Raw genomic sequence first — 115,343 nt, forward strand, 5'->3', positions numbered from 1 at the left:
TCCTATTTTCTAACTTTAAAACTTATTTAAATAGTTGTGATTCCCCAAACACCATAACAAACTATTTTTCCAGCTCAAAATAATATTTAATCAGACTACCCTTTGGTCATTTTCTTGTTCATACCCAATGAAAATCAGGTATTCAAATTTGTTATGTACACCTCAATTCAGCAATAAAGACAACTCTAAACTGGATGAAGATTTCCGCTTGCCCCCCTCTTAGGCATGCAAAAGGACCGTAAATAATGATTTATAAACTCTTAATTTTAATCTGGTAATTTTTTTCCACAATGGGGACAGTAAGCATATTGCTCGCGTTCTTGCTTCAATGCTTCTTCCCGCTGTTCACGCAGCAACTGGAAAATAATATTGCGCGTTTGCTCCGAAGTGAGTCCCACCTCTTTACGCATACTTTCTATTTTTTCCTGATCATTGAATAGATCAATTTCAGAACTTTGCAATAACTCTCTAAATTTTAATTCCAGATTCTGCTTACGCTGTTCCAGTTCATAGGTCAGGCCGGTTGCCAAGATACCTGCCGGTAAAGCGGCCAGTCCCACGCCTAAAATGGTAATAATTGCGCCCAAAAAACGCCCCAAAGGAGTAATCGGTGTCACATCTCCATAACCCACAGTGGTCAGGGTCACTACCGCCCACCACATCGATGCCGGAATTGAAGTAAACACCTCAGGTTGAGCTTTACTTTCGACCACGTAAATACAGGCGGCAGCCATCACAATCATGATGCTTAAAATAAAGAGAACCGCCTGAAAAGACCCTTTTTCACGTTCAATCACGCGCAATAGAATTTGTAGGGAGACAAAATAGCGTGTCAACTTTAACAATCGCATGAGCCGTAAAATTCTCAGGAAGCGTAAATCAATCGGCACCCAGAAATTAATATAAGCTGGCAAGATGGCAAATAAATCGATGATTGCTGCACCACTTTTGACCCAGTTCAGGCGATTCTTCCAGGCACTGTAAAATGGATTTTCTTCGGCAACTGACCAAAAACGGAGTAAATATTCAAGCGAAAAAATAAAGATAGAAAAGTATTCGAAAAAATCGAAAAATGCCGCATAGGATTGATACACATCATTTACCGACTCCAATAATATGGCTGCCGCATTGCCCAGGATCAGTAAAATTAAAAAATAGTTAATCGTCCGACTAAACCTGGTTTCGTAGTCTTCATTATGTAAATTGTTATAAACGAATCTTCTTAGTGTATACCACGTGCTAAATGCCATAGCCGTACATATTGTAATTTAAAGGCTGTAGTTTAACCCAAGTTGGAAAAGATGTAATGCATGACAAGCCAAGAAGCCCTCATCACGCATTCATTTTACTTTACTTCAATTTATTCAACAAAAAGCAAAGCTAAACGTACTTGGTCATAGCCCATACGTGGACTGGTCGCTTCTACAATCGGACGCAGCTTAATTGCACCATCCTCACTAAAGTTTTCAGGACTTTGACGTTTCATCAAGCGTTTATAAATTTTACGTACCTGCTCCACCACTTCATCCCCCGGATGAGCTACGGAAATGTCCAAGCCCTGCTCTTTATGTAATTTCGCCAAATGATTGATAATGGTCGCAGGAGTCAAGCCACGCTCAACGGCAATATCCTGAATTTCATAACCATCTTCAAACAATTCACGAGTTTCATCCAATGTGGCTGTCGCATAATTGGTTTTGCCGCCACTTTTGGCAATTTTCTTCTCGTTACGCTGAATTTCTGCTTCATTCAAGGTACCGCCACAATGACGGATAAAAGCTTTGTGCTGCGGTGTTAAATCAATCGATTCGAAATGATTTTCCGCTTCTTCCGACAATTCCTGAAAACGGCGATCGGCCTTAATAGCCAAACTGTCCAGTTCCAAAGCCTGTTCATTAATGCCCAGCAATTTTAAACCGCTTAATGCTTTTAAACGCGACAGTGCTACATAGCCCTGACCTTTCTCAAAGGTATGCGCCAGATTAATTTCAGCCGCTTCCAGCGTCATGCCTTGTGATTTATGAATGGTAATGGCCCAAGCCAGACGTAGCGGAATTTGCTGAAAACTGGCAATCGTTTTACCTGCATCGTTATCGACCGACCAGGTTTCAGGCTCTACCACCAGTACCGTACCGTCGGTCAATTTTACTTTTGGCAAAATGCCATATTCATCATCTTCTTCAAAGCCAATCACCTCACCCAGACTGCCGTTGATATAACCCACATCAAAGTTGTTTTTGACAAACATCACCTTGGCATTTTTCTTTAAGGTCAGGTTTTCAGGTGCACGAACGGATGATTTTAAAGTCTCGATCAGCTTATCATTACCGTCACAAATGGCGTCAAACTGCTTGCTTTCCGCATCAATAGCATTCAGATGCTTAAAGTTGATGCTATCCACATCCATATTGTGGGTATATAAACGGGTAAAGGTTTCGCCTACATCTTGCTGGCGGGTTTGTTCCAAAGCCCGAAGATGTTCAGACGTAATGCTCTGACTGCGGATGGCATTTAAAATGTCGTTTAAATAGTCATTGCCCTGACGGTGCTGTTCGGTCAGATAACAAACCCGGAATTTTGCTTCCACCCAAGCATCGGACATAAAGCAGAATTTATCCCGATTGCGTTCGTCATTTTTACCCACGGGTGGTAACTGAAAAAAGTCACCTGCGACAATGACCTGAATCCCGCCAAAAGCTTCATCACTTTCCTTGAAATATTTTAAAACCTGATTGACCAGATTAAGCTGCTTGGCATGCAGCATGGAAATTTCATCAATAATCAGTACCTGGGCATTTTCCAAATGCTCTTTGAGGTACTTGCGTTCTTTCATGTTTTTCAGGTCAGCATCAGCCAGAAAATCCTTAATGCCAATGCCTGCCCAGGTATGAATGGTCATGCCATTCATATGTGTTGCCGCAATCCCTGTAGATGCGGTGATGGCCACAGGCACCTTACGGGCTTTTAAATAATTGATGTACTGATTGAGTGTATAGGTTTTCCCTGCACCAGCCGAACCTGTTAAAAAGACATTTTCGCCCGCTTTCAAAAGCTTGAGTGCAGTTTCTTGTTTCATAAGACCTATAACCGTAAATTAACGGCTATAGCCTACCGATTTTTTCCCTAAAAGTTAAGCCCAGAAAAAAGTTTAGCGACAGCCACTGTCACTTAAACGGCGCAAACTGCTGGTTTAACCAGGAGATAAATTGCAACGCGATATTCACAAAAAGATATTCGGTTTTTCTATTATGCGGATATTCAAGCTGGTCATAGATCAGCTGACCTTCTCGCAGGTAGCAGCCTAAGGTCATATGCAGCTTGCCGGTTTGCGAAACCATATGAAAAGCCACATACTCTCTTTCCATAATCCGCTGTGCATAGCTTGCCGCCAGACAATTCTGACATCTCTGCGACTCTTCAATAAGACGGTCCAGATCTGTCAATTCTTCAAAGCTCCAGCTGGAAAAGTGCATGAATTTTTCCGGCATCACAGCTTGCCAGACCGACACCGCATAATTTTTCCTGAGCTGGCTGATAATTTCCCGCTTCTGGATGTGATTATGCCAATCCGTGGCCTGATGATAAAACCCGATCCAGCTGGTATTTTTCGCTACAGGCTTATTATCCTTAAAAAATTCAACCAGATAATCTCGCACATAGGAGTCGAACACCGACACCCGGATATTTCGGCCACGCAGATAAAAAATTTGCCGGAACTCATCCTGCCGCATTTTGTAGTGCTGCAATACGCTATAAAATTCGCGATTCTGATGGGTTTCCGGTCGGATATAAGCCATTAAATCATTGCCGAAACCCCGGGTTATTTTGTGCAGGTATAACATATAAGCCTGCATCACCCGACTTAAACGCAAATAGATTTTCTTTATTATTTGCTCATTGCCTTGTGTGACATTGCGCATTAAGTCCATCCATTCATCCAGATACAAAATGGAAGGACTGATGGCAATGCGATGGTCTTCCAGAGACTGGCTCTGCCCTTTAAGCATCATACCCTGATTACATTCATGCTCAAACCAGGCTTCCTGCATGGCAAAATAATGACAGCTATGAATAAACATGCGTGCTGAACAATGCTGAAAGTACTGTAAAGTTGCCAGAATAACCTGAGGGTGAGCCTGACTGCTATCGATAAAACTGAATGCCGTGACTGCTACCCGGACACTGCTGTGCTGAATATTACGGCTCAGCCAGTCCAAAACCTCGGCAGACTGTTTAAACAGCCAGTTTACCGCTCGCGGATAATCAAATAACGGTAATTTTGCAACTTTCTTTTGCCAGACCACAGTCGAGCAATGCAGAAAATTATGTTTTGAGAGTAAATTATCACGCTGCCAGAGTTCACGCCGCATTAAACGCACAAAGCCAAGCAAGGCAGGTTGTTCCTGGGCATGCCGATAGAGCAAATGGATATCATCCTGATGTTCCATTAACTCATGCAAGTTAAAACGCTCTTCAAATGAAAGTGCCATAATGCGGTACATGGCCACAGGTAAAAACTGCGCAGCGCTAAAACAAAACTCATCCAGCGCTTCCATTAAAGGTTGCAAGGGTAAAAATTCATTTCCGTACACCTTTTGAATAGAACACATCTCTTGTAAAAACTGGATGAGCGTTTCAGGCAATGCGGTCCTATTCATGACATAATCTGTTAAAACAGCAAAAGAATAAATGTTTGCCTTCATCATCAGCTGATCAATAATTTCAGCTTCAAACAATGAAAGATTTTTCAGATAGGCTCGCACCCGTTCCGCACCATGCACCCACAGATACACCTGATCAAGCAGTATCTGCCGCAGCTGTTGGGCTTTTTGACGCAGGTACAAAGAATGTTGCGGCTTTAAGTCATTGGTGAGAAAGTACAGATCATGAAGGATAAACTCTTCCAGCAGTTCAGCTTTTTGTCCAAGATAAGTAAAATCACCATGCAAAATGCTTTTCTGCGCAGAGTCAGGGGCATAAAATTGTAACTGAAACAGACCATTGGCCACTTGTACCGTATGCCATTCCTGATCAATACGAAACATATTTTGTGTATTCAGCCCACCGACAATCTTGAGCTGATCTTGAAGAATGTCATTTAGACTTTTAGAAATTCTGAGTAACTGTTTCGCAATCCCTTGATATTGCGGTACTAAACGATCCTGTTCCATACTCGCCTCAAATTGAATAATCATCCTAAGATGAATTTAATCATTTTAATCATATAGTAATCTAGTAAAGATACTGTATGCTGAGTTCAAAATTTAAGCAAATTTGCCTGATCAATTGCTAAAACTCAATCACTGCTTCATCCATTTATACTCGTGGAAATGAAACACAGACCAAACCTAGTCAAGCTTTTCTGTAGTCACGTTGTCGTTTTAAATATTCTAAACCCGTATAAATTTGCTGCTGAATCTGATCACGAAAATCTTTTAATTGTTCCGTATTTTTGATATTCATCAAACTTTGTCGCGGCATAAATTGAAAATAAAAACGCAGACGCTTCGGAATGATACTTTTAGGCAAGGATGGAATGACATCACCATGACGCAACAATTTATCCAGTTGCGGCAACTTTAACAATTTTTGAAACCACGCGCTTTCAATAATCCGATTAGCATCGAATCCCAGCTCAAAAACTTCATCGCCTCCTAAAGCCGCAAAAGGCACAATATCATAGTTAAATTCTTGCGCGAGTTTTAGAAAACCATAACGCTGTTTCCAGATCAGCTGATAAGCTTCGCCCTTTCTTTTTAAAACTTCCCGCCCGCCTCCGGGAAAGACCAGAATCGAATAACCTTGCTGCATCGCTGCACGAATATAGGCTTTTTCACCATCGACAGCACCGAATTTCTTAAATAGGGTACGCCAAACCGGCAAATAAAAATGGCCATGATCAGCAACACTGACCACAGCCACTTTATGATGATTATATAAATAATCAATCAGAATCGGGGAATCAAATATCCCATATAGGGTGTGATTCCCGACATACATTGCAGGTTTGGTAGCATCAATCTGTTCAGCCCCTAAAAAGGTTGGGGTGAAATACAGTTTGGACAATGCACTGAGGCATTTAATCCATCTGGCATCATGCTCAACCTGCAATAAATGATTCCTTATGCTACAACGTGTTTTTGCACCAGAACCGAGCCAACAGAATAACCCGCACCGAATGAACAAAGCAGACCATATTCACCATCATTCACTTCATGTGCAGTACGGTGTAATGCAATGATCACACCTGCAGAAGATGTATTGGCAAATTCATCGAGAATAATCGGCACAAGCGCACGATCAGCATCTTTACCGACTACATATTTCAAGATCAGGTCATTCATGCTGGCATTGGCTTGGTGTAACCAGAAACGTTTCACATTGCTTGGTGCAATGTTGTTTTTCTCCAGCTGTTTGGTAATGATTTTTGCAACCAGCGGGCACACTTCTTTAAACACTTTACGACCGTCCTGACGGAACAGTTTGTCATCTACAACTGCATCTTCACTACGATTTAAATAACCGAAGTTGTTACGGATATTGTTAGAAAATTGCGTAAACAAATGCGTATCTAAAATGTCAAAACCAGTCTTCGTGGTCGTATCTTCAATAATCGATGCTGTCGCCACATCACCAAAAATAAAGTGGCAGTCACGTGAACGGAAATCGGTATGACCAGAGGTAATTTCTACATTGACCAATAAGACACGACGTGCACCGCTTCTGATTGCATCCGCAGCCTGTTTTAAACCAAAGGTTGCAGCCGAACATGCTACATTCATGTCATAGGCATAGCCTTGAATGCCCAAAGCGGTTTGGATCTCAATTGAAACAGCGGGATAAGCACGCTGGATGTTTGAACACGAAAGAATCACAACGTCGATATCTTCAGCTGTAACCCCTGCATTTTCCATCGCCTGTTTAGCAGCAATCACACCCCATTCAGCTTGAATGGAAAGTTCATCATTGCTACGTTCACGTAAACGCGGATATAGACGCTTCGGATCAAGGATACCTGACTTTTCAGCAACATAGCGACTTTTAACACCGGATGCTTTTTCAATAAATTCTGCATCTGAACCGCGACGCGCTTCAATCTCACCCGCTGCAATTTTGTCCGCGTTGTCGTGGTTAAACTGTTCCACATAAGCATTTAAACTTGCAACCAATTCATCATTGCTAATGGATTCTTCTGGATGATAAAGACCGGTACCGGTAATACGAATGCCCATGTAAAACTCCCATTAATTTTGCGCTCTGTTAATTAATGCCCAATTGATTCCATACTTTTTGCAGGCGGGTTGGAGAAACCGGCATTTTTGTTTTCATTGGTTGTGAAAACAGGGAAATACGAAATTCTTCGACCATAAAGTACAAATCTTTCAGGCGAGCGTCATTTTTAAACTTAAACAATTTTTCCATCCATGGGTCAACTTGCTCAATGGCAGAATTATCCCTTTGCAGGTTATTTGGCAAGCGTTCTAAACGCAAGACCAAAGCCTTTAAATAGCGTGGAAACTCCTGCCATATATCAAAAGATTTGACATACACACAGTTGGAAAGACTCATTAAATCAAGCTGATCTTCAAGATCATCAATATTTTTTCCAAAGATAGAATCGTCTAAAACCAACAATTTTCGACGAATATCCTGCCATTGAATATAAATATCGCTCAGTATAGATAATGCCACTTGACCATGCGTTAGGAAAGATTTTTTTACATTTAAAAGCAAGTTTTGAAACTCTTCAGTATTGACAGGAAGCTCATTTATTGTCATCTGAAGGGTGGCATAAACTAACATCTGCTCCAGTTGGGCCTTATCGCCCAGAGGCGAATAAGCCAAAGCCAGCGGTTTGGAAATCTGTTTTTTCAGCTGGCGTACCAGATCGCCGAGCTGCATATAGACCAGACGAATGACCCCTTCCCGGTGCTGTTTAATCGCTTCAGCCTGATCATTAAAGGTCTGAATCACCACACCAGATTCATCTTTTGCATCTAGTTCTGCAAATGCTTTAGTCGGTACCAGAGCCTGATATTGCTTTACCACAACACCAGTCACTTTTTGTGAAGCTTCAAAAGTAAAATTCTCAGGGAAAACTTTAAATTCGCCTTTGAGCTGCTTGACCGGACTATGTGTTTCGGTACGGCAACGTGCTTTCAGTTCGGGCAGATCACGACCTTTTTCAATCACCCGACCTTTTTCATCAATCACTTTAATCAACGGCAGCAAATACTGCTCGATCCGTTCAAAGGAAAAGTCTTTTTCGCTAATTTGTTCGCCACGCAACTGGAAAGCCAAAAACTTGAAGATATGCTCACGTAAATGAACTGCATCAATGATTTTCATCAGTTTGCGTGCAGTATCCGGAATCGGCACCAGATTGCGGCGCTTGTCTTTAGGCAAGGATTTCAATAAGGCTTCAATCAAGTCCTCACGCCAGCCGGGTATGCCCCATGACCAGATACCTTCATCGACCTGTGGCAAGGCCTGTAGCGGGATTTTGACCGTCGCTCCATCTTCATCATGGCTTGGATCAAAACGGTAGCTCGTTGCCAGACGCAAAGCGCCATTATGCAAATAATCCGGAAATTGCTGGGTGGTCGGACGATCATTCATCCACAGCGCATCATCTTCGACAAATAAATAGCGCGGATTTTGCGGCTCAACCGTCGCACGCCAGTCTTCAAAACTTCGACGGCTCGCCACTTCTGGCGGTACTTTCTCGGCATAAAACTGATAGATGGTTTCTTCATCCACCACCAGATCACGACGACGCAGCTTATCTTCTACCCGTTCCACTTCTTCCAGCTTGAGCAGATTATGCTTCAAAAATGGCGGCATAATGCCGAGATTACCTGTGGTTAAGGCATCACGTAGGAAGATTTCATGCGCTGCCGGCTGATCGACTTTTTCATAGTTCATCAAACGCTTCGGTTCAATAATCAGGCCAAACAGGGAAATCTGGTCATAAGCATTGACGATACCGGCTTTTTTCGACCAGTGCGGCTCAAAATAATGATGTTTCAGTAAGTCACGCGCAGCCAGCAGAATCCATTCCGGTTCGATCTTCGCCAAGGTACGCAAATATACCTGAGAGGTTTCCACCATCTCAAAGGCCATTACCCACGGCGTATTGGTTTTATGCAAAGTCGATGCCGGGAAAATACGGGCTTTTTGCTGACGAACGGCCATAAACACATTGCGTTCATCGGTCTTATTGGCAATAAACGAAAGCAAACCGGTCAATAAAGCACGGTGCAAGTTTTCATAACTGGCTTTTTTATCATTAAAGGAAAGCTTTAAGCCTTGCGCCAATTCCGTCAACTGTTCATGGGTTTTCTTCCATTCGCGTAAACGTAACCAGCTTAAAAAATGCTGCCGTGCAAAATTACGACGCTTGTTCTCATTCATCGAGGCACGGTTAGCTTGCAAGGTTTCCCATAACTTGATGTAGAACAAAAAGTCAGAGTCACCTTCTTTAAACAAGGCATGCTTCTGGTCAGCTTGCATCTGTTTATCGGCAGGACGCTCTCGTGGGTCCTGTACAGCCAAAGCTGCGACAATAATCAGCACTTCATTGAGCACACCAAAATGCGCGCCGCCTAAAATCATTCGCGCTAAACGCGGGTCGATTGGCATTTTTGCCATCTGCTGACCGATTTTGGTTAATCCCCCTTGTGTTCCCCCTTTTCCAAAGGGGGAAGAAGTTACAGATTGCTTTTCATCTGTAACTTTAGGGGAATTTTTCTCAGAAAGTGCCCCAAGCTCAATCAACAACTTACGGCCATCATTAACCAAGCGATGATCTGGTGGCTCAATAAAGTCAAAACTTTCCAGATCACCCAGATTTAAACTCTGCATCTGTAAAATAACCGATGCCAGGTTGGTACGTTTAATCTCTGGTTCGGTAAATTCAGGACGGCTTTGGAAATCTTCCTCACTATACAGCCGGATACAAACACCAGGCGCAATACGGCCACAGCGGCCTTTACGCTGGTTGGCAGCCGCCTGTGATACTGCCTCAATCGGTAAACGCTGCACCCGTGAACGGTAGCTATAGCGTGAAATACGGGCAAAACCGCTGTCGATTACATAACGGATGTTGGGTACGGTTAAAGCTGTTTCAGCCACGTTGGTGGCAATAATAATGCGTCGTCCACCACCGCCAGGATTGAAAATCTTTTGCTGTTCAGCTATGGCTAAACGCGCATATAAAGGCAAAATTTCAGTATGCCGTGGACCATGCTTTTGCAAGGTTTCCTGCAATTCACGAATTTCCTGTTCGGTACTGGCAAAAATCAGAATATCGGCATGTTCAGGATGGCCTTTTTGCTGTGCATCGGCAAAACATTCTTCTACCGCTTGTACCACTGCACGCGGCAAGTTTTCTTCAAAGTCATCAAACTCGTCATCATCACTACCGCCAATACTCATTTCTGAAATTGGACGATAACGCACTTCTACCGGATAACTGCGCCCTTCCACTTCAAAAACAGGTGCACCGTTAAAGTAGTTACTAAAACGGTTTACATCTAAAGTTGCGGAAGTAATGATGACTTTTAAATCTTTGCGGCGTGGTAGAAGCTGTTTTAAATAGCCCATGATGAAGTCGATGTTCAATGAACGTTCATGCGCTTCATCAATAATAATGGTGTCGTATTTGGTCAAATAACGGTCATTGACCAGTTCAGCCAGTAAAATACCGTCCGTCATCAAACGAACTATCGAGTCTTGCGACCCCTGTTCGTTAAAACGAATTTTAAAACCAATGGATTCACCCAGCTTCTCCCCCACTTCTTCGGCAATACGCTGCGATACGCTACGCGCAGCCAGTCGACGCGGTTGGGTATGACCAATCATTCCGGTCAACCCACGACCGGCCAGCATGGCAATTTGTGGTAATTGCGTGGTTTTACCTGAACCGGTTTCCCCTGCCACAATAATCACCTGGTGTTGTTGAATCGCTTCAATCAACTTGTCTTTATATTGGGTAACAGGCAGGTCTTGATTGAGTTTGATGTTCGGAACACGAGACAGGCGCTCACGCACTTTATGATTCGATTTTTCTAATAATTCTTGATAGTGTTTTTCGTTGGCATCTTTACCTTTGCGTAGTCGATTTAAACGATGACGGTCACGTGCCATGACCCATTGATCTACATTTAAATGACTTAACACAGATAATTTATCCCAAAACAAAAAATTGAACTGAATATTTTACGCTGTAACGCCGCAGAGAGAAAGACAGGCAAATATTTATTCATGGCGTTTGAGGTAAAGAATATTCAAAAGTATGGGAAATAGATCATCAACCACGCTAAAATCCGCCACGTATAACAAGAGTTACACTATTCACCATCTTTAATGATGTTCACACACATCTTCTGATCACCATTACTCAGCCTAAAAATGATTCGAGCGTCAAAAATAAATTTAATTTAAAAAAATTTACCCTTGAATTTTAAGTCTCAAGCCTTCATGTTCTTAGACAAGCTGAAAAACTGCATATTTGTCATTTAATAATCATCTTTAAATGATTAAATAGATAAAGAATCAGATTTGGTGGAATTGTAGACTTTATATTAGTTAATTCGGTTTTTCCGATTTCAATAATGTAAAAATACTGTTTCAGCAATAAGAAAAAATTCGCTATCCTTTTGGAAATCAAATACAAACCTCAATCATGGAGACAATGATGAGCTTAATTAATACTGAAGTTAAACCATTTAAAGCAACTGCATTCCAAAACGGTCAATTTATTGAAGTGACTGAAGCTGATCTTAAAGGCAAATGGTCTGTTGTATTCTTCTACCCAGCTGACTTTACTTTCGTTTGCCCAACTGAATTAGGTGACCTTGCTGATAACTACGCTGAATTCAAAAAATTAGGCGTTGAAATCTATTCAGTTTCTACTGACACTCACTTCACGCACAAAGCTTGGCATGATTCTTCAGAAGAAATCAAAAAAATTGAATATGTAATGGTTGGCGATCCAACTTGGACTCTAGCTAAAAACTTTGACGTATTAATCGAAGCTGCTGGTCTTGCTGACCGTGGTACTTTCGTTATCGATCCTGAAGGCAAAATCCAAATCGTTGAAATCAACGCTGGTGGTGTTGGCCGTGATGCTCAAGAACTTCTTCGTAAAGTTAAAGCAGCTCAATACGTTCATGCTCACCCAGGTGAAGTTTGCCCAGCTAAATGGAAAGAAGGCGACGCTACTCTAGCTCCTTCAATCGACCTAGTAGGTAAAATCTAATCTCTATTTAGATTGAACTGATGTAAAAAACCACGCTCTTTTGCGTGGTTTTATACATTTTGAATAAAACACTGTTTTCAAATATCTTTAGTATTTCCTATAATTGTCAACATAACAGAATTTATATTTTTTACTTCAACAATAAAAAGCTGAATAGCGTACAGCCCTATTCTTCAATACAAAATATATCTATCTATAATTCATCAATTTAATATATTTATTTCTATTATATTTTGTCACTTTTTATTGTAATGTAAGTCTTATACAGGTTTGTGACGAATGTTTTACAAGGCTGCTCTACAGCGCATAACCTCTATAGCTTCACGTCAAATGACAGACAAAATCTGTGAAACATAATATAAAAAAGGAGTGCTTATGGGATCAATACTTACTGTAACTTCCTATACTTACAGTTCTTCATCACGTTATCTTAAAATTTTTTATAACAATGGTTCAGCAGAACTGTACCATCCAGTTCCGGAATTTATTTATAACAACATGCTCCGATGTCATGACAAGGCTGCTTTTGTACATAAATATTTAGAATATGACTTACATTTTACTCGCATTTCCATGGCTTGAATGATCAGGGCTCTGCCCTGATTCACAGATATTTTTATTCATACAAATTTATTTATAGCAAAGCATCAACAGACCTGAGCCAATCGATAAAGTCATACTCATAAAACGTTCATCACTTTTCACCAGTGCAATAAATTGCTGAACTTCTGCTGCATGTGATATGACATTGTCGACAAATATGACGCCATTTTTAGGATGCAGCATATGCGGCAAATACTGCCAGTAATCCATATAGGCATCCCGTTCAGCATCTAACAAAATAAAGTCATATTGCTGTTCGGCCTTTTCAAGAAAACTTTGTGCATCCCCTACCCAAAAATCAATCACTTCACTCAATTGTAGTTCATTGGCATATTGCTGAGCTTGCTGGGTACGTGCCGGATCAATTTCCAAAGTAGTGACATGACCTTGTGAAGTCTGTGCTGCATTCGCCAGCCATAAAGTCGAATAACCTGTTGAAGTGCCAATCTCCAAAATATTTTTAGATTGTTGGATGCGCACTTGCATGGCTAAAAATAATGCAGAATCCGGTTCTATATTTCGATAACGTTGAATACGGTCTTTTTGTAAGGCATCAAATTTAATAAAACTTTGATGCAACTCCTGCATTCGCTTCTGGAATATTTCACTCATGCTCATCACAGCTATTCCTGTCTTGTTATTCTGTTGAGTCTAGCGTTTATTGATGTCGTTAATCTAGTTCATGAAGTTGCTTGAATTAATTTAAATCGTGGAACAACTGTACCATTATCGAGTGTGACCATTTCCTGAAACATTTCCAGGGGACGTACCCACATTGAATAATCGCCATACAAACATTGATATACCACCAGTTTCTCAGCTGTTTCACTATGCGTAGCAACATGAAAGACCTGATATAACTTGCCTTTATAGTGTTGATAAATCCCGACTTTGAATTGCATTTTTATAACCTTGTTAAAACATAGGGTCATCATAATCAAAATTACCCAGAAATATGCAGCAATTTATTAAAAATGCTCTAATTTCAACTTAATACTTGAATATTCACACTAAATCAGCATTTACTTAAGACAGTATTTTTGTAAAAAACCCATCAATCTATTAAACCAATTGTTTTTATAAAAATGAAATGTTTTACCTATTTAAATATTTAGCCTACTATAGCTTTATTAAATCAGCATTTACTCCCTTGGAGACGTTAGCCATGTTAGACCAAAATACTTCAGCACAACTTAAAACACTCTTGGAACGTCTGGAAAGCCCGATTGAACTGGTCGCAACTCTAGATGGTTCAGATAAATCTGACAAGATTAAAGAACTGGTGACTGAAGTTGCAGCCTTATCTGATTTAGTCACTGCACGCTTCGACGGTACAAATAAACGTGCCCCAAGCTTTGGGGTGGCAAAACAAGGTGAAGAACCGCGTGTCTTCTTTGCCGGCTTGCCGATGGGACATGAATTTACTTCCCTGATTCTGGCCTTGTTACAAGTGTCAGGTTATGCCCCAAAAGTGTCAGATGAAGTGCTTGCAAGCATTAAAGGTCTTGACCTTAAAGCGGACTTCGATGTCTTTGTATCGTTAAGCTGCCATAATTGTCCTGATGTGGTTCAAGCCCTAAACTTAATTGCGATCTATAACCCGGGCACCACGGCCACCATGATTGACGGTGCTTTCTTCCAGGATGAAGTGGAACAGCGCAAGATCATGGCGGTACCAATGGTGTTCCAGGACAACGCCCACATCGGTCAGGGCCGTATGACCCTGGAAGAGATCATTGCCAAACTGGACAGCAATTCTGCAGCCAAAGACGCCGCCAAGTTAAATGCCAAAGACGCGTTTGATGTACTGGTGATTGGTGGCGGCCCTGCCGGCAACACCGCAGCGATTTATGCGGCGCGTAAAGGCATTAAAACCGGAATCGTGGCGGAGCGCATGGGCGGTCAGGTCATGGATACCATGGACATTGAAAACTTCACTTCCGTACAGAAAACCCAGGGTCCGAAATTTGCCGCCGAAATGGAAGCGCATGTACGTGAGTATGGTGTGGACATCATGAACCTGCAACGTGTTGCTAACATTAAAGGTGCAGATGAAACGGCGAATGGCCTAGTTGAAGTCACTTTGGAAAATGGCGCGAAGTTAGAATCGAAAACCATCATTCTATCGACTGGTGCACGCTGGAGAGAGATGAACGTTCCGGGTGAGCAGGAATACAAAACCCGTGGTGTAGCATACTGTCCGCACTGTGATGGTCCACTGTTCAAGGGCAAACGCGTTGCGGTGATTGGTGGAGGTAACTCGGGTGTGGAAGCGGCGATTGACCTAGCCGGGATTGTCGAGCATGTAACTTTGGTGGAATTTGACACCAAACTGCGTGCCGATCAGGTCTTACAAGACAAGCTCAACAGCTTGCCAAATACCACCGTGATCAAGAATGCGCTGTCGACTGAAGTAGTCGGTGACGGTTCACAGGTCACTGCACTGAAATACAAGGACCGTGCAACGGATGAGGAACATACGATTGAACTGGCGGGAATTTTTGTACAGATCGGTTTGTTGCCAAACACCGATTTCCTGAAAGAAACCGCTGTTGAACTGACCAATCGTGGCGAGATCGTGATTAACGAGCGCAACGAAACCAACGTGAAGGGTGTGTTTGCTGCCGGTGACTGTACTACCGTACCGTACAAGCAAATCATCATTGCTACAGGTGAAGGTGCCAAGGCATCGCTATCTGCCTTTGATTACATTATCCGTTCGGGACAGTAATCTATATTCAGCATAAATAGTTTGATCTGGCTTATATCACAATGTGGTATAAGCCTTTTTTTTCCCTCATTTTTTCATAAAAAATAATTACATTTAATTAACAATTTTAGCTCATAATTTGTGCATTTTTTTAGCTATATTCAAAATACCCCTATTTAGGTGGGTGCCACAATTAAAAGGAAATGAAAATGAATAAATTGCTTATTGCTTTAGGTCTTGCTGCTAGCGTTGCCCTGGTGGGTTGTAATAAACAAGAAGCACCAGAAACAGGTGCAACTACTGGCGAACATCTTGAAAATGCAGCCAATCAAGCAGGTCATGATATTTCTGATGCCACAAAGGAAGCTGAAGCGAAAACTCAAGCTGCTGCTAATGAAGCTACCTCTAAAATTGAGGCAGCAGGTGATGAAGCTGCTGCTAAAACTGAAGCCGCAGCAAAAGATATTAAAAATGCAGCGAAAGAAGCTACTGCAAAAACTGCCGGTGCTGTGGAAGAAGGTGCTTCAAATGTTCGAGAAAAAGCTCAACAATAATGTGAATGGTTGAAATAAAAAAGCTCCTTTAAAAAGGAGCTTTTTTATTGAAAAATCTGACTTTTTTATGCACATTACTTCGATGATAGTTGCAAGAAATAATGATTCAAAGCATGTTCACATACCATATTCATATCTTCATGAAAAATATTATGTTCAAAGAACAGGTAGATTATTACGTACTGTAGTATTAGGAGCAAATGACGGAATTATTTCCGTGACCAGCTTAATTATGGGTATGGCTATCAGTAGTGTATATCTACATACTTTATTGCTGCGCTAGTTGGAGAATTACTGCTCGGATACGGTGTTCGTCTCACATATGACTGTATATCTGGTGCTTACTTCAGCAGGATTGCTTCAAGGAGTTTGCATGGCTGGTTATGGTTGATCTTTGCCTTACTGGGTAACAGTATTGGCATCAAACTTCGTCCAGTTTTCTTCCCGGACAAACGACCACAACCTGGAAAATTAACTGGTTGTTAAATCCGAATTTCAGCCTATAAAAAGCCCATCACTGAATGGGCTTTTTTGTTTATCCTATTTTTAATTAATGCAGCGCCGCTTTTAAATTACAGCCAAAACCCATAATCTCTTGAGCCTGACGGTATGAGGTATAATGGTTTAAAATAAAATCATAAAACTGGTCTGCATCCGCAAATTTTTTGCTTAAGTTTTCACCCTGCGCATGGGGGAATTTCACCTGTCCAATGATATTCAGATTTTGATGACCCAACTGATACATTTCGGCAAAATAGCCATTCATCATTTGACAATATGCCTGTTTGACCGGTTTTAAGGAAGTGCTGCTCACGGCATGCAGATTTAAAGTCTGTAATTGATTCACATCAAGTAGCGACTGGTCTGAAAAGGCAATATTGTTGCTTTTTTTAAAAGCCTGATAATCTTTAGATAATTGTTGATTTAAGCTTTCAAAGCGCTGCTGCAATCTGGCTGCATCCTGCACCTTATATTTTTGAGGATCAATCTGGATTTTTTGCTGTTCGGAAGATGAACATGCTGAAAGTACTACGCTTAAAATTAAAGTCGCCAAAACGAACGGCTTCATTATAAATTGTCCTCATCACTAAATCTTGCAATAGTATGCCTGAAATATGCAGCTATATTGATTTTTCATTCATATAACGCCAGTAACGCTTCGGCACATACTGAATATGCAGTTTCATATTTTGCCGAACCTGAATATTGACACTGCGGAAATAATCTTTCCACAGCTGGTCATACAGTAATTCCTGTTCATCCAGTTCTACAGTAAACGCCTGACTATAACCACTCGCGAATGTGGCATCGACCTGATGAGCATCCATTTCAATTTGATGCAGCTGTTGCAAATCATAATAAATGCCATATTTACGCTTTTCGTCATAAATCAGCCAGCGTTGATCTTGATAACGTGCCCTAAAATGCCGTTCAATCAGCGGCAATACATTAAAATCAGGCCGAACCAGACTTAAAAACAGACCGTCCTGACATTTCTTGAAGCGTACAAAGGCTTCCATACGATGCTTTTCACGACCAACCTGCTTTGCCCATTGCGATAAAGCCAGCACATCAGCATGCCCATAGTTTTCATCGACCTTGTAGCGAGTTTGAAAAACATAGAGGCAATAGTTAAACAGATGTTGATAAGCAGTTTGATTTTCAGATAGAAAAGTATAGTAAAAATTACGCTGACTCTGGCCCGATGTTTTTTTCTTCAATCCCCGCCAGACCCGCTGTGCATGCTCTTCATTCGATGCGACCTGTATAAAATCATCAAACAAACCCTTTTGCGCATGTGGATTGCTCGTCACCTGCACCCGAAACTCTTTAAATTGAAAGGCACGAAACACGCAGCTCAACAGACCAGTCATGCTGCTATCAAAACAGTAAGTTGCCATTAAAAACCAAAACCCAATTGTGGCGATAACTGCTGCACATATTTGGACTGTCCCGACTGAAAAATCTGACTTCGAATCTGGCCTGGCAACTGCTCCTTAATAAATTTTGGCGTATCGGCACAGCGGATAAAATGCTGCGCACGGTTATATGCAACGCCCATACGCTTCAGTTGATCGATATAAATTTTGCCAAAGCAACGCGCCTGGACAATTTTTTTCGCTGAGCGCACACCAATACCCGGAACACGTAAAATCATGCGGTAATCCGCCCGGTTCAGATCCACTGGAAATTGTTCAGGATGCCTTAATGCCCATCCCAGCTTGGGATCAACATCCAGCTCCAAATTCGGGTGTTTTTCATCGACCAGTTCTGTCGCCTCAAAACCATAAAAACGCATCAACCAGTCACTTTGATAAAGCCTATTTTCTCTTAATAAGGGGGGTGCTGAACCAATCGCAGGCAAGGCTTTTTCCTGTTCATTAATTGGAATATAACCCGAGTAATACACCCGTTTCAGTTTAAACTCTTTGTAATGCCGGTCTGCCATCAAAATAATATCCTGATCACTTTCGCTATATGCTCCCACCACCATTTGCGTGGTTTGCCCTGCCGGAACAAATTTAGGAACTGAGCGAATCAGCTTACGTTCATCTTTAACCTGGATTAAACGGTCACGCACAATACCCAAGTCTTTTTGAACTTCGGCATGGGTTTTCTCGGGGGCGAATTTCTGCAAGCCTGCCTCAGTCGGCATTTCTAAATTAATACTCATCCGGTCAACATACAGCCCCGCTTCAGTAATGATTTCCTGCGATGCTCCAGGAATGGTTTTTAAATGAATATAACCGTTAAAATTTTCTTCCAGACGTAATTTTTTCACCACTTGCAGCATCCGCTCCATGGTGTAATCTGCCGATTTAAAAATCCCTAAACTTAAAAACAAACCTTCAATATAATTCCGGCGATAGAAGTTCATGGTTAAATCTACTACTTCCTGAACGGTAAAAGCTGCCCGTTTTACATCATTGGAGCGACGTGACACGCAGTAAGCACAATCATAAATACACACATTGGAAAACAGAATTTTAAGCAAAGATACACAGCGACCATCTTCGGTATAGCTATGACAAATACCGGAGCCGGTATTCCCTAGCCCTTTGTCTTTGTTTTTTCGGTTACTGCCACTTGAGGAACAGGAGACATCATATTTGGCAGCATCGGCTAAAATTTGCAGTTTTTCACGGATACGATCAGACATGGATAAACAGCGCTAAAAAGATAAATCTGTATTATAAAATTTTCAACTCAAACTACATGGGCAGCGGTCTTTTATGCGACATGGTTTGACGCTTTATTTATCACTGCATTTTCATTTATTTTTAGGTGTAAAAAACTTTTTATTTCATAAAAAAATAACGAATATTATTTGCTTAATTTATAGGGCTTGGGCAAAGTGATGAGATGCATAGGAGCCAAATATGACTTTATTAGAACAACTTGAAATTAAACATCCTATTTTCCTTGCACCGATGGCAGGTGTTTCTACTCCCCAACTGGCAGCTGAGGTTTCCAATCAAGGCGGTTTGGGTTCATTGGGTTTGGGTGCCAGTACAGTTGCGGCAGCACGTCAACAAATTTTAGAAACGCAAGCACTTACGCATAAACCATTTCAGGTCAATTTCTTCTGTCATCAAAGCGCCTCGCTCGACAAAAATATAGCAGATCAGTGGATTAAATATTTATCCCCTCAATTTCAGAAGTATCATGCAACTCCGCCGACAGAATTAAAATGTATCTATCCCAGCTTTCTCGATAACGATGACTATTTAAATCTGGTTTTAGAAACTCGACCTCAGGCAGTAAGTTTTCACTTCGGCATTCCGCATCCTCATCAAATTCAGGCCTTAAAACAGGCCGGTATCCTGACGATGGTTTCAGCGACTAATCTGGCTGAAGCACTGCAGATTGAAGCGGCTGGGATTGATATCATTATTGCGCAAGGCATTGAAGCCGGTGGGCACCGTGGCATTTTTAATGAAACATTTGACAGCTCAGTCAAAACTTCTGATCTGGTACAATTGTTAAAACAGTACTGTAGCAAGCCTGTTGTAGCTGCGGGCGGAATCATGAATGGCACCCAGGCTCAGCTCCTAATCCAGTTAGGTGCCGAAGCTGTTCAATTGGGCACCGCTTTCGTACAGTGCAAAAGTTCCAATGTCAACACGGCCTATCGACAAGCCCTGTTTAGCAAACCGATTACCCAAATGACTGCAAGCATTTCGGGACGACCTGCTCGCGGTCTAATTAACCACTGGCATACCCAAATCGATCGACCTGAACGTCCTCCAGTTGCCACTTACCCCTATTGCTATGACTTGGGTAAACAACTGCATGCCGCAGCCGCTGCACAAGGTGACCATGGTTTTGGAGCATTTTGGGCGGGAACCAATGTCACCCAAATTCGGGAGATGGAAGCTGCGGATTTAATTAATCAGCTGGTTCTGGAAATTAGTCAAGCCTAATTTACTGGCGTATATATTCGATAAAAAACCTCTCAGTTGAGAGGTTTTTTGTTCAACATTCATCTAGCATGGAGCACGAAGCCATGCATCTTTAGCTGCATATTTGGCTTCTTCCCAGCTGAGACGGGACTGATCCTTGGTAGTTTCCCATTTGCTTCTTAAGTCCGGCTCAACATGCTCAAACTCGACATTACTGTAGTATTGAAATCGGCTGCCATATCCGACCTGATAAGCACTCCGGTAATCGCGCTCATAATCTAAGCCCCATAGGTATTCAGGCTTTCATGGAAATAAGGTCTATCACGGTGCTGTTCGAGCCAATAGGCATCTTCCTCTTCCGGGTTCGCTGTTTCTACGATGTCATTACCCTCAATTCCACCAACAATGCCCCCGACAATACCGCCAACTACCGCACCTGCAGGACCAACTGCAGATCCAAGGGCAGCACCAGCTGCTACACCACCCACTGTACCAATACTTGTACCCACAGGGTGATCATTTGCTTCATTCATGTCAGGAACCCGATTACTTCCCTTATCGTTAATAGGATCAGCGTGCACATCTGTTCTTGGTTCTTCTGGACGTTTATTTGGATGAGTAAGATCAGCTTCCGTCATAGGACGATTTATATTGACCATTCGCTTTCTCCTTCTATCCTATCTATATACAAAATGTTTAGACAAGCAGCTTATTTAAGCTGTAGAAAAATTCAGCATAAAGCACTTCTGAATAAGCTATGTCTTATAAGTGTCCTGAATGGGTGATGAGATGTTGTAGAATGTAATTCTTTGAATATTGTTTTATACAAATTACGAAAAAAAGTTTTGATAAAGAAAAAGTTACTACTCTTTTTTTGCTGAAATTCTTTGCAATAAAGAGCAGTAATCTATTTAAAATGGAGCAATAAAAATTATCTGGTTTCGAGCAAATTCACCTGCTCCACCTGTACGTCACTCATAATTTCACCTTGAGCAAGAAGCTGGTTAAAATAATCTTCTACGACATTAAACTGCTCGGCCGTGCTTTCAACCTTATACATATTTTGGCGGAATTCATTGCTTGAACGTAAACCTTTGGTATACCAGGCAATATGTTTACGAGAAATACGGCAACCTGAGTATTCACCATAGAAATCATAAAGTTCAGATAAATGTCCTAACAGCACATCTTTAACTTCTTGAATATTTGGTGCAGCCAAGTGCTTACCTGTTGCCAAATAGTGGGAAATTTCACGAAAAATCCACGGTCTGCCTTGTGCAGCGCGCCCAATCATGACTGCATCAGCACCGGTATAATCGAGCACATATTTAGCCTTTTCAGGACTGTCGATATCCCCATTAGCAATCACGGGAATATTCAGCATTTGTTTGACTTCTTTAATCAAAGAATAACGTGCTGTATTCAAGTACATATCTTCACGGGTACGGCCATGCAGTGCCAATGCAGCAATCCCCGCTTCTTCAGCACGCTTGGCAACGCGCAGAATATTTTCATGGCCATTTAGATATCCTAAACGGGTCTTTAAAGTCACAGGGACATCTACTGCCGCAACCACCGTATCTAAAATTCGTGCCACCAGATCTTCATCTTTTAATAATGCAGAACCTGCTAATTTATTACAGACTTTTTTGGCCGGACAGCCCATATTGATGTCAACAATCTGTGCGCCATTCGCCACCTGATAGCGTGCCGCTTCTGCCAGCTCGCCGGGTTCAGAACCGGCAATCTGCGCGGATATCGGAGCAAGTTCACCATCAAAATTGGCACGGTACAGACTTTTCTTGCTCATGCGTAAAGTCTGGTCTGAAGTCATCATTTCACTGACGGCATGGCCTGCGCCAAAATATTTACACAACGTCCGGAAGGGACGATCCGTAACACCTGCCATGGGAGCAACAATTAAATTATTTGACAGTTGATATGGACCAATATACATATAAATTCATCACTTTTTCGACCGGCATAGTATACTGCATCTGCTGTATGGGCTCATCCTTTTGGAACATGTTTTCATCATTATGAAAAAAACTCTTTTTACTTCATCTCGGTTTAAATCTTTGAGTATTCTGGCTTTGTCTTTGAGCCTGATGGCCTGTGGCGATAACTCATGGTGGTCAAAAAACAATGAACCCACCTTAAAAGAAGATCAAGTCAAGCGTCTTATTCCACCCCGTGTTAATGAACGTAGTTCTTGGGCCAAAGACATTTACGACATTACCGATCAGCTCGGTATTCCTCAAACCAAAGAAAATATTTGCAGTATTGTGGCTGTGGTAGATCAGGAATCCAACTTCGTTGCTGACCCGCAAGTTCCCGGTTTAGGTGAAAAAGCGGTGAAAGAAGTTCAAGATCGGCTGGATGAAAAATTTAAAGATAAATTGGGCGATACTCTGGGCGGAACCATGGCCGGTTATTTTGAGCAGGTTCTGAAAAATCAGCCCACCCCTGAAAATAATTATTTAAGTCAAATGCGTCGCGTGAAAACCGAGCGTGAATTAGATGAACTCTATCGTGAAATTTTTGACTATATGTCAAAACATTATCATGTCAGTGCCTTAACTGGTGCGGCCAAACTGGTCGGTCAAGACATGGGCGAAAAATTAAATCCGATTACCACTTTAGGTTCCATGCAGGTTCATATTGGCTATGCCAAAGAACATAAACGTCAAGGTGGTAACATGGCCGAATTACGTACTGATTTATATAGTCAATATGGTGGCTTGTATTACGGTATCCACCGCTTGATGATGTACCCTGCCGATTATGATAAAGCGATTTATCGTTTTGCAGATTATAACTCTGGCATGTATTCAAGTCGCAACGCAGCTTTTCAAAGCATGCTCAATGACTTGACGGCAACAGAGCTTGACCTGGATGGTGATTTGTTACTTTACACGAAAGATGGCTCAGTCCGTTCAGCAGCCAGTCAGTCCGAACGCGAACTGATCAGTGTATTTGCAGCCAACAATATTCTGGTAACACCACGACAGATTCGTTCTGACCTAAAAAAAGAAAAAGAAAAAAGTTTTGAAGATACAGCAACCTATCGTGCGGTAACCAAGCTCTACCAAGAGAAAACAGGCAAAGAGCCAATTTATGCTATTATGCCTGAAGTGGTCATTTCTGGCCCTAAACTGAGTCGTGATTATAATACCAACTGGTTTGCAACGCGCGTAAATGGAAGATATCAATCATGTATGCAACGGGCAAAAAGAATAAAAATTTAGCGCTCTTTGATTTTGATGGAACCCTGTGTAAAAAGGACAGTTTTACAGGGTTTATCTTTTATGCCTTATCTAAACGTCATATTGTCAAACAAGGCATAAAAATTCTGCCCTGGATTCAAGCGTATTATTTGAATGTCTATTCTGCACCAGCCATGCGTTCCAAATTGTTTCGTGCCATGTTTAGCAATACCAATGCCTTAGAACTACAACAAATGGCACAGGAATATGCAGCAAATTTAATGAATCAATTAAATCGGCCTTTGCTTAACCAGCTTAAGCAGCATCAAGCCTTAGGCGATGATGTTGTATTGGTGTCGGCATCGGTCGATGTCTATCTCAAGCCTGTCTGTGAGTTATTAAATATTGATTTAATTTGCACCCATACTGAACAGGTCAATAATATCTATACAGGACAATACACCACACCCGATTGCAGTTCGGAACAGAAAAGACTACGAATTTTAGAAAGATATCATTTAGCTGATTATGCTGTGATTTATGCCTATGGAAATAGTCATGAGGATAATGAAATGCTTGCGCTTGCTGATCATGGCTACATGGTTGGTGGACCTGATCATTTGCCAAACATTTTAAATCATAAAAAATTGGCTTAGTTTTCAGCAATTTTAATGTCCCAGCTCATATGCAGCTCATGGAATTTACGACATACATGTGTGATAGAAGAAACTTCAATCATCTGATCTGAAGCAGTAGATAAAAACCCAGATTCCATAGATACAGATCATTTATTCAAGCCCTAAATAAGGACAGTATTTAGTTGCTGATTCCACATCTAACAGTCGATTTCGATTAGCTGATGAAATTAGTGCACAAAAATTCAGATACGAGCGACAATATTCCTTTAAGATGGAAACTTACCAAAAGTGCTTTTTCTTACTGGAGTTTTGGGTGAATATGGACGAGAAGAAAATCGCTCTGTGAGCTGCGATGACTTTCTAATGCTGGGGCTATTATAAATCCGCTCTAAATAATCTCCTTAAAAAATCACTGGGCTGGGATGCACCCAGTGAGGTTAGGCTGGTTTTTATGCTGTCATACTTGTTTGTTGAATCCGTTTAAGTCACCCCATAAAGCCTTACATATAACGGAAACTAGATAAAATCATTACTTTTTTACTAGGTGTAACATTCCCACTACTGTTCCCACTATTTAATGTTACGTTAACATTACCATTCGTTGCAGTTATACCCGTTCCCGTAAAGGATAAATTACCCTTTACATTAACCTCCCCTGTACCAGTAAATTTACCAGAAGAAAATCCTGTACCACCCGCTCCACCTGAACCCATAATATTTCCATAAAGGCTCATAGTTTTTTTATTCTTTACTTTAAAATTTATGTCGCTATTACTTAAAAATAAAATATTTGCAATTTTGGCCAGTTCTGTATCCAGTGCCTTAAGCGTACCCGTCGTATCGCAATATTGTGTCGGTATGCCAGTTGAGCTTGAACCACATATTCTGGCTTTTTTTGTATTAAGGTTGGTTTCGGCTTCCAAATTGTAATGGTTGGGCGCATAAGCCTTATTGGTACTACCCCCATTCTCACTAGAAACATTAATAATACCGGTTGCAATGATCGTGTTAACTAAATCACGAGTATCAGTTAATTCAATAGTAACTGTACCCTGGAACCATAGCACTCCTACCGGTAATAATGAATTACCCGCATCAATTGTCCATGCTTTACTACTTCCACTGCCACTGGTCGTAATACCAGGAATACTGTTGCAAGCTACAGATGTTGATCCGATAGTAATAGTCATTGCTGGTGTTGTTTCCGCAGTAATAGTTGCTGCAGTACCTGCAGTATTGACACTATAAAGATTATTTTTAGCGCAAGTGCCATCGGCATAAAAAATATAATTTGCATAAGGACGTACTTCCTCAGCAGTTAAAAAAGTTGTTGGCTGGTAAGCCTGTACTGTAAAACCAGTTTGATCAAAAAAATCCTCTGCTGTATAAGAATTACTACCATTACCTGAAACAATACCGTTACCTTGCCCAGCATTGAGACAGCCGCAGGATATTTTGTACTCCATAAAACAGTGCTGTCATCGGATGCTTTAACGTTAATGACACCTTCTGCACCACTGCTACCATTCGTTACCGTAAGTTTTGCAACCATTGGATTAGTATCTGTTTGCAGCTTGCCATTTGGATTTTTTATTGCCTCTGTGGTGGCTTTGTTATAAGCCTCAACCAGCAATTTTTGGGTTTTCTCAACCTGGGTTTTGGCTACCCATGACGCTCCCAAGGGAATTAATGAAGCTGCTGAAATTCCCAAAATAGCAATCACAATAACCAATTCAATTAGGGTTACCCCTTTGTAAGCCCTTACCATGAGGTTAAACCACCACAGCCCGTCGTACTTGGCATACCTCTTGTATTAGTATTTGTAAGCGTTAAGGTACAGCCGTTACTCTGTGTACCACTTATACCCGTAGCAGTAAGTGTATAAGTAGTGGGTGTTATACTCATTGTGTAATTAAAATTAGCAGCTTCTGCAGGTGTCCAGGTGATACCAGTCTGATTACTGATATAAGTTTTAGTATCAGCAGTCGTAGTCGTAGCAGTAGTCGTTGCTGTAGCAGGATTCATTGGATACTTTAATGCTTTCTGATAAGCATTTTCCATCATCAAGCTTAACGTGACTAAATCAGACCCAGCATTATTAGCTCTTGCTTTTTTGATATAGTTCCCATAAGCCGGTAATGCAATTGCTGCAAGAATCGCAATAATTGCAACAGTGACCATTAATTCGATAAGTGTAAAACCGACCTGCGTAGATTGATGAATATTCTTTCTATTTATATACATTTTATTAATCTCTTACAGTCTGTAACTATCTGTAAAAATACCATAAAGCAATTAAGGTTTAATTTGTAGAAATGCTCATTTTTTATTTTACAAACATTTTTTATTAATAGTAACAATAATGATTATTATTTTAAATGGTATTTAATAGTAAATAATTACTTATATTTAGCTTTTACAAAATATGTTGAATTAATGATTTTACTTTATTTTTCAATAGGATGAAAAAAATGTATAAAAAATATATAAATTCTTTAGCTAAATAGTTTGCAAGTATTTTTATAACAAGATGTGTATAAAAGATTTTTTTTATTAACTTTAATTTTTAAATATTAACAATAGCAAATATGCTCAAAATAATAAATTTCATGTTTTTTTGAAAAAAAATTAAACAAAATTTTACAATAAATTAAAAAAGTATTTTTTGAAACAGTCTACTGTATGAATTAAATGTTTGACCTATTCCTCAAATATAAAAAGTGACTCTTTCAAAGTCACTTTTAGTTAAGAGTTTGGCTAGATGAGAAAATCGCGTCTTATCTCAGTTCAAATCGCTTTCACAACTTAAATAATCTTCCCATCTATTTAAATTTTATTTACTTCTTGAATGGAAACGCATATTTAACGATACGTTTAAGCACACTGCCATACTGTTTAACCAAGCTGGCATTATTGTAATTTAAACCATATTTTTCACAAACTGCCTGAACTTTAGGCGCCATTTTACGATAACGGCGCGCCGGAATATCTGGATATAAGTGATGCTCGATTTGATGACTTAAGTGACCAGTCAAAATATGGAATGCTTCTGAACCTGTCAAGTTTGATGAGCCACGAATCTGGCGCATATACCAATGTCCGCGACTTTCATTTTCTAGTACCGATTTCGGGAACACTTCCACATCTTTAGTAAAATGACCACAGAAAATAATACTGAATGTCCAGATATTACGGATACCATTTGCCACAAGGTTACCTGTAAATACAGGTAAAGCTGCTGGACCGGCAATCAACGGGAAGAATACATAATCTTTAAATAATTGCTTGCCGATTTTTTTCTGCATCGGTTGCCATTCTTTTTTAGCCTGTTCCTTAGATTTACGTCCTTTCCAAACCTTACCAATTTCAAGATTCTGGATGGCTACACCCCACTGGAACAGCAGACAAAATGGAATGCTGTAAATTGGTTGTAAAAGATAGCCAGGTTTCCAGCGCTGCTCAGGAAACAGACGAAGTAAACCATAACCGATATCATCATCCATTCCTTTAATATTGGTATAGGTATGGTGCTTATAATTATGGGTTTGGCGCCAGTTATCTGCTGTCCCGACAATATCCCACTCAAACGTTGGACCATAGAATTTAGGGTCATTCATCCAGTCATATTGACCATGCATGACATTATGACCGAGTTCCATATTTTCCATGATTTTAGCAAAACCCAGTAAACCGGTACCTAATACCCATGCTGGCGGGAACCAACCTGCAAACAAGCAGGCACGTCCAGCAATTGAAGCGTAACGAATGGTTGAATAAACACGGCGGATATATTTCGCATCTTTTTCGCCGATATCATCAAGCACTTCTTGTTTAATCGCATCCAGTTCACGAGCCAAATCATCTAATTGAGATTGTGTGAGCTCACCATTTTTCGGATTTTTAAAATATTCTATTTTAACAGGCATATTCATGATATTTATCTCACTTATAAATCAATGACAAGGTCAGACTGTGCTGAATTGACACAGATTTTTAATAAATTACCAGGTTCGGAATTTTGACTACCATTCACTAGATCTTTCGTTGAACCTTCAACTTTATTACACACACATTTATGACAAATGCCCATGCGACAACCATGAGTAGGTTTAATATTTTGTTGTTCCAGACTGCTCAGAATAGACTGACCTTTAGGGATGACTAGTACTTTATTGGATTTCAATAAGGTTATGTTAACAAAGCCAATATCCGAATTTTCAACCGGGGTCATACTGAAAGCTTCACTTTTGAAACTCTGTGCATTTGCAAACAGCTGTTCAGCCTGTGCAACAAATCCGGATGGACCGCAAGCATACACCAGACTATTTTCAATATTATTTACCAAAGCCAAATGGTCCTGGTTTAAGCGTTTGCCCGCATCTTCTTCCTGAGTATAAAAAACCTGAAAAGAAAAATTCGGATATTGTTCTGCAAGTTGTTCAAAACGTGCTTTAAAAGCAACATCAGCATATTGCTTAACCCAATACAACAGCTGGATCGGTGCTTGAGTCATGCGATCTGTTTTAGAGAGTGCTTTGAGTAAACTTAGCATTGGGGTAATACCACTACCCGCCGCAAGCAATATCATCGGTTGAGCCTGTTCTGGTAACAGCATGTCCCCATAAGGCTGACCAAATTCAAGAATATCGCCAACTTGAGCATGTTCAACCAGCCAGGAACTGACTTTGCCCTGATCAACTTTTTTAACTGTTAATAAGACATGTTGAGTATCAAGCTGCGTCAGACTATAGCTACGTTCATAGCGAACACCGTTGACTTCCACAAAAACCGGATGGTGCTGCCCTGCTTGCCCCATTTTAAAATGACGGTTCACCTGAATGGTTAAACTCATCATATTTTGCGCAGAATTTTCTTTTTGGACAATTTTACCCAAGGCCTGATTGACTGACCAAAGGGGATTGATTTTTTGCAACCAGAAATCAGCTGCGTACTGGTCAATTACACTTTCAGCAAGTGAACTTAGGGGAGATTTTTTCATTTTTTCTACAACATGCATAGTCAGTACCACGCGATCGATTTTTAATTATTATACACATGTATATATACTTGTATATATATTTGTATTGTTTCTATTCATTTCCCAAGTTGCAATGCAACCGTTATAATGTTTTCGTATCTCTAATCCCTTGAAAAATATGAACCCGTCTTCAATCAAAAAAAATATTGATGCTCCTGTTGATAAACAGAATGTTGTTCATGAACCGGTGACCGTCCGTACTGTAGGACGAAAAGCAACCATTACCAAAGAAGAGCTGTTTCAAGCTGCATTGAACTTAATTGGACCGCAAAAAAGCATTTCTTCCTTGAGCCTACGTGAAGTTGCGCGTGAAGCCGGCATTGCGCCCAACAGTTTTTATCGGCATTTCAGAGATATAGATGAACTTGCGATTGAGCTGATTGATCGTGCCGGGATTGTATTGCGTCAAATTTTGCACCAAGCGCGCTTAAAGGCCTCCAAGCAAAACAGCATTATTCGCAGTTCAGTCGAAGTTTTTATTGAACAGTTAGATGCAGATGAAGGCAATTTAAGTTTATTGCTGCGTGAAGCCTATACCGGCTCCGCTTCATATAAATTAGCAGTTGAACGCCAGTTAAATTATTTCCAGCAAGAATTACAGGAAGATCTCATTCGCCTGGAACGCCTCAATAACAACAGGCTTTCTCACCCCGATATCGCCGCAAAAGCCATTACCCAGCTGGTATTTAATATGGGTGCAACAGTGATTGATATTTCTGCTAAGGAACGTAAGGAAATTGCCGAACAAACCATGATCATGATTCGGATGATTCTAGAAGGTGCCCGCCATCTGGATGAAGCGAAAATCCGGTAATTTATAATTTTATTGTTCGTGAAGAATACACATATGGATTCTTCACTATGCATTCAATATTTTGCTGTGCTGAAATAATTTTCTTCACTGATTGGGATATGCTTTCAGGTTGCTCTAAAGGAAACATATGTCCGCCTTCAACCACACTAAACTCAATTCCATAGATTTTTTTCATTCCTTGCGGCAAGCCCTGTTTATAAAAGTGACTCTGTTCTGCCGTAATTAAATGCACAGGCATTTGCGGTGCTTGACGTGGTGTACGCCACCACCAGGCTGGAACGGTTCTGAAAATTTCTGCTTCAATGGCTTTAGGAATAGTTAAGGTCACGCCTCCTCTGCTTTGATCTTCTGTAATAGCATGAGCAAAATAATCATCAAAACACTGCTGAGCAAAATTTTTGAACAGCCGGTTATTGCGTAAAGATGTATATGCTTCATCAAAACTGCGCCAATGATCTTTGCGTTTAAGTGTAATCGCTGCAGGCGTGATTTTATCCACGGCTTTTAACCTGAGCTTTTGCAAGCCTTCAAAAATAGCTGACTTGCTGCCGATCACAAAAGGTGGATCCATAATCACCAGTTGTGAGAACAGATCAGGGCGTTTATAGGCCGCCATTAAAGTGAGCAAAGAACCAAATGAGTGACCCAAGCCAATCACCTGCTGGTTTGGAAACTGCTGTTCAATGTCTGCAATCACCTGATCCACCAGATGTGTCCATGTATAAGTGACGGGATATTCAGGACTCATTCCAATCACTGGAATAGCTTTAATATCAAATTCTTCTTCAAAAGAGCGAAAAAACTTCTGATAACTAGCCGAAGGAATACCATTGGCATGAGTAAAATGAATCGCATTTTTTCTGAATAATTCATCTGCCGTACAAGCTACTCTTGTTAAAATTGTTCCCGTAGTAGTGCGATAGCTTAAGCAAAAGCAGGCCTGGATGAAATCACTAAATGCTTAACTCCCTGACTTGCAAGTCAGATAGCTTAATTACAAAATTCTGTACAACAAATGATTTGACTGCTGCTGTTTATTTTCTCGAAACTACCAGAAACTGACTACCTAAAAAAGTCGCTCCACAAGTTGTCTTATCACCTGCAATCACCACCCCACGTCCTTTCACAATAGTTGACTGTTCAGCAGCAATCGCGGACACAACAGTTTGGCATTTCGGACAATAATGCTTCATGCCATGCAAATGCACAGCGATTCCATTTATGCTAAAAGAAGGATCACATTCTGAAACCATACCGCCGTGCGAGGTGGTAGAACCGAGGGTAACTAAAGACTTTGCCATTGTTATTCTTCTTATACTTTCTTTATAAAAATTATTTTCTTATTTTAGCATGAGTTGAATTTTAATCTAGATGAGTCAGAACGCCTTCATCTTAAACAAAAAGCACCCGCAGGTGCTTTTTGTTTCAATTCCAAATTATGGTTTAACCACGACCATCACCTGAATGGCTTCCGGTGTGACAGATAAGCCATCCAACAAGCTTAAGCCTTCTTTCTGGAATTTCTGTAAACGTGAAATTTCATCTTCACGGATACTTGGGTTGAATTGCTTCAGGTAAGTTAAACGGTCAATTTCATATTGCCATTTATTGCCATAAACTTCTTTTGCCTGCTGCTTGAAGTTTGGCAATGCAGTTTTGGCAATATCCAAGGCTTGTGCATAACGCTGCTCAATCACTTCACGGCGTGCTTTCACCACTTGACGGCAGCTATTGCCATCTAGGTGATGTAAATAAGGTTTCAGGATTTCCGGAGCAATCTTTTCAGAGAGATCCTGACCTTTTTCACTGAGCAATACACGAATCAACTGTTGTGGCAAGCTGGATGGCAGGTTCAATGCCTTCGGTGCAACCACATCCACCTTGAACCAGACTTCCATCAATACCGAACCCTGTGGCAAGGCTGCTGATTTTAATACCGCAACGTTGGTACTACCAAAAGATTGAGTATTGATCATTTCCATCACACTTTCAGTGAATGGATGCTCAAGAGTTAAATACTGGGCATCTTCACGAACCTGTGCCTGATCACGATAGAAAGTCGCAGTCATGCCTTCTTCATCCAAAGATAAGCCTTGAACCTGCATTTGATCAGTCGGCTTGATGATCACCGTACCGTTACTTTGCTCATCAAAATCGATATTGGTCGACGCCATGAAGCGTTTCATGAACATCGGCAAAGTGGTGTTGTCGTCATAATCTTCAAGCGCCTGCACAATTTCCTGTGCCACGATTGGTCGGCAAGAGTTATATTCCAGCAGACGGTCACGGCCTTCCTGCAATTCAGCTTCCAGCGCTTCACGCTGAACACTGACTTCTTCCAGCAAATCTTCAAACTGCTGGCCTAGGTCTGCCAATAAACAGTCTTTTAACTTCACGATGAAGTTTTCTTGCAAGGTTTGTGCCGTTGGTGAAATATTGCTGAAGATATTTAAACCTTCGTTGTACCAGCGGAACATACGTTCCTGTGCAGTGCCCACTAAATAAGGCACATGAATCTGAATCCGGTTTTCCTGACCAATACGGTCCAAACGACCAATACGCTGTTCCAAAACATCTGGATTTGCCGGCAAGTCAAACAGGATCAAGTCAGAGGCAAACTGGAAGTTACGCCCTTCTGAACCGATTTCAGAACACAATAGAATTTGTGCCCCATAAGACTCTTCAGCGAAATAAGCTGCTGCCTGATCACGCTCAAGCAGGCTCATGCCTTCATGGAACATCGCAGTACGGATACCGGCATGTAAACGCAGTACATTTTCCAGTGCTTCCACTACAGGACCACTACGCGCAATCAGCAAGACTTTTTTGTGTTTAAGATCAGTACGCAGCTTTTCCATCAGCCACATCACGCGTGGATCATGTTCCATCCATGCGCCATCGAGCTGTGCTTCTTCCGGCCACATCTGTTCACGTAGTTTACCGTTTTTTGACCAGTTTGCAGGTGCTGGTAAAGGTGCCGGTTGACAGTCACGACCCGGGAAACCCTGAATCGCTTCACGGGTATTACGGAATAAGATACGACCGGTACCATGACGGTCTAACAATTCATGAATAGCACGGAAACGCTGTTCCGGCTCATCCTGAATGCTATGACCCAATAAACCTTCAATCGCTTTTAAATGCCCTTCTTCCAAAGGCAGGTCTGACATCAGCACTTCAGCAATTTTTGCAGTCTGATGATACTGCTCTTCTTCATCAAGGAAGCGATCAAGTGAACTGAAACGTTGTGGATCAAGCAGACGTAAACGGGCAAAATGGCTTTCTACACCTAACTGTTCAGGTGTTGCTGTAAGCAGTAACACACCCGGGGTTTTTTCCGCCAGCTCTTCAACCAAATCGTAACGGTCATTACCGCCTTCTTCTTCACTCCACATCAGGTGATGAGCTTCATCCACCACCAGAAGATCAAAACCAGCTTCTAAAGCCTGTTCACGTAAATCCTCGTGATCCACCATCAAATCAACAGAAGCAATGATGCGCTGCTCGGTCAGGAATGGGTTTAGATCAGGATCATGTTCCTTGATGGATGCGGTACGGGTCAAATCGAACAGTGAAAATTCCAGATTAAAACGGCGGCGCATTTCAATCATCCACTGATATTGCAGTGAATCTGGCACGAGAATCAGGATACGTTCAGAACGCGATGTTTTGAGTTGCTGATGAATAATCAGGCCCGCTTCAATGGTTTTACCCAAACCGACTTCGTCCGCAAGTAAGACACGCGGTGCAAAACGCTGTCCCACTTCATGGGCAATATAAAGCTGGTGCGGAATCAGGCCTACACGCGCACCGACCATGCCGCGCAGAGGACTGTTCTTCATATTGGCTTGCATCAGTAAAGCTTCAATACGCAGGTCATACCATTCTTTATAGTCGACCTGACTGGCCAGTAAACGGTCAAGCGGTTTAGACAGCTGGATGGTCGCACCGATACGGGTTTCATTGAGTGACTTACGTTCTTCTGAGCCATCTTCCAGATTACGCACGACGTTATAGCGCACCACACCATGACGGTCTTCCAAAGACTCAACTGTCCATTGGGTGCCTTCCTGATCCTGCAGTTCATCCTTCACATTGAACACAATACGTGATAAAGGTGCATTGTTACGTGCATAGACACGTGTTTCATCACTTTTTGGGAATAAGATGCTAACCGATCTTTCATCTACATCTATAAGAACCCCTAAACCGAGTTCTGTTTCCGTATCTGATAACCAACGCTGACCAATAGCAAACTGATGCAATTTTTCCACCTTTATCTAAAAATGAGGACACTAATTTCAAGCCCAAAATCTGCTTGGTATTTGAGCAAAAAACCAGGTCTTTAAGCAATATATTTTGACATAAAGCCCACTAAAAAGTGCGCAAAATCTATGAGGATTAAAAAGTTTTTACTTTAAAAAGGAACTGGAGCATAAAACTCCATCAGCTGTTCTGTTTGCGGATGATAAAAACTTAAGTTTTCAGCATGCAGGCACAGACGCGGCATCATCAGTTGCTGCTCAGGAGTGGCATATAAAGTATCACCAATAATAGGATGACCCAGATATTGCATATGCACGCGTAGCTGATGGGAACGGCCGGTAATCGGGCTAAGTTTGACCCTCGTCACCGCCTGTCCCTGAATTTCAAAATGTTCGATGGCCTGCCAATGGGTCAGTGCAGGCTTGTTATGATTTGGATCGGCAATATGTAATGGTGGATGTTCAGGGTCATAGACGACAGGTACATCAACCGTGCCTTCCCCTTCAAGATGCCCTGCTACAAGCGCCTGATAGGTTTTGTCGGTTTGACGTTCCTGAAACTGGCGGGAAATGGTTTTTTGCCCCCATCTGCTCAGGCCAAACACCAGAATACCTGAAGTATCACGATCCAGGCGGTGAATCAGTAGTGTTTTGGGTTCTATTTCTAATAATCGGTTGATCACGCAATCTTGTAAATCTTCGGTTTTGCCAGGAACGGTGAGTACACCTGCAGGTTTATGGATGACCATAAAATCTTCATCACGATGTATCAGATGTTCGGTTAGAAAATTACTCAATGTTCAATCCCAGGCTGATCGCGCAAACAAGGCGGCAATGATAGAAAGCTTGGCGCAGAATTACAATGCACAATATTCGAATTGGTGACGGTTTTTCCGATTTTGCTCAAAAATTATTTCAATCCCGTGTTATCAACGTGCTGATTGCAATACAAAGCTGACCAGCGCATGTAGTGAATTGTGTTTTAGGACATCTTCATAAGTAATGTTTGCCCCATGCGCTCGCCAAATCCCCACTAAAGTGACAATAGCAACAGAATCCAAACCGTACTGTTTCAGATCAAGATCAGGATCAATTTCCAGAGCATCCATGTTCAGTTGCTCTGCAACCGCAAGCATAATTCCCTTGGGGGAAAGCACATAATTGGATGGCGCACTTAAATCCCATAATCTAGTCAAACTATAGCTATTCATATGATGCAAGCCGTGTATCGAAATGTTATCAATCCATTGAATATGCTGGTATTGATTCGACAATAAAATCGCATCGTCTACTACACAGATTTGCTCGGTGACACTTTGTAGATGCGGCAATATTTGCTTGAGCATCGGCGTGACCTGCCCGGCAAAAATCAGTTGTGGATGCGATGATGCATATTCACCGAGTTGCTGCATGCCCTGCATCAGGTCATCACCATACAAATCAACAATCGGAATATCTAAAGCTTTGGCTTTATTAGTGATCTGAACAAGATGGGTCATGAGGTCGCTGTCTTGTATGCCTGCCATCATCCTTAGGTTGTGCAATCCCACCAACACTAAAACCGATTCAGTTGCTGAAAGCTGCCATTTGGCTTGGGAGGGGGTGAGTTGGATCTTTTTGGGTAATGGATAAAACATTAAGCCTCAACCTGCGCTAAAAACTTCTCAATCGCTACCTGTGCAATCTCCGCATCTTCAAACGACTTCACACCTGACACCCCCATCGCTCCGACCAACTGCCCTTGATACAGAATCGGCTCACCACCTTCTAACATGCCCGAGAACGTTTCCATAGTCAGAAAGCCCATTTGACCGCCTTTGATAATATCTTCAAATAGCTTGGATGGACGGCGGCTCATTGCCGAGCATTTGGCTTTTTCTAGACATAAATTGGCTGTCATAGGTGATGCCCCATCCATACGTTTCATCGCAAGCAAATTACCCGTTTCATCTACAATGGCGATACTGACATTAAAATCATGTTCAAGTGCATATTCATAAGCTGAATTTAGTAAAAATTCCGCATCGCTTAAAGTCAAATAATGTTTGGTTTTCATATTCGCTCTCAAAAATTCTTTATAAAAAAGCCCGCTATAAAACGGGCTTCATTTACATGCTCAAAATTAAGCGGATGCTTTCATTTCAGCAAAGGTTTCTTTCGCAGCTTGAATAGTAAATTCAATATCTTCATCACTGTGTGCTGCTGAAATAAAGCCAGCTTCAAATGCAGATGGTGCAAAATTCACCCCACGCTGCAACATACCATGGAAGAATTTACGAAATGCATTCACATCACATTTCAACATGGAATCAAAACTGGTAATGTCTTCTTGGTCAGTAAAGTACAAACCGAACATCCCGCCCACTTGTTGAGTCTTGAATGGAATATCTGCTTCATCCGCAGCAGCTTGTAAACCGGCAAGGAGTTTTTCGAGTTGCGCAGTTAATTTTTCATAAAAACCTTCGGCACGTAAATGTTTAAACATTTCAATACCGGCACGCATCGCGAGTGGATTACCTGACAATGTCCCTGCTTGATAGACTTTACCCAGTGGTGCGATGCACTCCATCACTTCACGTTTACCACCAAACGCACCGACTGGCAGGCCTGCACCAATAATTTTACCCAAAGTGGTCAAATCAGGTGTTACGCCATAATGTGCCTGTGCACCGCCTAGACCGACACGGAAACCGGTCATCACCTCATCAATGATGAAGACCGAACCATGCTCATCACATACATCACGAATTGCCTGTAGGAAACCATCAATCGGTTTCACCAGGTTCATGTTCCCTGCAACCGGTTCAACAATCACACCGGCAATTTCATGACCAAATTTAGCAAAGCATTCTTTTAAAGTCGCGATGTCATTGTATGGAAGCGTCAGCGTATGCTTGGCAAAATCAGCAGGCACACCGGCTGAAGTCGCTTCACCTTCGCCACTGGTCAACATACCTGAACCGGCTTTAACCAGAAGTGAATCTGAATGACCATGGTAACAGCCTTCAAATTTTACAATTTTGTCGCGGCCTGTATAACCACGTGCCAAACGAATCGCTGTCATGGTTGCTTCCGTACCTGAGTTGGTCATCCGAACCAGTTCAATCGACGGCATGATCTCGCAAATAATATCTGCAAGCGTGGTTTCATGTACTGTTGGTGCACCAAAGCTTAAGCCATCAACAGCAGCCTCTTGTACGGCTTTAATGATGTCAGGATGGGCATGGCCTAAAATCATCGGTCCCCATGAACCAACATAGTCCACATAGCGTTTACCATCGACATCGTATAAATAGGCACCCTTAGCTTTTTCAATAAATACAGGCGTACCACCCACCCCATTAAACGCACGTACCGGTGAATTCACCCCACCCGGAATATGTTTGCTGGCTTGTTTAAACAATTGTTCTTGCTTTGGAGATAGGCTCATGAATTTACTCAACTCAAAATTAAATCAATCTAAATCTATATTATTAAAGGTTGTCTTGAAAAAGTGCAGACCATTCATCAAGACGCTCAGGAATGGCATGCATAGGACGACCTAATATATCACTAATCACTGCACAATAATCTGCACCAGATTCAACCACGATCTTTGAATTTTCAACGGTTAACCCGCCAATGGCGCAGATCGGCACATTTAGTTGCGTTTTGGCTTGTTTCAATGTTTCCAAACCAATGTTCCCGGCCTCAGGCTTAGTATCAGTCGCATAAATTGCACCAAACGCCACATAATTTGCGCCATCAGCAATCGCCTGTTCTGCCAATTCCAGAGAATTGTTACAGCTGCGACCAATCAGGACACCTTCTGGCAAACGTACAACCGCTTCCTGAATCGAGCCATCATCCTGGCCCAGATGCACACCTACACCATATTTAACCGCAGTTTCAAGATCGTCATTAATCACGAAAGGTACGCGATATTCAGCACACATGGCTTTCATGTACTCAATTTCATAAAATTGATCTTCTTTGGCGACTTTTTTACGACGGTATTGCAATACTGAAATACCGCCATTGGCCATTGCACCTTCAAGCTTAGCCAATAAAAGTTCTAAAGGATCATCATTGGTGATCAGATATAAACCGCGCATAACAAACTGCCAAAACTAAAACTGCCTTATTATAGGCATATCAGGGACAAGATTCAGCGGAACTGTCTTAATTCCTTAAAATTACAGCAGATGAATATCAAAAATTAGAAAACTTAAACGGTAGCAACTTTGAGTTAAATAGTGTGAAAATACCTATTTTCAGGGATAGATCATCTGAAGATTAAACGATTAAATAAACCACAAAATGACAATAAATAATAATTATAAAAACAAAAACTTGAAGCAATGAAAAGACTTCCTGATCCTTGATTATAAAATGCGCTTGGGGGAGGCGAATGAAGGATTAGGAAGTCTTTCTATTTTTATTCCGCTAAAATTGGGTAATATCTTCAACTCTGACAAAGCATTTTTTGTAAATTTTTAATTCCCTATTTTTTTAATCTTGATTCAAAAACTTTAGCTTTTATCTCCCCTTCCTTAAATAAAACCTTCCTTAAATAAAAAAAGCCTAGAGAAGGTCGCTCTAGGCTTGGAAAACTTTAAAATTAGGACGCTCGAAGTAAAAATCAATTTATTCAATGCCTGTTCTATTAATAGAATATTCACTCTACCATTGCAAGTCTACATTCCGTAAATTTACAAATATTTTATTTTTAGGTAAATTTTTTCAACACTATTCACATAATAAAAGTGATTTTTTAACTAACTGGGAATTTTATCCAGGGAACGATCTTTCAAACTTAAATTCCCACGCAACACATCAGAAAACATGCGCCAATCTGAAATAAAACTATAGAGCGGCTGTTTAAAACTGGCCGGTTTGTTTTTTTCAAAGCAGAAATGACCTGCCCATGCACTGGCATAGCCGAACAATAATCCATAAACAAGATACTTTGGCTTTCTTTTTACAATGGCACGACTTAATAGGCATGCCCCGACACTACTGCCGAATATATGCAAACGGCGACTCATGATATTACGATGCTCAGTTAGATAAAACCGATAGAATTCATGATAGTTTTGAATCGGCAGCTGAAATTCCGGTTCTGGATGATGTTCAAATTTGAGCTGGATTGTTGTATTCATGGTCATAGTCCTGCCTATTTCGATTCAAGTTAGCTCATATTTCAGCCAAATTAAAGTGTCCGCTTTTATCATTTTTTTGATCATTTGCAAAGCAACCAGTCAAGAATCCGTTCGTCAAGTCTTACATCAAAAATCATTTTCGCTACAATCATCAGCTTAGAATGAACAATGCTATTTCCGGCGCTATAAAAGAACAGATTTCATAATGCATGTGTAAGCTATAGATAATGTTTGCATTGCTGACATCACATCAAAAAATTAGGATGAAAAATCATGGTTGAAGTTGAATTAAAATTTCAAATTCCTGAAGCAAGACGTAATGCTTTACTGAAAGCATTGGATCCTAAAAAATCTGAAATTATTCAACTGAAAGCCAAATATTACGACACCTCAGAACGCTTACTCTCACAACATGGTGTTGCCTTAAGACAACGTCTCGAAGGCACGCGCTGGATTCAAACCTTAAAAGCTGCAGGGAAAAGCCACTTACATCGTTTTGAGCATAATCATGACCTGGGTGAACTGGAACATGCCCCGCAGCTGGATTTATCTATTTATGAGCAGGATGCTGAAGCACAACACATCCTGAAAAATGCTTTGGGTGAGGCACAGGATCAACTTAAATTACAGTTTGAAACTGATATACAGCGTACCTTTCGCGTCATTCATTTTGAAGAAACCGAGATAGAAGTCAGTCTAGATGTTGGTGAAGTGCGTACCGAAACAGCCCAGAGTGAAGTACATGAAGTCGAGTTTGAATTGAAGTCGGGCTCAGTCCAATCTCTTCTCACCTTTAGCTTTGAATGGGTGAAAAAATATCACCTTTGGCTGGATGTGCGCAGTAAAGCCGAAATCGGCAATCTTTTGGCCATCCAGCAACCCGTCAGTCCGGCAAAATTAGCCAAGGAATTTCATTTAAGTAAAAAAGACCCCGCCAATAAAAACTTGCGCATGCTGATTGCCCAGCAGTTACAGCATTTACTGCCAAATATCGCAGCTATTGCTGCAGGTGTTGCCGAGCAAACACATATTCAGCAAGCCCAAATTGCACTGGATCATTTACATTTGACCCTGTCGTTATTTAAAGACTGGAATGAGGCAGTTTCCGACAAATGGGCGGTGCAGCTGGGTGCATTTAAGCATCAGTTTGATCATTTACAGCATTTGCAACACATGCAGTCAACTTTAGGCGCATTTTTACAGAACCCCAATACTGCATCGAATTTAGCCAAAGATATTTTGTATGCCAAAGAAAAGTTGGCCAATCTGGTACGTTCCACACAAAATGTACATCATTATCTGGAATTATTAATGTTTGGCCTGGACCACGAGGATAAGCTCCAAGGACATGACTTAAAATGGTTTGCACAAAATACCCTGCAAAATCAATATAAACAGCTCCAAGAGCATCTTGCAAATACCGATATTGCCAATTTTGAAAGTCTGGATCAGTTAGCCACTAAAATTCATGAACTGAAATTTAGCTTCCCGATTCTAACTTCGATTTATGATGTCAAAAATTTGCAAAAATACAGCAAAGCCTTGAATGATGCTCAACTTGCAGCCAGTGAATATCAGATTCTGGCCTCTTCTGCCGAGTATATTCAGCAAACTGAACTGGAAGCCAGTGACTGGTTTGTGTTGGGTTGGCTGACAGCAAAACAGGAAGTGTATGCACAAAACCTGCTTGAAGCGACAGAACAATTCCTGGTGAGTCGTAAATTTATTAAGTAACAAATAAAGCGACAAAATTAAACCAGTCAAATCAAAGCGTATGGCATGATCTTTTAATGCACACCAATGAGTGGGGCGACATACGCTTGATCTACTTTCTGGCAAAACCCTACTCTTTTTTTGATACTGGCTTACAATGAAAGTCATGGCCCTATCGGATGATGAAGCGTCAGGAGTTTTAACATGCTTGAAGTAGAATTAAAATTTCAGATCCCCGCATCAGATCAAGAAAAGCTCTATCAGCTCTTCTTGAACAAGAATGCTCGCTTGATTTCTTTATACGCAAAATACTATGACACGCCCGAACGGCATTTGGCTGAAAAGAATATTTCATTACGGCAACGTCTTGAAGACGATCACTGGATACAAACTTTAAAAGCGCCCAGCGATCATTCCTTACAACGTTTTGAACTGGAAAGCGATTTAGGCAAACTAAATGCCCCTCCGGACTTGGCCCTTAAGATGTACCAGTCCGATCCGAAAGCAAAACAATTGCTGCAAAATGCTTTGGGCAAACAGGTTAAAAACCTGATTGTGCAATATGAAACAGTCGTTCAACGTCTGGTGCATGTGATTCATTTTAACCGTTCAAAAATTGAAGTCAGTCTGGATCGCGGCGAAATTCGACATAACGATCAGAGCGTGTCAATTTATGAAATTGAATTTGAGCTTAAACAAGGTTCCATACAAGACCTGATCAAATTTATTCACCCCTGGGTGCAGCGATATCATTTATGGCTAGATGTGCGAAGTAAAGCTCAACGCGGCGATTTGCTGGCACAGAGTTTAAAAAATCCTGCTGCTCAATTTGCCAGCCCACTCAAGCTGAATCCACAGGACTCAACAGATCAAGCTTTAAAGCAGATCATCAATAATACCTTGCAGCACCTATTGCCGAATGCATCAACCATCGCTTCCGGACAGTATGATAGCGAACATGTGCACCAGACTCGGGTTGCCATTCGCCGTTTAAGAAGTGCCTTACGTGTTTTTGAGGACTGGTCAAAAGATGTCAATCCAGACTGGCAAGAGCAGCTGACTCATCTGTTCCGCCAACTGGGTTCAACCCGTGATCGCGATGCCTTGAGTGAAGGACTTTTACCTCAGCTCGAACAGGCAGGTGCCCCTTTTGTTCAGCTTTCGAATACGCCTGAACAATCCGGCATTCCCATTGATGAATCATTACGTTCTTCAGACTTTGTAGAATTGATTCTGCATCTGCTGCGCTTTGTCGATCAGCCATGTAAAGAACAGAAAAAATCCGGATTAAAAAAAGATATCGCCAAAAAACTGCAAAAAATGCATCAACAAATCTGCAAAGATGCCGATCAATTTTTACAGCTGGATATTCCCTCCCGGCATCGTACCCGCAAACGGGTCAAACGCTTGCGTTATTGTGTAGAATTCGTGGCTTCGCTTTATCCTGTTCAAGATGTAAAGCACTATCTCAAAGATTTAAAACCCGCCCAGGAAAGTTTGGGACAATATAACGATTTGATGGTGGCCGAAACGCTGTTTCAGAATATGGTTAAACGTAAACAAAAATCGTGGTTTGCCTTGGGCTGGATTGCCAGTGAGAAAAAATACGTTCTGCAACAGGCTCAGCAGCATTTAGACTATTATTCTAAAACCGATACTTTCTGGTAAGTAGAAAATGTAAAATTAATATTAGCGATATTTGCCAAATATTTTCCAGGTTCCATTATCCGCCAGTGGATCACTATAACTGTCATTGCGCTGTTTGCGCGGCTTGTCACGGGCATCTACCAGCTCAAAATGTGGCTCTGTACTCAGTACAATACCATTTACATAAAACCGCGTACGAGTATATTCACTTTGTCCATGCTGGAACACATAAGTGCGTAAGTCGATAAATTCGCGATGTGCCACCAAAACTGCGGTATCATCACTTTCTAACCAGGCATTCATGGCTTGAATTTGTGCAGGCTCATATTGTCCACACTTATCCACCAGGCTGGCAATACCGCGAAAGGTTTTCGACTCTTTGGCGCGGGTTTTATTAATTCGGATGCGGTCAACATGAAAATAGAACAGCGGCAGATTCAAATGGCTGGGTAAATGCACCGCATCGAGTGTTTCATCTTGCATAAAAGGCTGGAATAGATCTTGTGCTCGTTCAATTAACCCGATCCATTGCCGGTAATATTCATCGACTTCTTTTTTAGAACCATAATAAATAGGTAAGCCTTCAACATTGGCCAGATTTGCAGGCGGCCAAATATTTTGACGCAATAAGGCGATGTCACTTTTTAAACTTTGTACAGCAATGGCATCTTGCATTGGATTATCCATTTTAATGCTTAGGCTATTTTTAGATTAAGCCAAAGGTTTAGTTTCTGCAAGGCTTTGCCTATAATAAGCCATTAGATCGTTTTTGCAGGAAAAGTTCATGGTTCAAAAGATTGAAGCAACAGATGTAACCGAAGAAGAAGCGTTAAATGCTGCTTTTTTTGAACGTGCTGATGAATTTATTAAACAGGCCAACGAATTTTGCCGTGTCGAAAAAGGTTCAGCCGTGAAACCTGCTGAAATGCGCGGACAAGTCAGCGCTGCCATGTTGTTTGCTACTGCCCGTTTTAATACTTGGGTAGCTGCCAATAACTTTAAAGATGGCAATGAAATGCGTGATGCCAAAGATCAGGTGATGTCGTACATCATGCAGCAATTCCAGATGATGCTGGAAGATAACTATGACGAATATTGCGAACAGTTTGAAAACTATCTTCGCTTCCGTCGTAACGAAGAATTTCATACCAACAAGCATGATCATGACCACAATCACGATCATTAATGAAAAGCCCTACGGGGCTTTTTTTATGTGCTGAGTTTTTGGATGAAAGGTCATCCAAAGCCAAAATACCTTAGTGTATGGTGACATGACAGAGATTTACTGAACCAAAGACTGACCATACAATAGCTGGAGACAGTTTCCGGAAACCTCTATTGTACTGGACCATTTTGGCACGCCTGCCGGATTATTTGGAAAAGTCGGCTCACTTACAGGACTGACGAAAACCGCCCGGGAAAATATTTTGTTGCGCTGGCAGGAGGATATTGCCGAACTGGCAAGGTATCCAAATGTTTATATCAAGATGTCTGGCCTGTTTATACCGATATTGAGTCATCAGTTTCATAAACAAGACCGCTTAGCCAGTAAACAGGAAATCTATGATTTAGCCTTTCCACTGATTAGCCATGTGCTGCGGCACTTTGGCAGTTACCGGGTCATATTTGCCTTCAACTTCCCCATTAAGTACCTCACTGCTGAACATCATTAATGCCTTTAGTGATGTGGTAGTGGGGTCTATGATCCGAATGCACTGAAACAAGTTTTTCATCATAATGCAAAGCAGTTTTATCAGCTTTAAAAGAAACCTCCCCTAACCCCTCCTAAAAGGAGGGGAAAAGCACAACAAATATATGAATAGCAGGATAGAAAATAGCGTTTAAAAGTTATGACTTGTTTTGTGGCTTTCCATACTGGTCTGCCATAACTTCCACCAGCTGATCCAGTTTGATGTATTTCTTGATTACGGTATCCAGATCTGCTTTGCTAAGTTTTTTAAAAGCCTGATCACGCTTTTCACGGAATAATAAGTCGCGATTATGTTCCAGTTGCGGTAAAAGCATCGCGTGAATACTGCGTTCATCTTCCAAAGCAGTCACCCGTTTTTTCAGAATATTGGCTTTGGCCGCTTCCAGCTCCTGTTCAGTTACCCCTTTAGTGAGTAAATCATTCAGTACCTTATGCACGGCTTGTGATACTTGCGCCGACTTTGCTGCCGTATAATTGGCTTCTATGGTGAGTGCCCCTGAATCAATCCATTCATCCAGATCCAGATTGCTGCCAAATCCATATACCAAGGCATTTTTCTCACGGAGTTCCTGGGCTAAACGTGACGACAGCTGCGAGTCAGCCAGAATATAACTAAACGCCATTAAGGCTGGCGCATCGGCATGATTCGAACCCACCGGCAAGGTCAAAATGGCCTGATAATTACCAAATTCACGTTGCTCTGATAAAGCATGGATTTTTTGTGCCTTATACGCCTGATAATCAGAACTTAGGCGTTGATAAGGCAATTGTGTTTTCCATCCAGAGAATTCTTTTTGTAGCAGTTTTAGCATGGGCTGAGCCTGATAATCACCGGTAATGGCAATTTGTGCATGATGACTGATAAAGAAATCCTGATATAATTTTTTCACTTGCTCAACTGTTGCTGCTTTAAGCTGCTGTTTAGACAGCTCAGGTTCAAAATGATAGCGTAAATCTCCTGGCTGATAGGTTTCCAATAAACGGGTCATGGTCAATGCGGCAACCGTTTCAGGTTCCGTATATGGCCGATCCAGGCTCGACAAGCTTTGTGACTTGATCAGGTCAAATTGCGATTGTTCAAACTTCGGTGTTTTCAGAACATCAAGCATAAATTTGAAATAATCATCAAATTTCTCTTTTTTTGCCACAATCTGAATGGCAATACTATTTGCAGATGCTGTAGCCGTTGCTCCACCACCCGCTTCAATCGATTTGTCTGCAATATCCTGCAAACTATACTGATCTGAGCCACGCAAGAGTAAATAGGCCATCAAATCCAGTACTTCACCTTTATTAAACAAAGATTTATCCGTACCAAAGTCAACAGAAATGGTGGCATAGGTTTTATCATCACGGGTAGAGGTCGGATATAAAGCGTATGCAATACCGTTTTTCAACGTTCCGCGCTGGATTTTCTTTTCAGTATCCATCAAATACTGCTTTGAGGTTTTGACGTATTCCGCGACTTCCTGCTTATAGGCACTGCTGTCTTTAAGCGGCTCTTCTTGCACACTGGCCTGATCTAAGGTTTTAGGTTGCTCGGCAGCCTGTTGTTGTAATGCTTTTTTCTGAGCTTCCGGGGTCGGTTTAATATCTCCAGAAATGCGATGTTCTGGCACTAAAAACCGGGTCAGGGTTTGATTGACATCAGCAAGCTTCAATTGCTTCACATTATTCAAATCAGTAAAGTACTGCGACCAGTCTCCCTGATAAGCCACATAATAATCACTTAAACGCCCCCCCAAAGCGGCAGCATTACTGAGTACACTGTCTGCCTGATTCTGAATCAGATTTTTTACCCGGTTTAGTTCAGTCTCATTAAATAGCTGACTTTTTTCCACACCCGCAATAAGTTCGGATTGCACTTTCTTCTCATCATGATTCGGTGCATAAATGGCGCCCATAAAGACCAGATTAAAGTCCTGATCTAGCCAGGTAGTAGATTGAACGCCGGTACTTAAACCGGTTTCCACCATGCTTTGATAAAGATGCCCACTCGGTTGCATGGTATATAAATAAGGTGTCAGTGCCAAAGCAGATTTGATCTTTTCATTTTTGCCATTCAGGTAAATATTGAATTTAGCCAGATCACTGCCCTTTTTTACAACAAAATTTCTATGCTGAATTTTGGCTGAGTCCAGCACAGGAACTTTGGTCTGTACTGGAACCTGACGAGTTGCTATTGGACTAAACTGTTGATCAATCTGTTTTAACACAGCGGCTTTATCAAATTTACCGGAAATGATCATTACGGCATTGTTCGGCGCATACCAGGTTCGATAAAATTTATTCAGCTCATCCATTTTAATGGACTGCAATTCTTTTAAATCGCCAATCGGCAAACGTCCCAAATACTTATTGCCATAAGCCGATTTCCACATCTGGTCCATCATCACTGCAAAAGACTGATCCATACGAACTTCACGTTCGCGTTTCACAATGGCAATTTCAGAAGGGACAAACTTTTCTTGCAGCACCAGCTTGTCCATACGTTCAGCTTCAAGATGAATCACTTGATTAATGGCATTCTGTTCAGGACGGATCACATTGGTATATTTGGTGGAATAATAATCTGTACTGGCGTTGGTCATTAAGGTGTATTGATCCAGACGGCGCTGAAATTCTTCACCTTTGATATTCTGTGTACCCTTAAATGCCAGATGTTCGAGCAAATGTGCCAAACCGCCTTTGCCCTGCGGATCATTAAGTGAACCGGTCAGATAGACCGTGTTCATAAAGACTTTATTTTCTTTATCATTTTGCGCCAGAACCACGCGAAAACCATTGTCTAATGTATATTCTTCAATCTTCTGCTCAGATTTAACCAAGATCGGTTGTGCCCAGGCAGTTGCACTAAAACCAACAAATAATAATGAGATAGTAAGTTGTTTGAACCGCATGAGCATAATTATTCCAATTTATTCAGTCATATGAATTTTTAAGCATCACATCTTAGAAAATGATCATGATGTTGAGTAGTTACTTTTTGCAAGCATTACCGTTTATTTCAATAGCTTTGTCGTTCATTTATATCCAGATGTTACAAATGTAGCTCTGCCTGCATATATAATTTTGCATAACCTGAAATTTCAATCCGTTCATTTTCAAGCAGTTCACAATATAATTTTCCCCCACGTGCAGATGCCTGATCAGCCAGAATATCTTTTTTGCCCAATTTCTCTGCCCAAAGTGGCGCAATCGCGGTATGAATTGAACCAGTAACCGGATCTTCATCAATGCCATTAGCGGGAGCAAAATAACGCGATATACAATCATAAGGCGCAGCAGCCTGAGCAGTAATGGCCAGGTCCAGAACACGCTTGGGTTGGGTTTTCTCGGCTTGATTGAGTGTCCATTGTTTGAATAATTCCAGATTGGGCTTTTCATCCCGTACATCTTGTGGATTTGCATATTCCATAATGTAGGCCTGATGATTTAAATAAACATTTTTAAATGGCTTGCTTAAAATTTGCTTTAAAACTTCAGGATAATGGGTAACTTTTTTTGCACGGCGAATCGGAAAGTTCATTTTGATTTTACCATCAGCCTCCTGGCTTACTACAAAAATACCGAGCTCTTTAACATGAAACCGAAGAGTTTTCGCAGCGGTATAATCTTTGAATAGTACAAAACTGCTGGCTAGCGTTGCATGTCCACAAAAGTTCACTTCTGTGGTTGGGGTAAACCAGCGGATTTCATAGTTTTCTGCATCAAGCATTTTTACAAAAGCAGTTTCTGCCAGATTATTTTCTAAGGCGATATTTTGCATCAAGACCTCATCCAGCCAGTATTCAGTCACAATCACTGCCGCAGGATTTCCTTTAAACAGTTCCGTTGTGAAGGCATCCACCTGATACATTTTCATATTGATCTCCCCAATTTTAGATTCAGCACTTTGTATGTTCTAAATGTAATACAGACATTATTGCTGCAAGTATTCCATAGCGTGCTTTTTAAAAACAAAAAGCTGATCGAGAAAGACTGTTTTTGTATCCGCCTGCAGATCAGCAACTTTATGTATAAATACTGGCCTATTAATTGCGATTTTCCCCTGGAAAAAACCTGGCTTTAAGGCTAGCTTATCCATATCTATATCATTGATTTCTATCTTATGCATTTTCAAGTCCATATGATTGATGTGAAAAATCAATTGCAGAACTATATCTGGTTATTAGAACATATCCCGAGTAAAGAAGTAGTTGCAGTTGACCCTACTGAAGCACATCTGGTCGAAGAATTTTGTACAGCGAAAGGTTTAAAGCTGACTCAGATCTGGCTGACACATTGGCATAAAGACCATATTGGCGGTGTGCCCGAGCTTTTACAAAATCGTCATATCCCCGTTTATGGTCCACGGGAAGAATTAAGCAAAGTTCCTTTTATCACTCATCCCCTGCAACATGAAAATCATCTTAGTTTTCATGATTTAAATATTGAGATTATTGCCGTACCTGGACATACACTGGGGCATATCGTTTATTTTATTGATGCGCTGGATGTACTTTTCTGTGGCGATACATTGTTTGCCATGGGTTGTGGCCGTGTGTTCGAAGGAACATATGAGCAAATGTACCATTCGCTGAACCGTCTGGCTGCTTTGCCAGCACGTACCAAAGTCTACTGCACCCATGAATATACACTGGCAAATGCCAAGTTTGCTTTACATGTCGAACCTGACAACCTGGCGATTCAGCAGCGCTTCGAACAGGTGGAAGCACTGCGTATGCTCGGTCAAAGTACCTTACCAAGTAGCATTGAACTGGAACTGCAAACCAATCCCTTTTTAAGGGTGGACAGCGTGGAAGAATTTCGGCACATACGACAGTTAAAAGATAACTTTTAATGGGTGTAGCATGTAGCAGCGATGACAGTTTATAAAATTTGATGGGTTTGGGTATAAGCATCGAGCTCGGCTTGCGTAACCACTTTGGTGACATGCATCTCGTCCACACGAACTAGCAGTAACCCACCTAAAGCCGGTTGATAACGACGGGCGCTGCCAAAAGGCGTATAGGACACTTTGGATTGTTCGCCGAAAAATAGCCAGTCCTCATGGCCCAGCATAACAGCAACAGGTACCTGACCTTGTTGCTGCATCTGCTGAATTTGCTTGATTACATTCTGTTCAATAGTTTCTGTGGTCATTACAATCCAGTCTTCACCTTGATCAACATTTTGCACCTGCCAGAATTCAATAAATTCTCTTGGTACAATGTCATATATTTTATCTTTTTTTTAAATATGAAGCACTGTCATTTTTGGCGGCTATTGATTTGTGAATAAAATGACATGGCTGTTCCACTTCAGTTCGGTATTCTCCCCCCAATTTATTCTTCCCCAAAACTGCTCAAAGATAAAAACATTCATGCTCTACTTAAAATTGTGTTTAAATATTTCCATTTCAAAAAATCAAGAAAATAGGCTAAAATAAATAAAAATCAATAATATGTAAAATAATTCCTTGAATACAAGATTAGTTTTATCCGCAATTTAATTATTATTTACGCATTTCTTGCATAAAAAAAATACAAAATATTTATTTTATAAAAAACCTGTTCAAGCTACCCTTTAAAAAAATATCTGCATCCCTATTAATTATTTAATAGCGGTCAGTATCTAATACACAAGGAGTTCTCTCGTGAAGAAAGTTGTTAAGGCAAAAAATTTAATTGCATTTCGTATTTGGTTAGAAAAATTGGGCTATTCAGTAAAATCATTGACTGATAATCGTGGGTTTACCTTTAGCTTCAAAAAAGAATACGGTCTGGTCACATGTGATTTAGCAGGTAATGCACTTGCCATGCAACTTGGTGAAGAATTCGAAGATCATTTAAAAGCTTAAAAGACTATTGGTCATTTTGGATTAGGACAAAACAATAATAATTTTAAATCTATTTTTAAAAGCCCATTTTTTGGGCTTTTTATTTATGTTCACTTTTTACAGGCAATAAAAAAGCAAGGTCTATTTACCTTGCTTTAATATGGTGGGGATAGAGAGACTCGAACTCTCACGCCCAGAGGGCGCTGCGACCTGAACACAGTGCGTCTACCAATTCCGCCATATCCCCGTCAGGACCAGCTTAGTGCTGGATTTTTCTTACAACAAAAAAGCAAGGTAGCTTACCTTGCCTTAATATGATGGTGGGGACGGAGAGACTCGAACTCTCACACCTTGCGGCGCTGGAACCTAAATCCAGTGCGTCTACCAATTTCGCCACGTCCCCATCAGGGTACCAACTGTGTGTTGGATTTTTTAAAGCTTGGCAGAGGATCAAGGATTCGAACCTTGACGAACGGTTTTGGAGACCGTCATGCTACCATTACACCAATCCTCTGTAACCTAATTATCAAACTATGCTGATATTTAAGTGGTGGGGACGGAGAGACTCGAACTCTCACACCTTGCGGCGCTGGAACCTAAATCCAGTGCGTCTACCAATTTCGCCACGTCCCCAATGGCTGTGTATATTATAGAGATCGATTCCTGATGACAAGACCTTTTTATGAAAAATCCACTTGTTTGTTTAAATAAAAAACAAAAAACGTTTTTCTGTATTTTTCTTAAGCATTTTCAGTGACTAAGCAGCATTTTATTGTAGCAATGTCGGTAAATCTCTGCTGTTTTTGCTTGGCCAACATGCCACATAAAAGCTGTTTAAATGCTAAATAAGGTTGTGGCAGTTCAATATTTAGCTGCTGGCAATGCAAATAGGCCCAATCGTGATAATTTTTTGCACTCAGGCGCTGATTGTTCAACCATTCATACAGAATAATACCCAACGCATAAATATCCGTTTGCACGGTTTTTTCAGAACCCTGAAAAAGTTCAGGTGCCATATAGCGTGGTGTTGCCGTTAGATTTTTCGGATTGTGGATTGCATTGATTTTTTGTACCTGCTCAAAATCGATTAAACATGCGCGGTTTTGATATTTAACCAGGTGCTCATGTTTTAAATCACCATGAATCCAACCCAACTGATGCAACTGATCCACGGCATCTAAAAGCTTCAAGAATGTCTGTTTGATCTGTTGTAGTGACATCTCGGCACAATTACCAAGCAATAAGTCTGCATCGCTTAGAATCAATGCTGCACTGCCCGACATGTGTGATTCAGCCAGGCTTTTAAAATTAGAAATCATTTGAAAAGGCAATAAAAAATCAGGCTGGCTGCTGGCAGAATTAGCTTGAGCTAAAAATTGCTGATAAAAAAGCAGTTCATTTCGAAACCCGTCTTCAATACTGGGGTGGCTATTTAAGCTTTGGGTTTTTAACCAATAACGTTGTTGCTGATATTCAAAGGTATATAAACAACGCCCAAAAGTTAAACTTTTGGGCTTGGTCTTTAACATTAAATGGATATTAGAAAAATCCACATCTTTAAACTGCAATAAATTCTGCGGTTTTTTTCTCTGGATCATGCTGATAACTTAAAAGCTCTAAACAGTGCTGAATGGTTTTACCTACACGGGCATGGGTTTCGATAGAAGATATTTTCGGCCAGGTTGCCCGCTCCCCTTCTCTTTGCAATAACTTGAACAAATATGGGCGTGGATTCTGGAACATGTAACTATAATGGCGCAGACTATAATCACCTACAATATTCACATCCCCATAATAACCTTGATCAATCACCCCATATCCATGATCGAGCAAACGGCGTACAGGAGGAAGCATTCCAACTCGGCCACGCGCAAAATCCATAATTCCCTTGGTAATAACTTTGCCCTGACGACGTACAATGCGCTCTGGCCAGCTCATCACATCTCGACGGTAGCGTTCTGCATCACTTTGCATGAATGGCACAATATGTGGATTCACCTGACTGGCAATGGTGTAATTTAAGTTATACAGTCGCGCCATTTTTTCTTGCGGGAAATCACTTCTTACACTGCCGTCTACCCAACGGGTATTGGACATATAAGGGGTCAATTTGCCATCGTAACGCTTACTGGTGAGCTTAACTGGTGGAAACAGGATGGGCACAGCACAGGATGCCAACACCGCACTCCAAACCAGTAAATCTGGCGAAGTATAAGTATTCATGATGCGGGCTTGTTGTGAGGTGTCATAAGGTGCTACAGCGACATTAATATGTAAACCGGAAGTTTTAAAGGCTTCTTCAAATGTCACATCACCCAAGTTTTCAATCAGGAATTTTTTCAGGTATTTTACATCGGCAAAACCACCGTTTCCCTTTAAAAGGTCACCAAATTTACGAAAGTGAAAAGCTTCGGTAAAAAAGTTTTCACCATTTAAAAGACCGGTAATATCTGAAGGTTTTGAAGTACCGAGCATGGTGGTCATGATTGCCCCGGCACTCGAACCGGATAATACTTTAGGCATTAAATCCTGTTCAAGCAGTGCTTTACATACGCCGGTATGAAACAGTCCTAAAGTTGCTCCACCTGAAAACATGATCGCAGGCTGGCCATAAGCTTTTTTACACTGCTGAAAGAACTCTATTTTTTTTTCCATAGGCAAGCAAGTACAGTTGCTCGAAGCAATGTAAGCCAGGCTTTCACTGACTTCTTCCACATAATCTTCAATAATTTTTTTAGTGCCCACATAGGTAGCATTAAAAAGCATGGGATGTGCAATATTTGCGATATCGTAGCTTAAACCTTCACGCAATATATACATGAGATCTTGGGTACGTTTTTGAAAACGGTAGCGTTTTAACCTGCTTAATCGCCCAGAAATAATTTCGGCATCAAAATAAGGTGAACAGTTATCCAATTTCCATTCTTGAGCACCGGATTCTTCATCTATTTTTAGGGCAATGCTTTTCCATTCTTCATATGTTTCAGCCGCAGCGAGCTGACTTTTTAATTTTTTTATACGGTATGCTTGATGTGGATTAATATTTGTCGTGAAATCATTAAATAACATATCTATCCCTCAAACACTTTCATTGTTATTTCCTGTCCCTGATCGGGTATCGAACATCATCTTTGTACAATCAACAAGTGATTAATCCATCATCATACCGCCTATTCAATTGGCAAACTATGGCTATTTGACATACAGTTTCCATGTAAAATGACCTTTTTCACTTTATCCGTATAAGCTGAACCATCATGGCAACAATTGATTTACCTGACAATATATTACAAGTTCTTTCGACTGTACTCCAACAGCTACAGCAAAACCTACCTGAACTGAAACAAGAAACCAACTTTGAAGCTTCGGCTTATAAGTGGCAAAATAAACAATTAAACGCCATTCAGCAGCCTAAAAAAATCTATTTGGACGATTTAAAAGGTATAGAAAAACAAAAAGAAAAAGTGATTCAAAATACCCGGCAATTTTTAAAAGGCTTGCCTGCCAACGATGTACTACTGACTGGCTCACGCGGCACAGGGAAATCCTCAATTGTACGTGCATTATTAACCGAGTATGAATCTGAAGGCTTGCGTTTAATTGAAATTGAACGTGATGATTTGGCCGATTTGCCGATGATTCAGAAATTGATTGAAAATCGTCCTGAAAAATTTATTGTCTATTGTGATGACCTGGCTTTTAACGCAGAAGATGAAAACTATCGCAGTTTAAAAAGTGTATTGGATGGTTCATTACAATCCGGTTCAAGCAATTTTATTATTTATGCCACCAGCAACCGCCGTCATTTATTGCCGGAATTTATGCATGAAAACACCCCGATAACGCGTATGGATGTTCCTCAATACACCGAGCTACACCCACAAGAAGCCATTGAAGAAAAAATTTCACTGTCTGACCGTTTCGGTATGTGGCTGTCGTTCTATCCGATGGATCAAAACTTATACCTGGAAATCGTGCAGCACTATTTAGCAAAAGCTGGTATGTCCATGACAGATGAAGTACGCGCCGAAGCCTTAAGATGGTGTCAGGCACGTGGACAGCGTTCAGGGCGTGCAGCGTATCAATTCTCTAAGCATTGGATTGGATCACAACTACTTCAGTCTCAATAATTAGCTTAAATTTGTGAACACTGGAAAAGAATCTCTCATATTCTTTTCCAAAACGCAGATTCAAATCCCAAGTGCAACACATTTGTAGTTAGTTGAAAAAGTTAGGTGTATTCATAGAATCATTATGACTTTTTCAACTCGCAATTGGAAAGCACACAATGAAGAAATACACCCAACTTTCTCAAGATGAAAGATACGAAATTTATGCTACTTTGAAAAGTAAAAGTTCAATCGCTACCCTTGCTCGGGAGTTAGGACGTTCACGATCAACCATCTACCGTGAATTAAAAAGAAATACTGGGCAACGTGGATATAGAGCTCAACAGGCAGCTAAATTTGCAAGTCAAAGACGGTACTGTCCTTCATCATCAATGACAGCATTTGCCTTCGCTTATATTGATTATTTGATTGGTTTGGACTGGTCACCAGAACAAATTTCAGGTGCTTTAACACAACGCGGTTGGCTGGATGTACCTTCACATGAGTGGATTTACCAGTACATTTATCAAGATAAATCAAAAGGCGGTAAACTTCATCTACACTTAAGGCATCAGAAGAAATATCGAAAACGCGGTTACAAAAACACGGATCGTAGGGGTCAAATCATTGATAAAACAAGTATTCACTGCCGAGACCAGGTCATTGATCAACGACAACGTTTAGGAGATTTCGAAGGTGACACGGTGATTGGTAAACATCATAAAGGTGCTTTATTGACACTCGTTGATCGAAAGAGCCTGTATGTACATATTGTTCATTTAGGGCCAACGAGAGCATCCTCTCAAACGATTACTTGTGCATTAGATCGTTTACAAATGAGCCATGCTTATAGTGTGACATTTGATAATGGCAAAGAATTTTCCGAACATAAAAGAATTACTGATGCTGGCATAGAGACGTATTTTGCTGATCCTTACAAGTCTATTCAGCGAGCTAGAAATGAAAATACGAATGGTTTAATCCGTCAATATCTGCCAAAATCATCATCGTTTGATGACGTGTCAAACGAACAAATAGAGCAGATAGAATTTGCACTCAACCATCGTCCTAGAAAAACACTAGGTTGGTATACACCGAGTGAAGTTATGGCTGGTTTTTATACTGTTGCACTTGCCGCTTGAATCCGCCAAATTAAAAAAGAGGCTCTCGCCTCTTTTTTAATTCTTTATATTTAAGCTTCGCTTGGATTGGTCAACTCTGTCATTGGCCAGCGTGGCGTAGTCGTCACAGACAGACCATCATGCTGCCCTGCTTTTAAACGCTGATAACCGGCAAAGGCAATCATGGCACCATTATCAGTACATAACGCGGGTTCTGCATAATAGACTTGGGCTTTAATTTTAGCCAAATCCGCTTCCAAACGTTCACGTAAGCGCTTATTGGCACTTACACCACCTGCAATCACCAAACGTTTTAAACCGGTCTGTTTCAGTGTTTTTACCGATTTTTTTACCAATGTATCTACCAGCGCTTCCTGGAAGCTTGCTGCGATATCGGCTTCACGACCTTGACCTTCCACTTTTTTCAATTGAATGGAAACAGCCGTCTTTAAACCACTAAATGAAAAATCCAGACCTTGATGCAGCATTGGACGCGGGAAAGCAAAGGCTTCTGGATTCCCTTGCTCAGCCAGTTTTGAAATGTTCGGACCACCTGGATAAGGCAAGCCCATCATCTTTGCCACTTTATCAAAAGCTTCACCAGCAGCATCATCAATTGATTCACCCAGCAATTCATATTGACCAATGCCATGAGCTGCCATGAGCTGAGTATGCCCGCCAGAGACCAATAAAGCGACAAACGGAAATTCTGGCGGAGTTTTAGACAACAAAGGCGCCAACATATGACCTTCCATATGATGCACACCAATCGCTGGTTTATTTAACGCGAACGCCAAGGTACGACCAAACAGTGCACCGGTCATAAGCGCTCCCATCAAGCCGGGACCACGTGTATAGGCGACTGCATCAATATCTGATTTTTTAATATTGCTTTGTTCAAGCAACTGATTCATTAAAGGAATTAACTTACGCACATGATCGCGTGAAGCCAGTTCCGGGACCACTCCACCATATTCGGCATGCAGTTTAATCTGACTATATAACACCTGTCCTATTAAGCCGACTTCACTGTCATAGAGTGCTAACCCAGTTTCATCACAAGAAGTTTCCAAGCCCAGAACGATCATTAAACTGCCTTTTACCCGTATCTAAATATTGCTAAAGCTATTATAGACTTGTGATATGAGATGTAAATGAGTAAAATACTGCACTTCACTTGTGATCGAAGGCAATTCAGCCTAGATCTTATCCATAACTTAATGAGGATTCTTCATGCCACAAGTTAAATTGAAAGAAGGCGAACCAGTAGACGTAGCTATCCGTCGTTTCAAACGTTCATGCGAAAAAGCAGGTGTTTTAGCTGACGTTCGTAAACGTGAATTCTACGAAAAACCAACTCAAGAACGTAAACGTAAAAAAGCTGCTGCTGTTAAACGTTACCAAAAGAAATTGGCTCGCGAATCAGTTCGTACTACACGCCTTTACTAAGATTAATTTGTGATTGACTGCCTGGACTAAATAAATGACTACTTTAAAAAACCAAATCACTGAAGTTTTGAAAGCAACAATGCGTGCTAAAGAAATGAATAAGTTGACGGTTATTCGTAGTCTGCAGGCAGCAATTAAGCAAATCGAAGTCGATGAGCGCAAAGAGCTTGACGATGCTCAAGTTCTTGCGGTCATTGAAAAGCAAATTAAACAACGTAAAGAATCGGTTAAAGCCTTTGAAGGCGCTGGCCGAGATGATTTAGCTAGTAAGGAACAAGCCGAAATTGAAGTGTTATCTCAATTTCTACCAGAAGCTATGACTGAGGAAGAGCTTGATTCTATCATTGCGCAGACGATTACTGCACAAGAAGCTACTAGCATGAAAGATATGGGTAAGGTGATGAATTCTCTGCGTCCGCTCATAGCCGGGCGCGCCGATCCTGCACAAGTTTCAGCTAAAATTAAAGCTAAACTTAGCTAACCCCACTTCTAAAATCGTTCTTTATTGTTGAACTGCCTTTAAGCAAAGACAGTTCAAATGTTTCATCTAATCTCTTATAAACATTCCCGATTATTTCAGATCACACTGAATATTATATTTTTTCAAAATCAGCATTTCTTTTGATGACATCACTTTATTAATGACGTCTTGCTTGGTCATATGTCTAAATTGACGATCTAAAGACTCCCTGTTCTGATCTGCCGCTTGATATAACTGCTCGACATAATTACCCACGATTCCACAAAACTGTGCTTGCTGCTGTGAAGTAAAGGTGGTTTGCTGTGGATCTAAGCTTGTAAAAAAATTTCTCGTTTGTTGCTTATATTCAGCAGAAATTTGATCCACCGCTGCGACGTATTGCTCAACACTCGCAACCGCTACATTTGATCCTGCACACCCCAACAATATTAAGGAAAATAATATTTTTTTCATAAATTAATACATTTAATCATTAAAACCATAAATTCACCCGCAGATTATCACAAAGTGAGCAAATTCAGCTGCAGATTTTATTCATCCATATACAGAAAATCAGGTTTATATTGTGCATAGGCTTGCTCGGAAGGCGCAGGTAAATGACCTTGAGTGACCGTTCCCAAACGTAAACGAATAATGTCAGGTAAATCGACCCGATAAGAATAAATTGGACTACCACATTCCTGACAAAAAACCCGTGCTTTATTCGGGCTATGGAAATATTCTTTTAAAAATTTAAGTCCAGTGGTAATTTCAAATTTTGATTGCTGTAACGGACTGTTCCAGGCAAAGATTGAGCCTTGCGCCATTTGACAATCCTTACAGTAACAGACGATGGTTTTTTCAATTTCACCCTGATAACGATATTTCACCCTTCCACATAAGCATTGACCTTCTAGCATGTGTTACTCCTTGTTTTTATTATCACGGCAACATAATCATATGCAATTAAATTCTGAGCTGTCGCTCTTTTTGCATTTCCTGAATCCGTACTTTTAATTTTGCAGCTAACACAGCATTATCTTTAGCCAAGCGCTGTGCATGTAATAAAGACTTAATCGCATTTTCTTCCGAACCCGACCAGTATTCTACTTCTGCCCGATAACGCAGCACATTCACCGTTCTAAACGGTGACAACCGGTCTATATTGGCCGCTTGCTGCATCAGGCGCCAAGCCTGAATATCACGCGGATTTTTATTAATAAAGCGTTGGATCAGACTGAAAGCTTGTGCAGGCTCTTTTTGACGGATATAGACTTCCGCCAGTTTAAAAGCCAAAGCCCTGTTTTCCGGCATAATCCGTGCTGCTGATTGAATCGCCTGATAAGCTTGCTCGGTTTTATTTTGTCCCAAATAAATATCGGTTTGAATAAGAACCAGCAGATTATTTAAACGCTGCTGTGCTTTTGCCTGATCTAAAACTTGCTGAGCTAAAACATAATCGCCTTGTTTTAAATAAAATGCAGCCAATGCCAGCTGGCCGGCAAAATTATTGCGATTCGCCAAAACCTGAAGTTGTTGCTCTGTGGTCTGGTTAGAAATGACCTTGCTGTACCACTTCAGTATTTCAAAATCTTCATCATGTAAATTTGATTTTACCAGAGGGAATTGATTAGCTCTTAAACGCGCTTCGCTCATCCGTTCTGTACTGAGTGGATGGGTGAGCCAGAAATCAGGCAAGAAACTGACTTTACTGGTTGCCCGGTCCATGACTTCAAAAAAGTCCGCCATACTTTGTGGGTTATAGCCTGCGCTATACATATACTGCATGCCAATCCGGTCTGCTTCACGCTCCTGATTCCGACTATAGTTCAGCTGTTTATCCATCAATGCCGCCTGAGAACCCAGCATGACTGCAGTTCCAGCATCACCATCAGCTTGAGAAGCAATTAGCGCGCCAACCAGTAATCCTGCCACAGTTAACAGGCCCTGCCCCTTAAACGCCTCTTGTGATCGACTGTAATGACGCTGTGACACATGGGCCACTTCATGAGCCATCACCCCAGCCACTTCATCCATATTTCGGGCAGAAGTGATTAAGCCCGTATTGATGGCAAATAATCCACCCGGAACGGCAAAAGCATTGATTTGAGGATCATCGATAATCACCAGCCCTATGGGCTGACCCAGCTGGGTCTGGCTTAAAATATGTGAAAATACACTCCCCAACTGATCTTCAAGCCACGGATTTTGCAAGACAGGCATTTGGTGCTGGACTTCACGAAAGACCTTTTCACCAATCATTTTTTCTTTTTGCTGGTCAATCAGACCAACACCGCTACCAATTTCAGGAACATTAAATTGTGAGGTTAAATTGAGATTTGCACTGTGCGTTAATGTGATTGCTGAAATCAAAGTCAGGTTACACGCCCATAAAAACCGTTTCAATGTGATGTTCTCAAACTGCTTTTTTCAATTCACCTGACTATAACATTGAAAATTGGAGCAATTTGCAATGAAGTGTTATCAAAGTTTAAGCAAAGGCCGGATTCACCAGATAAGGCGGTGTACGGCCTTCCAGCACATCCACCAGGTTACAATAGGCCAGCTCAGCCATTTTTTTACGCGTTTCCGCAGTCGCAGAACCGACATGCGGCATAGTTACCACATTTTCCAGAGCAAAAAGTTCTGATTCCTGCAAAGGCTCTTTCACATAGACATCCAGTCCAGCCGCGAAAATTTTACCGGCTTTGAGTGTATTAATGAGTGCCGGCTCATCCACCACAGAACCACGGGCAATATTGACAAAAACTGCATGTGACTGCATTTGATCGAACTCGTGCTGCCCAATCAAGGCCTGAGATTCCGCATTGAGATCAACAGCCACTACTACAAAATCAGACTGCTGCAATAATTCATCCAAGGCACAATAACGGGCGTTTAACGGCTGTGCCAGTTCAAGTTTTTCACGGCGGTTATGATAAACAATGTTCATGTTGAAACCATAAAAGCCACGGCGTGCAATCGCAGCGCCGATATTGCCCAAACCGATGATCCCGAGAGTTTTACCAAAAACATCCTGCCCGAATTGGGCCGTCCCCACAGTGCGTTGCCAGTTACCCCGCTTGGTCCACTGATCCAGAGCCGGAACTTTACGTGCTGCGCTCATCAGCAGACTAAACGCCAAATCGGCAGTGCTTTCGGTTAATACATGCGGGGTATTGGATAACCAGATTTTTTGCTGGTTTAAATAGGACAGATCGTAATTGTCATAACCCACACTGACACTGGAAATAATTTTAAGCTGCTGTGCCGTTGCCAGATTATTTTTATTTAGTAATCGCCCTGCACCAATCATTGCATCGGCATCTTTAACTTGCTCAAGAATCTGTTGGTTGACATCACCCTGTTTCGGGTTAATGATGACCACCTGATATTGCTGTTGCAAGCGCTGAAGGATATCCTGATCTAACTGGCTAAAAACCACGACTTTCTTGTTCATGTTCTATCCGTGTTTTGAGACGATTTTTGCATAAACTGCCACAAGCGTTTTTTTAACAGGGGCTGAGTCAGCATTTCCTGCAAACCCGCCAGATTGATGCTTTTTGAATGTTTTAAATAAGCACTCTGCCCCAGAAAAATAATATTTTTATCTGCACTGATTGCATCTAAAAAGCCTTGTACATAACTTTCCGCACCGTGACCATCCTGAAAATTTATTAAAGGAAATGGCCACTGCAATTCATTATATTCACCCGATACTGCATGTTGAATATTATGCCAAAGTTGCTGCTGCTCAGCGGTAATTTCTGTTGTGTCCACTACAATTACACAGTGTGACAAAGCGAATGCTTGCAGTTGAAAAGGGGAAATTTGCTGTGCCGGACGTGTTGCTATCTCCTCGGCGACAATTTCTATTTTTTTTTCTACTGCTGCAATTGGAGAGATTAAAGACTCGGTGCGTTCAGGCTCTTGCCTTTGGTCTGCTTTAAGGGCTAGTGGTAGTACGGCTGGTGCTTTTGCCAGCACAATTTCAGTCTGATATTCAGCTGCTGCCTGATCTCGCCACAGCGATGAAGATGGCATTTTTTGACATACAACATCCCGAGGAACCCAGATATCAATTCCTAAAGTTGCCAATATGTCACGCTGATGCCCTATCATCTTTTTTCATCACCAATTGAATAGTGGATATTCTAACGAGATTAGCGATTTTTTGCTGGGCTTTTATTGAATCATCCGGCATTTTGTCGTATGGGGATTAGACGATCATCAAACTGTTTTTCTTCTGCATCAACTCGACAATTTCATCGGTTTCAAAACCAAAACGCCAATACAACAGCTCCAGAACATCCAGTTCATCTTGGGTAATAATACGATCATTCCACAAACATAATTCTGCAATGCCTAAAATACTCAGACGGTCACGCAGTAGTAAACCCGCAATATCATTCAAAATTTCTGCTAAATCAATCGGCTCGTCCGAAATTTCAGCATAAATTTCCAGCTCTTTGACAGTTAATACCCGTTTCAGGATTTTTTCACGCACATCAAGCTGATTGTGGCTATTAATTTGCTGCACATGCAATAAGGCATCAATCAAACGTACAATATGCGGTTTCACCTCATCCAAAGACGTTGGAGTATGAATCGGTAAAAGATTCAATTCATGTTTCACATATTCAAGCAATAAAGCATCCAATAAACCAATTTCACCATCTTCCTGAATAATTCGCGCCAGTTTCATCAAAAACTGACGTGCAATGGTCGCTGGCATAGAGCCAATATTTTTACATGCCTCGCGAAAGATCGAGATATGAACCCGTCCATCTAAATGCAGTAATGAATCCACAATGGCACGGCTGACTTCGGCTTCAGCCGGAATAAATTCACGGTACTGCCGAATCATTAAAATGGCCACCATCACTTCCCGTGAACCCGTAGCAGTCTGCAATGCACGCTGGATTAATTCAGGACGCTGCATATTGTTTCGAATTTCTGGATTTAAGGGTTTAATGGCATCCTTCAGGGCAAAACTGATCGGTGATAGACGTAGCAATGGCAAGGGTTGCGGGGAGCTCCAGGGTATATAAACTTCACTGTTCAGCTCCTCAAGCGAACGGAACAGGCTAAATAAGGGCTGATTGCGTAATTTCTTCAAATTTTCAAGCTGTAAATCCTGCACCAAGCCAGGGTTCAACTCATAAATACGTTGATCAATACGTGGATGAATATTCATCCAGTTCTGTGGACCTAAAGAGTTGGCAAAACACATATGCGAAATGGATTCTGCATATTCACTATGAATTTGTGATCCTGAATGATGTACATGAATTCTCAATAAGGTTTGTACATTGGCATCATTTTGGATCAGACGTCTGGTTTTTTGATCATTCTTAAAAGTGCGGCTACCGAGTGAAATATATTTAATAAAACGGGTAATCAAAACCCCTAAACTTCCAACCAACCAAATCAGCCCACCCATAGCCACAAAAAAAGTCGCAAGTTTATGCCTATATGCCCGACCATGCTTGGTAAAGCCCAATTTGGCAATTTTACTGCCCCACTGGCTCAAAGTCGTCAGGCTACTGTAAAGAATTTTTAGACGCGTATTTTCAGCTGTTTCACCCGATAAAATTTTATTGAACTCATGACTTAACAAACCATACAATTCTAATTCATCCAGATTCTGCAAAGCACCCCAGGTTAAAATGATCACAATATCACGTGGATAAAATCCGGCCGTCAATGCATTTACCCCGACTTCATCAGGCAACACATATACCGTAGGTGTATCAATTAAAAAGGTTTCAGCCAGCTGTTCGGTAATTTTTAGGGCTATACTTTCTTCAGGAATACTTTCGATTAAGTTTAAACGACGAGCTCCCATCTGTTTCGCCAGTGAATGCCCACCAGAACGAAAAACATAGAACTCATACCCTATAGAAACAGCCATCACACTCAGTAATAAAGCAATCAAATAAGGACTTAACACATGCCAGAATATGGATTGAGTTTGATCAAAATAAAAAACATTCAACCCCAAAATGGTATTTAAAATAAATAATGTCAGCAACACCGCGAGTACACAGATACTTGCAGACCAAATCATATTTTTGTTTTGAATAAAAGAATAACCCGCACTCTTCAATGTAAAGTTCCTTTATTACATTGTATTTATCTACTCATCATAAATTAAAAAAGCGGGAATTTCCCGCTTTTCATCGCATGCAAGAAGAATTTATTCTTCTTTCACGCCAGTCAAGTCCACTGACGCCGCATCAATATTGACATCAATATAACCGTCTTGAGCTTTTTTAGCAGAGTCATTACGCTTACTTTCCAGTTCCTCCAGATAAGCTTCATCGATACCGCCCGCTACATACACACCATCAAACACCGAACAGTCAAATTCCTGTAATGCTGGTACCTTGTTGGTACGAACTGCGCCTTTTAGATCTTCCAGGTCCTGGAAAATCAAACGGTCTGCACCAATAATTTCACGGATTTCTTCAACACTGCGGTTTGAGGCAATCAGTTCCGCTTTTGCTGGCATATCAATACCGTACACGTTTGGATATTTTACCATCGGTGCAGCCGAAGCAAAGAATACTTTTTTCGCCCCGGAATCACGTGCCATTTGAATAATTTCGTTACAGGTGGTACCACGTACAATCGAGTCATCCACCAGTAAAACGTTTTTGCCTCTAAACTCCAGTTCAACCGGGTTGAGCTTTTGACGTACCGATTTCTCGCGTTGCTGCTGACCCGGCATAATGAAGGTACGTCCGATATAACGGTTTTTCACAAAACCTTCACGGAATTTAACACCCAAACTATTTGCCAGTTCCAAAGCAGAAGTACGAGAAGTATCCGGAATTGGAATCACCACGTCGATGTCGTGCTCATCACCCCATTCACGGATAATTTTGCTGGCAAGCTTTTCGCCCATTTTTAAACGTGCTTTATACACTGAAATGCCGTCAATGATGGCATCCGGACGTGCAAAATATACATATTCAAAGATACAAGGACGATATTCAGGATTTTCAGCACATTGCTTACTAAACAGCTCACCCTTTGAAGTAATCAAAATGGCTTCGCCTGGTTCAATATCACGTTCAACTTTAAAGCCTAAAGCGGTAATCGCTACAGACTCGGAAGCAATGATATATTCAAGGCCTTTTTCCGTTTCACGAGAACCATAAATCAATGGACGAATACCATTTGGGTCGCGGAAACCCACCAGACCATGTCCAGTAATCATGGCAACTACACCATAGGCACCTTTACAGCGCTCATGTACACGTGTCACCGCATTGAAGATATCTTCCGGCGACGGATTCAACTCGCCACTTTTTTGCATTTCATGAGCAAAAACGTTTAACAGCACTTCAGAATCCGAATCGGTATTCATGTGACGAAGATCTGTTTTAAACAAATCTTCATGAATTTCTTCAGCATTAGTCAAGTTACCGTTATGCGCCAGGGTAATTCCGTAAGGCGAGTTCACGTAAAATGGCTGTGCTTCTGCACTGCTCGAAGAACCCGCTGTCGGATAACGTACATGACCAATACCGTAATTCCCTAGCAGTGCACGCATGTGACGCGTATGGAAGACATCTCGCACCATACCGTTGTCTTTACGCAGGAATAGCCGCCCTTTATGACAGGTTACTATTCCGGCTGCATCCTGACCACGATGCTGTAACATCGTCAATGCATCAAACAACATTTGGTTAACGGGTGACTTACCAGCTATACCAACTACTCCACACATAGCAACCTCGCAAACAAGCTAGGATTAATAAAAAGGATTATTTGTTGATTCGCCTGTACGCGCTGCATGCTTCTGCGTTTTTTCAGACGATGAGTCGGAAGATGACGCTGCGTCTTCAGACTTGATATGAGCAAGTGCCCCTTGCGCCGCTTCTTTAGAAAGTTCGGTCGCCCAAGGCGCATACGGAATAAGGAGTTGTACAAATTTAGACTGTTTCCAGTGCGGAGAACTTTCCACCCAGGGACCCAGGCCCTGCATGGTGATGAGTACAATCAATAAACCTTTTAAAGAGCCAAAAGCACCACCTGCCAAACGGTTCAATGGGCCGAGTTTCAGGCTCTTCAATACTTTATTCAGAAATGCGGTGACAATCCAGGTTAACACCACCATGACCAATACAATAAATGCAAAAGCTGCTATTTTTTGTACCACTGGATCTCCACTGAGCGAGACCATCGAAGGTGCCAGGATGGCTGCATATTTTGCACCGATGACCAGCGCAAGAACCCATCCTACCAAGTTCGCAAAGGCTGAAACCAATCCTTGTCGCAAACCGTTGAGCCCTCCAATGAGCAAGATAATCAGTATAAAGATATCCAGTGTATTCATGGTGTGTTTAAAGCATCAATACAATCTTTAATCAGGACTGGACCTGTATATATGAGGCCACTATAAATTTGTACAAGGCTGGCACCTGCCTGTTGTTTCGCAACGGCCTGTTCGCCTGACAAAATCCCGCCTACCCCGATCAATGGAATCTGACCTTTTAATACTTTAGCAAAAGCAGCAAGACAAGCGGTACTTTTTTCAAATACAGGCGCACCGGACAAACCACCCGCTTCATTGCCATATTTCAGGTTTTCCACACCTTCACGAGACAAAGTGGTATTAGTCACAATCAAACCATCAATTTTAAACTGGATTAACTGTTTCGCAATGAACTGGATATCTTCGTCGGTCAGATCAGGAGCAACTTTAAGCACTAAAGGCACATAATGCTGATACTCTTCCGCCAGTTCAAGCTGACGTTTTTTCAAGGTTTGCAGCAATTCTGTTAATGCATCGCCGCTTTGCAGGCTGCGCAAATTTTTAGTATTCGGCGATGAAATATTGACCGTGATATAGGAAGCGTAGTTATAGACTTTTTCCAGACAGATCAGATAATCATCCACAGCATTTTCAACCGGGGTATCGGCATTTTTACCAATATTAATGCCCAAAATACCTTTGAATTTTGCTGCCTTGACATTTTCAATCAGCTTGTCTACACCGTCATTATTAAATCCCATACGGTTAATAATGGCCTTGGCTTCAGGCAAACGGAATAAACGGGGATGTGGATTGCCCGATTGGGGACGTGGTGTAATGGTTCCAATTTCAATAAAACCAAAGCCCAGCCCAGCCAGAGCATCAATATAAGCACCATTTTTGTCCAGACCAGCTGCCAAACCTACCGGATTGGGAAATTCAATTCCCATACAGGTCACAGGTTTGGACGCTACGTTTTGACGCATCATGCCCATGCGATGAGCTGATTTCAATAACGATAGTGTGAGCTCATGTGCACGCTCTGGTGCTAAAGAAAACAACAAAGGGCGGGCAAGAGAATACAACATATCTATAAAAGTCTACTGCTTTTTAAGTCGGCATATTATAGGCATAGCCCGCAGAAAACACCATGCTTCACAGATCTTTATTTTTACCCTTTATTGCACTGTCGCTGTTAATTTAATCTGACCAGCATCAGAAATTAGTTCTATTTTCTCAAGGCTTAGACCCATTTGTACTAATTGGGTTAAAAAATTTGCCAAGATGGCATAATTTTCATGTGCCGCAACAATCTGGATTTGCTCACCCGTTTGCTGAGAAGCCACCGATAATCCCTGCTGCTGTGCAACACGCTGAACCTTTTCTGCAGCAGTTAACTGCACATCATCTGCAGGTTTCATGGTGACTGCATTACTTTGCATCCATACAATCATATCCTTAAGATCATTGACCCGATTCTGCTGTTTATTCGCAGCGGCATGCATATACCAGAGTGCCGAACCAATAACCGCAATCACAACAAAAATAGTGGTAAAGATCACCATATAACGTTCACGTTGCGACAGCTGGTCCAGATAATCCGTGACTCTTTCAATGAATTGATCAATCGAGTTTTGCAGTTTTTCTGATGTATTCATTATTGTATTTTCACCAATCCAATTGCACCTGGACCATTGGGCTGAACAGTGCCTAATTCTACCTTAAAGCCTTGCTGATTGAGCTGCTGGGTTAAGTTTTGCAAAGCAGCCGCAGAATTGGCTTTCAATTCCATATTTAAAATAGACGCTTCATAATTGATACGATTAGCCACGATCTGATTTTGCATCAGCACTGGACCAATCCGGCTTAGCAGCTGTAAAGCTTGAGTATTGGCACTTTTATTTAAGCGTACATGACTTTCAAACTGGCTTTTTAAATTCTGCTCGGTCACACGGCTGCTCTGACCAAACCAGTACTTATACTGATCAATCGCTTGCAACGCAGTCTGGTCTGCCACTTTTTTATATTTATACCAGCATGTTGCATCATAGCCAAACTGGACAACAATAGCAGCAACCAAGACAGCAGCACAGGCTTTCCAATAACCGGACATAGCCTGATTGTTTTTAGCTTTAGGCAGAATATTAAAAGGATGAAGTCGCGCTTTTTTTAATACCGGTATTTCATAATGGAAAGATTCAATCTGTTCCTGTGTCACCATGGCTTCAAGGCTTTGCATTTGTTCAGCGGTAAAATTACTGATTTTATAAGATTGCCCCGAAGGCTGATAATCTAAAAACAGTGCCAGATCATCCACCGAATTGCCCATAAATTCACTTTCACGCACCAGCAAGCGCCAGGACAGGTTCGCAATGATGATCTGGCCCCCTTCTGGAACGGGTAAAATGAGAAAATCAGGCAATAAGGAAGCAACTTTAACCGGGATTAAGTTCAAAGCATGTTGCAAGGTCTCAACGGTGCTATTAGCTACACCCAAAATGATTAACTGATCGGGATTTTGAAAATGATGTAATATTTTCATGGAATCGATGGGCAAAAGCACAAATTCTTCTAATAAATATTTGACCCCATCCGTACCCAATTTCTTGTACTGGGGCCTGGATAGACTCTGTTGCAGCATTTGTACATCGCGACTGGGAAAAAATACCACCGCTTCTTGTCCATGATGGCCTTGAATATCTTGAATCAATTGTTCAAGACTAAAGGCCTGAGACCAACTCTCTCCAGTTGACCAGTGCCAAACCCCATTGGCTTCAGGCATCCATAAATACAACATCAATATTTTTCTGCCGTTTTAATTAATATTTTATACATTTGGAATAAAACTTTTTAACTGTGTTGATAATCCTGTTGCAATCACTGCTTGTTCATATATCCGCGCTTCAGCCAAAGCATACGGATGAAAAGGTTCTGCGGTCAACAATGATGCCATATGCGCCACTACATTCATATGACACACCACCACAATAGACTCATAAGGAAGCTGAGACAGCCAGTCTACTGCCAATTTTGCATCATCATCCGGCTTAATCTTATTGCACACCAGTACGGGTACATCACGAAAATAATGTTGTAAATGTGCCAGGGTTTCCTGCGCACGCAATAAGGGACTCACCACAAAAGCATCAGGACGAATGATATCCTTTAAATATTCTGCAGTGAGTTGGGCCTGCGCATGTCCACGCTCGGTCAAAGGACGCTTATCATCATTGCCATGCACCGCTGGAGCGGCTTCACCATGACGAACTAAGGTAAGTTGCATAAAAAATTCCTTATTTTCAAATATGCAGCAATTATAACCAAGCTTTATGAACGCAATAATATGATTTAAAATTACACTTCATTGTGAGGTAAAACAAATTCCACATCGCTACGGTGACCATTTTTCATGAGTGAAAGTGCAATGCTTAAAGGCGGTGCACCTTCAAAAATCACATCATATAATGCACTGGTAATTGGCATATAAACACCTAATTCTTCCGAACGACTACGCACCTGTACAATGGTATTGATCCCTTCCGCAGTTTGGCCCAATTCTTGGGTGGCCTGTTCCAGAGTCTTACCCGAACCTAAGGCAAAACCCACCTGATAGTTACGGCTGAGCGGACTATTACAAGTTGCAAACAAGTCACCCACGCCAGACAACCCCAGGAAAGTCAGCGGGTTTGCACCCAGTTTCACCGCAAAACGGCTCATTTCTGCCAGTGCACGGGTTAAAATCATGCTCTTGGTGTTTTCACCCACCTTATAAGCCGCAGCCATACCCATGGCAACAGCATAGATATTTTTTAACGCCCCGCCCAGCTCCACACCATGCACATCATCGCTACCAAAAACACGGAACAATGCACTATGCAACGCTTGCTGTACGGCATAACGCACCAGTTCCGATTGGCTGGCAATCACCGTTCCTGCAGGTTGCCCGGCCATAATTTCCTTGGCCAGATTCGGTCCTGAAAGAACACCATACGGAACCTGAGGCAATTCTTCATGAATGATATCGCTCATGAAATGAAAAGTTTTTGCCTCAATGCCTTTGGTTAAGGAAATTACCGCCTGCGAGCTAATAAAAGGCTTAATCTGTTTCAGCACATCGCGAAAGGAATGGCTAGGAATAGCCACCAAAATAATGTCACGATTACAGACAGCTGTTTCTAAATCCGATACCGCTTTTAAACCCGGCTCCAAAACAAAATCGGGTAAATAGCGTTTATTGATATGGGTCTGATTAATTTCTGCTGCCGCTGCCTCATCACGAATCCAGATCATGGTATCACAACCATTGCGTACAGCAGTATTTGCCATTGCCGTACCAAAACTGCCACCTCCCAACACGGTCACACGCAAGGCCGTTTTTTGATCAACCACAACCGGTTCAACAAGCTCTGAAAATTTCAACTCTGACATTATTTTTATATCTCAACTCATGATTCAATACAGTTACTTATTCCAGTAACTGACATAGTTTTGTGTATCCACTGCTGTACGCGCTGGAATCGCTTTCGCTGCCGTTCCAATATAAATAATTCCAGAAATTAAATCATCTTCTGATAGTCCCAGGCTTCGCTTAAACAACGGCGACTCAACCACCGCTCCACTACGCCACATGGTTGAAAAGCCTTGTACCTGTAAAGACAACAAGAAGTTTTCTATTGCCGCACCCGAACTTAAGGTTTGTTCAAAATTAGGCACTTTAGGATGGGGCTGAAATTGGGTTAATGCCAAAACCAGCAGCGGCGCACGAAATGGATGGTTTTTTACCCGATCCAATTGAGCGGGATCAGTTTCACCCAAATCTGCCAAAGCTCTGGAGAGCAACTCACCAAAAGCTTCACGCTGATCACTCGGAATCACCACAAAACGGGTAGGCTTTAAACGATGATGATCTGGTGCAGTCAAAGCCGCCTGAAAGGCTTTTTCCAGTTGCTCTGCATTCGGCGCAGGCTCAACCAAATGCCCAATCGACTGACGTTGATGAATATTTTGATGAACCGTATCTACCGCTGAATCCGTCATTGACTTTGATATCTGTATACTAAATATTTCATCAAGATTAGCATAATCTTGTTTAGATACTCTAGAGCGTTGAGTGAATGTCTACTCCACAATAGCTAACTTAACCAACTTTCAGTCACAGAGAGTTCATATAAAGCTGCATATTTCATACAAGTCCTTCAAAAATCATTCAAAAAATCATGTTCAAATAATTCAAACTCTTTTTAAAACAATTTCAGGGGAAAAAGATGAAACAAGTTTTTGCACTCGCTTCTGTTGCTGTTGCTGTCGCCTTAACTGCCTGTACATCCAATCCAACCACCTCATTAGCGATTCAAAAAGAAAATAATCAATATGAAGTGACGGGTATCGGTAAAAGCAGTTTAATTTCTAAAAATAATGCGATTACTGCAGCCAATAATGCCTGTGGTAAAAAAGCCACGCCTGTTATCGTGAATGAAAAAACTGAATACAACGGTGCATTAAAAGGTGTCGTCGATGAAAAAACCGGACAAATGATTCAGGCTGCAACTACTGTATTGGGCACCTTGGCTGGCAAAAGCGGCAGTCTGGCACGTGATGAAGACTATCAAACCGTACTGACCTTCACTTGTCGAGCCAACTAAGAAGCTAAATCACAGCCTGCCTCATCTTATTTATTCAATACAACTATCTAGGGCAAAAAAGCCGCTTCAATAAGCGGCTTTTTTGTTTATCGCATTATTTAATGCTGAGATAAATATCTTGAAAATTAACAATAACCTTCAAGACGGGTTAAAGGCAATTTCTGACCAATGGCTTTTTCAATTTCCGGAAGATAGAACGCATCATCTTCAGACAGGAAACTGATACTTACCCCACTACTTCCCGCACGACCGGTACGGCCTATACGATGCACATAGTCGTCAGACTGCTCAGGAAGGGTAAAGTTGATTACATGCGAAACACCGTCCACATGAATACCACGACCTGCAACATCGGTCGCGATCATAATATTATGTTGGCCGTTCTTAAACTGATCCAGCATTTTTAGGCGCTTGTCTTGTGCAATCTCACCTGACAACATCACCACTTTATAACCGTCTTTTTTCAGGTGATCATAAAGCTTACGTACCTGGTCACGACGGTTAGCAAAAATCATGACTTTTTCAATCGGCTCATCACGCAAGATTTCTTGCAACAATTTATATTTATCAGTTTTGGCAACCATATAAACGCGCTGTTCTACATCGGCATTGGTTTTCTTTTCCGGCTCAATTTCCACAGTCACCGGTTCGAACAACCACTGTTGCGCCAGATTCAATACATCATAGCTAAAGGTGGCAGAAAACATTAAGGTTTGACGCTGTTCCTTACGCGGAGAAAAACGCACAATACGTTTTACCGATGGAATGAATCCCATATCCAGCAAACGGTCTGCTTCATCAATCACCAAAAATTCAATCTGGTCCAACCAGACTTCTTTTTGCTCAACAAAATCGATTAAACGACCTGGCGTCGCCACAATAATATCGACAAAATTTTTATCCAGCTGCGCTTTCTGCTTATCAAAATCTACCCCACCCAGCAAAGTCACCAGATGTAGATCGGTAAATTTGGTAAGCTCTTTGGCATCACTTTCAATCTGCAAAGCCAGCTCACGTGTAGGCGCAAGAATCAGCGCACGTGCTTCGCCACGAAAACGTTGTTCTTTAATCGGATTATTGAGCAAATCATTAATCACACTCACCAGGAAAGCCGCCGTTTTTCCTGTACCGGTTTGTGCACGACCAATGGCATCATGTCCAGCCAGAGTGAATTTTAAAACCTTTTCCTGAATAGGTGTCATTTCTTTGAAACCTAAAGCATCAATCGCCTGTTTCAGTTTCGGATGTAAATTTAAGGTTTCAAAACCAGATGACATATAAATGTGCTCTAACTTAATGATCAGGAAAAATAGGAATCTATTATAAACAAAAACGCCCCAAATTACATTGGGGCGTTCTCATGAATAATCAGGCGATTAGTCTAAAGGTTGTACTTCTTCAGCTTGGAAGCCTTTTTGACCTTTAACTACGCTGAATTCAACACGTTGGCCGTCACGAAGTGAACGGTGACCGTCACCTTGGATAGCGCGGAAATGAACGAATACGTCGTCGCCGCCGTTACGTTGAATAAAGCCGAAGCCTTTAGTGTCGTTGAACCATTTAACTACGCCTTGTTCACGAGCTGTCATAAGTTAATCCTCATTGTATTTAATTAAAGGACCACCCGGTGTTGCAAACAGCAGAGTAAACAAGGTTTAAAAATAATTATTATTTCTAAGCTTGTAATCATTCTGTATTACTATTAACAAAATCCCGGTTACATCCATTGCAATATTCAATTTTAAGACATTTAAAATGCTGTCATAAATTTGAATACGCAACGAGCTTAACACGGGTTTATGACAATTCATACTGTTTTTTTTGATTAATCTTCTTTTTGATTCGGCTTCTTTTTTACTAATTATTTCCTTATTTTAGAGAAGTACTTTTATGTTGAAGTTCTATAATTTTATTGGGCTTTGGCACTAAATTTGCTAATATTTATCGAAATTGAATTAGATATTAAATGCGATGAATGATCTGACCAATTCAGCAATAATCATTGATGCCATGGGTAAGCCTTGCCCCATGCCGTTATTGATGCTTAAGCGAGCGATCAAGAACAAATCAGGCGGCATATTTTTACTCAAATCTTCAGATCCACATAGTCAGCAAGATGTAACGCGTTATTGTTCAATGCATCAAATGAACTGCAATATGACTAAAATTTCTGATTTTGAATATCACTACTTAATTGAATCTTAATTATTTTCAATTAAACTAGAACGTTTCAAATGTGCATAAAAAATTACATTTCTCTACCCAAATTTCCTAAACTCGCTGAAATATTGGATTAAGATAAATTTATTAAGATGGTTATGTCATCCAACTCTCAAGGAGAACACATGAGTGACAGCAGCAATCAATTGATGCCCCTGTCATTATCGGCACCAGGGGTAAATCTCGGTGCTTATATAAGTACTGTCAATCAGATTCCTATTTTAACGGCTGAACAAGAAAAAGAGTTGGCCGAACGCTACTTTTATGACCAAGATTTAGATGCTGCGAAAATGCTCGTGATGTCTCATTTACGTTTTGTGGTTCATATTGCCCGCAGTTATGCCGGTTATGGTTTGCCGCAAGGCGACCTGATTCAGGAAGGCAACTTGGGCTTAATGAAAGCAGTGAAACGTTTCGACCCAAATATGGGCGTGCGCTTGGTGTCATTTGCCGTACACTGGATTAAAGCTGAAATTCATGAATACGTGATCCGTAACTGGCGTATTGTTAAAATTGCCACGACCAAAGCACAGCGTAAACTGTTTTTCAATTTACGCAGTTTAAAAAAATCCAGTAAAAAACTCACTCTGGATGAAGCACAATCCATTGCCAATGACTTGAATGTCACACCTGAACAGGTGCTGGAAATGGAAGGCCGCCTGACCGCCTACGATGCTGCTTTTGAAGCGCAAGGCGATGATGACGATGAAGGTTCAACCCATGTTGCTCCAGCCTTATATCTGGAAGATAACCGTTATGACCCGGCACGCCTGGCTGAAGAAGACGACTATGAAGAACAAAGTACTTCTGCCCTGCATGATGCCATGGATCAACTGGATGACCGTTCACGCAACATTTTACAGCGTCGCTGGCTGGATGATGAAAAATCAACCCTGCATGAACTGGCCGCTGAATATAATGTATCTGCGGAACGGATTCGCCAGCTTGAAAAAAACGCCATGGAAAAAATTAAAGTGGCCATGTCTTCCAACTAGATGACCGAACATATGCAAGGTATTTCGAAAAAAGGGCCAAGTGCTCTTTTTTCATATGCAGGCTGCAGTAATGTTGCTTTTTGCCTTCCGTGCAAGTACCAGAATATGCTAAGTTATGGGGCAAATTTACTCAGGTAGTCATTGCTTATGTGGATTGCAATTTCAGCCCTCAATTTAGCTTTTGCTGTCATGCTCGGGGCTTTTGGTGCGCATGGCTTAAAAACACGTGCAACAGAAGCTCAATTGGCGTGGTGGCATACCGCAACTGATTATTTTTTCTATCATGCGCTTGGACTTTTGGCGCTGGCCATTTTAGCCAGAGTCATTCCTCAACTTCCCATTAAAGCCAGTTTTATCCTGATTCAGGTCGGTATTTTCTTTTTCTGTGGTTCACTCTATGTCATGGCCTTAGGCCTACCCCGCGGTTTAGGAGCCATTACCCCTATTGGCGGCGCTTTAATGATTGCAGGCTGGCTGGTACTGGCATGGAATGCCTTTAAATACGTAAAATAGAATAAGGGAATTAACGATGCAGATTTATTTAAATGGCGAAGAAAAAAACACCTCATGCACTAATTTACTAGAATTAATTCAAGAGCTTGAACTTGAAGGTAAACGTTTTGCTGTAGAACAGAATGAAATGATTATTTCCAAAAGCAAGTTGGCACAGACCCCAATTTGCGCTGAAGATCATATTGAAATTATTCATGCCGTCGGTGGCGGTTAATCGGAGCTCCCATGGAAGACACCCCACTTATAATTGGTTCTCGTACTTTTAATTCACGCTTATTGGTTGGTACAGGTAAATATAAAGATTTAGCTGAAACCGATTTAGCCATTCAGGCCAGCGGTGCAGAGATTGTCACAGTCGCAATCCGTCGGGTCAATATCGGACAGCATCCTGATCAGCCGAATTTGCTTTCTGTAGTCCCACCAGAAAAATATACCATTCTACCTAATACCGCAGGCTGTTTTGATGCAAACAGTGCTGTGCGTACCTGCATGCTGGCGCGTGAACTACTGGACGGGCACAACCTGGTAAAACTGGAAGTACTCGGCGATGAAAAAACCCTTTACCCAAATGTTACCGAAACCTTAAAAGCAGCACGTACCTTAATTGATGATGGTTTCGAGATTATGGTCTACACCTCAGATGACCCAATTATTGCCCAAGAATTAGAGAGCATGGGCTGTGTAGCCATTATGCCTCTAGGCAGTCTGATTGGTTCAGGCTTAGGAATTTTAAATCCGCATACCATTTCGATCATTAAAGAAAATGCCAAAGTTCCGGTATTGGTGGATGCCGGTGTCGGTACAGCCAGTGATGCCTCGATTGCCATGGAGCTGGGTTGTGACGGCGTACTGATGAATACCGCCATTGCTGCGGCGCAAAATCCTATCTTAATGGCCTCTGCGATGAAAAAAGCGGTTGAAGCGGGTCGCGAAGCATTCCTTGCAGGCCGTATGCCTCGTAAACGTATGGCCAATGCCAGTTCACCTGAAACCGGTTATTTCTTTAAGTAAAGTTAGAATTTAAAAAAGGACTCAGAGGAGTCCTTTTTTTATATATCAAGAAAAAATTGCTCAGGATAATTAAATGCTTCGATGGGCGCATTCTAGGTTAAGGACAACATATACTTTTTATCGTGGATGAGGCCACCTGAACCATATTTTTTCGATGCATCCGAACGTGATCGGCCATCGCTGGCATATAAAGTGCCATGACCTGCCGTAAAAATATCATCCATATATTTTTTTACTGTCCACGGCACACCCCTCCACCATCTCGGCATTTGATAGATAATGACATCGGCCCAGACATATTTTTGAATTTCCTGCTGAATTTCATAGTCGCTATCGGCACGGGACATTTTAACGCTATGCCCCAGTTAACCAAGCAGAGCATTTGCCAATTCAGTCAAGGTGTCATTTAACTCGCCATTCGAGTGTGCAAACTGCTTGGCACTATTCACAATCAGGATATTACTCATTTATTCGCATTGAATCATACATTTTCATAAGGCCAATATACTCAAATATCTTATTGATAAAAATTCATGAATTTGCAAAATACTATTGATAAAAAATCAACAATAAAACCATAGATCATTTTACATCCAACCAATCTTTAAACCTAAAAAAAAGCACCCGCAGGTGCTTTTCAAATCACTCTATAGAATTAAGGAATGAGACCTTCATCCCGCATGGCAATCTGTACTGACTGACGTTCTGCGACTTTATTACGCAAGGCAACAATGTTCTTGTAGGGCATCAAGTCATGTTCAATACCATTCGACCAGTTGGTTAATACGAATAAATACGCATCTGCGGGGCCAAAGTTATTATCCACCAGATAATCATTATCCGACTCGCCAATCACTTTATCGATATAAGTCAATAAACGGTCGATTTCTGCATAAGCTTTTTCTTTTGCTTCTTTTTCCAGGGGAGCCCCAAAGAAAACCGCATAAGCATCATGTAATTCTGAGTTTAAATATCCCAACCATTCCAGAACTTTGGCACGTCCTAGCCCGGATGGCGGAATCAAATCTTGTTTAGGGTCGTGCTGAGCAAGGAAAGGTAAAATGGCAACGTTTTCAGTAAGGATCAAACCTGGATTAATTTCTAAAGCCGGAACATAACCTTTAGGATTAATCTCGTAATAATCAGCCCCTTTTTCTGTCTTGTGTGTTTTTAAATCAACGCGTTCCAAGTCAAAATCTACATTAATTTCATTCAAAATAATGTGAGACGCTAAAGAGCATGCACCTGGAGAATAATAAAGCTTCATACCTGATCCTTGTTATATGTCTATTCACTGTTTTAAATGGCTTCTAACAAACTTTCAAGTGATCAAACCTGTAAATTGCAAAAAAGCGTAAATATATAAAAATCATTTACCTTCTGAATATTGTCTAAATTTCGCATATTTTCAAGTCAAATTCATATGCTTTTTTGACTGAACTTGTTTTACCATACGCACCTTTAAAATTTGATGAAATCAATTCGTGTGATTAGCCTTAAAAAAGAACAATGGTTTTCCAATATCCGTAGCGATGTATTGGCCGGATTGGTGGTCGGTTTAGCCTTAATTCCCGAATCTATCGCTTTTTCGGCTATCGCTGGTGTTGACCCGCAAGTAGGCTTATATGCCTCTTTCTGTATAGCGGTAACGATTGCTTTCTTTGGCGGTCGTCCTGCCATGATTTCTGCGGCTACAGGTGCTCTGGCCTTGCTAATGATTACCTTGGTGAAAGATTATGGACTGCAATATTTACTGGCAGCGACGATTTTAACCGGCATCATTCAAGTCATTGCAGGCTATTTTAAAGTCGCAAAACTGATGCGCTTTGTCTCGCAGTCTGTGGTGTATGGTTTTTTAAATGCTCTCGCCATTTTGATTTTTGCCGCACAACTGCCGGAAATTAATAAAATGGATAGCTTAGGCTATTTATTTATGGTGCTGGGACTAGGCATTATTTACCTGTTTCCTTATCTGCCCAAAATTGGCAAAACCATTCCCTCTCCTTTAGTCTGTATTGTTGTGCTGAGTGCTTTAGCAGTATTTTTGGGTGCCGACATGCGTACTGTCAGTGATTTGGGACAGTTCCCCGATACTTTGCCAATTTTCCTGATTCCAGACATTCCGCTGAACTTTGAAACACTACAGATCATCTTTCCTTATTCCATCACCCTTGCTACGGTCGGTTTACTAGAAACCATGATGACCACCACGGTGATTAATGAAGTCACCGGAACGGAGGCTGACCGCCATCAAGAATGTCGTGGCCAAGGAATTGCCAATATTGTCAGCGGTTTTATGGGCGGTATGGCTGGTTGTGCCATGATCGGCCAGTCGATTATTAACGTTTCTTCAGGTGCACGTACCAGACTGTCGACTTTGGTGGCTGGGGTATTTTTACTCTGCCTGGTCGTTTTCTTCAAAGACTGGTTAGCTTATGTGCCGATGGCAGCATTGGTAGCGATTATGGTGATGGTGGCCTTCACCACTTTCCAGTGGGATTCAGTGAAACAGTTCCGTCAGCATCCGGCTGCATTTAATGTGGTGATGATTGCTGTGGTGATTGTAGTACTGGCAACGCATAACCTGGCTTTAGGCGTGTTGACTGGTGTACTGCTGTCTGCGCTGTTTATTATCAACAAGCTGGAAAGTGCGGTGAAAGTTGTATCCAGCTGTACGGGGGATATGCGTTATTACAGCATTTATGGTCAGATTTTCTTTAGCAGTTCGGAAAAATTTTTCCAGTTTTTTGACTTTAAAGAAAATGTTTCCAAAGTCGTGATCGATCTGAGTCATGCCCATGTCTGGGATATTACCTCAGTGAATATGCTGAATAATGTAGTGCAGAAATTTAAAGATCAAAATATTGAGGTTGAAGTGATAGGCTTGAATGAGGCCAGCAGTACCTTGATTGATCAATACAATCAATCCTCATAAAAAATAAACAGCTTTCATGTTCTTTTATTTTTAAAGCTGCTTTTAGCGACCGAAAAAACCGAGAAAAGTTTGACTTGTTAGGCGCAGGACTTAAAATACCGCATTCGAATTTTTTACATTTGCCAAAGTTATGTCGAACGATCAATTAGACCAGCAAGTCGTAGAGCTGGACAACTTGAATGAACATCGCGAAATTGTCACTTTTATGCGCCGTTCATCTCCGCTGAATACCTCTCAACGTACTGCGCTTGAACAATATGGTCAGCTAATTTTGGAATATCCGGTGGGTGATTTGCGTCAGCATTTTGAACATCCGGAACGCCCACTTACGGTGGAAATTGGTTTTGGTATGGGTCGTTCACTGGTACTCATGGCAAAAGCCAATCCTGAACGCAACTATGTCGGCATTGAAGTCCATGTTCCAGGTATCGCACAATGTGTGTATGAAGCCGGTATGGCAGGCTTAACTAACTTACGTTTATTGGATGCCGATGCCATTCAGGTGCTTCGTGAAATGCCAGACAACAGTATTAATGCCATTCAGTTGTATTTTCCTGATCCTTGGCAGAAGAAACGTCATTTCAAACGTCGCTTTGTATCACACGACCGTATGCCGCTGGTAGAACAGAAACTGGAAATGGGCGGGACTTTCCACTCAGCAACCGATTGGGAACCTTATGCTGAATGGATGCTGGATGTTTTGGATAATCGTCCAAACCTTGAAAATATGGCCGGCAAAGGCAACAGCTATCCACGTCCAGACTGGCGCCCACAAACCAAATTTGAACGCCGCGGTTTAGAGGAAGGTCATAAAATTAACGACTTCCTGTTCAAGAAAATCAAATAACCTTAATCGACAGAATAAAAAAATGACTCATATCAATGAGCCATTTTTTTATACTCAAAGTTTAAGCTTTTATCGCCATATAACCTTGATAGGATAAAATCTGGGTAAACCGCTGCACAGCATCGAAACCACTCGCTTTCAGTTGTTCAAAAGTTTCCTGCTCCGATAATGGATAAAAATCATCCTCCATGCGTTCTACCATGGCAGCAGCTTGTGCGGGGGTCAAACCATTGGCTTCGCAAATCTGTTTTAATGTTTCCAGCTCATAGACCGAATTTATTTTGGTTAAGTCAAAAGTTATGAATATTCCTTGCGATTTTAAACGTGAAGAAATAGCCTTAAAGAACTTGGGCTTATCTGCATAATTGACAAAATGCGTCACCAGAATGGAAAGTGCGGCATCATAGGATGGGCCAGTTTTTAACTGGTCTACATCACCCAATACAAACTCCACCCGATGCAATGCATTTAAGGCGTGGATATGATGTTTGGCTTTATCCAGCATGTTTTGCGACAACTCTGTTGCGGTAAAGGTCCAGTCAGGAAATAACCGGACCAGATGTCCCAGTTCATAGCCCGTACCACAACCGACAATCAGCACATGCGCATACTCATCCACATAAGTTTTTAATAAAGCCGTAATTTGCTGATGTACCACTTCATAACCAGGAATAAGCTTACGGATGTGTAAATCATAACCGTCTACCACATACTGGCTATTAAAATCCTTTGCCATAAGTGCCTCCCTTTACAATGCATGACCTGAATTTATTTAAGTTTAAGTGACTCATCAGGATGATGCGATTGCAAAATCTGTTGACTCATCAGATTGTAGATATTTTTCAAATCTTCCCGTTTGGCATCATCCAGCATCTGTTGATGCATATTCAGGATATTTTGATCTCCTCGCATTGCAGGCCCGGTCTGCATCTGCTTAGGGTCATACTGTACGGCTTTCTGGGCTGTCTCCAAAATTAACGGGTAAAGCAGCGAGAAATCGACTTGCTGCGCATCGACCACCTGTTTTGCCATGTCATAACAGTAATTACTAAAATTACAGGCAAAGACCGCCGCCAGATGTAAGCTTAAACGCTGTGCCGATGTATAGGCATAGACACGTGAACTTAGGCTATTTGCTAACTCGGTCAATTGTGCCAGGTCATTCGTCTGGGTAGCTTCCACGAACAATGGCGTGGCCTGCCAATCCACTTCGCGGGCCAGGCTAAAAGTTTGTAAAGGATAAAATACCCCGGCACGTGGATGAACCTCTGCCAGAACTTGAATATCGGTACTGCCTGAGGTATGCACAATCAAGACATCGGCTAATTGTGCATGTACCTGTTGAATGACCTCGGCAATCGACTGATCGCTCACCGCAATAATCACCAAATCCACATCTGCTTCAAGTTCTGCAATATTGACTATTGCCTGTGCAGTGACCTGACTTGCCAAAGTCTGGGCATGTTCTAAAGTCCGGCTACAGATCTGTACAATTTGATGATTTTGGCTTAAAACAGCAGCCAGATGATGCGCCACGCGTCCCGCACCAATAAAACTAATTCGCATACCTAAGTTCACGTTTTACAATTCTGTACAAGCATGCCAATAATAAAAGGACGAATCAATTCGTCCTTTTATTTAATTGCAATTCAATATGTATGGATAAGTGTACTTTTTTTAAACCGAGATAAAGTTGACCTTTCACTTATTACTGCTTATTGACACCCTGCTCATCCACTTCACGCACCACACCTGTTTCGGTATTTAATACTTCAAACTCAATACGGCGATTTTTAAATTGTCCTTCAGGCGTTGCATTATCTGCTACGGGTTGCTGTGAACCATAACCCACCGCCTGCAACTGCGCAGGATCAACGCCTTGTTTGACTAGGTAATCCACAACGGCTTGAGCACGTTTTTGCGATAATGCTTTATTCACCTCTGCATTCCCCACGGCATCTGTATGCCCTTTAACAGTTAAATGGACCTGTGGCGCGCGTTTAATCAAGGCAGAAGCCTGATCCAGAATCGATTTATTGGCATCTGGAATCTCGGCACTTGCGGTAGCAAAATTGATAATCTGCATATTCAGTGCGGTTGCAATATCCAGTGCACGAATCTGCTCTGGATTAATTTCCGCCAATGCTTGTTCTGCATTGCTATTACCGGTAGCAATGGCAGTATTGGGATCTACAACTGCTGATGCACTCTGCAGTCCAGCCGGAGTCAGTACAGTCATGTTTTTCGTTAGGGGACGAATTTGAGCTGCAAGCTGTTCAGCATCCGCCGGATGACCAGTCTGAATGGAGAGCTGATCTCCCATCCAGGTTAATGAGACATTAGGTACACCTTTGAGCAGTTTCAATACGCTTGGAATGACATCCTGATCGATAAATTCAGAATGATAACGGCTATTGTTTTCTACACCACAACCGATGTTGTGATTAAAAATCTGTTTAATTTCTTGTTGTAAAATATCAATATAATTTGCATTACTGGAATAGAGCTGACATGTGATTAAATCTCCTGTCGAACCGGTACTGAGTTGCAATTTTGCCGGTTCACTACTCGCTGTTTCAGCAGGTATACCACTGGCTGGAGTACTTTCTTTTTTATCTGAACACGACTTAAAAATAAATGCCAATAGCGCAGCTAAAATAAGGAAAACAATCAAGGGAATTAAAAAACCTGATTTCTTTTTTTCCTCAATGATCTGATAAGGGTCAACGGGGGGCACTTGATGTAAAGTTTGCCCCGATGCAGTATCCATCCCTAAAGCGCTGAGGAGTGCAGGAGCCCAATGTGGCAAAGCACTGGATACTGCTGGCCAATGGTTTTCAATAAGATGTGTGATCGCACTGGAGTCGGAAGATCCAGCCTCATCTTCCAGTACTCTCAAAGTTGGTGCTATAGAACGATTGAGCGTTGATTCGATTGTTTCAGTCGGCACCGTGCCTGAAATCTGTTGCAAAAATTCCTGCTTTAAAGAGGGATTGATGATAAAGATATCGCCCAGTCTTGGATTTAATTGATTCTGTAAATTTACAATAAACTCGGGTTTAGATTTAAAAATCGATAATAAAATGGGGAGAAAACTGCTTAAGGCCTGACTTTTCTCACTCAGGTATTCGGTTTCAACCTCAAGAACCGTTGCAGATACTTTCTGCTTTAATAAATCAATCAAATCAAGATTCATGGCTTATTCCTCTTATTATCTTTTTATCATGTCCTTTTTTAGTCTATTCGTTCATTTTTTATACAGTGTAATAAATTGTATTATTTGAATACTATTATTTTTCAATAACAAAAAAGCCAGCCGAAGCTGACTCTGATAAAGTTTAGAAGTAAATGAATTAAGGTTCTAAATAGTAAATTTTTTGACGTAATTCATTGGTACGCTCATTGGTCATGTTTGTTTCACAGTTTAGACGAAAAATTTCCGGATTCTCTGCATTCGAACTTTCTAATTTACATTCCAGCGTGCGTTTTTTCAGCCAAATCCTTTGCTCATCCAAAAGTTGACTACGCACTTCTTTCGTGGTTGCATTCCAAACCAGATTTAAGTTTTCATTGGCTTTATCGAAATTCGTTTGCGCTTCTGCAACTAAAACTGCTTGATACTCTTTTGCAGCTGCATCTTCTTCAGCTACACGTTTCATCTCTTCCTGTTTTGCAACTTCAGCTGCATTTTGTCGTGCTGTTTTGACCAAAGAGTCGACTGCGATATCCCGCACAAAATATGCTAAAGCATCTGGATTTTCTAAAGTTACATAAACTTTCTTGCCATCATCTGTAGGTTGAACCAAATATTCAATTTCTTTTTTTAACTGATTCACCTCAAATGATAAGTCTGATAATACAGCTGCTTGAGCAATATTATTTTCATCATAAACAGCACGGGCAGCATCGGCATCTTTGATCATTTGCGCTGGAATTTTAACCACAAACTCCGTTGCACAATACTGCTTTTTGCTATTTGGATCTGAATTATTGGTACGCACATCATTCACATTAAACGTGATTTGCTGAAGAGTACTGCGTAATTTCCCCATATCAATGGTCACGTTTTCAGTATCAATTAACTCTTTCACACGCTCTGCGGAAATATCACTGACCGTCTTACTAAAACTTTCAACAACTAACTGTTTTGTAGTTTCATTATCACATTTTACTGCGCTACCAGTGATAGATTGCATCTTGTCACAACCAGACACAAGCAACATACAGCTGATTAATCCTAATAATTTAAGTTTCATAACTACCCTATTTTTCAATTCGTCTTTGTTTTTCAAAACAATAAATTATTAATAATCTTCATAATATGCTTCTGAGGCTGCAGTAGTTGCTGCATCAGCTGCTTCTATAGCTTCATTACTTGCGGAATAAGCAATATTTTCGGCATTATTTCTTTGTACAGCTGCTTTATTGGCTTCCAAACTTCTAATTTGATTTTTTTCAATCTGTGGTTTTAAAAATGCGTAGGTTAATGTTTCTGAAAGCAATGTTTGGACATCAGAAATATTTTTAAGTAGTGCTAAAACTTTATCGCCTTTATCGGTAGGTTGCAGTACATACTCGAGTGTTAAATGCACCTTATTGTTTTCATAATTTACACCTAAATTATTTGCATGTTGCTCTACACTTACAGCATCTACTTTAGTTCTTGCTTCATCAGATTTTTTAACCAGATCAGAAGGAATAGTCGCAGTTAAATCTACTGAACAAGATGTCTTTGGACTATTTGGGTCAATAAAATCTGTTCTGCTATCCGCCAAAGCAAATTGGATATTTTTTGCTGATAGTTTCAGCTTTGTTGGATCTAAATCTTTAATTGCACCATTTTTAATTAAGGCTTTTAATTCCTGCTCTAAAGATTGGGCCAAATCATCTTGTAATACTTGTATGACTAAAGATGTTGCAGATTCATCATCACATTTCACATGTTTAGAGAAAAGATTATTGCATCCAGCTAAAGCTAATGTGGAAATAAGTACGAAAAATGTTTTATTGTTAAGTTTCATTAAAATACCCTCTTTTATTTACATAATTATAAACAAAATCATTAAAAAATAACAATTTAGTCACAAAAAAAAGCCAGCCGAAGCTGACTTTATTAAATTTTAAAAACAATCTAATCGCTTAAGCCGCAAAAGTTTTAATCACTTTACCCACCACTTTCTGGTTAATCAGCGGGGTATTTTTGCCTTGAGAGATAATGCTCTCTTTGCTAACTGTCCACTCAAGTTGAGGATCTAGCAAAACCCAGCCCGCTTCTTCAGTCCAGCGTTCTAGCATGTTTGCTACTTTTGCCGGTGCAACGGTAACTTTGTGTACCCACTCTAAAGGCTCAAACAAACCTTCATTAATCAGTTGAATGCCAAAAGGTACAAATGTATCAAATGCAGTAAAACCTGGTTGGGTTTCAGCAAATGGCGCCATTTTTGCAGAACTGCTCAGTGGTTCATGGTGAGTCGTAATCGCATCAATGATGCCATCTTTCACACCCTGACGCAGCAAGTTCTTGTCTTGCTCGGAACGTAAAGGCGGACGTACATGAGCAAGTGAATTGAAGCCATCAATCAGCTGATCGGTCAGATGTAACTGGTGCATAGCCACATCACAAGTTACTGGCAAACCTTTTTCTTTGGCAATGCGAATCAGTTCCACAGAAGCACCGCAAGACAGCAGGCCAAAGTGAGCACGGACTTTAGTCGCTTCAATCATGAGCAGATATTTGGCAATCGCGACGGTTTCTGCCAAAGCAGGAATCATCGGCAAGCCCTGACGTGATGCAATAAAGCCTTCATGTACACAGCCATCTTTGGCAATTTGTGGTTCTTCTGCATAGAACACGACGGTCATATTCAGCCCTGCAGCATATTCCAGGGTACGAATCACCACATCATCATCAGCAAACGGCGCATTGGCATTGGAAACCGCTGTACAGCCGCCTTTTTTCAGGCCAGCCATATTGGCAGGCTGATTGCCTTTCAAACCTTGCGTTTGTGCACCAATCACCTGCAAATAGATGCCGCCATCCAGCATGGCTTTTTCCACCAGACCGTGGATTAATGCACCATTGTCTTGCACGATTGGTTTTGAGTCTGGTGGGGTAAATACATGCAAAATGCCATTTTCACGTGCCGCCTTACCTTCAGATTTTAAGGTCCCATGCTGTTGCTGACCCGGTTCACGTAAACGCGCGCACAAATCCACCATAGTTGGCATCAGCCATTTACCTTGCCCGTCAATCGTTTCAGTTACGTTGGCAGTTTCAGCAACCCGTTTGCCATTTTCAATATATACAGTCTGTACGCTGTCGGTTTTATTGATGGGGTCCAAGACACGTACATTTTCAATTTTTACAATACTCATGACTTTCCCTTATCCCGCAACCGCTTCTAACAAACCTTTTTCTTGCAACTGACCTTGCATTGCCAGAGCCAATACCGCCATACGTACTGCAATACCGTTGGTCACCTGATGCAGAATCACTGACTGGGTGCCATCGGCAATACTAGAATCAATTTCTACACCACGGTTCATTGGACCCGGGTGCATCACGATGCAATCCGGTTTCGCCATAGCCAGACGTTCTTTGTTCAAGCCATACATTTTGTAAAATTCAGCTTGTGAAGATAGCGCTGGAGAATCAATACGTTCGTTTTGAATACGCAGGGTAATGATCACGTCGCAATCTTTAATGCCTTCTTCCATGTTATTGAATAAACGGACACCTTCGCCATATTCAGCAAAACCATAAGGCAGCAAGGTATTTGGCGCAATCACACGGATATCTTTACAGCCTAAAGTTTGCAGTGCCGCAACATCTGAACGTGCTACACGTGAATGCTTGATGTCACCAATAATGGCAATGCTGATATCTTCAAAATTCTTTTTGGTTTCACGGCGAATGGTCAGCATGTCCAGCATCGCTTGTGTCGGATGTGCATGACGGCCATCACCGGCATTAATAATGGCAACATTCGGGCAGACATCTTTGGCAATAAAATGCGGCGCACCTGAAGATGAATGACGCACCACAAAAATGTCGGTTGCCATGGCTTCCAGATTCCACAGCGTATCACGCAGGGTTTCGCCTTTAGAGGTACTAGAACGCGCAATATCAATGTTGAGCACATTGGCAGACAGACGTTTTGCTGCAGCTTCAAAAGTGGTACGGGTACGGGTAGAGTTCTCGAAAAACAGGTTCATCACCGTACGACCTTCAAGAAGATTATTGGTAATCAGCTGATTTTGGTCATTAAAAAAGGACTGCGCAGTGTCCAATATTTTTGTGAGTGTTTCTTTAGAAAGACCCTCGATGGTGAGGAAGTGTTTTAAGTTACCATCTTGGTTGAGTTGAATCTGGCTCGGAGTATGCAATGCCGCCAAGTGCATGAGAGATTCCTTATACGTTAAGTCAACGTATTATACAGAGTTTAAGCGATTTAAATAGTTCAGCTTGATCTTACTTGTCTAAAAAGCAGCTCGGTATTTGGAATAAAAAATATAATTCCAATTTAATTTTTCAATAAGATAAATTAACCATTCAACGATTTAGCCATCTGATTTTAAAAATAAAAACAGGTAACTCAGCCTGATTCCGAGTTACCCTAGACAACTAACGTAAAGCCCCTATGTAGCGGTTTGCCCCTTGTGCACGCTCTATATCTTCTTGAGTAGGTTCAACCGAAATTAATTCTTCATGTTGCGTGAACTGAATTTCATTTTCAGGCTCTTCATCAGTTTTTAGTCCCAGCACTTTAGTCAAACGTTCAACTAGGCGAAGTAATTCAGGGTCTCGTGTCTGTTTCGCCATTGCCATCACATGTTCGGCATATTCGACATTCTCTGTAAGATAGCTTGCATCAATCACACGCCCTGATACCCGTCTTAACCGTGCATAAACAAGTGTTGCCACTGAAAAAACTTCATTTGTAATGATTACACTTTCTGACATTTGTCATTCCCATCTCTAAAAAAAGAAAGTGAGGCATCAAGTGCTTTCCTTGATCAAGCAGCCTCACTGGGCTATGCAGCAATATCTGTACCAATATAAAAAAAGCTCACATGATTCAACATATGAGCTCTCTTAAAATGATGTTTTTATTATATTTTAGAATAGGCTAAAACTTACATGGCCTTCGTCAAAAACTTTTTTATTGGCCTTATTTTCCTTCGAAAGACGAATCTGTTGATCTTCTCCATTTATAAGCTCACGATCATCTTGTAAGTCTAAAAGCGCTCGCAAACGTTCCACATAGCTTGCAAGCTCTGGATCCTTTGTCTCAAGTGCAAGTGTGACCACATGATGTGCATAGGAACGATCCTGCATTAAATACATGACATCAATAACCCGGCTATTCACTTTCCTTAAGCGTGCATATAATAATGTCGCGACTGAAAAAATATCATCCTTTTTTGCTGTAATATTCACACTTTACCCTCAATAAAATCCATTCATTAAACTTTAAAACTTACTTTTAAGCGCAATGTAATTTTACATATCGCCTGAATTTTCAATTGGCTTTTTATTCCAACATTTAGAGCTTTTTATAATTAATACACTGACCTAAGTCGCTTGAAGTTTTCAAAATATAAAAAGTTTTCACCACTAAAATAAGTTAAACTTATACAAGTTTTTATTTTATTTTTTCGGTCTCTCTATTTTATGAATACCTCTTCACGTTTAAGCAATTACTGGGTCACCTGTGCAGATGGTCTTGAAACCTTACTCCGCGAGGAAATTGAAGGTTTAGGTGTTCAAAATATTGAACAGTTACCGGGTCGTTTGATTTTCAAAGGCACACTGGCAGATGCATACCGTATTTGCATGTGGTCTCGTTTGGCTTCACGTGTGTTAACCCCTATTCATGTTCATGAACTTGAATTTACCCATGACGCACGTGATGTTGCAGAAGAGCTCTATGAAGGTGCAATCAACTTTGACTGGTCACTCATTTTCGCACCACAAAGTACATTTGCCATTCGTTTACATGTAGAACGTGAAATCAAGGTCAATACACAATTTGCAACTTTACGGGTAAAAGATGGTGTGGTGGATTCCTTTATTGAAGCTGTGGGCAAACGTCCAAGCATCGACATCAAACAGCCAGAAATTACCCTCTATGTGCTTGCTGGCAAAACTGCGCATACTTATTGTCTGGATTTATCTGGCGATTCTTTACATAAACGTGGCTATCGTCATTACATGACCGATGCGCCGATTAAAGAAAACCTCGCAGCAGCCATTCTGCAAAAAGCCCAATTAAAAAAACGTAATCCCGATATTATTCTGGACCCGATGTGTGGTTCAGGGACCTTTATCATTGAATCATTGATGATGCTGACTGACCGTGCTCCGGGCTTGGTACGTCGCTTTGGCTTTAATGGCTGGAATGGTCACGACCATGAACTGTGGATGTCAATTAAGGCAGAAGCCGCAGAACGCCATCAAACAGCATTGCAACAGCCTTTACCGCAGTTTTATGCCTATGATGCAGACTGGGAAGCAGTGAAAGCCACCAAGCAAAACATCATTGCAGCCGGTTTTGAAAAGCTGCTTGACCATATCAAAATTGAAGAGCGCACACTGGCAGATTGGCCAGACTTTAAAGCCGAAGGCAAAACCTCATTTATTGTCACCAACCCGCCTTATGGTGAACGTTTAGGAGATAAAGCTTCAAACCGTGCTTTATATTTAGGTTTATCTGCGCTGCTACAAAAGAATTTCCCGAACCAGTATGCTGCGGTGATTGCTGCACAGGTTGAACAAGCCGATGTGCTGGCATTCAATGAACCGCAAATTCTGCGTTTGATGAATGGTAAACTGCCGATTTATGTGCGTTTCGGCATCATTAAGCCTGCACCGCTATCAGAACCGTTCTTGGCACACTGGCAGCCACAGCAGTTCGAGCCGATTGAAGGCGCTCAGGACTTTACCAACCGTCTGCAAAAAAACATGCAGAATCTAAAAAAATGGGCGGTCAAAGAAAATATCTTCTGTTTGCGTTTATATGATGCCGATTTGCCTGACTTTAATGTTGCGGTAGATTTATATGGTGACCGTTTACATGTGCAAGAATATGCACCACCAAAAACCATCGATCCGGAAAAAGCCAAAAAACGCTTTAACCTTGCCTTACAAGCCATTCGTGCAGTGACCGGTTTAGGTCGTGATGCCATTTTCATTAAAACCCGTGCCCGTCAGGAAGGTAAAAACCAGTACACCAAACAGAGTACTGCGTCTAAACGTTTTATCGTACAGGAAGGCAAAGCCAAAATTTTAGTCAACCTGACTGATTATCTGGATACCGGCCTGTTCCTGGATCATCGTCAAATGCGCTTGCGTATTGCAGCAGAAGCAAAAGGCAAGCATTTCCTCAACCTGTATAGTTACACCTCAACTGCCAGCCTGCATGCTGCTTTAGGTGGCGCTGCAAGTACCACCAGTGTGGATTTATCCAACACTTACCTGAACTGGTCGAAAGAAAACTTTGTCTTGAACGGTTTAACCGTAGATCATGCCGATGAACAACACCAGTTCTTTGCCAGTGACTGTTTTGAATGGCTAAAAGAAGGTCATGAACAATATGACCTGATTTTTATCGATCCACCAACATTCTCGAATTCGAAAAAGTTTCATGGCACCTTCGATGTACAACGTGACCATTTGTCGCTGATCAAGCGTGCAATGAACCGCCTGACTACAGAAGGAACTTTATACTTTTCGAATAACTATCGTGGTTTCGAGATGGATGAAGAAATTCTGGCGTTCTTTGATGTTCAGGAAATTACCAATGAAACCATTGGACCAGACTTTAAACGTAATACCAAAATCCACCGTGCATGGAAAATTCAACATCCACAAAATGGCTAATATATTTTAGATACTGCACTAACTAAAAAGGCTGCCTATCTGGCAGCCTTTGTTTTTACATATGTTAATTTAAAAATTTCTTTTCACCGTATTTATATTCAATACCGATTTTTAAGATATCGCCTTCCCGTTTCGCTTGCAGCGTCTGCTGCATACCATCCAGCATTTGCTCAAGTTCCTGGTCAGATAAGGTTTTACCGCCCTGTTGCAGATAGTTTTTCATGATGGTTTTCATGATCTGTTTATCATATTCAAGATTGGCCTGATATTCGACCAGATTCGGCGCCATTTTCAATAAGCTTTCAAAAGAGGATTGATGCCCCGGCATCACCTTTCCTGTCAGGCTGGCTTTGGCATAGCCCTCACCCACCTTAATTTGATTATTCTGCGATTCAAAAGCAAAACCGTCATTTACAATGGCCAGGAAACTGCTCACCATATCCTGATTGAGTTCTTCTTTTGCTATACATGCTGCACTACTTTTTTCCAATAAATCAAAAAAATTCTGCACTTTTTGTCGATTAAGATCAGTCAGCTTAAAATTCATTTCAAAATCATGAAAACTAGGGGTTTTATACATGGTCATTTCATCAATTTTGACCTGAGTATCAAAAGCAACCTTGGTTTTATCGAGCTGAGTATTTGCCCGCAAAGCAAAACCTTTTAATTCACCACTGCCAAACTGCTGTACATTTCGATCCGTACGCTGAATTGAAGCAATATTTAAGCGAGCTTCCCCCTCCTTCAGAACCGTGTTTAAACCCTGATTGCTTTCAAACTCTAAATCGCGCATCTGCATCTGGCCCAACTTATCATTCACCATCATATTCGGAATTTGAAATTTTACATTCAACACATCGAATTGGTCATCTTTTGATTTGGCAAGCATTGTAAAAGTCATGGGATCAATGCGGGTTTGTACATCTGCATCATTTTTCTCATACACCGGAGTGACGAGTGAAGTGTGCATTCTTCCCAACCAATCAATTTTTGTTTGAACTATTAACGGTTGCTTCAGTAAACGTTGGAAGGTTGTATCACCTTGTTTTAGGGAAATTTTTGATTGAATCTGATAGCCATTCCAGCTGCGCTTGATTTCATCTTGCCCGCTGATCATCAGGATATCTTTAGGCTTACAGGGATCAAGAGTAAATTCCGCCGTCCAGTCGGCAGAACCCTGCATCGCGCCCATATTAAAATTTTTATACTGAATCGACATGAAATTTGATTTTTGAGATTGCTGATAATAGGAAGTTAAACTTTTGTCTGCATATAAATTCCCTCCTATGACCGCTGTTGCCAATACCACAATGCTTCCCAGACCCCAAGTTAATTTTGACATAGTATCTGCTCTAGATTTATATGTTTTTATTAAATAATAAGTATAAGTAATTTTTCAATAAAAGATAATTATTTTTAATAATTAATAACTTATACACATAAAAAACCAAAAAAACTTTAAAAATTATGTCAATTTTTTACCTAAAATTTAACTTTTTCGACTGAAATTGTCAGGCATAAAAAAACCTGGCCGAAGCCAGGTTTTTTTCTATTTACAGCACATTAACTTAATTTCATTTTTTCAAATTCAAGATGACCATTTTCCCCTTTTACGAAAATGGTATCTCCTGGCAGAAAATCACCACTCAGGATTTTTTGCGCCAATGTATTTTCTACTTGTTGCTGGATAGCACGCTTCAATGGACGTGCACCATATACCGGGTCAAAACCGGCATCAATCAACTGATCAAATGCAGTGTCATCCACTGAAAGACGCATGTCTTTTTCGCTGAGACGTGCACGTAAACGATCCAACTGGATATCGGCAATACCACGAATCTGGGCTTTCTTGAGTGAATGGAACACGACCAGCTCATCAATACGGTTAATAAATTCCGGACGGAAGTGTTGAGATACAGCCGCCATCACCACTGCACGAACTTCATCATCAGTTGCGTTATCGCCCAATTCACGGACATCTTGCGAACCCAGGTTTGAAGTCAGCACAATCACCGTATTTTTAAAGTCCACCACACGACCTTGCGAGTCGGTTAAGCGGCCATCATCCAGTACTTGCAGCAAGATATTAAATACGTCTGGATGTGCTTTCTCCACTTCATCAAACAACACTACGCTATAAGGTTTACGGCGTACCGCTTCAGTCAAGATACCGCCCTCTTCATAACCGACATACCCCGGAGGCGCACCCACCAAACGGCTGACCGAATGTTTCTCCATGAACTCACTCATATCAATACGCACCATGGCATCATCACTGTCAAACAGGAAGTTGGCCAAGGCTTTGGTCAATTCGGTTTTACCCACCCCGGTTGGTCCGAGGAACAGGAATGAACCACTTGGACGGTTCGGATCAGACAATCCTGCACGTGAACGACGCACCGCATTGGATACCGCTACTACGGCTTCATCTTGCCCGACAACACGGTTATGCAGGAATTCTTCCATATGCAGCAATTTCTCGCGTTCACCTTGCAGCATTTTCGCTACAGGAATACCGGTTGCAGCACTGACCACTTCGGCAATTTCATTTTCCGTAACTTTGGTACGGATCAGTTTCGGTTCTTCACCATTTTCCTCAGCAACCTCTTCTGCAGCAAGACGTTTTTGTAATTCAGGAATAACCCCGTATTGCAAACGACTGGCTTCTGCCAAGTCACCTTCACGCTGGGCTTTTTCAAATGCGGTACGCGCTTTATCAAGTTCAACTTGCGCTTGGCTGGTGCCTTCAACCAGTCGTTTTTCAGCAATCCACTGTTCTTCCAGATCACTGTATTCTTTCTGTACTTCTTCGATCTGTTTTTCCAGATGGCTGACTTCTGCCTTGCTTACCGAATCTGCATCCTGTTTCACCGCTTCCAGCTGCATTTTCAATTGAATTAGGCGACGATCCAAACGATCGAGTGGCTCAGGTTTGGAATCAATTTCCATTTTAATCCGCGAAGCTGCCTCATCAATCAGGTCAATGGCTTTATCGGGCAATTGACGGTCAGTGATATAGCGGTGCGACATTTTCGCTGCGGCAATAATCGCTGAATCCAGAATCTGTACCCCGTGATGGGTCGCATATTTCTCTTTTAAGCCACGCAGAATTGCAATAGTATCTTCAACGCTTGGTTCATCGACCAATACTTTTTGGAAACGGCGTTCCAGTGCAGCATCTTTTTCAATGAACTGGCGGTATTCATCTAATGTGGTTGCACCAACACAGCGCAGCTCACCACGGGCCAATGCAGGTTTAAGCATATTGCCTGCATCCATGGCACCTTCGCCCTTACCTGCGCCCACCAGGGTATGTAATTCATCAATGAAGAGGATGATTTCGCCTTCATGTTTGGCCAAATCTTTCAGAACTGCTTTTAATCGCTCTTCAAACTCACCGCGATATTTTGCACCAGCCAGCAATGAACCCAAGTCCAAAGATAAAACCCGTTTACCTTTCAGGCCTTCCGGAACTTCACCGTTGACAATGCGTTGTGCCAAGCCTTCCACAATTGCCGTTTTACCCACTCCAGGCTCGCCAATCAGTACCGGATTATTTTTGGTACGGCGTGACAAGACCTGAATGGTACGTCTGATTTCTTCATCACGACCAATCACAGGGTCCAGTTTGCCGGACATGGCACGTTCAGTTAAGTCTATGGTGTATTTATTGAGTGAATCACGTTGATCTTCATGGGTATTACTCATGACTTTTTCATCACCTCGAATTTTTTCAATCGCTTTGCGTAAGCTTTCAGTAGTTACGCCGACATTATTTAATAAAGTTTTGGTTGCACCGGTTTCCGCTAAAGCGAGTAGCACCCAGTCGGTAGATAAAAACTCATCCCCGGCTTTTTGGGCATAGCTGTCCGCCAGATTTAAAGCCCGTACCGCTTCAGGATTTAAGTTGATGTCCCCAGTTGGATTAGCGATGGTCGGCGCATCTTGAAGCGCTTGCTGCACTTTGGTTTGCAGATCACGTAGATTTGCTCCGGCTTGCTGAAACAGGCTGATATTGGCAGGCTCTTCCAGTAACACCGATAAAATGTGAATACCTGAGATGGCAGTATGGTCTTTACCCATGGCCAGAGACTGAGCATCTGATAAGGCTTGCTGCAAGCGATTTGTAAATTTTTCAAAACGCATTCTTATTTTTCCTCACAACAAATTTTGTACTTGGATAATAGATGGGAATGGCTTGATATTTTTCAATAACATTTTTAAAAAATATTTTTAATTTTCAACAACTAAACCAAATTAATATAAAGCTTGGATGTTAGTTATAATATGGGTGTTTAAGCTAATTTTTTCAAGCATATTGTAATTATTTATGTATGAAATTCTCTTCCCTAGGCATTTTGTATCTTTTAATAAGGAATCATCAAAGCTTTTAAAAAACTATTGTGATTATGAATACATCAATCAGCTTGATGAATATTCTAGAAATGCATGTTTAGAGGACAGGATTCATCAAAAGTATAATGGGTTACTGTTGAATCCCTCTTAGAGTGAAATGCGTTTTTACTTTATACCTTTTTAATTGTGATGCAGAATAAAAAATGGCAATCCAAAAATGGATTGCCATCTGGATTTCATTATTCAACTTCAATAATTTCAAAATCGTGGCTAATTTCCACCCCACCATCCGATAACATTTTGCTTGCAGAACAGTATTTTTCAGCTGAAAGTTCAACTGCTTTAGCGACCTGTTTTTCTTTGACTGCTTTACCCGTTACCACAAAATGTAAATGGATTTTGGTAAACACGGCTGGGATGCTATCCGCACGTTCAGCTTTGAGCTGACATACAACATCCGTCACATCTTGGCGAGATTTCTTTAAAATAGTCACAATATCAAAGGAAGCACAGCCACCAAGTCCCATTAATATCAACTCCATAGGACGTGGTCCACGGTTTTGACCACCATATGCCTCGGCCCCATCCATTACAATTTGGTGACCACTTTCCGATTTTGCTTCAAAAGCAACATTCTCTAGCCAATGAACGCTTGTTTGCATTGCAACTACCTGAAAAAAACTATAAATTTACGACGTACCTGTACACTAACATAAATTGAGTTGATAAGGAATTTCAGCTCTTCTGTGTGACAAGTTCACTTTAGGTCTTGTGCGATCTATTAATTATCCATATTCGGAACCGTTAGCATGACTTCAAACTTTTCACAACTTAGCACTGATGCGCTGTCTCCTGGTCAACTCCCTGAGTCAGTAAAAGCATTATTAAAACGTGCATATATAAATCGTTATCCAAAACGCACTGCAATTGTAGATGCAGGCTCAGAATCAAAATCGCTTTATTTGATTTTAAAAGGTTCAGTATCCATTATTTTACGTGAAGATGATGATCGTGAAATTGTGGTTGCCTATTTGAATGCTGGAGACTTTTTTGGGGAAATGGGTCTTTTTGAAGCAAATCCACAACGTACTGCAGAAGTTCGTACACGTGACGTATGTGAAATTGCCGAAATCACCTATGAAAACTTCCACGAATTAAGCAAACAGTATCCAGACCTGAGCTATGCCGTATTTGCCCAGCTTGTACGTCGCTTAAAAAATACCACTCGTAAAGTGACTGACCTGGCATTTATTGATGTATCTGGCCGTATTGCACGCTGCCTGATTGACCTGTCTTCTCAACCAGAAGCCATGATTTTACCGAATGGACGTCAAATCCGTATTACCCGTCAGGAAATTGGCCGTATTGTTGGTTGTTCCCGTGAAATGGTCGGTCGTGTCCTCAAAACACTGGAAGAACAAGGCATGATCCAGACTGATGGTAAAGCCATCCTGATTTATGATGTTTCTGCTGAAGATAGCAATGCAGCTTTAGAAGACGAGGATGATGAAGAATAAGTTTTCTTCCATTCACCATAAAAGCAAATCCTAAGATTTGCTTTTTTTATGTCCGTAATTTGCAACCTGTTCTTTTTAAATTTTTTATGACAACTTTAAAACAATTCATGATTTAACCCTGATGCAAAAATCAGTTAGCCTAATGCACAATGTTAAACTTGATAAAAATTAAGGGATCAACCTCTATGCAACTCAAATCTTTAGCCAATACCGGGATTCTTGTGCCTGAAATTTGTTTAGGCACCATGACCTTTGGTGAACAAAATACCCAGGCAGAGGCCTTTCAACAGCTTGAATATGCTCTGGATCAGGGGTTGTTTTTTTGGGATACCGCAGAAATGTATCCGGTCCCACCAAAACCTGAGACTCAAGGAGCAACAGAAACCATCCTGGGCAACTGGATTGCACAACGTGGTCAGCGTGACCAGCTGTTCATTGCCTCAAAAATCGCCGGTCCCTCACAAGGCGGCAGCCATATCCGTGATGGCCAAACACGCTTTACTGCAGCTGAGATTAGCTCGGCAATCGATGGCTCGTTAAAACGCCTGCAGAGTGATTATATTGACCTGTATCAATTGCATTGGCCACAACGTCCAACCAATTTCTTCGGAAAATTGGGTTATGGCAATACAGAAGCGCACAATCAACAGCAAGTCACTGCCTTAGAAGAAACCTTAAGCGCCTTAAGTGATGAAATTAAAAAAGGCCGTATCCGTTATATTGGGCTGTCCAATGAAACCCCGTGGGGAACTTTAAAATTTTTACATCTGGCTGAAAAGTTAGGCCTGAAAAAATTTGTCAGCGTACAAAATCCGTATAGCCTGTTGAACCGGACTTATGAAATTGGCATGTCTGAAATTGCCCATTATGAAAATGTCGGCTTACTTGCCTATTCCCCTTTAGCCTTTGGTTACTTGACAGGTAAATTCCGTCATGGTGCTCGTCCAGCCAATGCACGGGTCAGCTTATTTTCCCGTTTTAGCCGCTATAGCAATCCTGAAAGTGAATGGGCAACTGAACAGTATGCTCAGCTTGCAGAGCGACATGGCTTAACCCCAACCCAACTGGCATTGGCATTTATTAAGCAGCAGTTCTTTGTCACCAGTACCATTATTGGCGCAACCAACCTGGATCAACTGAAAGAAAATATTCAGGCTTTTGACATTGATTTATCAGCAGAAGTTTTACAGGGCATTGAAGATATTCACCGCAAGCAGCCGAATCCAGCGCCCTAATTTCATTTTAAGCACTGATTTAAAATGAAATTAGAAAAGTTAAAGCTTTATATTCGATCACTTCGAAATTATGGACACCATCTTCCCTTGCGCACTCAGAATATATTCTGAGGATGCTCATCCCCCATAGGAAGAGGGAGTAAAAGCAAAAAAGGATGCTATAGGCATCCTTTTTTATGAATAAAACAACAATTAGCGTCTGTTATAAATAGCTTGAGCTGCAGGCAAGTTTTTACGCATTGCTTCGATACGCTGACCATTTGAAGGGTGAGTCGACAGGAATGATGTACCACCTGCACCTTCTAACTTGTTCATTTTTTCCCAAAGGGTAATCGCGGCTTGCGGGTTATAACCGGCACGTGCCATTAGCATTAAACCACCTTGGTCTGCACGGCTTTCAAGACTACGTGAATATGGCAAGCCCACACCCACTTGTGTGCCTAACTGAGCTGCTGCTGCACCCAATTGACCGACATTATTGCCTGCATAGCCTAAACCAATGTTTAAAGCTAGGTCAGTTAAAGCTTGTGCACCAATTTTTTGTTTGGAATGTTCTTCCAGGGCATGCACCATTTCATGACCCATCACAGCTGCAATTTCAGCATCGGTCAGATTAAGTTTATTCACAATACCAGTGTAAAACACCACTTTACCCCCTGGTGCCACATAAGCATTAATCTGGTCTGATTTCAGCACAGCCAATTGCCAGTCAAACTTTTGGCCTGTCTGGTTGATTTGATCACCATAAGGTTTTAGACGTAAAAATACCGAATTAATTCGCTTATAAGTGGTAGATGAAGTATCTAAGGTTTTATTGGCACTTGCTTCCTGAACAGTTTTATTAAAGCCCTGCGCAGCAGTAACATTTAATGTGGATGAATCTGCCCCAGCCATATCCGCTACAGTGGTACAACCTGAAATAGTGATTACACTCGCTGCACACAAACTTAAAATCAGCTTGCTGTTCATTATAATAATCTCCGCCTTAAAACTAGATATCTCTTTTCAGGAGATTATATGAAATAGTGAATAATCTTTAAATTGATATTCTCTTCACAATCATATCATTTATGTAAACAAGGTCATTTAAGAAATTGAAAACTAAGCCAATAAAGCAAACATAAAACATTTAGCCCCAAGTATATCTGGGAAAGGGGTTTAATTTTCTGTTCCAGTTGTTCATTTTTGCGCTTAAAAAATAAAAATGCATTTTGAATCAGAACAATGGGGACCAGAATACAGGCAATGATAACGCTTAATCCAATAAGTGCTGCATTAATAATGGCGGGATCTTGTGTTTGTGCCTGAATAACCAGCATGGCAATGGTCGGTGCCCCACCCATTGCAAACAGTAATGAATAAAACATCGTCGCTGATATATTTTTATGCATCATGCACAACCTTGTATTTCTTTTATATTTAACATTCTAGCAAGCGCAAATAAATTAAACAGTATTCTCTGATGCAACTTTAGTCGGGCAAAACAGTCTGCATACTGGTCGTAGATATATTTTCCAAATGAAATGGACAAAAAAAGCCTCGCAAATGCGAGGCTTTTTGTACATCTTAATTCTTGGCAGATTAAGCTTCGAATGGATGGCGAAGAATAATCGTTTCTTCACGGTCTGGACCAGTTGAAATGATGTCGATTGGACATTCAATCAATTGCTCAAGACGTTTTACGTAGTTAAGTGCAGCTTCTGGTAACTGATCAATTGATTTAGCACCAAAAGTAGACTCAGACCAGCCTGGCATAGTTTCATAAATTGGCTTTAAAGTTTCGAATGCAAGCGCATCAGAAGAACCTACGCAACCAGAATCAGCAGCTTCGTAACCGACACAGATTTTCACTTCTTCTAAACCATCAAGAACGTCAAGTTTAGTCAAGCAGATACCAGAAAGTGAGTTTACTTCTACTGAACGGCGAAGAATTTCAGCATCGAACCAACCACAACGACGTTGACGGCCAGTAGACGCACCAAATTCTGAACCTACAGTACCCAAGTGTTTACCAATTGCATCACCCACATCGTTCGCTGCATCGTAAACAAGCTCAGTTGGGAATGGACCAGCACCTACACGTGTTGTGTACGCTTTAGTGATACCCAATACATAGTCAAGGTGTAATGGACCAAGACCAGAACCAGAACTTACGCCACCAGCAGTTGTGTTTGAAGAAGTTACATACGGGTATGTACCATGGTCAACGTCAAGAAGTGAACCTTGCGCGCCTTCAAACATGATGTTATCACCGTTTTTACGGTATTTATGAAGTTCACCTGTTACGTCCACAACTAATGGAGCAACAACTTCACGCCATTGGTCGCAAAGAGCAAGTACATCTTCAAGATTAACTGCTTCTACACCGTAGAATTGAGTTAATTGGAAGTTATGGTATTCAAGAAGCTCGGTAAGTTGAGCTTTAAGATGTTCACCACCACGTACCAGGTCAGCAACACGAATTGCACGACGTGCAACTTTATCTTCGTAAGCGGGACCAATACCACGGCCAGTTGTACCAATTTTTGCATTGCCACGTTTTTTCTCACGCGCTTGGTCAAGTGCAATGTGGTTTGGAAGGATTAACGGACAGTTTGGAGAAATACGTAAACGCTCACGTACTGGCACGCCTTCTTTTTCAAGAATATCCATCTCTTTAATAAGCGCTTCAGGTGAAAGAACCACGCCGTTACCAATTAAGCACAGTACATTTTCACGTAAAATACCAGATGGAATGAGGTGTAATACAGTTTTCTTACCACCAACCACAAGAGTATGGCCTGCGTTGTGTCCGCCTTGATAACGAACGACCGCTGCCGCTTGATCTGTGAGCAGGTCAACGATTTTACCTTTACCTTCGTCGCCCCATTGGGTACCGAGTACCACAACATTCTTGCCCATAATAGCCTCATTGCATCATGCTGTTAAAATTGAAAACTTGAATCAGTGACTCAATACTGATTCAGGTCATTAAATCTGTTCGACTTTCCATTCCCCTGCTACATTCACCAATTGGTGAGTCGCAAACGGAATTGAGTTTAAATCGTCATTGCCTAATAACTGAATAACACTTAAGCCTTGTGCACGCAGAGCAGCAATTGCATCCAGTAATGCTTTGTCTGTCCCTTTCGGTGCAACCACTTTTTGAACTTGCTTGAACTGACCTGCACTGAGTGCATATAAGTCACAAGAGAAGCCTGTTGCAGGACGCGCACGCCCGAAATGTTCACCAATACCGTCATAACGACCGCCTTGAGCCAGGGGTGCTGCACGGTTTGGTGCATAGACGGCATACATTAAACCGGTGTGGTAGTGATATGAACGAAGCTCTACAACATCAATACCAATATGCAAGTCTGGCCAACGTGCCTGAATTTCAGACCGTGTGGTTTTTACTGCGTCAAATGCCTGTTTGAATGCCGGGTCTGCAATAATTTCAGCACTCAGGTTGGCTTCTAAAGCATCTAAATCACTTGAATAACGACCCAGTGCATAAAAATCTGCACCAAATTTTAATTCCTGTGTAAATTCAGCAAGTTCAGGCAATGCTTTACGTTGATAAAGATCCGAAAGCTGACTTTCTTCCGCCTTGCTTAAACCAGCATGTTTAACCAGACTACGGAATAAGCCGACATGACCTAAATCCAGATGGATGCCATCTACAAAACTTGCTGTTTTTAATAAGTTAAGCATCACGTCAATCATTTCGACGTCAGCATCAATACTGTCTGAACCAAAAAGTTCCGCACCCAGTTGCAGCGGTGCACGCGTGGTATTAAAACCTTGAGGTTTGGTGTGTAAAACCGTGCCAGCGTAGCAATAGCGCGCTACGCCTTCGACCGGATGTACATGCGCATCGATACGGGCCACTTGCGGTGTCATATCGGCACGCACACCAAGTAAACGACCAGAGAGCTGGTCGATGACTTTAAAAGTGGCCAAGTCTAAATCTTGATTCGATTCTGAGAGAGAAGAAAGAGATTCGATGTATTCGATAAATGGCGTGTACACCAGCTGATAACCTCGAGATGCGAGGAAATCCAATGCTTCACGGCGCAAAGCTTCAATTACTTGCGCTTGTTCTGGTAATACATCAGCTACACCATCAGGTAATAACCATGTCTCTGAAATGGGCATGTTGTAAACCTAAATACTTGTCAGCGCGGAAGTAATCCGCATAAAAAAATCGGGAGCACACCCGATTTCTCCTAGTCTAGCACGATCACTTTAGCTGTGCACATGACTTTTTGCAGATTTGTTCGTTTTTTACCAACTAATTTATGCCGTTTAAAAAACTGAATCAGCTGAATCATTCACGATTGATCAGTACTCTCGCAAATTCAACCATTATAAAATAAAAAATACTGAAATCCGCTAAAACAGCAAACGCCAATCCAGACTATTTGTACAAAGCCATTCTTCCAAAAAAACCAGTGACGAGTCAGGCCCTTTTTATAGCAACGTTTCCAAAGCTAGTTTAGTCGCATATGCTGAAAGATCGCTCTATAGCTGCTTTAAGAATACGATAAGCTCACCTTAAAATTAGACTGAAGGCTTGTCTGTTGAGTGAACCGTTTTTGCCAGCAGTCCAACCAATTCGGCATTTTGCGATTCCACCTGGTTCAGTTTGGTCGTGGTTTTATCAATCACTTCTTGCTGAATATGCATTTTCTTCGCCAGGTCTTGCATAATTTCCAGCGTTTTTTTAAGGTTTTCTTCCAGATGAACCACTTTTTTTTCCAATTGTTGATTCAACTGAATTTCACTGAGTGCAGCGCCTTGGTTGGTAAATTGTGCCCAAATCAAAAAGATCACTGCTATGGCCAAAAGGAAAATAAATCCCCATATAAATATCAACATAGATGCACTGCTCATGTTATTGATTCCTGACTTATTATTATCATGAATCGAGGTGATTAAATTAAAAAGACTTATAATTTTCGTATAACAATTAAAAAGTGATTGTAAAATTAACTCTGTCTAGCTAGAGAATATTTATTATAAGCATTTTTCTGGGTCGATGATCCACTGCCACTGTCCATAAAGCATTTCCTGACAGTCTATCCATCCTACTGAAGACCAGGCATTTACTCAAGATTCAACCAACCAATCAAACAAATTAATAATAATTGAGCTACAGATCACACTTAATACAACTAAGCCCTGCGAAATCCGATCACTTGCGGAAATCGCATCATCCAATAACTCATCTCACCCTCATCTTTTAAATAAGGTTCTTTATTTATGAGTAAAAGATTCACACAAGTCCAGCAAGCGATTCGCATAACCCCATTCATTATCATACCAGGCAAAAACTTTAGCCTGATGACCCACCACCATAGTTTGGCTCAAATCCACAATCAATGAATAAGGCGAATGGTTAAAGTCTGATGAAACCAGAGGTTCATCGGTAACATCCATAATTTCCGCATAATCCTGACGTGCCGATTTGATCAGGATTTCATTAATTTTATGTGCTGTGACATGCGACTGCGCAACAAAAGTGAGGTCAATCGCTGCCACATTAATGGTCGGTACGCGTATGGAATAACCATCTATACGCTCTGCCATTTTCGGCATCACCCGTTTTAAGGCCCCAAGAGCTGAAGATGTGGTCGGAATAATATTGTGTCCTGAAGCACGGGCACGGCGCAAATCTCGATGAGCATGATCCAGCACCGACTGATCTGCCGTCACTGCATGAATTTCTGTCATCAGTGCGGTATCAATACCAAAAGCATCATCAATAATTTTAACTAAAGGAACCAAGGCTTGTGTGGTGCAGGATACACTGGAAATAATCCGGTCCGTGGCTTTGACTTCGTGATGGTTTACCCCATACACAATGGCGGCATCCACCGTGTCAAAGGGTGCAGCACCAATAATGACCCGCTTCGCCCCTGCAGTAACATGTCCTGTGGCTGCTGCACGTGAACGGAATAACCCGGTACATTCCAGCACCACATCAATATTTAACTTATTCCAGGGCAAGTGTTCAGGTTGTTGTTGTGAAAATACCTGTACTTTTAATTGCGCCAGACCTGCAGAAATATGCAAAAAAATCTGTTCATCTTGTAAAAGTACTTCGACCTTGCCTTTGAAGCGACCATGTGTGGTGTCATATTTAAACAAATGCACCAGTGTTTCTACATCTGCAACATCGTTAATCGCCACGATATCAAAATGAAAATCCTTAGGATTTTCAAACCAAGCCCGTAATACATTGCGACCAATTCGCCCGAAACCATTAATGGCTACTCGTTGCATCAGATATCCTTAACTCTTGGGTAGATGTAAACACCGCTCTATGTTAATGGATTTTAACCAGATACCGATACCATTTCTGCTGCTGTATTTATAAAATATCTCGCAACAAAGGGTTCAGCCTGATGCTTTTAAGCTTATTTTTTCGCAAATTTTATTTAGACCAGATTGCCTTAAAATATTTACTTCACTTTTCACTTACTTTATATCTTACGCATAAAGCAGAATTTGGCTGATTAATTCAGTGCATGAAACCTAATAGCGCTTAAATAGAATTGTGATTAATTCGCCTTAAAGTGATTGGTGCATGCGGCTTTTTCCGTTATACTTTAGCGTTTTAAAATTTTAAGCCAGTATCTCAAGCCAGCTTTATAAAAGTAAGACTTGCTTGACGTGCTATTAGCCAAATACAAGATTTATGGAGTGACTTGGTTGTGAGTACTCGTTTTATGACATCAGCTGAAATTCGCGAAGCTTTTTTAAGCTATTTTGAATCGCAAGGGCATACACGTGTCGCGTCGAGTTCTCTGGTTCCTGCCAACGACCCAACATTATTATTCACCAACGCTGGGATGAACCAGTTCAAAGACTGCTTCCTCGGTCTTGAAAAACGTGATTATGTTCGCGCAACATCTTCACAAAAATGTGTCCGTGCCGGTGGTAAACACAACGACTTGGACAACGTGGGCTACACTGCACGTCACCACACCTTCTTTGAAATGCTAGGTAACTTCTCTTTTGGTGATTACTTTAAACGTGATGCGATCAAATTTGCCTGGGATTTCTTGACCAACGAAAAATGGCTGGGTCTTCCTAAAGATAAGTTATATGCAACTGTTTACCATACAGATGACGAAGCATTTGATATCTGGAACAAAGAAATTGGCTTAGATGCATCTCGCATCATCCGTATTGGCGACAACAAAGGCGGTCAATACGCATCGGATAACTTCTGGGCAATGGGTGATACCGGTCCTTGTGGTCCTTGTTCTGAAATCTTCTTTGACCATGGCGACCACATCTGGGGTGGCTTACCAGGCACACCTGAAGAAGATGGCGACCGTTTCATCGAGATCTGGAACAACGTATTCATGCAGTTCAACCGTACTGCTGATGGCGTACTGCATCCTCTTCCAGCGCCATCTGTAGATACAGGTATGGGCTTGGAACGTATTTCCGCAGTTTTACAACACGTCAACTCAAACTACGAAATTGACCTGTTCCAGCACTTGTTAAAAGCTGCGGCTGAAATCATTGGTTTAGATACTTCTGAACTTGAAGCCAAAGCACAAGCAGAAAACAAACTCATTGACTACCCAGCTTCCCTTAAAGTTGTTGCTGACCATGCACGTTCATGCTGTTTCCTAATTGCAGATGGTGTGAATCCTTCTAACGAAGGCCGTGGTTATGTACTGCGTCGTATTATCCGTCGTGCAGTGCGTCACGGTAACAAATTGGGTGCAACCGGCTCATTCTTCCATAAAATGCTCCAGCCATTAATCGAAGCAATGGGTGCTGCATACCCTGAACTTGCAGCCAACCAGGCACGTATCGAAGCACAACTTTTAAAAGAAGAAGAACAATTCGCTAAAACTTTAGAGCAAGGTCTGAAATTGCTTGAAGGTGAATTAGCTCAACTGAAAGGTTCAGTGATTCCAGGTGCAACAGTCTTCAAACTCTATGATACTTACGGCTTCCCAACTGACCTAACAGCTGACATCGCACGTGAACGTGAGCTCACTATTGATGAAGCTGGCTTTGAAAAAGAGATGGCTGCGCAACGTCAACGTGCACGTGATGCAGGTAAATTCGCCATCGACTACAACAGTATTGTAAAAGTTGAAGGTGAAACCCAGTTCGAAGGTTATGAAGCCACTCAAGCTCAAGGCCAAATTGTTGCAATCTATAAAGATGGCGAACAGGTTGATGAAGTTGTGGAAGGTGACGAAGCGCTCATCGTATTGAACCAGACCCCTTTCTATGCAGAAAGCGGCGGTCAGATTGGTGATACAGGTATCTTCAAAAACGATACCGGTATTTTCGAAGTTCAAGATACCAAGAAATCGGGTGGTGCATTCGTTCACCAAGGTATTGTGACCATGGGTAGCTTAAAAGCCGCTCAATCTGTTGAAGCGATTGTTAAAGCAGACATCCGTGAAGCAACGTCACGCAACCACTCAGCAACTCACCTGTTACATGCTGCCCTTCGCCAAGTATTGGGTTCACATGTACAGCAAAAAGGTTCATTGGTTGCATCTGACATTTTACGTTTTGACTTTGCCAATGACCAACCTGTTTCATTCGAACAGCTGCAGGAAGTTGAACGCATTGTAAACCGTGAAATTATTGCCAACACTGCAGTTTCAACTGAACTTCTTGACATCGAATCTGCCAAAGAAAAAGGCGCGATGATGCTGTTTGGTGAAAAATATGGTGACGAAGTACGTGTACTTTCCATGGGTTCAATTATCGATGAGAAAAACTTCTCGATCGAACTATGTGGCGGTATTCACGTAAAACGCACTGGTGATATCGGTCTGTTCAAAATCACTTCAGAAGGTGGTGTAGCAGCAGGTGTACGCCGTATCGAAGCAGTCACAGGTACTAAAGCGATTGAAGCTTCACAAAAAGCAGATCGTGACATTCATGCAATCAATGATGTTTTAAAAGCGCAAAAAGACCAGACTTTAGAAAAAGTGGAAGCTTTAGCGAATACTGCATCGAGTTTGCAAAAACAAATTGAGCAGTTGAACCAGAAATTAGCAAACTTCCAGGCAGCTGAACTTTTAAGCCAAGTTCAAACTGTGGCTGGTCGTCAAACACTGATTACCACTGTACAAAACATGGATGCGAAATCTCTTCGCAACCTGCACGACGGTGTGAAATCTAAACTAAACAATGCAGTGATTGTGCTTGCAGCTGTAGAGGATGACAAAGTCAGCCTTCTTGCTTCAGTAGCAAAAGACTTCACGAACACTATTAAAGCGGGCGACATCATCAAACACCTGGCAACCGAGCTCGGTGGTAAAGGTGGTGGTAAACCTGACTTGGCACAAGGTGGCGCGCCACTTAACGAGAAGTTTGCAACAGTGATGGCAGATTTGACTGCTTGGCTTGAAGCAAAATAAAACTTCACCTTTTGTGTAACTGATCCTGAAAAGGTAATTCAGGATCATGGCTTTTATGGAACAACTATGGCATTAATCGTTCAAAAATATGGCGGTACCTCTATGGGTACTCCCGAGCGCATCTTAAATGTTGCTCGTCGTGTAAAGCGCTGGCATGACCACGGCCACAAGGTTGTGGTTGTGGTATCAGCAATGAGTGGCGAAACCAATCGCCTGCTTGCTTTAGCGAAGGCCATTACCGAAACCCCTGATCCACGCGAATTAGACCAGATGGTGTCTACGGGTGAACAGGTTACGATTTCTATGTTAGCGATGGCGCTCAACTCAATTGGAGTAGAAGCAAAATCACTTACTGGCCGCCAGGTTGGCATTAAAACCGACAGCGCATTCAACAAAGCCCGCATTGAATCTATTGATACTGATGTATTAACTGAAAACCTAGATGCAGGCCGCGTACTTGTGGTTGCCGGTTTCCAGGGCTTTGATGAATTGGGCAATACAACAACTTTAGGTCGTGGTGGTTCAGATACCTCTGGCGTGGCACTTGCAGCTGCACTTAAAGCAGATGAATGCCAGATTTATACAGACGTAGATGGCGTTTATACCACTGACCCACGCGTTGCACCAAAAGCGAAAAAAGTTGATCGTATTTCTTTTGAAGAAATGCTGGAAATGGCATCACTTGGTTCGAAAGTCCTGCAAATCCGTTCAGTTGAATTTGCCGGCAAATACCAAGTGCCTTTACGCGTATTATCAAGCTTCGATAACGACGATGATGGCGCATTTGACGAAGACTTCAAAAACAACGTCGGAACTCTTATTACTACTGAATTGGAAGACAACATGGAACAGCCAATTATCTCTGGTATCGCGTTTAACCGTGACGAAGCAAAATTGACTATCTTGGGCGTGCCTGACCTGCCTGGTATTGCATCCAAAATCCTGGCGCCAATTGGTGCAGCGAATATCGAAGTTGACATGATCATCCAGAATGTGGAAGAAGACGGTACCACTGACTTCACGTTCACAGTCAACCGTGGTGAGTTCAATAAAGCAAAAGCAATTCTGGAGCAAACCGCAAAAGAAATTGGTGCTCGTGAAGTTGCGACCCGTTCAGACATCGTGAAAGTATCAATCGTAGGTGTGGGTATGCGCTCTCATGCAGGCGTAGCAAGCAAAATGTTTACTGCTCTTGCAGAAGAAGGCATTAACATTTTGATGATCTCAACTTCGGAAATTAAAATTTCAGTTATCATTGAAGAAAATTATTTAGAGCTTGCCGTGCGCACGCTTCACACAGCTTTCGGTTTAGACCGTGAATCTGGCGAATCAAGCGCACGCGCTTAATATGTAGAGTAACAAATTTAGTCCTTGTTGAACAAAATTTGCGAAATACTACAAAAAGAACAGAGCCACTATAGTTTTTTTTATAGTGGCTCTGTTATATTTGTAACTGAGGATTTTGAAAATATTAACAGAATTATTTTAGTCAAATTCTTGACAGATTGTTTTGATAATATTTCTATAATATTAAGGTTGTGTCTTTTTAAATTTTAAAATCAATTGCACGTTTAGCGTTTTGCAAGGAGATAAACATGCTGATTCTAACCCGACGTGTCGGTGAAACATTAATGATTGGGGATCAAGTCAGTGTAACTGTGCTTGGCGTAAAAGGTAATCAGGTTCGTATTGGCGTAAATGCTCCAAAAGAAGTATCTGTTCATCGTGAAGAAATCTACCAACGAATTCAACATGAACGCGCTATGCATGAACATCTGCAACACCTGGATCAGGATTATCAGCCTTCTTTTGAAGAAGATAATTTCCCACAAAATACCCAGAACGACTTTAATCGTTAAACCGTTAAAGGTTGTTCTAATATAAAGCGGCTATATGGCCGCTTTAAATTTATCTGCTGCTTATTTTTGTCCCAGCAAGGCCAATGCCTTTTTAACCGGTGCATAACTACGGCGATGTTGATCAATCACGCCATGCTCAGCAATCGCTTCAAAATGGGCTTTAGTTGGGTAACCCTTATGTTTGGCAAAGCCAAAATGCGGATATTGCCGATCCAGCTCTACCATTTGATGGTCACGCGTTACTTTTGCCAGGATACTGGCCGCTGAAATTTCTGCATGCAGTGCATCCCCGCCGACCACCGCATCACAGCTCATGGTTAAGCCTTGCGGAACTTTATTACCATCAACCAGCACATGTTCCGGCTGAAGATGCAAAGCTTCTACAGCACGGCGCATAGCCAATAAAGAGGCCTGTAGAATATTGATCTGGTCTATTTCTTCGTGGCTGGCTTCAGCAATGGCCCAAGCCAAGGCTTTCTCTTGTATTTCTACAAATAATTTTTCACGCTTTTTTTCGCTGAGTTTTTTAGAATCATTCAACCCTTCAATCGGATTATTGGGATCTAAAATAACTGCTGCCGCTACCACCGAACCTACCAAGGGGCCACGCCCCGCTTCATCTACACCGGCAATTTTCATCAATACTTACCTACAAAAAAAGAGGCCGAATCACATCAACCTCTTTAATTTTAACATGAATTAAAGCTGTATTAGTTCATGGCTTCAGCAACACAAGCATTAATGGTTTTAGTCACTGCATTTGAAACAATAGTATTACGTGCAGCCGGATCAATCGCAGCTGTCGCCAAATCGACTGCAGTTACATTTTGTGGTGCTTTTTCACTGACACAACCACAGATTTCAGTCTGAATATTTTGCTTTTGAGTTGCAGTCATTAACTTGGTTGCATTTTGCCATGCAGGAATAGTATTCAACTCGGTGGTACATTTGGCATTAATTGCAATTTTAATTGCAGCCATACCGAGTTGTTGAGTTGCCGATTGTGTAGCCGGCATTGTGCCAGTTGTAGTATTCGTTGCTACACAGGCAGTTAAAGCCAAAGTGAGAGGTACAAGCACCGCAATTATTTTTTTCACAGCTTAATCCTTAAATATAAAATCTGTTAGGCATATTTTGCCGAAACTTTCCCAAGGAAGAAATCTATATTTCAGTTGAATTTTCCACATCCGGATAATCCGATTAAAAAAACAGCATCCTTTTCAGTGTTGCAAGAAGCACACGCTTCGTTCCATATCCATCATTTTTAAATATGGGCTTTTTGATTAGCATACCCAGACTTGAAAATGACATATGGATACATAGGTATAACATGAAAAATACCTCACAATACTATACGCGTACGGCACAAATGCTGCATTGGCTCATGGCTGCTATTTTTATTGCAGCATGGTGTATTGGTTTTTATAGCGGAAATTTTCTAAGTTATGAGGTTGATGGAAGCTTTAAAGGTCAGGTCATTACTCTACATAAGAACATCGCCACCACCATTATCTTTCTGGTCCTAATTCGTATATTTTGGCGCTATACCCACCCTGTTCCAGCACTACCCGACAGCATGTCACCTTTGATGAAAGTCTTGGCACATCTGGGACATTTAGCTTTATATCTCATGTTACTGGCTTTACCGATTACCGGCTGCTTATTTAGCTGGAGTGCAGGACATCCGGCACCTGTTTTGTATTTATTCGAAATTCCACGTTTGGTCCAGGATAATCCCAACCTTTTAGCCATCGTAAAACCTGTACACATTTATTTATCCTGGTTTGCAGGCTTACTTGTCATTGGTCATATTGCGGCGGCATTAAAACATCATTTCATCGATAAAGATAACATCTTGCGCAGCATGACCCGACAAGCAAAATAATCAATTTTGTCTCCATAAAAAAGCCGCATTGATGTATTACTGATGCGGCTTTTTTATAGTTCAATTTATAACCCTAAGTTATTTCAAAGCGTCTTGGGCACAACCTTTAACACTGTTCACCACCGCTTGTTTAATCAGGCTATTTTTTGCAGATTCACTCATCGATGCCATAGCTAACTCTTTGACCGAAACGTCCTGCAAGGCATGTTCACCCACACAACCACAGATTTGTTTTTGTACGGTTGATTGCCGCTCTGAACTCATGAACAAAGCTGCGGATTGCCACACTTTTGAAGCATTCAATTCACTTTTACAGCCTTGTTCAATCACTGGTTTCAACATTTTCTGGGTTAGAGTAGCATTTTTATCGGTCGCAAAAACTGATACAGAGCCAATCAATAAAACGACTGCAAATACCCAGCAAAAAAACTTTTTCACATTAGAACCTAATAGTTATTGAACAGATCAATATATCAATCTGCCCAATCCAAAAGCATTTTTCAAAGGAATGGATTACACCAAAGAATCAATCTGTTGTGACCATTTTTGCTTTTCAGCATCCGAGATAAATGAAGCTTCAAACGAATTTTTCGCCAATTGCTTTAGCTCATCATTTGACAGGTCTAAAGCTTTTGTAATTGCAATGAAATTATCATTCATATAACCACCAAAATAAGATGGATCATCTGAATTGACCGTTACATGTACACCCTGTTGCAATAAACGGCTGATATTATGCTGTGCCATATCATCAACCACACAGAGTTTTAAATTACTTAAAGGACACACGGTTAAAGGCATTTTTTCTGTAATCAAGCGCTGCATCAACGTCGCATCTTCTTCAGAACGCACACCGTGATCAATACGGTTTACTTTCAGCAAATCCAGAGCTTCCCAGACATATTCAGCCGGACCTTCTTCACCTGCATGTGCCACCACTAAGAAACCTGCTTCACGTGCTTTGGCAAAAACACGTTCAAATTTTGCAGGTGGATGTCCAACTTCACTTGAATCCAGCCCCACCGCAATAATTTGCTCTTTAAAAGGTAAAGCCTGCTCTAAAGTTTTAAATGCGGCTTCTTCACTTAAATGGCGCAAGAAACACATAATTAAATGCGAGCTAATGCCCAATTTGCTTTGCGCATCATCACAGGCACGTTTTAAACCCTGAATCACCGTTGCAAAAGCAATGCCACGATCGGTATGGGTCTGCGGATCGAAGAACATTTCGGTGTGAACCACTTTGTCTTCAGCACATTTTTCAAAATATGCCCAAGCCAGATCATAGAAGTCCTGTTCATGAATCAGGACATTGGCACCCGCATAATAGATGTCTAAAAAAGACTGTAAATTATGAAAGTTATACGCCTGTTTCACTTCCTCAACAGATTTATACGGAATATCAATATGATTGCGTTGAGCAATCGCGAACATCAGCTCAGGCTCAAAAGTCCCTTCAATATGGACGTGTAACTCCGCCTTTGGCATGGCTTGAATAAGCTCAAGTTGATTCATATCTTATCCTTATAAAATTTTTCAAAAATAAAAAAGGGTGCAAACCGAGTTTACACCCTATTCTGAATGGGGTGAATTAGCCGCCAAATACAGCAAATTTCAATGCCCAAAGAGCCGCAACAATCCAGACCATATAAGGTACAGTTTTCGCTTGCCCAGTCAGCAGCTTGATTAATGCGTAGCTAATAAAGCCCATTGCAATACCGTCGGCAATTGAATAGGTAAATGGCATGCATACGATGGTTAAAAATGCAGGAACGGCTTCAGTGATATCATCCCATTCAATGTTGACGATCCCTTGAATCATTAACACACCTACAAATAATAATGCAGGTGCAGTAGCAAAACCTGGAACCGATTGCGCCAAAGGAGCCAGGAATAAGCACAGCACAAACAACACGGCAACAACCACAGCGGTCAAACCTGTACGACCACCTGCAGCAACCCCCGCAGACGATTCAATATAAGGTGTTGTAGAGGAAGTACCCAATGCTGCACCCGCTACAATCGCAGTCGAGTCAGCAAAGAGTGCTTTTTTCAAACGTGGTAATTTGCCATCTTTTAACAGGCCGGCACGATGTGAAACCCCCACCAAGGTACCCGTCGAGTCAAATAAATCCACCAGGAAAAATACAAAGATGACCCCAACTAGACTGGCCGTGAACAGGCCTTCAAAATCCATTTGCAGGAAGGTTGGAGCAATCGATGGAATGGCTCCTACAACACCTTTAAATTCGTTCAGCCCCATTGCTGTAGCAATCGCGGTAATCACCAGGATACTGATAATGATGGCACCACGGACTTTAAAGTGATGCATCACCACAATCATCAGGAAACCCAGCAAGGTCAGCAATACTGTCGGTTGTTTCAAGTCACCCAAGCCTACAAGGGTAGCCGGATTATCGACAATAATGCCTGAATTTTTTAATGCAATCAGTGCAAGGAACAAGCCAATGCCGCCGCCAATCGCAAATTTCAGCGACATAGGAATGGCATTGACAATCGCTTCACGGATTTTAAACATACTGATGGCAATAAACACCAGCCCTGAAACAAACACGGCAGCCAGTGCCGTTTGCCAAGGTATCCCCATGCCCATACACACCGAATAGGTAAAGTAGGCATTCAGCCCCATACCCGGTGCAAGCGCGATCGGATAATTTGCAACAAGCCCCATCACCAGACAGCCAATTGCAGCTGCAAGACAGGTTGCAACAAAAACAGCCCCATGATCCATCCCAGTTTCGGATAAAATCATTGGATTGACAATAATGATGTAACACATGGTTAAGAAAGTGGTTACACCTGCAAGAACTTCTGTGCGAAAACTGGTTTTGTTTTCACTGAGCTTAAATAAGCGTTCTAGCATATTCTCTGAAGATGGATTAGGAGTCGTCATGACTTTACCCCTGTAAGTAAACTTTATGCTATCAGCACGCTATAAAATTAATGATCCGTTTCTCAAATCACCATTAAGTTTATAGATGTCCAAGCAATCGATATGCCAATATTTTCATTAAAAACAAATATTTTCTACAATGTTTCGTAGACGACAAAACAACCGGATAACAAAAACCATAAACAAAAAAGCCGCATAACTTTTATGCAGCCTCCTGAGATAGAAAGTGAAACACTTACAATGTAAATATAAGAATTCAGATCTTGGCAAATTATAACACAATGCTTTTTATTGTTTCTAAAATTTATTTTTAATTAAATTTAAATAACTTAACAATATATTTAAAACATATAGTAAAAACCCAGGCGTTAAAACTTGCTGGATTTCACATGCAAGGGTGCTGCAAAATGGGGATCCGAAGTTTCACTCTGCTCTACCACCCTATTATTTGGATTTGCTTCTACAGCCCTCAAAGATCGATGCGCATCCTGAATCAGTTGATCCATTTCCTGTCTTTTTTTCATTTGACTGTCGCGATAAACCCCGTACCCCAGTAAAACCACTGCAAAAATAAAGGTTGGAACTAATAATCTTTTCATCATAAAATTTTATTGTTCAACAATTCATCATGATGTTAACAAACATGAATTAAAATATAATGATAAAATATTTCAAAATCCTGTTTATTTTTTCGCAATAAAAATCCCGAAATTTATCGGGATTTTTACCTTGTTACTCTCATTTAAGCAGCTTGCTGCTCGTCGCGTTTAAAGACCAGCTCACCTTGTAGCGAACTCTCTGCATCAAAATAGTAACCATCCAGATTAAATGATTTTAAGTCCTCAGCACGTTCTGCTTGATTTTCAATGATAAAACGTGCCATTAATCCGCGTGCTTTTTTTGCATAGAAGCTAATGACCTTGTATTTGCCGTTTTTCTGATCCAGAAAAACCGGCTTAATGATCTCGGCTTTAATTTTGCCTGGTTTGACCGATTTATAATATTCATCCGAAGCAAGATTCACCAATAGTTCTGAGTGCACCTCGGCTAAATCATGGTTAATCAAATCAGTAATGATATTATCCCAAAAATCATAAAGATGATGACCACGTGGATTTTTGAGCTTGGTTCCCATTTCCAGGCGATAGGGCATCATTAAATCTAGAGGACGCAACAAACCATACAGTCCAGACAACATACGCAAATGCT

107 protein-coding genes, 4 tRNA genes and 5 pseudogenes (1 of these 116 cut by a window edge) are annotated in these 115,343 nt (G+C 41.3%); 35 read left to right on the forward strand and 81 right to left on the reverse strand.

The genetic code is table 11. The features are described from left to right. Nucleotides 1–266: 266 nt before the first annotated feature. The 6 genes from JFY49_RS09395 to hrpA all read right to left on the reverse strand — a co-directional run bounded on the left by JFY49_RS09395 (nt 267) and on the right by hrpA (nt 11,148). Nucleotides 267–1,250, reverse strand: coding sequence for an ion transporter (locus JFY49_RS09395; protein ID WP_086195505.1), 984 nt, complete (start codon nt 1,248–1,250; stop codon nt 267–269). A gap of 110 nt (nt 1,251–1,360) precedes the next feature. Next, nucleotides 1,361–3,076, reverse strand: coding sequence for an AAA family ATPase (locus JFY49_RS09400; RefSeq protein ID WP_200222671.1), 1,716 nt, complete (start codon nt 3,074–3,076; stop codon nt 1,361–1,363). Nucleotides 3,077–3,164: 88 nt separating this feature from the next. Next, nucleotides 3,165–5,171 (reverse strand): hypothetical protein, encoded by a 2,007-nt coding sequence (locus JFY49_RS09405; protein WP_200224851.1) that lies wholly within the window; start codon nt 5,169–5,171, stop codon nt 3,165–3,167. Between the two features lie 181 nt (nt 5,172–5,352). Next, on the reverse strand, nt 5,353–6,111 hold the full coding sequence (locus JFY49_RS09410; RefSeq protein ID WP_200222672.1) for a lysophospholipid acyltransferase family protein: 759 nt from the start codon (nt 6,109–6,111) through the stop codon (nt 5,353–5,355). Between the two features lie 11 nt (nt 6,112–6,122). Continuing rightward, a complete protein-coding gene (locus tag JFY49_RS09415; RefSeq protein WP_086195508.1) occupies nt 6,123–7,232 on the reverse strand; it encodes a beta-ketoacyl-ACP synthase III in 1,110 nt (369 codons plus the stop codon). A gap of 28 nt (nt 7,233–7,260) precedes the next feature. Beyond that, complete coding sequence (gene hrpA / locus JFY49_RS09420) at nt 7,261–11,148, reverse strand: ATP-dependent RNA helicase HrpA (RefSeq protein WP_413784603.1); 3,888 nt, start codon at nt 11,146–11,148, stop codon at nt 7,261–7,263. Between the two features lie 550 nt (nt 11,149–11,698). On the opposite strand from hrpA, the gene ahpC reads away from it, so the two are divergent. Both ahpC and JFY49_RS09430 read left to right on the forward strand, forming a co-directional pair. Continuing rightward, entirely contained in the window at nt 11,699–12,262 is a 564-nt protein-coding gene (ahpC, locus tag JFY49_RS09425) for an alkyl hydroperoxide reductase subunit C (protein WP_166168833.1), read from the forward strand. Between the two features lie 375 nt (nt 12,263–12,637). Beyond that, nucleotides 12,638–12,844: a KTSC domain-containing protein gene (locus JFY49_RS09430; RefSeq protein ID WP_086195511.1), complete on the forward strand. Its 207-nt coding sequence runs from the start codon at nt 12,638–12,640 to the stop codon at nt 12,842–12,844. A gap of 48 nt (nt 12,845–12,892) precedes the next feature. Here JFY49_RS09430 and JFY49_RS09435 read toward each other — a convergent pair whose 3' ends face one another. After that, the gene (locus JFY49_RS09435; RefSeq protein WP_131288110.1) at nt 12,893–13,483 is read right to left on the reverse strand and encodes an O-methyltransferase; all 591 of its coding nucleotides are present in this window, start codon (nt 13,481–13,483) and stop codon (nt 12,893–12,895) included. A gap of 62 nt (nt 13,484–13,545) precedes the next feature. Continuing rightward, nucleotides 13,546–13,767, reverse strand: coding sequence for a DUF1653 domain-containing protein (locus tag JFY49_RS09440; protein ID WP_131288113.1), 222 nt, complete (start codon nt 13,765–13,767; stop codon nt 13,546–13,548). A 263-nt stretch (nt 13,768–14,030) separates the two neighbouring features. Here JFY49_RS09440 and ahpF point away from each other — a divergent pair, with 263 nt between their 5' ends. From ahpF to JFY49_RS09455, 4 genes and pseudogenes are all read left to right on the forward strand, one after another. Next, nucleotides 14,031–15,596, forward strand: coding sequence for an alkyl hydroperoxide reductase subunit F (gene ahpF / locus JFY49_RS09445; protein ID WP_131288116.1), 1,566 nt, complete (start codon nt 14,031–14,033; stop codon nt 15,594–15,596). Between the two features lie 188 nt (nt 15,597–15,784). After that, entirely contained in the window at nt 15,785–16,129 is a 345-nt protein-coding gene (locus JFY49_RS09450; protein ID WP_131288119.1) for a hypothetical protein, read from the forward strand. A gap of 121 nt (nt 16,130–16,250) precedes the next feature. After that, nucleotides 16,251–16,406: pseudogene (locus tag JFY49_RS17535) on the forward strand (VIT family protein); the annotation flags it as partial. Continuing rightward, a pseudogene (locus tag JFY49_RS09455) lies at nt 16,400–16,615 on the forward strand (YeeE/YedE thiosulfate transporter family protein); the annotation flags it as partial. The pseudogenes JFY49_RS17535 and JFY49_RS09455, both read left to right, overlap by 7 nt. A 64-nt stretch (nt 16,616–16,679) precedes the next feature. Here the strand turns inward: JFY49_RS09455 and JFY49_RS09460 are convergent. From JFY49_RS09460 to JFY49_RS09470, 3 genes are read right to left on the reverse strand one after another with little or no spacing between them, the layout of a single operon-like run. Beyond that, nucleotides 16,680–17,198 (reverse strand): hypothetical protein, encoded by a 519-nt coding sequence (locus JFY49_RS09460; protein ID WP_131288125.1) that lies wholly within the window; start codon nt 17,196–17,198, stop codon nt 16,680–16,682. Nucleotides 17,199–17,250: 52 nt separating this feature from the next. After that, the gene (locus JFY49_RS09465) at nt 17,251–18,030 is read right to left on the reverse strand and encodes a TIGR03915 family putative DNA repair protein (protein ID WP_131288128.1); all 780 of its coding nucleotides are present in this window, start codon (nt 18,028–18,030) and stop codon (nt 17,251–17,253) included. Continuing rightward, a complete protein-coding gene (locus tag JFY49_RS09470) occupies nt 18,030–19,289 on the reverse strand; it encodes a putative DNA modification/repair radical SAM protein (RefSeq protein ID WP_200222674.1) in 1,260 nt (419 codons plus the stop codon). Before JFY49_RS09470 ends, JFY49_RS09465 begins: the two co-directional genes overlap by 1 nt. A 220-nt stretch (nt 19,290–19,509) precedes the next feature. Between JFY49_RS09470 and JFY49_RS09475 the strand changes: the two genes are divergently transcribed. Beyond that, nucleotides 19,510–20,553: an NAD(P)H-dependent flavin oxidoreductase gene (locus tag JFY49_RS09475; RefSeq protein ID WP_200222675.1), complete on the forward strand. Its 1,044-nt coding sequence runs from the start codon at nt 19,510–19,512 to the stop codon at nt 20,551–20,553. Between the two features lie 63 nt (nt 20,554–20,616). Here JFY49_RS09475 and JFY49_RS09480 read toward each other — a convergent pair. Together JFY49_RS09480 and dusB are read right to left on the reverse strand one after the other, a co-directional pair. Further along, nucleotides 20,617–21,191: pseudogene (locus JFY49_RS09480) on the reverse strand (glycine zipper domain-containing protein). A gap of 272 nt (nt 21,192–21,463) precedes the next feature. Beyond that, entirely contained in the window at nt 21,464–22,489 is a 1,026-nt protein-coding gene (gene dusB / locus JFY49_RS09485) for a tRNA dihydrouridine synthase DusB (RefSeq protein ID WP_200222676.1), read from the reverse strand. Nucleotides 22,490–22,571: 82 nt separating this feature from the next. Between dusB and JFY49_RS09490 the strand changes: the two genes are divergently transcribed. Beyond that, nucleotides 22,572–23,780 carry a DUF1615 family protein gene (locus JFY49_RS09490; RefSeq protein ID WP_200222677.1) on the forward strand — a complete coding sequence of 403 codons (1,209 nt, stop codon included), beginning with the start codon at nt 22,572–22,574 and terminating at the stop codon, nt 23,778–23,780. Beyond that, the gene (locus JFY49_RS09495; protein WP_200222678.1) at nt 23,747–24,394 is read left to right on the forward strand and encodes an HAD-IB family hydrolase; all 648 of its coding nucleotides are present in this window, start codon (nt 23,747–23,749) and stop codon (nt 24,392–24,394) included. The genes JFY49_RS09490 and JFY49_RS09495 overlap by 34 nt, the downstream gene beginning before the upstream one ends. A gap of 1,300 nt (nt 24,395–25,694) precedes the next feature. On the opposite strand, the gene JFY49_RS09500 is transcribed toward JFY49_RS09495, so the two are convergent. The 4 genes from JFY49_RS09500 to JFY49_RS09515 all read right to left on the reverse strand — a co-directional run bounded on the left by JFY49_RS09500 (nt 25,695) and on the right by JFY49_RS09515 (nt 29,393). Then, nucleotides 25,695–26,144, reverse strand: coding sequence for a Tfp pilus assembly protein FimT/FimU (locus JFY49_RS09500; protein WP_200222679.1), 450 nt, complete (start codon nt 26,142–26,144; stop codon nt 25,695–25,697). Then, nucleotides 26,138–26,620, reverse strand: a complete 483-nt coding sequence (locus JFY49_RS09505; protein WP_200222680.1) for a type IV pilin protein — start codon at nt 26,618–26,620, stop codon at nt 26,138–26,140. The genes JFY49_RS09500 and JFY49_RS09505 overlap by 7 nt, the downstream gene beginning before the upstream one ends. Nucleotides 26,621–27,213: 593 nt before the next feature. Further along, nucleotides 27,214–28,308: a fatty acid desaturase family protein gene (locus JFY49_RS09510; protein WP_086195524.1), complete on the reverse strand. Its 1,095-nt coding sequence runs from the start codon at nt 28,306–28,308 to the stop codon at nt 27,214–27,216. Nucleotides 28,309–28,322: 14 nt separating this feature from the next. Next, nucleotides 28,323–29,393: a ferredoxin reductase gene (locus JFY49_RS09515; RefSeq protein ID WP_131288166.1), complete on the reverse strand. Its 1,071-nt coding sequence runs from the start codon at nt 29,391–29,393 to the stop codon at nt 28,323–28,325. A gap of 139 nt (nt 29,394–29,532) precedes the next feature. Here JFY49_RS09515 and fabR point away from each other — a divergent pair, with 139 nt between their 5' ends. Next, nucleotides 29,533–30,228 (forward strand): HTH-type transcriptional repressor FabR, encoded by a 696-nt coding sequence (gene fabR, locus JFY49_RS09520; protein WP_086195526.1) that lies wholly within the window; start codon nt 29,533–29,535, stop codon nt 30,226–30,228. A gap of 1 nt (nt 30,229) precedes the next feature. Here fabR and JFY49_RS09525 read toward each other — a convergent pair whose 3' ends face one another. From JFY49_RS09525 to JFY49_RS09565, 9 genes are all read right to left on the reverse strand, one after another. Then, entirely contained in the window at nt 30,230–31,129 is a 900-nt protein-coding gene (locus JFY49_RS09525) for an alpha/beta fold hydrolase (protein WP_200224852.1), read from the reverse strand. Between the two features lie 133 nt (nt 31,130–31,262). Then, complete coding sequence (locus JFY49_RS09530; RefSeq protein ID WP_200222681.1) at nt 31,263–31,529, reverse strand: PAAR domain-containing protein; 267 nt, start codon at nt 31,527–31,529, stop codon at nt 31,263–31,265. A gap of 135 nt (nt 31,530–31,664) precedes the next feature. Continuing rightward, nucleotides 31,665–34,502 carry an RNA polymerase-associated protein RapA gene (gene rapA, locus JFY49_RS09535; protein ID WP_200222682.1) on the reverse strand — a complete coding sequence of 946 codons (2,838 nt, stop codon included), beginning with the start codon at nt 34,500–34,502 and terminating at the stop codon, nt 31,665–31,667. 143 nt (nt 34,503–34,645) lie between these two features. Next, nucleotides 34,646–35,290 (reverse strand): RluA family pseudouridine synthase, encoded by a 645-nt coding sequence (locus JFY49_RS09540; RefSeq protein ID WP_180041736.1) that lies wholly within the window; start codon nt 35,288–35,290, stop codon nt 34,646–34,648. Between the two features lie 132 nt (nt 35,291–35,422). Then, nucleotides 35,423–36,130 carry a phosphopantetheine-binding protein gene (locus tag JFY49_RS09545; RefSeq protein ID WP_200222683.1) on the reverse strand — a complete coding sequence of 236 codons (708 nt, stop codon included), beginning with the start codon at nt 36,128–36,130 and terminating at the stop codon, nt 35,423–35,425. Continuing rightward, nucleotides 36,130–36,549: a GlcG/HbpS family heme-binding protein gene (locus JFY49_RS09550; RefSeq protein WP_180041740.1), complete on the reverse strand. Its 420-nt coding sequence runs from the start codon at nt 36,547–36,549 to the stop codon at nt 36,130–36,132. Before JFY49_RS09550 ends, JFY49_RS09545 begins: the two co-directional genes overlap by 1 nt. Before the next feature lie 66 nt (nt 36,550–36,615). Beyond that, nucleotides 36,616–37,923, reverse strand: coding sequence for a glutamate-1-semialdehyde 2,1-aminomutase (gene hemL, locus JFY49_RS09555; protein WP_180041742.1), 1,308 nt, complete (start codon nt 37,921–37,923; stop codon nt 36,616–36,618). Nucleotides 37,924–37,966: 43 nt separating this feature from the next. Beyond that, entirely contained in the window at nt 37,967–38,587 is a 621-nt protein-coding gene (gene thiE / locus JFY49_RS09560; protein WP_200222684.1) for a thiamine phosphate synthase, read from the reverse strand. 663 nt (nt 38,588–39,250) lie between these two features. Beyond that, nucleotides 39,251–39,634 (reverse strand): DUF962 domain-containing protein, encoded by a 384-nt coding sequence (locus JFY49_RS09565; protein ID WP_166166573.1) that lies wholly within the window; start codon nt 39,632–39,634, stop codon nt 39,251–39,253. Between the two features lie 273 nt (nt 39,635–39,907). Here JFY49_RS09565 and JFY49_RS09570 point away from each other — a divergent pair, with 273 nt between their 5' ends. After that, nucleotides 39,908–41,368, forward strand: coding sequence for an inorganic triphosphatase (locus JFY49_RS09570; RefSeq protein WP_200222685.1), 1,461 nt, complete (start codon nt 39,908–39,910; stop codon nt 41,366–41,368). 183 nt (nt 41,369–41,551) lie between these two features. After that, nucleotides 41,552–43,015 carry a CYTH and CHAD domain-containing protein gene (locus JFY49_RS09575; protein WP_180176523.1) on the forward strand — a complete coding sequence of 488 codons (1,464 nt, stop codon included), beginning with the start codon at nt 41,552–41,554 and terminating at the stop codon, nt 43,013–43,015. Between the two features lie 21 nt (nt 43,016–43,036). On the opposite strand, the gene JFY49_RS09580 is transcribed toward JFY49_RS09575, so the two are convergent. Beyond that, on the reverse strand, nt 43,037–43,669 hold the full coding sequence (locus JFY49_RS09580; protein ID WP_180041868.1) for a hypothetical protein: 633 nt from the start codon (nt 43,667–43,669) through the stop codon (nt 43,037–43,039). Nucleotides 43,670–43,778: 109 nt separating this feature from the next. On the opposite strand from JFY49_RS09580, the gene JFY49_RS09585 reads away from it, so the two are divergent. Together JFY49_RS09585 and JFY49_RS09590 are read left to right on the forward strand one after the other, a co-directional pair. After that, nucleotides 43,779–44,180, forward strand: a complete 402-nt coding sequence (locus JFY49_RS09585; RefSeq protein ID WP_086195539.1) for a DUF3144 domain-containing protein — start codon at nt 43,779–43,781, stop codon at nt 44,178–44,180. Nucleotides 44,181–44,310: 130 nt separating this feature from the next. Continuing rightward, nucleotides 44,311–44,757, forward strand: a pseudogene (locus JFY49_RS09590) (amidohydrolase family protein); the annotation flags it as partial. An 85-nt stretch (nt 44,758–44,842) separates the two neighbouring features. Here JFY49_RS09590 and JFY49_RS09595 read toward each other — a convergent pair. The 3 genes from JFY49_RS09595 to JFY49_RS09605 form a co-directional block, all read right to left on the reverse strand. Next, a complete protein-coding gene (locus tag JFY49_RS09595; RefSeq protein WP_200222686.1) occupies nt 44,843–47,611 on the reverse strand; it encodes a M16 family metallopeptidase in 2,769 nt (922 codons plus the stop codon). A 134-nt stretch (nt 47,612–47,745) separates the two neighbouring features. Then, entirely contained in the window at nt 47,746–48,570 is an 825-nt protein-coding gene (locus tag JFY49_RS09600; protein ID WP_200222687.1) for a PhzF family phenazine biosynthesis protein, read from the reverse strand. Nucleotides 48,571–48,627: 57 nt separating this feature from the next. Further along, nucleotides 48,628–48,822 (reverse strand): hypothetical protein, encoded by a 195-nt coding sequence (locus JFY49_RS09605; protein ID WP_166166588.1) that lies wholly within the window; start codon nt 48,820–48,822, stop codon nt 48,628–48,630. On the opposite strand from JFY49_RS09605, the gene gloB reads away from it, so the two are divergent. Continuing rightward, nucleotides 48,817–49,548 (forward strand): hydroxyacylglutathione hydrolase, encoded by a 732-nt coding sequence (gene gloB, locus JFY49_RS09610; protein WP_166166591.1) that lies wholly within the window; start codon nt 48,817–48,819, stop codon nt 49,546–49,548. The genes JFY49_RS09605 and gloB overlap by 6 nt on opposite strands. Before the next feature lie 29 nt (nt 49,549–49,577). On the opposite strand, the gene JFY49_RS09615 is transcribed toward gloB, so the two are convergent. Next, nucleotides 49,578–49,850: a hypothetical protein gene (locus JFY49_RS09615; RefSeq protein ID WP_166167792.1), complete on the reverse strand. Its 273-nt coding sequence runs from the start codon at nt 49,848–49,850 to the stop codon at nt 49,578–49,580. Between the two features lie 493 nt (nt 49,851–50,343). Between JFY49_RS09615 and JFY49_RS09620 the strand changes: the two genes are divergently transcribed. Further along, nucleotides 50,344–50,547, forward strand: coding sequence for a hypothetical protein (locus tag JFY49_RS09620; RefSeq protein ID WP_086176023.1), 204 nt, complete (start codon nt 50,344–50,346; stop codon nt 50,545–50,547). A 140-nt stretch (nt 50,548–50,687) separates the two neighbouring features. On the opposite strand, the gene JFY49_RS09625 is transcribed toward JFY49_RS09620, so the two are convergent. The 6 genes from JFY49_RS09625 to JFY49_RS09650 all read right to left on the reverse strand — a co-directional run bounded on the left by JFY49_RS09625 (nt 50,688) and on the right by JFY49_RS09650 (nt 53,595). After that, nucleotides 50,688–50,773 (reverse strand) — tRNA-Leu (locus tag JFY49_RS09625). A 71-nt stretch (nt 50,774–50,844) separates the two neighbouring features. Continuing rightward, a tRNA-Leu gene (locus JFY49_RS09630) sits at nt 50,845–50,929 on the reverse strand. Between the two features lie 37 nt (nt 50,930–50,966). Further along, a tRNA-Trp gene (locus JFY49_RS09635) sits at nt 50,967–51,040 on the reverse strand. A gap of 34 nt (nt 51,041–51,074) precedes the next feature. Then, nucleotides 51,075–51,159, reverse strand: a tRNA-Leu gene (locus tag JFY49_RS09640). A 107-nt stretch (nt 51,160–51,266) separates the two neighbouring features. Continuing rightward, a complete protein-coding gene (locus JFY49_RS09645; protein ID WP_180041757.1) occupies nt 51,267–52,124 on the reverse strand; it encodes a protein kinase domain-containing protein in 858 nt (285 codons plus the stop codon). Next, nucleotides 52,084–53,595, reverse strand: a complete 1,512-nt coding sequence (locus JFY49_RS09650; RefSeq protein ID WP_180041759.1) for a DUF3336 domain-containing protein — start codon at nt 53,593–53,595, stop codon at nt 52,084–52,086. The genes JFY49_RS09645 and JFY49_RS09650 overlap by 41 nt, the downstream gene beginning before the upstream one ends. A gap of 188 nt (nt 53,596–53,783) precedes the next feature. Between JFY49_RS09650 and JFY49_RS09655 the strand changes: the two genes are divergently transcribed. Both JFY49_RS09655 and JFY49_RS09660 read left to right on the forward strand, forming a co-directional pair. Then, nucleotides 53,784–54,656, forward strand: coding sequence for an ATP-binding protein (locus JFY49_RS09655; RefSeq protein ID WP_166166599.1), 873 nt, complete (start codon nt 53,784–53,786; stop codon nt 54,654–54,656). 158 nt (nt 54,657–54,814) lie between these two features. After that, nucleotides 54,815–55,777: an IS30 family transposase gene (locus JFY49_RS09660; protein ID WP_200222688.1), complete on the forward strand. Its 963-nt coding sequence runs from the start codon at nt 54,815–54,817 to the stop codon at nt 55,775–55,777. A 50-nt stretch (nt 55,778–55,827) separates the two neighbouring features. On the opposite strand, the gene tsaD is transcribed toward JFY49_RS09660, so the two are convergent. After that, entirely contained in the window at nt 55,828–56,844 is a 1,017-nt protein-coding gene (gene tsaD / locus JFY49_RS09665) for a tRNA (adenosine(37)-N6)-threonylcarbamoyltransferase complex transferase subunit TsaD (protein ID WP_086195547.1), read from the reverse strand. A 145-nt stretch (nt 56,845–56,989) separates the two neighbouring features. Between tsaD and rpsU the strand changes: the two genes are divergently transcribed. Together rpsU and JFY49_RS09675 are read left to right on the forward strand one after the other, a co-directional pair. After that, nucleotides 56,990–57,205, forward strand: coding sequence for a 30S ribosomal protein S21 (gene rpsU, locus JFY49_RS09670; protein WP_001136722.1), 216 nt, complete (start codon nt 56,990–56,992; stop codon nt 57,203–57,205). A 34-nt stretch (nt 57,206–57,239) separates the two neighbouring features. After that, complete coding sequence (locus JFY49_RS09675) at nt 57,240–57,686, forward strand: GatB/YqeY domain-containing protein (protein WP_086195548.1); 447 nt, start codon at nt 57,240–57,242, stop codon at nt 57,684–57,686. Nucleotides 57,687–57,776: 90 nt separating this feature from the next. Here the strand turns inward: JFY49_RS09675 and JFY49_RS09680 are convergent, their stop codons facing one another. The 14 genes from JFY49_RS09680 to JFY49_RS09745 all read right to left on the reverse strand — a co-directional run bounded on the left by JFY49_RS09680 (nt 57,777) and on the right by JFY49_RS09745 (nt 70,968). Continuing rightward, entirely contained in the window at nt 57,777–58,139 is a 363-nt protein-coding gene (locus JFY49_RS09680; RefSeq protein ID WP_180041761.1) for a hypothetical protein, read from the reverse strand. A gap of 77 nt (nt 58,140–58,216) precedes the next feature. Then, entirely contained in the window at nt 58,217–58,585 is a 369-nt protein-coding gene (locus tag JFY49_RS09685; RefSeq protein WP_200222689.1) for a GFA family protein, read from the reverse strand. A gap of 46 nt (nt 58,586–58,631) precedes the next feature. Beyond that, on the reverse strand, nt 58,632–60,044 hold the full coding sequence (locus tag JFY49_RS09690) for a M48 family metalloprotease (RefSeq protein WP_395518571.1): 1,413 nt from the start codon (nt 60,042–60,044) through the stop codon (nt 58,632–58,634). Nucleotides 60,045–60,156: 112 nt separating this feature from the next. Further along, on the reverse strand, nt 60,157–61,125 hold the full coding sequence (locus tag JFY49_RS09695) for a 2-hydroxyacid dehydrogenase (RefSeq protein ID WP_180041767.1): 969 nt from the start codon (nt 61,123–61,125) through the stop codon (nt 60,157–60,159). Continuing rightward, complete coding sequence (locus tag JFY49_RS09700; RefSeq protein WP_180041769.1) at nt 61,122–61,787, reverse strand: hypothetical protein; 666 nt, start codon at nt 61,785–61,787, stop codon at nt 61,122–61,124. The genes JFY49_RS09695 and JFY49_RS09700 overlap by 4 nt, the downstream gene beginning before the upstream one ends. Nucleotides 61,788–61,884: 97 nt before the next feature. After that, nucleotides 61,885–63,735: a M48 family metalloprotease gene (locus JFY49_RS09705; protein WP_373423497.1), complete on the reverse strand. Its 1,851-nt coding sequence runs from the start codon at nt 63,733–63,735 to the stop codon at nt 61,885–61,887. A gap of 129 nt (nt 63,736–63,864) precedes the next feature. Beyond that, nucleotides 63,865–65,403 (reverse strand): amidophosphoribosyltransferase, encoded by a 1,539-nt coding sequence (gene purF / locus JFY49_RS09710; protein ID WP_086195555.1) that lies wholly within the window; start codon nt 65,401–65,403, stop codon nt 63,865–63,867. 24 nt (nt 65,404–65,427) lie between these two features. Further along, complete coding sequence (locus JFY49_RS09715) at nt 65,428–66,012, reverse strand: CvpA family protein (protein WP_180041771.1); 585 nt, start codon at nt 66,010–66,012, stop codon at nt 65,428–65,430. Then, entirely contained in the window at nt 66,009–67,019 is a 1,011-nt protein-coding gene (locus tag JFY49_RS09720; RefSeq protein WP_200222690.1) for a quinone-dependent dihydroorotate dehydrogenase, read from the reverse strand. Before JFY49_RS09720 ends, JFY49_RS09715 begins: the two co-directional genes overlap by 4 nt. Before the next feature lie 90 nt (nt 67,020–67,109). Continuing rightward, nucleotides 67,110–67,589, reverse strand: a complete 480-nt coding sequence (gspM, locus tag JFY49_RS09725) for a type II secretion system protein GspM (protein ID WP_086195558.1) — start codon at nt 67,587–67,589, stop codon at nt 67,110–67,112. Next, on the reverse strand, nt 67,589–68,728 hold the full coding sequence (gspL, locus tag JFY49_RS09730) for a type II secretion system protein GspL (RefSeq protein WP_200222691.1): 1,140 nt from the start codon (nt 68,726–68,728) through the stop codon (nt 67,589–67,591). The genes gspM and gspL overlap by 1 nt, the downstream gene beginning before the upstream one ends. 30 nt (nt 68,729–68,758) lie before the next feature. Beyond that, a complete protein-coding gene (locus tag JFY49_RS09735) occupies nt 68,759–69,214 on the reverse strand; it encodes a SixA phosphatase family protein (RefSeq protein ID WP_180174447.1) in 456 nt (151 codons plus the stop codon). 71 nt (nt 69,215–69,285) lie between these two features. Continuing rightward, nucleotides 69,286–70,359 (reverse strand): NAD(P)H-dependent glycerol-3-phosphate dehydrogenase, encoded by a 1,074-nt coding sequence (locus JFY49_RS09740; protein ID WP_200222692.1) that lies wholly within the window; start codon nt 70,357–70,359, stop codon nt 69,286–69,288. A 33-nt stretch (nt 70,360–70,392) separates the two neighbouring features. Continuing rightward, nucleotides 70,393–70,968: a nitroreductase gene (locus JFY49_RS09745; RefSeq protein WP_086195562.1), complete on the reverse strand. Its 576-nt coding sequence runs from the start codon at nt 70,966–70,968 to the stop codon at nt 70,393–70,395. Between the two features lie 227 nt (nt 70,969–71,195). On the opposite strand from JFY49_RS09745, the gene JFY49_RS09750 reads away from it, so the two are divergent. Further along, nucleotides 71,196–71,573 (forward strand): hypothetical protein, encoded by a 378-nt coding sequence (locus JFY49_RS09750; RefSeq protein ID WP_200222693.1) that lies wholly within the window; start codon nt 71,196–71,198, stop codon nt 71,571–71,573. A 125-nt stretch (nt 71,574–71,698) separates the two neighbouring features. On the opposite strand, the gene rhlB is transcribed toward JFY49_RS09750, so the two are convergent. Both rhlB and JFY49_RS09760 read right to left on the reverse strand, forming a co-directional pair. After that, nucleotides 71,699–72,850 carry an ATP-dependent RNA helicase RhlB gene (rhlB, locus tag JFY49_RS09755; protein WP_086195564.1) on the reverse strand — a complete coding sequence of 384 codons (1,152 nt, stop codon included), beginning with the start codon at nt 72,848–72,850 and terminating at the stop codon, nt 71,699–71,701. 99 nt (nt 72,851–72,949) lie between these two features. Then, on the reverse strand, nt 72,950–73,162 hold the full coding sequence (locus tag JFY49_RS09760; protein ID WP_004648643.1) for a cold-shock protein: 213 nt from the start codon (nt 73,160–73,162) through the stop codon (nt 72,950–72,952). 382 nt (nt 73,163–73,544) lie between these two features. Here JFY49_RS09760 and JFY49_RS09765 point away from each other — a divergent pair, with 382 nt between their 5' ends. From JFY49_RS09765 to JFY49_RS09785, 5 genes are all read left to right on the forward strand, one after another. Beyond that, nucleotides 73,545–73,778, forward strand: a complete 234-nt coding sequence (locus JFY49_RS09765; RefSeq protein WP_166166635.1) for a sulfurtransferase TusA family protein — start codon at nt 73,545–73,547, stop codon at nt 73,776–73,778. 140 nt (nt 73,779–73,918) lie between these two features. Next, nucleotides 73,919–74,788: an RNA polymerase sigma factor RpoH gene (gene rpoH / locus JFY49_RS09770; protein ID WP_086195566.1), complete on the forward strand. Its 870-nt coding sequence runs from the start codon at nt 73,919–73,921 to the stop codon at nt 74,786–74,788. Between the two features lie 147 nt (nt 74,789–74,935). Continuing rightward, nucleotides 74,936–75,301, forward strand: a complete 366-nt coding sequence (locus tag JFY49_RS09775; protein ID WP_086195567.1) for a DUF423 domain-containing protein — start codon at nt 74,936–74,938, stop codon at nt 75,299–75,301. Nucleotides 75,302–75,317: 16 nt separating this feature from the next. Then, the gene (gene thiS, locus JFY49_RS09780; protein WP_086195568.1) at nt 75,318–75,515 is read left to right on the forward strand and encodes a sulfur carrier protein ThiS; all 198 of its coding nucleotides are present in this window, start codon (nt 75,318–75,320) and stop codon (nt 75,513–75,515) included. Between the two features lie 11 nt (nt 75,516–75,526). Further along, nucleotides 75,527–76,312 (forward strand): thiazole synthase, encoded by a 786-nt coding sequence (locus JFY49_RS09785; protein WP_200222694.1) that lies wholly within the window; start codon nt 75,527–75,529, stop codon nt 76,310–76,312. A 95-nt stretch (nt 76,313–76,407) separates the two neighbouring features. Here JFY49_RS09785 and JFY49_RS09790 read toward each other — a convergent pair. After that, nucleotides 76,408–76,779 (reverse strand): annotated as a pseudogene (locus tag JFY49_RS09790) (NAD(P)H-dependent oxidoreductase); the annotation flags it as partial. 188 nt (nt 76,780–76,967) lie between these two features. Then, nucleotides 76,968–77,579, reverse strand: a complete 612-nt coding sequence (locus JFY49_RS09795) for a glutathione binding-like protein (RefSeq protein ID WP_200222695.1) — start codon at nt 77,577–77,579, stop codon at nt 76,968–76,970. 219 nt (nt 77,580–77,798) lie between these two features. Between JFY49_RS09795 and JFY49_RS09800 the strand changes: the two genes are divergently transcribed. Continuing rightward, a complete protein-coding gene (locus JFY49_RS09800) occupies nt 77,799–79,247 on the forward strand; it encodes a SulP family inorganic anion transporter (RefSeq protein ID WP_200224853.1) in 1,449 nt (482 codons plus the stop codon). A gap of 130 nt (nt 79,248–79,377) precedes the next feature. Continuing rightward, entirely contained in the window at nt 79,378–80,094 is a 717-nt protein-coding gene (gene trmB, locus JFY49_RS09805) for a tRNA (guanosine(46)-N7)-methyltransferase TrmB (RefSeq protein WP_166166644.1), read from the forward strand. A 61-nt stretch (nt 80,095–80,155) separates the two neighbouring features. Here trmB and JFY49_RS09810 read toward each other — a convergent pair whose 3' ends face one another. From JFY49_RS09810 to JFY49_RS09850, 9 genes are all read right to left on the reverse strand, one after another. Beyond that, nucleotides 80,156–80,830 carry a class I SAM-dependent methyltransferase gene (locus JFY49_RS09810; protein WP_200222696.1) on the reverse strand — a complete coding sequence of 225 codons (675 nt, stop codon included), beginning with the start codon at nt 80,828–80,830 and terminating at the stop codon, nt 80,156–80,158. 32 nt (nt 80,831–80,862) lie between these two features. Then, the gene (locus JFY49_RS09815; RefSeq protein ID WP_200222697.1) at nt 80,863–81,660 is read right to left on the reverse strand and encodes a Rossmann-like and DUF2520 domain-containing protein; all 798 of its coding nucleotides are present in this window, start codon (nt 81,658–81,660) and stop codon (nt 80,863–80,865) included. Between the two features lie 142 nt (nt 81,661–81,802). Continuing rightward, entirely contained in the window at nt 81,803–83,290 is a 1,488-nt protein-coding gene (locus JFY49_RS09820) for an OmpA family protein (RefSeq protein ID WP_200222698.1), read from the reverse strand. A gap of 157 nt (nt 83,291–83,447) precedes the next feature. Further along, the gene (locus tag JFY49_RS09825) at nt 83,448–84,386 is read right to left on the reverse strand and encodes a lysozyme inhibitor LprI family protein (protein WP_227609432.1); all 939 of its coding nucleotides are present in this window, start codon (nt 84,384–84,386) and stop codon (nt 83,448–83,450) included. Nucleotides 84,387–84,398: 12 nt separating this feature from the next. After that, nucleotides 84,399–85,115 carry a hypothetical protein gene (locus JFY49_RS09830; protein ID WP_200222699.1) on the reverse strand — a complete coding sequence of 239 codons (717 nt, stop codon included), beginning with the start codon at nt 85,113–85,115 and terminating at the stop codon, nt 84,399–84,401. A gap of 118 nt (nt 85,116–85,233) precedes the next feature. Beyond that, nucleotides 85,234–86,469: a dihydroorotase gene (locus JFY49_RS09835; RefSeq protein ID WP_200222700.1), complete on the reverse strand. Its 1,236-nt coding sequence runs from the start codon at nt 86,467–86,469 to the stop codon at nt 85,234–85,236. A gap of 9 nt (nt 86,470–86,478) precedes the next feature. Beyond that, nucleotides 86,479–87,495 carry an aspartate carbamoyltransferase catalytic subunit gene (locus JFY49_RS09840; RefSeq protein ID WP_086195586.1) on the reverse strand — a complete coding sequence of 339 codons (1,017 nt, stop codon included), beginning with the start codon at nt 87,493–87,495 and terminating at the stop codon, nt 86,479–86,481. A 223-nt stretch (nt 87,496–87,718) separates the two neighbouring features. After that, nucleotides 87,719–88,057: a hypothetical protein gene (locus JFY49_RS09845; RefSeq protein ID WP_200222701.1), complete on the reverse strand. Its 339-nt coding sequence runs from the start codon at nt 88,055–88,057 to the stop codon at nt 87,719–87,721. A gap of 156 nt (nt 88,058–88,213) precedes the next feature. Further along, nucleotides 88,214–88,534, reverse strand: a complete 321-nt coding sequence (locus JFY49_RS09850) for a hypothetical protein (RefSeq protein ID WP_200222702.1) — start codon at nt 88,532–88,534, stop codon at nt 88,214–88,216. Nucleotides 88,535–88,768: 234 nt separating this feature from the next. On the opposite strand from JFY49_RS09850, the gene rlmKL reads away from it, so the two are divergent. Then, complete coding sequence (rlmKL, locus tag JFY49_RS09855) at nt 88,769–90,976, forward strand: bifunctional 23S rRNA (guanine(2069)-N(7))-methyltransferase RlmK/23S rRNA (guanine(2445)-N(2))-methyltransferase RlmL (protein WP_200222703.1); 2,208 nt, start codon at nt 88,769–88,771, stop codon at nt 90,974–90,976. A 64-nt stretch (nt 90,977–91,040) separates the two neighbouring features. On the opposite strand, the gene JFY49_RS09860 is transcribed toward rlmKL, so the two are convergent. From JFY49_RS09860 to JFY49_RS09870, 3 genes are all read right to left on the reverse strand, one after another. Then, the gene (locus JFY49_RS09860; RefSeq protein WP_200222704.1) at nt 91,041–92,318 is read right to left on the reverse strand and encodes a DUF945 family protein; all 1,278 of its coding nucleotides are present in this window, start codon (nt 92,316–92,318) and stop codon (nt 91,041–91,043) included. Nucleotides 92,319–92,539: 221 nt separating this feature from the next. Then, nucleotides 92,540–95,122, reverse strand: coding sequence for an ATP-dependent chaperone ClpB (gene clpB, locus JFY49_RS09865; protein WP_180041814.1), 2,583 nt, complete (start codon nt 95,120–95,122; stop codon nt 92,540–92,542). Between the two features lie 449 nt (nt 95,123–95,571). Beyond that, nucleotides 95,572–95,994, reverse strand: coding sequence for an OsmC family protein (locus tag JFY49_RS09870; protein WP_166166676.1), 423 nt, complete (start codon nt 95,992–95,994; stop codon nt 95,572–95,574). Nucleotides 95,995–96,141: 147 nt separating this feature from the next. Between JFY49_RS09870 and crp the strand changes: the two genes are divergently transcribed. Both crp and JFY49_RS09880 read left to right on the forward strand, forming a co-directional pair. Continuing rightward, the gene (gene crp / locus JFY49_RS09875) at nt 96,142–96,849 is read left to right on the forward strand and encodes a cAMP-activated global transcriptional regulator CRP (protein ID WP_166166679.1); all 708 of its coding nucleotides are present in this window, start codon (nt 96,142–96,144) and stop codon (nt 96,847–96,849) included. A gap of 185 nt (nt 96,850–97,034) precedes the next feature. Next, complete coding sequence (locus JFY49_RS09880; RefSeq protein WP_200222705.1) at nt 97,035–98,084, forward strand: NADP(H)-dependent aldo-keto reductase; 1,050 nt, start codon at nt 97,035–97,037, stop codon at nt 98,082–98,084. A gap of 192 nt (nt 98,085–98,276) precedes the next feature. Here the strand turns inward: JFY49_RS09880 and JFY49_RS09885 are convergent, their stop codons facing one another. The 6 genes from JFY49_RS09885 to JFY49_RS09910 form a co-directional block, all read right to left on the reverse strand. Further along, nucleotides 98,277–99,053: a M48 family metallopeptidase gene (locus JFY49_RS09885; protein WP_166166685.1), complete on the reverse strand. Its 777-nt coding sequence runs from the start codon at nt 99,051–99,053 to the stop codon at nt 98,277–98,279. A gap of 113 nt (nt 99,054–99,166) precedes the next feature. Beyond that, complete coding sequence (locus JFY49_RS09890) at nt 99,167–99,475, reverse strand: hypothetical protein (RefSeq protein ID WP_166166688.1); 309 nt, start codon at nt 99,473–99,475, stop codon at nt 99,167–99,169. Between the two features lie 190 nt (nt 99,476–99,665). Further along, entirely contained in the window at nt 99,666–100,985 is a 1,320-nt protein-coding gene (locus JFY49_RS09895; protein ID WP_086195597.1) for an adenylosuccinate synthase, read from the reverse strand. A gap of 69 nt (nt 100,986–101,054) precedes the next feature. Further along, on the reverse strand, nt 101,055–102,221 hold the full coding sequence (locus JFY49_RS09900; protein WP_180041818.1) for an ATP phosphoribosyltransferase regulatory subunit: 1,167 nt from the start codon (nt 102,219–102,221) through the stop codon (nt 101,055–101,057). Nucleotides 102,222–102,626: 405 nt separating this feature from the next. Further along, nucleotides 102,627–102,944 carry a hypothetical protein gene (locus JFY49_RS09905; RefSeq protein WP_086195599.1) on the reverse strand — a complete coding sequence of 106 codons (318 nt, stop codon included), beginning with the start codon at nt 102,942–102,944 and terminating at the stop codon, nt 102,627–102,629. Between the two features lie 378 nt (nt 102,945–103,322). Further along, nucleotides 103,323–104,351, reverse strand: a complete 1,029-nt coding sequence (locus JFY49_RS09910; protein WP_200222706.1) for a type I glyceraldehyde-3-phosphate dehydrogenase — start codon at nt 104,349–104,351, stop codon at nt 103,323–103,325. 431 nt (nt 104,352–104,782) lie between these two features. Between JFY49_RS09910 and alaS the strand changes: the two genes are divergently transcribed. The 3 genes from alaS to csrA all read left to right on the forward strand — a co-directional run bounded on the left by alaS (nt 104,783) and on the right by csrA (nt 109,335). Continuing rightward, nucleotides 104,783–107,476: an alanine--tRNA ligase gene (alaS, locus tag JFY49_RS09915; protein WP_200222707.1), complete on the forward strand. Its 2,694-nt coding sequence runs from the start codon at nt 104,783–104,785 to the stop codon at nt 107,474–107,476. Nucleotides 107,477–107,542: 66 nt separating this feature from the next. Beyond that, a complete protein-coding gene (locus JFY49_RS09920; protein WP_180041824.1) occupies nt 107,543–108,823 on the forward strand; it encodes an aspartate kinase in 1,281 nt (426 codons plus the stop codon). A gap of 248 nt (nt 108,824–109,071) precedes the next feature. Continuing rightward, nucleotides 109,072–109,335 (forward strand): carbon storage regulator CsrA, encoded by a 264-nt coding sequence (gene csrA / locus JFY49_RS09925; protein ID WP_067723263.1) that lies wholly within the window; start codon nt 109,072–109,074, stop codon nt 109,333–109,335. A gap of 60 nt (nt 109,336–109,395) precedes the next feature. On the opposite strand, the gene rnhB is transcribed toward csrA, so the two are convergent. Beyond that, nucleotides 109,396–109,974 carry a ribonuclease HII gene (gene rnhB, locus JFY49_RS09930; protein ID WP_180041825.1) on the reverse strand — a complete coding sequence of 193 codons (579 nt, stop codon included), beginning with the start codon at nt 109,972–109,974 and terminating at the stop codon, nt 109,396–109,398. A gap of 71 nt (nt 109,975–110,045) precedes the next feature. Then, nucleotides 110,046–110,432 (reverse strand): hypothetical protein, encoded by a 387-nt coding sequence (locus tag JFY49_RS09935; protein WP_180041827.1) that lies wholly within the window; start codon nt 110,430–110,432, stop codon nt 110,046–110,048. A gap of 233 nt (nt 110,433–110,665) precedes the next feature. Here JFY49_RS09935 and JFY49_RS09940 point away from each other — a divergent pair, with 233 nt between their 5' ends. Further along, complete coding sequence (locus JFY49_RS09940; protein WP_180041829.1) at nt 110,666–111,220, forward strand: cytochrome b; 555 nt, start codon at nt 110,666–110,668, stop codon at nt 111,218–111,220. A gap of 78 nt (nt 111,221–111,298) precedes the next feature. On the opposite strand, the gene JFY49_RS09945 is transcribed toward JFY49_RS09940, so the two are convergent. The 5 genes from JFY49_RS09945 to yaaA all read right to left on the reverse strand — a co-directional run. Then, nucleotides 111,299–111,658 (reverse strand): hypothetical protein, encoded by a 360-nt coding sequence (locus JFY49_RS09945; RefSeq protein ID WP_180041831.1) that lies wholly within the window; start codon nt 111,656–111,658, stop codon nt 111,299–111,301. A gap of 75 nt (nt 111,659–111,733) precedes the next feature. After that, nucleotides 111,734–112,735: an adenosine deaminase gene (locus tag JFY49_RS09950; RefSeq protein ID WP_180041833.1), complete on the reverse strand. Its 1,002-nt coding sequence runs from the start codon at nt 112,733–112,735 to the stop codon at nt 111,734–111,736. A 76-nt stretch (nt 112,736–112,811) separates the two neighbouring features. Continuing rightward, on the reverse strand, nt 112,812–114,134 hold the full coding sequence (locus JFY49_RS09955; RefSeq protein ID WP_166166715.1) for an NCS2 family permease: 1,323 nt from the start codon (nt 114,132–114,134) through the stop codon (nt 112,812–112,814). A 368-nt stretch (nt 114,135–114,502) separates the two neighbouring features. Continuing rightward, nucleotides 114,503–114,733: a hypothetical protein gene (locus JFY49_RS09960; RefSeq protein WP_180041838.1), complete on the reverse strand. Its 231-nt coding sequence runs from the start codon at nt 114,731–114,733 to the stop codon at nt 114,503–114,505. A gap of 143 nt (nt 114,734–114,876) precedes the next feature. Then, a protein-coding gene (yaaA, locus tag JFY49_RS09965) for a peroxide stress protein YaaA (protein ID WP_200222708.1) crosses the window boundary here: on the reverse strand, nt 114,877–115,343 show its 3' portion. The gene runs 316 nt beyond the window's last position; the window shows 467 of its 783 coding nt (coding positions 317–783); the start codon falls outside the window, past its right edge; the stop codon is at nt 114,877–114,879.

The sequence above is a fragment of the Acinetobacter sp. CS-2 genome (genome assembly GCF_016599715.1).
Taxonomy (GTDB): domain Bacteria; phylum Pseudomonadota; class Gammaproteobacteria; order Pseudomonadales; family Moraxellaceae; genus Acinetobacter.

Bases quoted from the DNA above. Each gene is read 5' to 3' on its own strand.
- JFY49_RS09580 (WP_180041868.1), bottom strand. From the start codon at position 43,669: ATGCAAGATGCCATTGCTGTACAAAGTTTAAAAAGTGACATCGCCTTA.
- JFY49_RS09785 (WP_200222694.1), top strand. From the start codon at position 75,527: ATGGAAGACACCCCACTTATAATTGGTTCTCGTACTTTTAATTCACGC.
- crp (WP_166166679.1), top strand. From the start codon at position 96,142: ATGACTTCAAACTTTTCACAACTTAGCACTGATGCGCTGTCTCCTGGT.
- JFY49_RS09510 (WP_086195524.1), bottom strand. From the start codon at position 28,308: ATGAATATGCCTGTTAAAATAGAATATTTTAAAAATCCGAAAAATGGT.
- JFY49_RS09460 (WP_131288125.1), bottom strand. From the start codon at position 17,198: ATGAAGCCGTTCGTTTTGGCGACTTTAATTTTAAGCGTAGTACTTTCA.
- rpoH (WP_086195566.1), top strand. From the start codon at position 73,919: ATGAGTGACAGCAGCAATCAATTGATGCCCCTGTCATTATCGGCACCA.
- JFY49_RS09955 (WP_166166715.1), bottom strand. From the start codon at position 114,134: ATGACGACTCCTAATCCATCTTCAGAGAATATGCTAGAACGCTTATTT.
- JFY49_RS09830 (WP_200222699.1), bottom strand. From the start codon at position 85,115: ATGAAACTTAACAATAAAACATTTTTCGTACTTATTTCCACATTAGCT.
- JFY49_RS09605 (WP_166166588.1), bottom strand. From the start codon at position 48,822: ATGCATAAGATAGAAATCAATGATATAGATATGGATAAGCTAGCCTTA.
- hemL (WP_180041742.1), bottom strand. From the start codon at position 37,923: ATGAGCCTATCTCCAAAGCAAGAACAATTGTTTAAACAAGCCAGCAAA.
- JFY49_RS09885 (WP_166166685.1), bottom strand. From the start codon at position 99,053: ATGAACAGCAAGCTGATTTTAAGTTTGTGTGCAGCGAGTGTAATCACT.
- JFY49_RS09495 (WP_200222678.1), top strand. From the start codon at position 23,747: ATGTATGCAACGGGCAAAAAGAATAAAAATTTAGCGCTCTTTGATTTT.
- JFY49_RS09745 (WP_086195562.1), bottom strand. From the start codon at position 70,968: ATGACGGATTCAGCGGTAGATACGGTTCATCAAAATATTCATCAACGT.
- JFY49_RS09405 (WP_200224851.1), bottom strand. From the start codon at position 5,171: ATGGAACAGGATCGTTTAGTACCGCAATATCAAGGGATTGCGAAACAG.
- rpsU (WP_001136722.1), top strand. From the start codon at position 56,990: ATGCCACAAGTTAAATTGAAAGAAGGCGAACCAGTAGACGTAGCTATC.
- JFY49_RS09600 (WP_200222687.1), bottom strand. From the start codon at position 48,570: ATGAAAATGTATCAGGTGGATGCCTTCACAACGGAACTGTTTAAAGGA.
- JFY49_RS09795 (WP_200222695.1), bottom strand. From the start codon at position 77,579: ATGAAGCTTTATTATTCTCCAGGTGCATGCTCTTTAGCGTCTCACATT.
- purF (WP_086195555.1), bottom strand. From the start codon at position 65,403: ATGTGTGGAGTAGTTGGTATAGCTGGTAAGTCACCCGTTAACCAAATG.
- JFY49_RS09685 (WP_200222689.1), bottom strand. From the start codon at position 58,585: ATGCTAGAAGGTCAATGCTTATGTGGAAGGGTGAAATATCGTTATCAG.
- JFY49_RS09400 (WP_200222671.1), bottom strand. From the start codon at position 3,076: ATGAAACAAGAAACTGCACTCAAGCTTTTGAAAGCGGGCGAAAATGTC.
- JFY49_RS09395 (WP_086195505.1), bottom strand. From the start codon at position 1,250: ATGGCATTTAGCACGTGGTATACACTAAGAAGATTCGTTTATAACAAT.
- csrA (WP_067723263.1), top strand. From the start codon at position 109,072: ATGCTGATTCTAACCCGACGTGTCGGTGAAACATTAATGATTGGGGAT.
- tsaD (WP_086195547.1), bottom strand. From the start codon at position 56,844: ATGATCGTTCTGGGCTTGGAAACTTCTTGTGATGAAACTGGGTTAGCA.
- JFY49_RS09895 (WP_086195597.1), bottom strand. From the start codon at position 100,985: ATGGGCAAGAATGTTGTGGTACTCGGTACCCAATGGGGCGACGAAGGT.
- JFY49_RS09740 (WP_200222692.1), bottom strand. From the start codon at position 70,359: ATGTCAGAGTTGAAATTTTCAGAGCTTGTTGAACCGGTTGTGGTTGAT.
- JFY49_RS09595 (WP_200222686.1), bottom strand. From the start codon at position 47,611: ATGCTCATGCGGTTCAAACAACTTACTATCTCATTATTATTTGTTGGT.
- JFY49_RS09840 (WP_086195586.1), bottom strand. From the start codon at position 87,495: ATGCACTTGGCGGCATTGCATACTCCGAGCCAGATTCAACTCAACCAA.
- gspL (WP_200222691.1), bottom strand. From the start codon at position 68,728: ATGTTGTATTTATGGATGCCTGAAGCCAATGGGGTTTGGCACTGGTCA.
- JFY49_RS09870 (WP_166166676.1), bottom strand. From the start codon at position 95,994: ATGCAAACAAGCGTTCATTGGCTAGAGAATGTTGCTTTTGAAGCAAAA.
- JFY49_RS09660 (WP_200222688.1), top strand. From the start codon at position 54,815: ATGAAGAAATACACCCAACTTTCTCAAGATGAAAGATACGAAATTTAT.
- dusB (WP_200222676.1), bottom strand. From the start codon at position 22,489: ATGTATATTGGTCCATATCAACTGTCAAATAATTTAATTGTTGCTCCC.
- JFY49_RS09515 (WP_131288166.1), bottom strand. From the start codon at position 29,393: ATGCATGTTGTAGAAAAAATGAAAAAATCTCCCCTAAGTTCACTTGCT.
- JFY49_RS09835 (WP_200222700.1), bottom strand. From the start codon at position 86,469: ATGAGTATTGTAAAAATTGAAAATGTACGTGTCTTGGACCCCATCAAT.
- trmB (WP_166166644.1), top strand. From the start codon at position 79,378: ATGTCGAACGATCAATTAGACCAGCAAGTCGTAGAGCTGGACAACTTG.
- JFY49_RS09465 (WP_131288128.1), bottom strand. From the start codon at position 18,030: ATGGCAACTTACTGTTTTGATAGCAGCATGACTGGTCTGTTGAGCTGC.
- rhlB (WP_086195564.1), bottom strand. From the start codon at position 72,850: ATGTCATCTGGTTTTGAAACCTTAAATTTACATCCGAAACTGAAACAG.
- JFY49_RS09900 (WP_180041818.1), bottom strand. From the start codon at position 102,221: ATGCCCATTTCAGAGACATGGTTATTACCTGATGGTGTAGCTGATGTA.
- JFY49_RS09415 (WP_086195508.1), bottom strand. From the start codon at position 7,232: ATGGGCATTCGTATTACCGGTACCGGTCTTTATCATCCAGAAGAATCC.
- ahpF (WP_131288116.1), top strand. From the start codon at position 14,031: ATGTTAGACCAAAATACTTCAGCACAACTTAAAACACTCTTGGAACGT.
- JFY49_RS09705 (WP_373423497.1), bottom strand. From the start codon at position 63,735: ATGATTTGGTCTGCAAGTATCTGTGTACTCGCGGTGTTGCTGACATTA.
- JFY49_RS09435 (WP_131288110.1), bottom strand. From the start codon at position 13,483: ATGAGCATGAGTGAAATATTCCAGAAGCGAATGCAGGAGTTGCATCAA.
- JFY49_RS09500 (WP_200222679.1), bottom strand. From the start codon at position 26,144: ATGGTAAGGGCTTACAAAGGGGTAACCCTAATTGAATTGGTTATTGTG.
- JFY49_RS09775 (WP_086195567.1), top strand. From the start codon at position 74,936: ATGTGGATTGCAATTTCAGCCCTCAATTTAGCTTTTGCTGTCATGCTC.
- JFY49_RS09880 (WP_200222705.1), top strand. From the start codon at position 97,035: ATGCAACTCAAATCTTTAGCCAATACCGGGATTCTTGTGCCTGAAATT.
- JFY49_RS09720 (WP_200222690.1), bottom strand. From the start codon at position 67,019: ATGTTGTATTCTCTTGCCCGCCCTTTGTTGTTTTCTTTAGCACCAGAG.
- JFY49_RS09530 (WP_200222681.1), bottom strand. From the start codon at position 31,529: ATGGCAAAGTCTTTAGTTACCCTCGGTTCTACCACCTCGCACGGCGGT.
- JFY49_RS09650 (WP_180041759.1), bottom strand. From the start codon at position 53,595: ATGTTATTTAATGATTTCACGACAAATATTAATCCACATCAAGCATAC.
- JFY49_RS09700 (WP_180041769.1), bottom strand. From the start codon at position 61,787: ATGATAGGGCATCAGCGTGACATATTGGCAACTTTAGGAATTGATATC.
- JFY49_RS09550 (WP_180041740.1), bottom strand. From the start codon at position 36,549: ATGAAAACCAAACATTATTTGACTTTAAGCGATGCGGAATTTTTACTA.
- JFY49_RS09715 (WP_180041771.1), bottom strand. From the start codon at position 66,012: ATGAATACACTGGATATCTTTATACTGATTATCTTGCTCATTGGAGGG.
- thiE (WP_200222684.1), bottom strand. From the start codon at position 38,587: ATGCGCGGTTTATATCTGATCACCAATGATGATCCTTTAGAACTTTTA.
- JFY49_RS09490 (WP_200222677.1), top strand. From the start codon at position 22,572: ATGAAAAAAACTCTTTTTACTTCATCTCGGTTTAAATCTTTGAGTATT.
- JFY49_RS09810 (WP_200222696.1), bottom strand. From the start codon at position 80,830: ATGGCAAAGGATTTTAATAGCCAGTATGTGGTAGACGGTTATGATTTA.
- JFY49_RS09890 (WP_166166688.1), bottom strand. From the start codon at position 99,475: ATGCATAAAAATATATCAGCGACGATGTTTTATTCATTACTGTTTGCA.
- JFY49_RS09940 (WP_180041829.1), top strand. From the start codon at position 110,666: ATGAAAAATACCTCACAATACTATACGCGTACGGCACAAATGCTGCAT.
- JFY49_RS09430 (WP_086195511.1), top strand. From the start codon at position 12,638: ATGGGATCAATACTTACTGTAACTTCCTATACTTACAGTTCTTCATCA.
- JFY49_RS09845 (WP_200222701.1), bottom strand. From the start codon at position 88,057: ATGTCAGAAAGTGTAATCATTACAAATGAAGTTTTTTCAGTGGCAACA.
- JFY49_RS09505 (WP_200222680.1), bottom strand. From the start codon at position 26,620: ATGTATATAAATAGAAAGAATATTCATCAATCTACGCAGGTCGGTTTT.
- thiS (WP_086195568.1), top strand. From the start codon at position 75,318: ATGCAGATTTATTTAAATGGCGAAGAAAAAAACACCTCATGCACTAAT.
- JFY49_RS09475 (WP_200222675.1), top strand. From the start codon at position 19,510: ATGACTTTATTAGAACAACTTGAAATTAAACATCCTATTTTCCTTGCA.
- rlmKL (WP_200222703.1), top strand. From the start codon at position 88,769: ATGAATACCTCTTCACGTTTAAGCAATTACTGGGTCACCTGTGCAGAT.
- ahpC (WP_166168833.1), top strand. From the start codon at position 11,699: ATGAGCTTAATTAATACTGAAGTTAAACCATTTAAAGCAACTGCATTC.
- JFY49_RS09760 (WP_004648643.1), bottom strand. From the start codon at position 73,162: ATGACAGCTCGTGAACAAGGCGTAGTTAAATGGTTCAACGACACTAAA.
- JFY49_RS09450 (WP_131288119.1), top strand. From the start codon at position 15,785: ATGAATAAATTGCTTATTGCTTTAGGTCTTGCTGCTAGCGTTGCCCTG.
- JFY49_RS09815 (WP_200222697.1), bottom strand. From the start codon at position 81,660: ATGCGAATTAGTTTTATTGGTGCGGGACGCGTGGCGCATCATCTGGCT.
- fabR (WP_086195526.1), top strand. From the start codon at position 29,533: ATGAACCCGTCTTCAATCAAAAAAAATATTGATGCTCCTGTTGATAAA.
- JFY49_RS09905 (WP_086195599.1), bottom strand. From the start codon at position 102,944: ATGTTGATATTTATATGGGGATTTATTTTCCTTTTGGCCATAGCAGTG.
- JFY49_RS09695 (WP_180041767.1), bottom strand. From the start codon at position 61,125: ATGAACAAGAAAGTCGTGGTTTTTAGCCAGTTAGATCAGGATATCCTT.
- JFY49_RS09545 (WP_200222683.1), bottom strand. From the start codon at position 36,130: ATGTTTTATCCATTACCCAAAAAGATCCAACTCACCCCCTCCCAAGCC.
- JFY49_RS09960 (WP_180041838.1), bottom strand. From the start codon at position 114,733: ATGAAAAGATTATTAGTTCCAACCTTTATTTTTGCAGTGGTTTTACTG.
- clpB (WP_180041814.1), bottom strand. From the start codon at position 95,122: ATGCGTTTTGAAAAATTTACAAATCGCTTGCAGCAAGCCTTATCAGAT.
- JFY49_RS09910 (WP_200222706.1), bottom strand. From the start codon at position 104,351: ATGCAACGAGTAGCCATTAATGGTTTCGGGCGAATTGGTCGCAATGTA.
- JFY49_RS09675 (WP_086195548.1), top strand. From the start codon at position 57,240: ATGACTACTTTAAAAAACCAAATCACTGAAGTTTTGAAAGCAACAATG.
- JFY49_RS09645 (WP_180041757.1), bottom strand. From the start codon at position 52,124: ATGATCCAGAGAAAAAAACCGCAGAATTTATTGCAGTTTAAAGATGTG.
- JFY49_RS09575 (WP_180176523.1), top strand. From the start codon at position 41,552: ATGCTTGAAGTAGAATTAAAATTTCAGATCCCCGCATCAGATCAAGAA.
- JFY49_RS09680 (WP_180041761.1), bottom strand. From the start codon at position 58,139: ATGAAAAAAATATTATTTTCCTTAATATTGTTGGGGTGTGCAGGATCA.
- JFY49_RS09440 (WP_131288113.1), bottom strand. From the start codon at position 13,767: ATGCAATTCAAAGTCGGGATTTATCAACACTATAAAGGCAAGTTATAT.
- JFY49_RS09765 (WP_166166635.1), top strand. From the start codon at position 73,545: ATGAATGATCTGACCAATTCAGCAATAATCATTGATGCCATGGGTAAG.
- JFY49_RS09585 (WP_086195539.1), top strand. From the start codon at position 43,779: ATGGTTCAAAAGATTGAAGCAACAGATGTAACCGAAGAAGAAGCGTTA.
- JFY49_RS09565 (WP_166166573.1), bottom strand. From the start codon at position 39,634: ATGAATACAACAATCCAGCTCAAATTTGAACATCATCCAGAACCGGAA.
- JFY49_RS09470 (WP_200222674.1), bottom strand. From the start codon at position 19,289: ATGTCTGATCGTATCCGTGAAAAACTGCAAATTTTAGCCGATGCTGCC.
- JFY49_RS09860 (WP_200222704.1), bottom strand. From the start codon at position 92,318: ATGTCAAAATTAACTTGGGGTCTGGGAAGCATTGTGGTATTGGCAACA.
- JFY49_RS09615 (WP_166167792.1), bottom strand. From the start codon at position 49,850: ATGACCACAGAAACTATTGAACAGAATGTAATCAAGCAAATTCAGCAG.
- hrpA (WP_413784603.1), bottom strand. From the start codon at position 11,148: ATGGCACGTGACCGTCATCGTTTAAATCGACTACGCAAAGGTAAAGAT.
- JFY49_RS09820 (WP_200222698.1), bottom strand. From the start codon at position 83,290: ATGAATCTTGATTTGATTGATTTATTAAAGCAGAAAGTATCTGCAACG.
- gspM (WP_086195558.1), bottom strand. From the start codon at position 67,589: ATGAATACATCAGAAAAACTGCAAAACTCGATTGATCAATTCATTGAA.
- JFY49_RS09750 (WP_200222693.1), top strand. From the start codon at position 71,196: ATGAAACAAGTTTTTGCACTCGCTTCTGTTGCTGTTGCTGTCGCCTTA.
- JFY49_RS09735 (WP_180174447.1), bottom strand. From the start codon at position 69,214: ATGCAACTTACCTTAGTTCGTCATGGTGAAGCCGCTCCAGCGGTGCAT.
- JFY49_RS09570 (WP_200222685.1), top strand. From the start codon at position 39,908: ATGGTTGAAGTTGAATTAAAATTTCAAATTCCTGAAGCAAGACGTAAT.
- JFY49_RS09950 (WP_180041833.1), bottom strand. From the start codon at position 112,735: ATGAATCAACTTGAGCTTATTCAAGCCATGCCAAAGGCGGAGTTACAC.
- rnhB (WP_180041825.1), bottom strand. From the start codon at position 109,974: ATGAAAATTGCCGGTGTAGATGAAGCGGGGCGTGGCCCCTTGGTAGGT.
- gloB (WP_166166591.1), top strand. From the start codon at position 48,817: ATGCATTTTCAAGTCCATATGATTGATGTGAAAAATCAATTGCAGAAC.
- JFY49_RS09920 (WP_180041824.1), top strand. From the start codon at position 107,543: ATGGCATTAATCGTTCAAAAATATGGCGGTACCTCTATGGGTACTCCC.
- JFY49_RS09655 (WP_166166599.1), top strand. From the start codon at position 53,784: ATGGCAACAATTGATTTACCTGACAATATATTACAAGTTCTTTCGACT.